Source organism: Glutamicibacter sp. FBE19, from assembly GCF_015524875.1.
Taxonomy (GTDB): Bacteria; Actinomycetota; Actinomycetes; order Actinomycetales; family Micrococcaceae; genus Glutamicibacter; species Glutamicibacter halophytocola.
On the sequence record NZ_JACKQN010000003.1, the window covers coordinates 340,323 to 455,665 of the forward strand.

A 115,343-nucleotide genomic window follows, 5' to 3' on the forward strand; every position below is an offset into this window, starting at 1 on the left:
CCCGGTCTTTATGATCGCGTGGTCATTCCAGGCAACACGTATCCAGGAATATCTGGCGTTGACACGATTGGTGTCAGCAATTTGTTGATGGCCCGCGCTGATTTGCCGGATAGAACTGCGAAGGCGATCGTGCTGCTTCTCGCGACCAAAGCGCAACAGCTTGTTCCCGAATCCAGCGCCGGAATCCAGCATTTGACACCTGAAACGCTTATCAGCACCGCTGGGCAGCCGCTCCATCCCGGCGCTCGCGCTGCCTACCTGGAGCTGCACGGCTAGCCGCCAAAAGCCACCACAGCAAGCGACGAATCGCCCATTGCCTACTATGGTGGAACTCAAGACCACCACTGCGAAAGGTATTTCCCTGATGACCACCGCCATTGAGCGCATGGAAAAAGACGCCGTTGAAATTTGCCGCGGGCTGATCCGAATTGATACGACGAATTTTGGCGGCAACAAAGGGGCGGGCGAGCTAGAAGCCGCACGCTATGTTGCCGAGCTGTTTGACGAGGTAGGCCTGGACGCGCAGATCTACGAGTCAGCGCCTGGGCGTGCCAATGTGGTCTTGCGAATTCCGGGTTCAGATCCATCCTTGCCGGCGCTCATCGTGCATGGGCATCTTGACGTGGTTCCAGCCATTGCAGAGGACTGGAGCGTAGACCCGTTCGGCGCCGAAGTCATCGATGGCATGATCTGGGGCCGCGGCGCGGTGGATATGAAGAATATGGATGCGATGATTATCGCCGCTATCCGGCATCTTCACCGTGAGAAGATCTCGCCACGGCGTGACTTGATCATTGCTTTCTTCGCAGACGAAGAAGCTGGCGGCGATTACGGCTCTGGCTGGATGGTGCAAAATCATCCCGAGGTCTTTGCAGGCGCCGAGGAAGCGATCAGCGAAGTCGGCGGATTTTCCGTGGACATCAACGGGCGCCGGGCCTATATGCTGCAAACCGCTGAAAAGGGGATCGCGTGGCTGAAGCTCACCGCGCAAGGAATGGCTGGGCACGGATCCCAAATTAACTCTGATAACGCTGTCACCACGCTGGCCGGTGCAGTACACCGCATCGGCGAATACCAATGGCCTTTGTCCTATACCAAAACCACGCTGTCCCTCCTGGAACAAGTTGCCGAGTTGACGGGGCTGGAATTTGACCAGCAGAACCCGCAGCCGCTACTTGAAGCCATGGGAAATGTTTCGCGTTTTGTCGGAGCAACCCTGCAGAACACCGCTAACCCCTCGGCCTTGCAGGCTGGCTATAAGCACAACGTCATTCCGGGGCAGGCGGAGGCGCTCATTGATTGCCGCACGCTACCAGATGAGCACGAAGCAACCTTGGAGAAGCTAGCTGAACTGGCGGGAGAAGGCGTTGAGCTTTCCATGGTCCACGAGCAGGATTCGCTGGAAGTGCCTTTTGCCGGAACGCTGGTAGACACCATGGTCAAATCGCTGCTGGATGAGGATCCAGACGCGATTGTCTTGCCTTATATGCTCTCTGGCGGCACCGACAACAAATGGCTGGCCACCATTGGCATCACCGGATATGGTTTTGCGCCCCTGCAATTGCCGGCAGAGCTCGACTTCACCGGCATGTTCCACGGCGTGGACGAGCGTGTCCCGGTGGACGCAATTAAATTCGGGGTAAAAGTCCTCGAAAACCTCATGCGCAGCTACTAGTGGCTGGCTGGAACGAGGCCTCAAACATGCAGGAGCAAAAAGTGTCTATCGAGTCAGTGCTCTCAGATCGACTTCTAGAGCAATTCCGTGAACGCGCTGGGCAATATGATGCGGACAATTCCTTCGCCACAGAGGACTTTGATGCGCTGGTGTCGTTGGGATATCTGAAAGCCTTGATCCCTGTCGGACAGGGCGGGCTGGGCTGGAGCCTGGAACAACTGGCGTTGGCCCAACGGCGCTTGGCCACGGCAGCCCCAGCCACGGCGCTGGCGGTGAATATGCACCACGTCTGGGCTTCGGTGGCCAACGTGTTGCAAGCGCGAGGCGATCATCGTCTGCAAATGGTCAGCGACTGGATTTCCCAGGGAGAGGTCATGGCCTTCGGAATTTCGGAGCCAGGCAATGATTCGGTGCTTTTTGATTCAAAAACCTCGGCCAGCACGTCACCAGATGGATCCGTGACTTTTAACGGGGTAAAGATTTTTACCTCGCTGTCACCGGCATTCACTCGACTCGGCGTTTTCGGGAAAGACGAAACAACCGGTGAACTGGTTCACGGGTTCGTAGCCAAGGGGCCGGGGGTCGAATCGATGGGGGACTGGAACACCCTGGGCATGCGGGCCAGCCAGTCGCACACGACCAAACTCGTTAATGCAGTTGCCCCGCGCGAGTGGGTGCACAGCCGGCTGCCAGCAGGTCCAAACGCGGATCTGCTGATTTTCGGGATCTTCGCTTCCTTCCTGACCTTGACCGCCAGCGTCTATGTGGGCATCGCGGATCGGGCCTTGGCCTTGGGCCAAGAGGCGCTGAATAAGAAGGTGCATCACGACGGGACCAGGTACTCCCAGGATGTCCGTGCCAGGGGGCTTCTAGCCGAGGCCGCGATGAGGCTCATATCGCTGGACGCTCTCCAGCGGTCGGTGGCCGCGGATATAGATGCCGCAGTGGATCACCGCGAAGCGTGGTTCCCGAAACTTGTCACCCTGCGTACTCTGGCCGGGGATGCGGCCCGGGAGAATATCCAGGTGCTGGGGCAGCTATTGGGCGGTAGCGGATACTTCCGAGGCTCCGAATTCGAGAGGCTGTATCGCGACGTGCAGGCCAGCTGGTACCACCCCTCGAACGCTGCCTCGGCAGCAAACACTGTCGCATCCTGGCTTGTTGGGCCATTGGATACGTAGAGGCTGCTTGCCTAGTCAGTTGGCGGAAGGGTGCTGCGGATTCTCATGACGCGTCGCCGTAGCCAATATTTGTAGACGCCGCCTTCATATCTGCAGGTACGCATCAGTTCCCATTTGCCGTTGTCAGCATGTTCACGCAGGGCGGCACGGGCAAGATGAACGGGCTCGCTGGGGAAGGCGGTGATCACCAAATATTCGAAGCGCTGTTCATCGGAGTGATGCAGCGGCGGTTTAATTCTTTCTTGAAGCATCTTGCCCCCTATCTAATGAACCCTATGCGTTGTAGCTTAAGACCATGAGTACTGATCCAAGTTTTGCACTGCAATCTTTGATTGCCCGGCTCGAACAGCACCTGGCCGTTGTTTCGCAAAGCCGCGGTGCTGCCGAGGCATCGGTGGACGCCGCATTTGGAGCCCTGGCAGATGCCTTCGAAGACTACGAAGACGCGCTGTACGACCAGTATTCGGAACTTTTGCCTTTCACCATACCTGCAGATGACGCGTGAGTACGACCACGGGGTGATTTTTGGCCCAATCGTGTTTTTGAGCCTCGTTCCGTGCTGGCGGTGAAGTAATGTCGAGGGGTGAATTGGTTTGAAGCAGCTTTCCTTGGATTGATCCAGGGCCTGACCGAGTTCCTCCCGATCTCGTCCTCGGCCCACCTGCGTATTGTCGGCGAACTTTTGCCGAATGCCCAGGACCCCGGAGCGGCCTTTACGGCCATTACCCAGCTCGGAACAGAGACTGCGGTGATCGTGTTCTTCTGGCGTGACATCGTGAGAATAATCGGAGCCTGGGGCAAAGCCCTTGCCGGCAAGATCCCGCACTCGGATCCCGACGCAAAAATGGGTTGGCTGATTATTGTCGGCTCGATTCCGATCGCTATCCTGGGCCTGTTGCTCGAGGACTACATCGATACGAACTTCCGGTCCCTGTGGATCGTGGCGACCACCCTGGTGGTCTTCGGCCTGTTCCTCGCCCTCGCTGATCATTACGGCAAGCAGCAGCGCAGCCTGGACAAGCTCACCGTCAAGCACGGCGTCATTTATGGCCTGGCCCAGGCAATGGCCTTGATCCCTGGCGTTTCGCGTTCCGGCGGTACGATCACCGCAGGCCTGCTCATGGGATACACCCGTGAAGCCGCCGCGCGCTACTCTTTCCTGCTCGCCATCCCTGCTGTCTATGCCTCCGGCCTGTACAAGTTGGCCAAGACCTTTGATGAGCCCGGGGTATACACCCTGGGGCAGACCGGCGTGGCGACCGCGATCGCCTTCGTGGTCGGGTTCTTGATTGTCGGCTGGTTCCTGAAGTTCGTTTCCACCCACTCGTATCGCTTCTTCGTTTGGTACCGCATTTTGCTGGGTCTCGTGCTTTTCGTGGCGTTGGGCTTCGGCCTGATGAGCCCATAGTTTGATCTTTATCGAGATGTCCGTGGAGCGTTTCACGGACATCTCGGCGTTAACGGGAATAAACCTCGTCCTGCTTCACTTGGACTTAGAGGAAGAAAATCGTCGCATCTGCGAAAGGATGTTCATCAGTGCACGCGTGGAAAAACCCTGAGGTACCTCAGGTGGCTGGTTCAGCACCAATTTTGGAACTCTTCAATACCGCCACCGGTAACCTGCAGGCCACCGCACCTGCGGATGCGGCAAATGACGCCGCCAGCATGTATGTCTGCGGGATTACCCCGTACGACGCAACCCATATGGGACATGCATCCACCTACGTCACCTTTGACCTCGTGCATCGCACGTGGTTGGACAACGGGCGCCCCGTTGCGTACTCGCAAAATATCACCGACGTCGATGACCCGCTCCTTGAGCGTGCGGAAGCCACCGGCGTGGATTGGCGGGACCTCGCTGAGCAGCAGGTACAGCTGTTCCGCGACGATATGGAAGCGCTCAACGTGATTCCACCTCAGCACTATATCGGTGCCGTCGAATCCATCGAGTGGCTCGTTCCCGTGGTGGAGCAGCTTCTCGAAGCGGATTTGGCATACCGCGTTCCGGCCGGCGCCGATGGGGTTGAAGGCGATATCTACTTCGACACCTATGCCGCCGAAAACGACGCGTGGAAACTGGGCGCAGTGTCAAACTACGACCGGGAAACCATGCTGGGCTTTTTTGCCGAGCGTGGCGGCGATCCGCAGCGCGAAGGCAAGCGCGACGCCTTGGATCCCTTGCTGTGGCGGGCAGCCCGCGAGGGTGAACCGTCGTGGGAGGGCGGCAAGCTGGGCACCGGTCGCCCGGGATGGCACATTGAATGTTCGGTGATCGCCCGCAAGACATTGCCGGCGCCTTTCACCGTCCAAGGCGGCGGATCCGATTTGATCTTCCCGCACCATGAATTCTCGGCTGCGCATGCGGCCGCCAGCGACCACCATGAGCTTGCCCAGGCCTACGTGCACACCGGCATGGTGGGCCTGGACGGTGAAAAGATGAGCAAATCGCTGGGCAACCTGGTCCTGGTTTCCAAGCTGCGCGCTGCTGGAGTCGAGCCCGTGGCCATTCGCGCTGTATTGCTTTCCCAGCATTACCGCACCAACTGGTTCTGGACCGATGACCTGCTCGGTGCCGCACAGCAGCGCATTGCCCTGTGGCGGGAGCGCCTGGAAGGCACCGGGCTTGCCGAGGCCACCGCACTGCTAGCCCGCATCCGTTCGCATATGGCCAATGATCTAGACGCTCCGGGCGCCTTGGTGGCCATCGACCAGTGGGCTGCGCAGCCAGCTGATGGCAGCGGCGACGGCGTGCAATTGCTGCGTGACGGCTTCGACGCGCTCTTGGGCCTCAAGCTCTGAGTTCTGTCTTCCACCCCGGTGAACCGGTGAAGCCATCAGGGGCCGACGTCAAATTTCGAAGTCGGTCCCTGAGCCGTCCGGGCGGAATTTTCCCCGCCGGCGCAGGTACCGTTCAAATTCGCGGGCAATGGATTCGCCGCTAGCCTCCGGCAAATCGCTGGTATCCGTTGCCTCTTCGAGTTGCTGAACATACTTGGCCACGTCTGGGTCGGCGGCCGCTAATTCGTCGACTCCATGCTTCCACGCCAAGGCGTCATCGCGCAGTTGCTGATCCGAGATGGTGATGGGCAGCAGCTCTTCAAGCATCTCGACGAAGGCCAGCTGGACCCGTGGGCTCGGCGACTGGGCAACATAGTGCGAGAGCTGGGCCCAAAGCGACATGGTGGGGATGCCCCGGCGTTCAAATTCGATGCCGAGGATCGAAGGGATGCCTGAAGGCCCCTCGTAATTCGAAGCCTCGATCTTGAAGTGTTCCTGCAGCCTGGCATCATCGCTCGATAATGACGTGGGCACGGGTCGCGTATGCGGCACATCGGCCAATAGCGCTCCCAAGGTCAGTACCGCGTGCGCGTTGTGTGCCTGGGCCACCTCGATGATCCGGGCACAGAAGCTCTGCCATTTGAACGTTGGTTCCACTCCGAGGATCACCAGCAAATCCGCGGCCGCCTGCGGCAGTTCCATCTTGTAGATTTCCGTGCGGGGCCAGTCCACCATTCGTCCCTGGGCGGTGCGACGCGTTTTCGGCCGGGAGAACTGGTAGTCATAGAAGTCGTCTTCGCCGATGGTGGCAATATGCTCATAGGCGTTTTCTTCCAGCAGCAGGCGCACTGCATCCGTTGCCGCTGAGCCAGCGTCATTCCACCCTTCGAACGCGGCCACGACGATAGTGGGGCGAATCTCATGCTCGGCCTGGGCGATATAGGTATTCAGCGTTGGGGTGTGGAAATCCTTGTTCAATGAAAACTCCTATGCAGCATTCTGGCCGTTGGCGTGGCTTGCCGAAGCGGCTTAGCCCCACTCTTCCATCTAGAATGGACTCATGCCAAGCACCAGTTTTGACTTTAATTCCGCATCCGACCCCCGAACGCCGCAAGCGGTCCTGTGGGACATGGACGGCACCTTGATCGACACCGAGCCTTATTGGATCGTTGCCGAGTCAGAACTGGTCGTAGCACATGGCGGAACCTGGACTGAGGAGCAGGGCCTTTCGCTCGTCGGCAGCGCGCTTCCCAATTCGGCGCGGATCCTGCAGGAAGCCGGCGTCAAGCTGTCGGCACGTGAGATCATCGACCTGCTCAGCGCCCAGGTTGTTGCCGGGATTCGAAAGGAAATCCCGTGGAGGCCCGGAGCCCGCGAGCTGCTTGCGGCCTGCCACGAGGCCAATATTCCGCAGGCCCTGGTGACGATGTCTGAGCGCAGCATCGTCAATGAGCTTCTGGATCAATTGCCGGAAGGAACTTTCCAGGCATCGGTCACGGGCGAAGAAGTGGGCCATGGGAAACCGCATCCAGAACCTTATCTGACCGGATTGCAATTGCTGCAAGACGAGGTGGGGCACGAGCTGATCGCGGAAAAGTGCATTGGATTTGAAGATTCGGTTCCGGGCATTGCCTCAGCATCGGCCGCGGGATTGCATGCCGTGCTGGTGCCCAATGCCACTGATCCCGGTGACGGAAAGTGGCGTCGAATAGAAAGCTTGGACGGGGTAGACGTGAAAGAAATGACTCGATGGTTGGTGCAGGTTAGCGCGTGAGCGATACTTCAGAAAAAGCCCCCGGAATAAAGCTAGGGCGCATTGGCGGAGTTCCGGTCTACCTTTCAAGCTCGTGGTTCATCATCGCGGCGGTCATCACTGTCTCAGTGGGGATGCAGCTTTCACGCAGCCAATGGATTCCGGCGCTCAACGCCTATCTCATGGGTTTTGCCTGCGCTGCGGTGATTGCGGTTGCGGTATTGGTCCACGAGGTGGCCCATGCCATGATGGCCCGGGCATTTAAATGGCCAGATGCGCACATTGTCCTGACGCTGATGGGCGGACACACGCAGTTCGGTTCCTTCAAGGCAAAACCGGGTGCTTCACTGTGGGTTGCGCTCTCAGGGCCGGTTTCCAACTTTGTTCTCGCCGGGCTGGGCTGGCTGATTCTCCAGAACCTTGAACCAGATATCTACTCGAAGTTGCTCCTGGACTTCTTTATTTACGCCAACCTGCTGCTCGGGGCATTCAACGCTTTGCCGGGGCTTCCATTAGATGGCGGTCGGCTGATTGAATCGATCGTTTGGAAAGCGACCGGATCACAGTTCAAGGGCACCATCGCATCGAGCTGGGTAGGCCGCGTCATTGCGATTGGCGTAGTCTTCTACTTCGTCGCCTACCCATATCTGCGCGGCGAAGAAATTCCAATTATCACCGCCGTCGTTGGCCTCATGGTGGCGATGTTCATGTGGCAGGCAACCACCGGGCTGATTGCGCATTCGAAGATGATGCTCAACCTCCCTAGCGTGATTGCCTCGGATTTGATGAAGCCCGCTTCCGCCATGCTGTCCCAAGTGACAGTTGCCGACGTTTATGTGCGGCAGAACCAACGCGGAGGGGAAATAATCCTTGTCGATGGCAAGGGCATGCCCGTCGGGGTGGTTGACGCGCAGGCCATAGCGCGAGTTGACCGTGGACGGGCGGCAGAAGTCCCAGCCCTGGCGGTCGCGCGAGCGCTGGGACAAGGTGCCATTGTGGCCGAAGAATCTGATGGGCGTGCACTGATCGACTACCTCGCCACCGTCAGCTCAGCCGAATACGCAGTGATCAACGGGCAAGGACAAGTTGTCGGCCTGCTGCACCAGCGGGATATCATCAGCGCCGTTACCGGACGACGCAAGTAGACTTTCAAAGCATTCATAGAGCATTAAGAAAAGGATCACACCAGTGAGCGAAGCCAACAGCACGGCACCCCACGGTGCGGCAGCCCGCCGCGGACCATTCCGCGTCGGCGACCGCGTGCAATTGACCGACGAAAAGCGCCGGATCAACACCATTACCCTGCAAAACGGCGGGGAGTTCCATACCCACAAGGGCGTCTTGCCGCATGAGGCGATCATTGGCCTTCCCGAGGGGTCTGTCATCGAGAACATCGATGGATTCCGCTATCAGGCGCTTCGCCCGCTGGCCAAGGACTTTGTGCTCTCGATGCCACGTGGAGCCACCGTGGTATACCCAAAGGACGCAGCCCAGATAGTCCAGTTCGGTGACATCTTCCCGGGTGCCCGAGTAGTGGAAGCCGGCGTGGGTTCTGGCGCGTTGTCGATTTCCCTGCTTCGGGCCGTGGGCGATGAAGGATTCCTGCACTCATTCGAACGCCGCGAAGAATTCGCCGATATCGCCCGTGGCAACGTCTCCACCGTATTCGGTGGCGACCATCCGTCATGGCAGATCTCCATCGGCGACTTCCAGGATAAGGTTGTCGAACTTGAAGAACCAGGCAGCGTGGATCGAGTGGTGCTCGACATGCTCAGCCCGTGGGAATGCCTGGATGCTGTCGCAACTGTCCTTGCACCTGGCGGAGTCTGGACGAACTACGTCTCGTCGGTGACCCAGATGTCCCGTGTCGTCGAGGCGATTCGCGCTTCGGGACAGTTCACCGAACCAGAGTGCTTCGAAACCCTGGTGCGTGGCTGGCACGTCGACGGCCTGGCAGTTCGCCCGGACCACCGCATGGTTGCCCACACCGCTTTCCTGATCACCTGCCGCCGGCTGGCTGATTCCGCTGATGGAATCCCGAAGGCCAAGCGAATCAAGGAGCACTCCTACTCAAGTGAAGACCTGAGTGCTTGGACTCGGGACCACGATGAGCAGCAGTGGTCTGCAGAAGCTCTGGGAGAGCGGGGCATTTCGGATAAGAAGCTGCGCCGTGCCTCTCGCGATGCACATCAGGCTGTGCGCGTGCGCGAAGCGCAGAATTCCGACGCGGACTCCGAGAGCTAAACATTCTGGATGACCAAATACTGAGATGGATTGTCTCAGTATGTGACTTCAGGCCCTGGGTGTTCTGCACTCGGGGCCTGAAGTTCTTAGGATGGGACTAAAGCGGTGCGCTGAGCACCGGCAAAACCTCGCTGGATCCACACTGACCAGCGACGTTGAATGTGGGGGAGTTGGAACGTGAACGAAAATCACGAGGCAGAGAAATTGGCCGAACGGCTTCAGATGACTGAACGCCAGGTCAATGTGCTGCGCGATAAAAACCGCAACCTCGATAAGCAACTTGCCGGGCTCAGCGGAAACAACCAGCGGCTGGTCGCGCTGCTTGAAACCACGCGCGAACAAATCATCAATTTGAAAGCAGCCCTGGAAAAGGACGGCGACACGCCATTCAGCTACGGCACCGTCGTGGCCAAGCACCCACGCCAGCACCCGGCATCCGGGCAAGGCATCGAGTCCACCGGTGTGCAAGCTGTCGACGTGATCTATTCCGGCCGCAAAATGCGCGTAACGGTGAGCCCGCTCATGGACTTCGACTCCGTCCTCATCGGACAGCAAGTTCTGCTGAATGAAGCCCTGGTTGTGGTGGCTGCCTTGGGGTTTGAGGAAACCGGCGAGCTGGTCACCGTCAAGGAATTGCTGGAGAACAACTTGGCCGTGGTCATGGCACACGCCGACGACCAGCGTGTTATCGAGCTGGCGGAACCCCTGCGCAAGGCGCACTTGCGAGTCGGCGATCAGCTGACCGTTGATTCTCGAAGCGGCATGGCCGTGAGCCGCGTGCAGCTCACCGATATGCAGTCGCTGGTCCTTGAGGAAGTCCCTGAAATCTCCTACTCCGATATCGGCGGATTGAACTCGCAGATCGAGGCCATCAAGGATTCGGTTGAGCTTCCCTTCACCCATCCGGACCTGTACCGGGAGCATGGATTGAGCGCACCCAAGGGCATTTTGCTTTATGGCCCTCCGGGCTGCGGCAAGACCCTGATTGCCAAGGCCGTCGCCCATTCCTTGGCCCAGCGTGTTGTTGAGCGCAAGGAAGGCACCAGCACGCGCAGCTACTTCCTGAATATCAAGGGACCTGAGCTGCTGGACAAATACGTCGGCGAAACCGAACGCCATATTCGCCTGATCTTCGCCCGGGCCCGTGAGAAAGCCTTGCACGGCGATCCGGTTGTGGTGTTCTTCGACGAAATGGAAGCCCTGTTCCGCACCCGTGGAACCGGAGTGTCCTCCGACGTTGAAACCACCATCGTTCCCCAGCTGCTGGCCGAAATCGATGGCGTGGAACGACTGGATAACGTCATCGTCATTGGCGCATCGAACCGCGAGGACATGATTGATCCAGCCATCCTGCGTCCAGGCAGGCTTGATGTGAAGATCAAGATTCGCCGGCCGGATGCGCTGGGGGCCACCGAAATTTTCAGCAAGTACCTGACAACCGACCTTCCACTGCACGAATCCGAATTGGCTTCCGATGCAGGCAATGGCGAAGCGACGATTCGCCGGATGATCGACTCCACCGTCTCCGAGATGTACTCCACCGATCGCATCAACGAATTCTTGGAAGTCACCTACGTGACCGGTCAAACAGAAATCCTCTACTTCAAGGACTTTGCGTCTGGCGCCGTCATCCACAACATCGTGGACCGAGCCAAAAAGCACGCGATCAAGGCGCTGATCACCACCGGTGAGCGCGGCTTGAAGATGGAGTATTTGCTTCGAGCAGTACGCGAGGAATTCGCGGAACACGAAGACATGCCCAATACGACCAATCCAGATGACTGGGCCAGAATCTCAGGACGCAAGGGCGAACGCATCAGCAATATCCGCTCGTTGGTCAACCGCCAGGCCGCCTCATGAGCGCGCGTCGCCTCGTCGGGCTGGAAACCGAGTACGGCATCATTCGTCCACAAATGCCCAATGCCAACGCCACGGTCCTCTCGGCTCAAATCGTCGATGCCTACGCACAACTTGTGGCCGAGCAAAGTTCCACTGCCACCGCAGCGCGCTGGGACTACGCCGACGAGTCTCCCTTGCAGGATGCCCGCGGTTTTGAAATGGACCGGGACCAAGCGCACCCAAGCCAGTTAACGGACGTGGAACCAGGGCTAGAGGAGCCTGGCATCTGGACTGCAGAGTCCATTGCGCTGGATGGCAATGATGCGCGGCTGGGATCCACCTTGTACCAGGAGAAAGATTCTACCGATGTTGTGATGAACATGGTGCTGGGAAACGGTGCACGCCTGTACGTTGACCATGCCCACCCCGAATACTCCAGCCCTGAATCGCTGACGCCACGCGCCGCCGTTTTATGGGACCAGGCCGGAGACGAAGTCATGCGCCGCGCTGCTCAAACTGCGCAGCGGCTGGGCAGCGGCGAGTTATTGCTCTACAAAAACAATACGGACAACAAGTCGGTATCGTACGGCGCCCACGAGAACTATCTGGTTCCGCGCTCCGTTGAGTTCTCCTCCATCGTGAGCGGATTGACCCCGTTCTTTGTCAGCCGCCAAATCTACTGCGGTTCTGGGCGCGTAGGCCAAGGCATGCTCAACGAGAAAGCGGAATTCCAGATTTCGCAGCGTGCTGATTTTTTTGAAGCTGAAGTTGGCTTGGAAACGACGATCAATCGCCCAATCATCAACACGCGCGATGAGCCGCACGCCAACTGGGACAAGTATCGTCGCTTGCACGTAATCATCGGGGACGCCAACCTGGGGCAGATTTCCACCCTGCTCAGGGTTGGGACCACCAGCCTGGTGCTTTCGCTCATCGAGGCAGATATGGCACCAGCTCTCGAATTAGCTGACCCGGTCCGTGCGTTGCAGCAAATCAGCCACGACCCCAGTCTCAAGACACGAGTAAAATTCCGCGGCGGGCTAGAACTGTCGGCCATAAAAATCCAGAGGCTGTATCTGGAAGCCAGCGAAAAATATTGTGCCGCACGAGGAATTGACGATCCGGACACCACCGAGATTTTGACCCGGTGGGCACAGATGCTCGAAGTCCTCGAAAGAGATCCGATGGGCGCAGCGGATCAAGTTGATTGGATCGCCAAGTACAAGCTCATCAGCGGGTTTACCCAAAGGCATCAGCTCTCGCTGGCTGATCCGCGCGTAGCCATGATGGACCTGCAATGGGCGGACTTGCGCACTGACAAGGGGCTGTACTATCGGCTCGCTGCGCGCGGCGCGATCCAAACATTGTTCAGCCAGGAAGAAATCAATCAAGCGGTTGCCACTCCTCCCCAGGACACCCGCGCATACCTGCGCGGAATGGCGCTGCAACGCTACGCACCCTACGTGGTAGCCGCCAACTGGGACGCACTGTCTTTCGCTGTTCCCGGCGCACGAAAGATCAGCCGATTCCACATGTCCGAACCCTTGCATGGAACCCGCCAGAGCGTTGGCGACTTGTTCGATGCCGAACTGGAGATTTCGGAATTCATCGACGAATTGGCGAGGCGCAGGTAAACAGCGCAGAATAGGTATGAGTCTCGGGACCTAATTCCGGGATTCAGAAATTTTAGGAGAATATGATGACCCAGGAAAGCTTCTCATCCCGCCGCAGCTCCGAGCACCAGGCAGCTGAAACCGAGCAGGTGCAGGTCAACACCACCGGGCAGTCCGCTGGCGTAGATGACCTGCTCGACGAGATCGACTCGGTCCTTGAATCCAACGCCGAGGAATTCGTCCGCGGATTCGTCCAAAAGGGCGGTCAGTAAAACCACTGCGTGCACAACGCAACCACCAACTGGCATGACACTAGGCAACGCCGCGGGCGAGGGGAAGTAACTACGCGTGGATCGCAGAATTTACGGGCTAGAAACCGAATTCGGACTAACTTACGTCCCGTCTGACGGACGCCGTCTGACACCAGAGGATGCTGCGCGGCATCTGTTCAAACCAGTAGTCAATTGGGGCAGGAGCTCCAATGTCTTCCTGGAGAATGGATCGCGGCTGTATTTGGATGTCGGCTCCCATCCCGAATATGCCACGGCCGAATGCGACCAGCTCAAACAGCTGATCGCCCACGACCGTGCCGGCGAGGCCTTCATGCTCGACCTTGTGGACCAGGCTGAGGACCAGCTGCTCGAAGAAGGGCACGAGGGCAGGATCTACATGTTCAAAAACAATGTGGACTCGGCGGGCAATTCCTATGGCTGCCATGAAAACTATCTGATTCCTCGCAAGATCGAATTCAAGCGGCTTGCCGACATGCTCATTCCCTTCCTGGTCACCAGGCAGCTATTGTGCGGAGCCGGGCACTTGATCGCCGAGGATGACCAGACTAAATTCGTCTTTTCCCAGCGCGCGGACCACATGTGGGAAGGCGTATCCTCGGCAACGACGCGCTCGCGCCCGATCATCAATACGCGCGATGAGCCACACGCCGACGCAGAGTACCACCGTCGCTTGCACGTCATCGTGGGCGACTCGTCCATGAGCGAGACCACGCAGCTGCTGAAAATCGGCGCCACCGATCTCGTCCTGCGACTGATCGAATCCGGCGAGATCTACCATGACCTGCGGCTGGAAAACCCGATCCGTTCAATTCGCCAGATTTCCCATGACTTCAACGGCCAAACAACTGTGCGCCTGATGGGCGGCGACGAACCGACCGCGCTGCAGATCCAATGGATTCTCCTTGAATCGGTGAAAGAGTTCGTCGCCCGCCACGGAGCGCATCACGATCAGGTCGAGCGGGTGCTTGAACTTTGGGAACGGACACTGACTGCGATTGAAAGCGGCAACTATTCGCTGATCGACCAGGACATCGACTGGGCCATCAAGCACAAGCTGATTCACGGGTATGCCCAGAAGAACTCCTTGCCGTTGTCATCGCCACGCTTGGCGCAGCTGAACTTGACCTATCACGATATCGATCCTGCCCGCGGGCTATTCCACGTACTCAAGCGACGCGGCTTGGCTTCCAGCGTGGTCAGCGATGCCGATATTCGCGAGGCCGTCAATAATCCGCCAGCGACGACACGCGCCGCGATCAGGAGCAAATTTATTCGTGCCGCGCGCGCCCATGGCCGGCGCTACAGTGCAGACTGGGTCCATATGAAATATGAGGACGAGCCCGGTGGCATCGTTCTATGCAAGGACCCGTTCGCGACCAGCGACCCTGAGGTGGACAAGCTCATTGACCTGATGAGTCAGCGATCTTGACCAGCGGGCGGAAAGACTTTTCACAGCTATCGACCCTAGGGTGGTAGCAGTGAGTTTGATACCCGGATGATGGGTATCTGCGTAAATTTTCAGTTTTGACTTCAACGAAAGTAGATTCGTGCGAAAAGTATTGGCATTGTGCGCTACCGCCTCGGTTCTAGCCCTGGCCGCTTGTGGATCAGGTTCATCTTCGGATCTGTCTTCGATCTCGGTCAAGCCAGCGTCAGATGACAAAACCGCTCCAGAAGTTTCCTTCGACACTCCTTTTGTCACCGACAAGGACGAGGCAGTCACCTTGGAACAGGGTGACGGCGCTGAGATCAACCCAGGCGATACCATTTCGATTAAGTCGGGTCTCTACAAAGCCATTGATGGGCTTAACGCCGGAGAGAACTTCACCGGACAGGCAACTTCGATGACAGTCGACGACAGCATGAAACAGCAAATGCCAGAGCTCTATGACCGACTGGTCGACTCAAAGGTCGGAGACTGGATCGCCTACTCCAGCGTCGAAGGCACCCAGCAGGCTGATGGCAGCATTGCAGAACCTGAAGAGGGCGCAAAAGCCGAGCGCATCATCGTCCTGCACGTTGAAGACAGCACTGCTGCCAGCGGAACCATGAGCAAGGATGAAGTGGCCAAGCAGAAGAAGGAAGGCAAGCTTCCAACTGTCAAGGTCACCGACGGCAAGCCGACCATCACCATCCCGAAGGACACTGAAGCTCCCAAGGATCTTGCAGTAGACGTTCTGGAAGAGGGCAAGGGCGAAGCCGCCACCGCGACCTCCAAGGTCAAGGCCAAGTACTCCGGCGTTACCTGGGCAGATGGCAAAGAATTCGATGGCAACTTCGACAAGGACGAGGCCACAGAATTCAGTCTCAACCAGGTCATCAAGGGCTGGACCGAAGGCATGACCGGCCTGAAGGCCGGTTCCAAGGTACTGCTGACCATTCCGGCCGATAAGGCCTATGGAAATTCTTCCCAGAGCGGATCGCCAACCGGCACCCTGGTCTTCTACGTAGAATTGGAATCTGTTACCGCTGGCGACAGCAAGTAGACACCTAAACCACGACTGAGAAAGGCCGTGACCATGTCGTTCGGAGAACGCAACTACGACCGCACCAAGCCTGAGATTGACTTCCCGGGCACCGACGCACCAGAAGAACTGGTCATCACCGACCTGGTTGAGGGCACCGGCGCCGAAGTAACCCCAGGCACCACCGTTCAGGCGCACTACGTTGGTGTTGCCTGGTCAACCGGCGAAGAATTCGACTCGTCCTGGAACCGTGGACAGACTCTGGACTTCCCAGTGGGGGTTGGCATGGTCATCCAGGGCTGGGACCAGGGACTGCTGGGCATGAAGGTGGGCGGACGTCGCCGCTTGGAGATCCCCTCCCACCTTGCCTATGGCGAGCGCGGCGCTCCCGGTGCCATCGCCCCAAATGAGGCATTGATCTTCGTAGTAGATCTCATCGGCACCAAGTAATTTGCTGATGGCGCTAAGGCCCCGATATAACAATCGGGGCCTTAGCTGTCTTAAAAGTCATGCTTAAAGGTAAAAGTTGGTTAGTCTAAACAAGTGAGCATAAAGCAATCCAGTGGTCCGAGCAAAGCAGAACGCCTAACCAGCCTGATCTATGCATTGGCGACCAAATCCCGGAAGTTCAATGCAGAACGCATTGGGGAATATCTCGTTCCTGACGGTTCTGCCGATACCCGGGAAAAGGCCCTTGACCGGCTCAAAGACGACATCCGCAATGACTTCGGACTGCAGCTGGACAAGGAAACGATCGACGGCGTTCCCTATTACAGCATTGATACAACCGACTGGTTCTTGCCCCCGGTCACGTTCAGCCCGTCTGAAGCCGGTGTCGTTGCCCTGGCCGCGAGCCTATGGAAAGACACCAAGCTCCAGTCGCTGGGCTTGAACGCGGCCGCCCGGGTTACCGGCCACGCCGATGCCGTGTCGCCGGTTGCACCGCTGGCAGGATCTCTGGTGCCCCGCTTGTCCATGGATGAGCCGAACTTCCGCGACTGCGCGCTGGCAGTTTTCAACCGCAAGACCCTGAAGTTCACCTATGTCTCTTCACAAGGTTCAAAAACGGAACGCATTGTTGACGTGTGGGGGATTGGGCAGCGCTACGGCAACTGGTATTTCACGGGCTACGACCACACCCGCAGCGACTCGCGAGTCTTCCGACTTTCGCGCGTGCAGGGCAAGCTCAGCAACCACCGGCACAACGGGCCGGGGAGCGTCTATCATCCGCGCCCCGAGGGGTTCGAAATGAACCAGGTGCTCCTGGACTTTGATCTGAGGCACCCGGGATATATCGCAACCATCAAGCTGCGCGGTGATGAGGCAATTCCGTTGCGCGCCCAATCCCTGAACGGACGCGGCACCAGCTCAGAGCTTCACATCGGTTACTCGGATCCGCACTCTTTTGCGGCCGAACTTGCCGCGTACGGGCCGGCAGTCCAAGTACTCGAGCCAGCAGAATTGGCCGAGCAAGTTCGCGGGTTGCTCTCCGAGGCCAAGGCCTCGCAACTGGCACAGCAGGGCTTGGACGCGTATACCCAGGCGAAGTTCCGGCCCAGCCGGGCTGCGGGTCGCGGAACGACGACCACCCAGGTGATGCGCAATATCGACATGATCCAATATGTCGTTGCCCATGGCGCCGTGGAAATCCAAGAACTCGCCGAACGCTATTCAATGACCGTGGCCAAGGTCCGCGAAGAATTATCCATGATCATGATGTGCGGTGTCCCCAATGGACAACACGACGAATTGATCAATGTTAATGATGGAGACCTTGATTCGGATACCGTCACCATCTCCAACGCGGCGCTATTGGCTGAACCGCAGAAGCTTGCACCGTTGGAAGCCGTCGCTGTTCTTGGCGGCCTTAATGCCTTGGCGAGCATCCCGGAGTTCGAGCATCAAGATATCTTGAATTCTGCTCTGGCCAAGGTCAACTCCGCCGTAGCCCGCTTTGAAGGCTGGAACGGCGCACTGGGTTTTGCGCTGTCCAAGGCACGCGAAAGCGACATCCCGCGCCAGCTAGTCCAGGCCGTTCGGCAGCATGAAGTGGTACGCATCGATTACTACTCTGCCAGCTCGCGCACCCACCAGCTGCGCGACGTTGAACCGGTGAGGATGATTGAAGACGGGTCCATCCAGTACCTTCGCGCGTGGTGCCGAAAACGGGAAAATATGCTGACGTTCCGTGTCGATCGGATTTTAAGTGCCCAAACGCTAGATGAACATTACGTTCCGTCGGCAAGGCACGAAGACCAGCAGGACGTCCTGATTCGATATGAGGCGAGTTCGGATGATCTTGAGGTCGTGCTCTTTGTTGATGCGGAAATCTTGCCCGTCGTAGAGGCATTCCACCCTATTTCTTGGTCCACGGGCAAAGTCGATAATGGCTACCTGGCCACGGTTCGCTTCTCCGATCATCAAGTGGCCGCGCCACTGGTGGCTCGGCACAGCGGTAAACTGGCTGTGGTCAGTCCTGACGCTACGCGCGAACAAGTCGTGCTGTGGTTGGACGAGGCTATCGGAATGTATGAGGATTAGTAGATGCTTCCTTGGTGGTTTTGGGTCCTGTTGTGGACGGTGCTCGTATTGGCGACTGTTCTAGTAGCGGTTCTTGCTGGATTCCGCTTATTCAAGCGGGGAATGGCCGTCGTTGAGGGTCTAGGCGCTGCTGCCGACCAGATCGGCGAGGGACTGAGCCGTCCCGGCACCGTCGTGGAATACACTCCGAATCCACGCCGCTATCCCCACGGAACAGATGCAACGCACAGCGATCCCGAGAAGATCCGCAAGCTGCGTGACAAAGGTCAAGCAGAACGCATTGAGGCGCGCAGATTACGCAGGGTCGCTCGTCGAACCGAACGAGGACAGGCACAGAACATGCGCGATCTTCGCCTGTTCTGACGTAGACTTTAACTTGAGAGAAGGGAAATCACATGGGTGGTTTACAGGGATGGCATCTGGTCATCATTATCGTATTGGCACTGCTGCTTTTCGGTGCGCCAAAGCTTCCGGGCCTCGCTCGCTCGATGGGCCAGTCGCTGCGCATTTTCAAATCCGAAGTTCGCCAGATGAAGGATGACGATCCAAAATCGGAGACTGTCGACGGGACAGTCAACGAACAGAATCCTAACGAAAAGAACAACTCGTAACCTTATCTGTGGCAACAAATAACGATAAGACACCGCGCAATAAGAAGAAGCGGGTCAAAGACGACGAAGGCCGGATGTCTCTTAAAGAGCATCTGATTGAAGCTCGAAACCGGCTCTTCAAATCGCTCATAGCGCTGACCTTGGGCACCGTGGCTGGATTCTTCATCTATGACTGGCTGCTGGAGCTCATTATCGCTCCAGTGCAGGCAGCTGGGGGATCAGTCAATTTCACGGCCGTGATGTCGCCTTTCGACATCATGATCAAGGTCGCGCTTTTTGTCGGAATTCTCATCTCGTCCCCGGTATGGCTCTATCAGTTGTGGGCATTTATCGTCCCGGGACTGAAAAAGAATGAACGCCGACTCAGCTATAGCTTCGTTGCCATCTCGGTGCCGCTGTTTATCGGCGGCGTCGCCATGGCCTACTTTGTGTTGCCCTTCGCCCTTCATTTCTTCATCAGCCTGGCTCCGGAGAATTCCGAGAACCTGATCAATATCAACGAGTACTTGCCATTCATCATCCGCTTGCTGCTTGCCTTCGGCCTGGCCATGCTGGTTCCGGTGCTGATGGTTGGCCTGAACATGGTGGGCGTCCTTTCTGCCAAGGTGATTTTGAAGAATTGGCGAATCACCGTTTTCCTCATTGCGGTGGTGGCTGCGATGGCTGCTCCGGGTGGCGATGCCATTACGATGTTCGCGCTGGCAGGGCCGCTGTTCCTGACCTTCGCCGCGGCAACAATATTCTGCTACTTCAACGACAAGAAGCGTGCGAAGAAGCAAGCAGCCCAGGATGCCGAAAACGAGCGCCTTGCCAAGGGCGATTCGTCGACAATCGATGCTCCGAGCCACATCGACGAACCTAATTCACAGTTGTAAATAACCGTCAAGAAAGCGAACGGCCACAAGTGACTTCACCCGCGGAACAATACGCGAATTCCAAGGCACGGCAGGTCGAACTCGGCACCGCGCTACCCGACTTCCGCGCAAGCATCTCCTTCGATCTTGATCCGTTCCAAGCCGAAGCCTGCAAAAAAGTCACCGAGGGCCACAGCGTGCTCGTTGCAGCGCCAACTGGCGCCGGAAAGACCGTTGTCGGTGAATTCGCGATCTTCCAGGCGCTGCGTGAAAACCGCAAGGCCTTCTACACCACTCCGATCAAGGCCCTGAGCAACCAGAAGTATTCTGAACTGGTCAATCGCTATGGCGCCCAGAGCGTCGGCCTGCTCACGGGTGACACATCGATCAATTCCGAAGCGCAGATCGTTGTGATGACCACCGAAGTCCTTCGAAATATGCTTTATGCGGACTCGCAGACCCTTGATGGCCTCGGCTACGTCATCATGGACGAGGTCCACTACTTGGCCGACAAGTTCCGTGGTGCAGTGTGGGAAGAAGTCATCATTCACCTGCCCTCGAACGTTCAGATCATCTCCCTGTCCGCTACGGTATCCAATGCCGAGGAATTCGGCGGCTGGCTGGACACGGTGCGCGGGCAGACGGACATCATCGTCTCCGAGCACCGTCCTGTGCCGCTCTTCCAGCACGTCATGGTGGGACCAAATGTTGTCGACCTCTTCGCTGAGGACGTCGCATTCGACCAGGTGGCAGGGGGCGAGTCCAAGGCGAGCGTCAACCCTGAACTTCGAAAGCTGGTTCGCACCCTCAATACCGGCGGTCGTGTCCAGCGCGGACGAGGCAAGGGAAGCCGCGGCCCGCAAAGGGCCTCGGGCTTGGGCCAGCGGGTCAACCGTCCATCGGTGATCGGCAAACTGGATCGGGCCGGGCTGCTGCCGGCCATATTCTTCATCTTCTCCCGCAAGGGCTGCGACATGGCAGTGCAGCAATGCGCCATGGCGGACCTGCGGCTGACCACCAATGAGGAAGCCGCGGAAATCGCACAGGCACTGGACGAGGTCGCCTATCGGATTCCCGGCGAAGACCTCGATGTTCTGGAATTCTGGGCTTGGCGCGATGGGCTGATCCGCGGTTTCGCCTCGCATCATGCCGGCTTGCTGCCAATCTTCAAAGAGATTGTCGAAGACCTGTTTGCCCGGAACCTCATCAAGGTGGTTTTTGCCACCGAGACCCTGGCCCTGGGCGTCAACATGCCGGCCCGTTCCGTGGTTCTGGAAAAGCTGGTCAAATTCAACGGCGAGTCCCATGTGCAGATTTCCTCTGGCGAATACACCCAGCTGACCGGCCGCGCGGGGCGTCGAGGCATTGATGTCGAGGGCCACTCCATCGTTATTTGGAATCCGGACCTCGAACCGGAAGCTCTGGCCGGACTAGCCTCAAAGCGAACCTATCCGCTGAATTCTTCATTCAGGCCGACCTACAACATGTCGACCAACTTGCTGGCCCAGTTCGGCCGTGAGCAAACCCGCCAGATACTGGAATCATCCTTCGCCCAGTACCAGGCAGACCGCTCGGTTGTGGGTATGGCCCGCCAGGTCCGGTCCAAGGAAGAATCACTGGCCGGCTACGCGGAATCAATGCAGTGCCATCTCGGTGATTTCACCGAGTATCTGAAGCTCCAGCGAAATTTGTCGACGCTGGAAAAGAACGCGGCCAAGAACCGCCGCGCCGAACGCCGTTCCGCCGCAGAACGCTCCCTCCACTCGGTGATCCGCGGAGATGTCGTCGATCTTCCGGGCGGGCGCCGCTTCGGGCGGGCTGTGGTGGTGGAGCTCGATACAGCAATGTACAACCCGCGGCATACGGTGCTGACAGAAGACGGGCAGCTGCGCCGGTTGTCGTCCGAGGATCTCAGTGGACCGGTCGAAATCATTTCGCGGATCAGGATTCCCAAGGGGTTCACTGGCCGTGCACCGAAGGAACGCCGCGACTTGGCCTCCTCGCTGCGCAACGCCGTTCATGACCAGCGCCCTCCCCGCGTGGATGCGCAAAGCTTCAATTACGATGGCGCGGATTCCTTCGAACGGGAAATCGACGCCTTGCGCCTGGAACTCAAGGATCATCCGTGCCATGCCTGTTCCGAGAAGGACCAGCATATGCGCTGGGCCGATCGGTATTGGAAGCTGAAGAAGGACACGGACAAGGCGCGCCGCGCCATTCGCGGGCGGACCAATACGATTGCCACGCAGTTCGACAAGGTCTGCAAGGTGCTTGAACAATTCGAATACCTCACGCCCTCCGGTGAAGGCGATGATTTCACGCTCACCGACTCGGGCCGGCGATTGCGCAGGATCTACGGAGAACGCGATCTGCTAACGAGCCAGATCCTCGAGACCGGAAAGCTCAGCAAGCTCAATTCCGAGGAGCTGTGCGCGGTCGTCGCGAGCCTGGTGTACCAGGCGCGCCGGGATGGCGATCGCCCGGATCCGAAGATGCCCTCTGACAAGGTTGCCGACATCTGGAATACCACGATCAAGATCTGGGGCGACTTGTCGGATACCGAAGAGGCACTGGCCTTGGAACCGACCGCGCCACCTGAATCCGGATTGATCTGGCCTATGTACAAGTGGGCTCGGGGCTCGAGCCTGAATAGCGCACTGCGCGGAACCGATATGGCGCCAGGAGATTTTGTGCGCTGGGCCAAGCAGGTCATTGATACCTTGGACCAGTTCGCCAAGAATTCCGACCTGCCTCCGATGCTGGTGCGCAACGCGTATAAGGCAGCCGACCAGGTCAAGCGCGGGGTAGTGGCCTACTCGAACGTGCTGGCCTAGCCCGCCGTGCCCAGCACATCAAATACTTACTAATCGGTGCACGAGAAAAGGGAGCACGCTGATGGCAAAAACACTGTACCGAAACGGGGCAGTCTATTCCGCCGCGGACCCATTTGCGACCGCAATGGTTGTGGATGGCGATACGATTTCCTGGCTAGGCGGTGAGGACGCCGCGGATCGCCACGCCGAATCGGCTGACCAGATTATTGATCTGGGCGGCGGGTTGGTGACTCCGGCCTTCGTCGAGTCGCACACTCACCTTGCAGCCCTGGGCCGAACATTGGCTGGGGGAGACCTGAGCTCCGCCACATCAGCCAGCGCGCTGTTGGCTCTGGTCGCGCTGCAGGGCCAGAAATCCAGCAAGGTTGTCCTGGCCCAGGGCTGGGACAACTCCGGCTGGGCGCAGCAGGAACTCCCTGCCGAAAACGACCTCACCAGCGCCGCTGACGGACGGGCGTACTACCTCTCCCGCCGCGATGTTCACAGCGCCCTGGTCAACCAGGAGCTCCTGGACTTCTTGGGGCTGGGCGATTTGAAGCCCGGGCTCGTCGCCGGCAACGATCATGACGAGGTGCGCTTGGCCCTGGCCAAGGCGCAAAAGGCCGATCACGAATTCCAGCGCCTGGCCTTGGCGCACTACGCGTCACGGGGCTTTGCCACCGTAGTGGAAATGGCCGCGCCGCAACTTGAGGGTCGTGCTGCCTTGGACCAGCTTTTGGCTGACGATCAGCCGAATCTGCCGAAGGTCTATGCCTACTGGGCCGAACTGGTCAGCGATGCCGATGCCGCCGATGAGCTCTTTGCATCATTTCCATCAGGCAGGCTCTTGGGCCTGGGCGGAGATCTCAAAGTAGACGGTTCACTGGGCAGCCACACGGCTTACCTGCGCGAAGGCTACAGCGACCGCTCCGGGGAGCGTGGCACGCTGTACCTGGACAAGGAAGAAATTGCAGCACATCTGGTAGCGTGCAGCACCCGCGGCATCCAGGCTTCCTTCCATGTCATCGGCGATGGAGCACTGGATGTGGTTCTTGACGGTTTTGATCTGGCCGCCGAACAAATCGGCGTTTCCAAGGTGCAGATGGGCCGACACCGCCTGGAGCATGTGGAGATGGTCGATGAGCCAACTCGCTCACGGCTTTTGCAGTATGCCATCACCGTTTCCATGCAGCCGGTATTCGATAAGGCATGGGGCGGTTCGAACGGAATGTACGTTCAGCGCTTGGGCGAGCGCGCCGAAACGATGAACAATCTTTCGGCCATGCTTTCAGCTGGTGTACCAATGGTTCTTGGATCCGATGCTCCGGTGACCAAGGTCGACGGATGGGAAGTAGTGCGCGCGGCGATGAACATGTCCAATGCCCAAGCGCGCATTTCGGCACGCGCCGCTTTCTTGGCCCAAACCAGGTCAACGTATCGTGCCATGGGCGAGATGAATCCGCTAGCCGGCCAGCTGGCTATCGGAGCACAGGCAACTTTCGCCGTGTGGACCGCCTCGGAACTTGCTGTGCAGACCCCGGACGTTCGCATTAGCTCGTGGAGCACGGACGCTCGAGCAGGCACGCCAATGCTGCCGGTGGTGGACGAGGAAATTCCGCAGTGCTTGCGCACCGTTCGTGCCGGAATTACGATCTTCGACAATCTGGAGCAGGTCAATTAGCTTAAAGCGAAACCATTGACTTTAGCCTAAAAATTTTCATCAAGAACGCCCTGACTAGTGGTGTCTAGATAAAGGCTGAAGTCATTAGATGGTTGACAGCCTAGGTGGGTTACCCACTAGGCTGAGGTAAGCGCCTCTTCGCGATGCACAAGCGTTGCGTTCGAAACGACGCAGTTTAAACGACGATCCTCAGTGACCTTAGATAACATTTTGCGAGCTACTTGCGGGCAAAATAGGGCCGAAGTCACTGAGGATCGTTGTTTTAGGCAGTGTCTTCAATGATCTGGCGAACAATTGATGACTATACTTTGAATTTGGACTATCTCTTCCCGCTGCCAGATTTTGCTGGATTTCCAGCTTTCGGGTTTCGGGGGAGAGCTTTTATGTTGCATACCCAGAAAGGTGTCGCCGAGTGCGCGTCATTACAATCATCCCGACCTATAACGAGCTGGAGTCGCTCCCGCTAACCGTAGGGCGGTTGCGGTCCGCAGTACCGGATTCGGATGTATTGATCGTTGACGATAACTCACCGGATGGCACAGGCGAACTTGCTGACAAGATGTCAGCCGATGATTCAAACATCCATGTGCTTCACCGCACCGGCAAGGACGGTCTTGGCGCCGCCTACATCGCGGGCTTCGAATGGGCACTGGCTCGCGACTACGATGTCCTGGTTGAAATGGACGCCGACGGTTCGCACATGCCGGAACAGCTTCCGCGTTTGCTCGAGGCAAGCGCCGCTGGTGCCGACCTGGTCATCGGATCGCGTTGGGTCAAGGGCGGCGAGGTAGTTAACTGGCCGCTGCTGCGCAAGATCATCTCCCGTGGCGGCAGCTTCTACTCCCGCACGATGCTTGGACTTCCGCTTCGCGACATCACTGCCGGGTACCGTGCCTTCAAGCGCGAGACACTGGAGGCCATCGACTTCGATGCTGTTGAATCGCGCGGCTATGGCTTCCAGGTAGATATGACTTTCCGCGTGGCCATGCTGCGCAAGACGATTGTCGAGGTTCCAGTGACCTTTGTGGAGCGAGAGCTTGGGGCATCCAAGATGAGCGGCAACATCGTCTTCGAAGCGATGTGGAACGTAACCCGTTGGGGTTTGGGCGCTCGTTGGAAGAAGCTGACTTCAAAGAAGTAGATTTCATGATTTGGCGCGTGCCGGGAGGAAACCCGGTGCGCGCCATTTCTGTTTTCAGCTCGGTGCCGCTGCCCGCTGAAAACATTCGAGGGCTGGTTCCACAACCATCGGTTGTGGAACCAGCCCTCGAATATTCCCTCAAGCCGGCACTGGGCTTGCCAGCGGCTTATCGGGGAAGTGCTAGACAGTTTCCCCGCGAGCTGCACGCAGCTGCTTCAGGCGGTCTGCCAGAGTCTTTTCCAGCTCCTCTTCGCTGCGACGCTCCAGGAGCATATCCCAGTGGGTGCGGACTGGCTTCTCATTGTTAGCTTCTTCCATCTGGGCTTCGCCATGGACAAGCTTGGCTTCCTTGCCGGTCTTGGTGTGCCAGACGGCTGGAATTTCAGCTTCCGCTGCAAAGACAACAAAGACGGTCTCGCCGTCTTCGGTACGGTATTCCACGCGCTGACGGGCAGCCGGCTCCACACCTGCCTCAGATTCCATGCTCTGTGCACCCAGGCGCATGCCTCGTAGGCTGCGATCGCTCATGATTTCCCTCCGCGATGTTAAAAGAATTCGCTACACGTACCAACGTTTGACACCGAAAAATAATTCCAGCCAACAAGCAGCATTGGAATCTTCAGGCACCAAAACATCCATTATACGCGTTAGCGGCGAGGTGCATGGTCTGCACCTCGCCGCTAACTGCTATCTAGTTATGAAACCAGCTGCTGCTACACGTCGCTGCCAGGAGCAGGAGGCGTTGCTGGGGACGTGTTGCCACCAAGTGCGCCGCCGATGCCCTTCAAGGCCTCGGTCAGTTCGCTTGGGATAACCCACAGCGTGTTGGAAGTGCCTTCAGCAAGCTTCGGCAAGGTCTGCAGGTACTGGTAAGCCAGCAATTCCTGATCTGGCCGGCCAGCGTGAATTGCGTCGAAGACCTTCTGGATAGCCTGGGCTTCACCATCGGCACGCAGGATCGATGCCTGCGCATCACCTTCGGCCTTCAGGATCTCTGCCTGGCGCTGGCCTTCAGCGGTGAGGATGGAGGACTGCTTGGTACCCTCAGCGGTCAGGATGGCGGCGCGGCGGTCACGCTCTGCGCGCATCTGCTTTTCCATCGAGTCCTGGATGGACAGTGGTGGATCAATGGCCTTCAGCTCGACACGCGAAACACGAATGCCCCACTTGCCGGTGGCCTCGTCCAAAACTCCTCGCAGCTGGCCGTTGATCTGGTCGCGGCTGGTCAAGGCCTCTTCCAAGTTCAATCCACCAACGACGTTACGCAAGGTGGTGGTGGTCAGCTGTTCTACAGCTTGGATGTAGTTGGCAATCTCGTAGGTTGCCGCACGCGGCTCGGTGATCTGGAAGTAAACCACGGTGTCAATTGAGACCACCAGGTTATCTTCGGTGATCACTGGCTGTGGCGGGAAGGAGACCACCTGTTCGCGCAGATCAAGCAGAGGCAAGAGGCGATCCACAAACGGGATCAACAATGTCAGGCCAGGATTCAAGGTGCGGTTGTACTTGCCGAGGCGTTCAACAATGCCGGCACGTGCCTGGGGCACGATTCGCACGCTGCGCAATAGAACGACGATCACGAAGATCGCCAGAACGACAAGCACAACGGTTACGCCAAAACCATTAGAATTCATGGTTCGTACTCACTTTCATTGTGCGGGGTGATGAAAAAGTCGAGAAGGATTCAGCTGTCAGCTGGGTCTTCGGGCTTCGGGGAAAGATATGCGGTTGCGCCATCAATGCGCGAAACCACGGCGTAGGTTCCAGGGGTCATCGTTGGAACATTCGATTCTGCGCGAACGGTCCAAATTTCGCCCTGGATTTTGGCTGAGCCAGAGATCCGAGAGGTGGGCTCGAGGATCAGCGCATCCGCACCGATCAATCGCTCGATATTGGACCTGAATCCAGCCGGTGATTTTTTCAAATGCCTAACGGCGATCGGCCGAACGAGCAGGATCATCAAAAGCGAAACTACGCAGAAGACAACAACCTGCAACCACAGCGGGCCATTGAGCAGGGCTACCGTGACCCCTCCGAGAGCACCTATGCCCAGCATGATGAAGTAAAGGTCGAGTGACAGCATCTCGATAATGGCCAAGAGCAAGAACAGCGCAAGCCAGATTACCCACGCATTACTTATGATCCATTCCGCAGTAGTCATGGAATCCACCTAATTTCTCATAGGACAAGGGCCACAAGCTTTGGCCTTTCCTACATTCTGCCGTATCCCGGGCATGAAAGTAGTAGTCATTTTGGGGTATTTTCTATGGCTCAGGGACGAAAACGTGTACTCCAAAGGATGCTGTTACCTGCTGGTTGCCGAGGGAGCGGACTTTGTCTCTCAAGGTTTCCGGGGAGAGGTGGTGTCCCGCGGGGCCCATGAAGGCCAGGTTGTACAGATCCTCTTCGTTCAACGCCATCTGATAGCTCAGGTGCTGAGTTTCACTGTGCGCCAGATGCTCGGCAGCAAACTTTTCGCTCAGGGCAGCCAATTTCCCTTCAGCAACCGATAGCATGCCCAATGGCTCGATCACTTCGTTCAGGTGATCGGGTTCGCCGGTGACGACGATGCACGCGCCGTCCTCACGCAGGACTCTGCGAAACTCGGCTGGGTTGTGCGGAGCAAAGCAGTTGAGCACCACATCGCGCGAGGCATCGGCCGACGGCAATCGCCGCCAAACGTCCCACACCACAGCCATGGTGCTGGGCAGCTTCGCAGCACGGCGCATGGCAAACCGGGAGATATCCAGCGCCAGTGCATCTTGCTGGCAGTTGCCGGTAGCGGTGAGGATCTGGTTCAGGTAATAGCCCGTGCCAGCGCCCGCATCGAGCAGATCCAGGGTAGATCCTTTGCGATATTTCTCTACAAGTTCCGAGAGCTTGCCTGCTAGCGGGGCGTAGTGTCCGCTCGACTGGAATGCCTCTCGTGCCTGCACCATGGCCGAGGTGTCTTCAAGGTAATTGGTTCCCTTGCCAGTGAGGAAGTTGAAGTAGCCCTGTTTTGCGGCGTCGAAGCGATGGCTGGAGTCACAGCGCAGCGACTTCCTCGTCTCGTCGCTGAACTGCAACGGCATGTCGCAGACCGGACAGGTGACGGTGGTATCGATGTTGGGCATCAGAAGTTCAGAACCTTCTTGGCGGTGTCGACATCCAGGCTTTCATGGCGCCATAGTTCTTGCTCATTGATTAGCGAGCGCGTTTCCGACTTATCAACATAGACGACCCCGCTGAGATGATCCGTCTCGTGTTGCACGATTCGTGCTTGCCACCCACTGAACTCGCGCGAATGTTGCGCGCCGTCGCGGTCCTCGTAGGTTGCCGTGATATCGGCAGGACGAGTAACAACGCCCTGGAAGCCCTCAAACGACAAGCATCCCTCATAAAACACGGCTTCGCGATCGGTGGTGGCAGCGTACGACGGGTTGAAAATTTCGAAGTACTCCAGCGGTTCGCGTTCGCGTTCGGCGGCAATCTCTTCTGGCACCGGGTACAAATCTTCAAGCACTGCGATCTGAAGCGGAATACCTACCTGCGGTGCAGCCAGACCTACACCCGGCGCGTGATACATGGTTTGGCGCATGGCGCTTAAAAGCTGTTCGAGCAGGGGCTGATCCAGCTGTCCGGTGTAGGCAACGGCTTGCTGCCGAAGTACTGGGTGGCCAAGCTGGACGATAGGCAGGACGAGATTGTCGTCAGCTGTTTCTAGCACTGCGAGCACAAGCGCTTGGATCTCTTGGTTGGTGTATTCAGGATTCATGGAGAAACAGTGGTCCGTTCTATGTCGTGGCGGTGTAGCTGCGCTAGCCGCGAGGTCAATCGCGCCTTTTCGGCGGCATGAAGCATATGGCCCAATTGGGACAAGTCGTCCTCGGCGTACAAATGAACTTCAATGTCCTTGTCGTAGAAGACATCGATCAGGTTCGCGAGACGGCGCTCTTCATCCATTGGCATCAGTTCGCTGGATGGGATTTGGGTGATGTGCCACCGCGGAAAACGGGTGGCAAGTTCTAGATAATCCGCGGTATTGCGCCGGGTCCTGCAAATTTGATCGAAGCTAATCCAAATAGCCTCGCCTGCTTGGCGGGCCGGGCCGATTCGGTCGTATCCGATTTCTATCCATGTTTCGAGCGAGTCTCTAGGCGCCTGCTGGGGGAGCAGGGTCAGTGAACCACTGCGATACCCTGAAGTGGCGCCCTCCATCTCTGCCTTCCGTAGCCGGTAGTCCAGCTCATGATCCAGCTCAAATACCTCGTAATCAGCACGGATGGACTCGATGATTGGCGTGACCAAATGGTGAAAGGCATCGTCGTCGAGAAGCTTCTCAGGCGCGTAGTTGGACGTGGTCACCAATTGAATATCGTGTTGCTTGCAGTACTTGACCAGTTTTCCCATAAACATGGCATCGCCTGGCTCCGTGCAGTGGAATTCGTCGAAGATGAGCACCTGGATGCCAGCCAGTTCCCGTTCGAGCCCTTGAGAAAAAATGGCGCCAAGTGGCTGGCCAGGGACGCGATTTTTGGGGGAGTTCAGTTGGTGGAAGAACTCGTGGAAATGAAATCTCCTAGTGCTGTGCGCCGGGAGATGCGCAACCAACGAATTGGCGATAACCGTTTTCCCTCGACCGGGCGGGCCGTAGATATAGGCGCCTTGCGGGGCGTTTTTCGAGGCTGGTCCGACCGTCTTGCCTAGTACGTTGATGAGCTGTTGCTGGGTAGGGTCAGCGATAATTCCTTCTGCAGCCAGGGAATCCAGGATTTGCTTGGCCAGGGCATTCTTTGCGGAATTTCGTAACGACGGTTCGGGCATAACTAAATTTTGCCATTCCCGGATGCGGCATCCAATTCACAGGCTTTCCATCAATTCTCGACACCATCAGTGCAATGCCGTTCGCAGGCCTGAGAAATATTCAGAATACCTAGTCAGAGACTTAAAGTCTCAATTCCTTTCGGATGATTTATTCAGGGGAGTTGCGCCAGGCAAGGGCTCGCTGGAGGCTGGTCTGTGTGAATTTTCGCTATGCCTATCGCTTTTACAGCGGGTAAGTCCATAATGGACACACTCGGCAAGCAGTTTGTGAAAAGCTGATGGGTCGAGGAGTTGATGCCATGGTTTCAGGGAGTGTTCGTGATGACTGGTGAATATAGCGTCCCGAGGGCGCGAGCAGAAATCATATCGAGTGATCTGCTGGATATGACGGTGACCGTTCTCAAGACATTATCCGATCCTTTGCGGCTTCAAATGCTCTGGGCGCTGTGTGATCGGGATCTGACGTTGTCTGAGCTCGCGCAGCTGATAGGTGTCAGCCCGACGGTGGCCGGCCAATTGCTTTCGCGCATGAGGACCGCCGGGGTCCTGCAAACTGAAAAGTCTGGCCGTCACGTGATCTATTCAATGCACGATGAGCTTTCCCGCCAGTTTATTCGCCAAACTTTGGATTTTGCAGCGCACCGACTTGAGCTGCAAGGCGCCTCGGATTCCACAGAAGATTGAGCCAGCATTAATAGGCGGATTAGCTGGTAGATACGCTACTTTCGTGCGAGTTATCAGTAAGCCGATAATCTACATTATGTAAAGTAGTGGAAATCTGGCACTCCCCAATAGTCCAGTTTCGCCCGGACGATTCTGATGTTCACCTCATCAGAACAAAACGCTTGAAATTGCCAAGCACCGGTTCCGCTTGCGGCCAACGGGCCCGTTGGCAATGAAGATGCCTCGGAGGTTGCTTGCATCGATACCGATGTGCAGACGTGTTCTCTGGAACATCCTGAACTCAACGTCAGTGCTTTTGAACATCAGCTGAAACGGTAATCTCGCCGGTTTTTTGGAGTCGCAGGCTTTTGGGGTTCCTCAGCCAGCAGCAATAAATTGGTGTGCTCCTGGAAACGTGGCTGCATCCAAAAGTCTTTGCATCGAAACCCGGAATGGTCTCTGCTTGAGCGTCAGCGATGCGTCGACAAATTCGGAATTGGGAGCTTTGCAGGGTGCCTGTCAGGTTAGTCTAGAAGGAGCTACTAAAGACGTAGCACTCCCCTATCTTTCAAGGACTGACGCAAGACTATGTCACCAAGCGCCCTATACCGGACGGTTGCTCGTGCAGAAGCGATCACCTGGACGTTATTGATTATCGCAATGGTTCTCAAGTACGCAGTGAAAGTCGGTGACTGGCCGGTATCGATTGCAGGCTTCGTCCACGGCTTCGTCTTCCTTACTTACATTGCCACTTCCGTTTTGGTCGGCATGAATCAGCGCTGGAGCAAGAGGCTAATTCTCGGCGCCGCAGCAACATCAGTGATTCCGTACCTGACAGTTCCTTTTGACAGGTGGCTCGAGCGTCGAGGCAAACTTGTTGGCTCCTGGCGCACTCAAGCCAGTGAACATCCGGCAGATCAGCGTTGGACGGATTCGACCATGCGTTGGCTTGTTGCGCGACCGGTTCTTTCATCCATCGCGCTTTTTGTCCTGATTGTCGCGGTCTTTTCCACCATGCTGGTCATGGGCCCTCCAGGTGGCCGAAGCTGATCAGCTCCTGTTGGAGCATCTGGCTTCAGGCCAGTCTTCTCCGGCCCTGACTACACGGACCGGTTCTCCATACTGGGGCAAAGCGTACTTTAGCCACTAGGACTTCCCGGAGGTTCGTTCGGCGTCGCCCTGACAAGTAGCGGCACGACCCTAACCATGACGAGCATCGCCACGAGCTCAATAAGCGTCTGCGTCACTACGACTGACGAGGCCAGTGAGTATTCAAGCGGCAAAGCCAGTGCGATGGGCAGTACAACCAGGGAGTTCCTAGTGACCCCGCTGAAGCTCACAGCACGCAGGGCCGTTGCTGGAAGGCCGAATGCTTTGCCGATATGAAACGCGGCGAAACCTGCCACAGGGATGAAGATAATAAATACTAGCGCCGCCTGAATCAGGCTTTCTCCCTGATCAGCCAACACGTGGAATTGTGAACCCACCACGCTGAAAAGCGTTCCCATCATGGCTGGAACCATGAAGTTCTCTGCGCGGCAAGCGATATTGCTGAAGCAAGCAAATTTATTGCCCAGGATCTGAGTAGTAATCGCAAGCACCAGCGGTATGAATATGAGCAATGTCAAGGTTGCTGCAAATGGTTCTGGCGCAAGCATCTCCATTGAGGATTTCCCGACTATGACGTACATGTAGATGGGAATCAGCAGCATCTGCAGTAGCAGCAAGAGCGGTGTTGCGGCGAGCAGCTTGTGGTTCTCTCCCCCGGCCAGTCCTGAAAAAACGATGACGTAGTCCACGCATGGCGCCAACAAGACAAGGGCGACACCGATCAAAACAGCTTTATCGGCTTGGACGAATCTCGTCAAAACGTAAACCAGGATCGGGATCACCATAAAGTTGGTTACCACCAGAACCGCGACGAATCTGAAATCCCTGAAACCTTCGACCAGCTTGGTCAGCGGGATGCTCAGGAACGTGATGTATAGCAGTACGCCCAAGAATGGATTGATCGAAGCACCAAGGACGCTGCTGAGGATCGGGAAGCGCCCGCCAATAAGGCAGCCTGCCGCGATAGCCAGTAAATAGAGCCAGATCTGATGCTTGTTCATCCACGTCGTTGCTGAAGACAAGAACCCTACGCTCCCTATAACTGATTATCGACCATTGAATAACTGCCTGTGGGCCTGTTCTTGCTGATGGTGCTCCGCTGTGTCTGAATCAACAGCGTCCTAGTCCTGAAAGCTGCCGTGAATTCGACGGAGGCATCCCTATCATGAGTACATGAAGCAAAGTATGAGCAAGTGGCCCTGGATGGTTTCCATAGACGTTCTCCTCATTGTTCTCTTCGCGTTGCTGGGACGCCGAGAACATGAGCATGGGCTGGAAATCAGTGGAATCTTCATGACTGCCCTGCCCTTCCTCATAGCTTATGTCGTCATGACTGTCCTGTCGCGGCCATGGCAGACGATCAATAAACTTTGGCCAACAGGTATTCTGGTCTGGCTCGGAACCGTCGTCTTGGGTGTTGCGACACGCTTATTGATGGGAAAAACGGCCGCGATTTCATTCGTGATCGTCACGTTGATTGTTCTCGGGCTATTCTTGCTTGGCCGACGAGCAGTCTGTGGATTTGTCGCTAAACGATCACAGCAACAACAGGCCTAGCCCGTAGGAGCCGGCAGCAACCAAGCTGCTGGAGAACGTGCCCAAGATGAATTGTTCAGCCGCGCGGTGGTCTTTCAATTCAGAGAACCGGCCGAGTCCTTTAACCGCCAATACGATGGCGATTCCTTCTGGCCAACCGGCCCACAACGCGCTGACGATGGCAGCTCGCTCCAGGAGTCCGATCCATAATCCGCCACGAAGCGGAGATGGGTCGGACTCTTCCTGATTGATCTCTGAATCATTTTTGGCGGCCAGCTTGAAAACGAGTTCCGTAAATGGTCCACCAAAACTCACCGCGAATATGGACGAGAGCATAACGACATACAGTGTCGGTACATGGCTGGACTGGTCAGTTTCACCGGATGCTGCGGATAAAACGGCCGCAGCAGCAGCCAGAAGTCCGGAGATCACAATGAGAACTTCGCGCCGACGCGCCCGCTTTCCCATGGCGTAACCCAGATATGCAGCGAGGCAAGAAAGTATGGTGGCTAGGCTCAGACTCCCCCACGCGATCCAGAACATCTACAACTCCCCTAGCATTTTCAATTGTCGAGTCAGTGACTTCGCTGCCTCATCCATCATTCGATTTGCCTCAAACCATAGTGCTGCGGATAGGCGAGACGAGACAGCTTGCTGGGTGATTCCCAATTCCTTGGCAATCTGTTGCTGGGTAAGTCCCTCGTCAGCCAGGGTTCCCGCTTCCCAGGCGGTGGCCCTGCGCTTGGCGACGATACAGGCGGTTAGCTGGAGCTCGGCTTCTAGCCGCGTTGCTTCATGGGAGGGCCCATGGACGGCAACGTGCGCATTCGTATTTTTTGAGCGCTCAACGGCGACTCGGGCGTATTCAAAAGCTGGACCACGACCGGCCCGAGTCTCTTTTGGCAAGGGGGTCTCAACCTGGCCGAATCCCAGGCCGACGCTCCAATCCCCCGAAGCTGCCATCATGACGGCCAATCGAATCGCTTCTGACGCATCATCGAGTACAGCTTGAACCTCGTCTCCGGCGGTACGCTGGAATGGACGCACTACCGGAACTGTGGCGTTGGCCTGTTCAATGAGAGCTTGCACCTTGTCTTCCGAAGAACGAGAGCGCCGCTGGTCGATGGTCAAAACTATCATGCGACAAGTATAAAGCATTGTAAAAATTAATACTAACTTTAAGGCTTGTGAAGCGCGTCCCTGTCGCTTTCGACCGACTCGCTGAAATTGCATTTTCGACTAGAGTTGAAACTAAGTCATAGGCCTTCAGCGTGAAGGCTCAAGTAGTGAAAGGCGCAATTATGGTTACTGCATTCGTCATGATTCAGACGGCCACGGACAGCATCCCGGAGTGTGCTCAACAGATTTCCGCAATCTCAGGGATCAGCGAAGTCTATTCCGTCGCTGGCGACTGGGATCTGATTGCGGTAGCCAGGGTTCATAAGCATGAGGATCTGGCGGAGGTAATCGCCAATAAGCTCTCCAAGATTCCCGGGATTCGGGGCACACAAACCCATATCGCATTCCGCGCTTACTCGGATCATGACTTGGAAGCAGCTTTTTCCCTGGGTTTGGATGACTAAAGCCGCAGAACGACGGACGGGTTCTGGTTTCCGCTTGTATAAGCGGAAACCAGAACCCGTCCTTGTTTAAGCCGGTGCGCTACTCGCCTACGATCCTCTGAGTGGTCTGCGACCAAGTGGCCAGAACGGACCTTGCGGCTCCGGAATCAATCGAGGCGGATGCCTTTGCGACAGCGATCGCCATGCGTTCTTCGAAGCTGCCCTCGTTCGTTGGTTCGTAGGCGACCATTCCCGCTGCTGCGTTCAATACAACGGCATCGCGAATTGGCCCCTGCGCTCCAGAGACGATCTCTTTGACAACCTCTGCATTGTGTAGGGCGTCGCCTCCGCGGAGCTGTTCGATGCTTGCGCGCGCTATGCCGAGATTCTGCGCATCAAAAATGAACTCGTTGACCTGTCCATCGCGAACCTCCCATACCCGGTTAGGTGCGGTGGTGGTCAGCTCATCGAGGCCGTCGTTGCCCCGGAAGACCAGGCCGCGAGAACCGCGGCTGGCCAAGACGCCGGCCATGATTGGAGCCATTGCCAAATCTGAGCAGCCGATGGCCGACGAGCTGGGAAGGGCGGGGTTTGTCAGGGGCCCCATGAAGTTGAAAGCTGTTGGCACGCGCAGCTGGCGCCTGGCCACGGCAACGTGGCGCATTGACGGGTGGAAAACGTTGGCAAAGCAGAACGCGATTCCAACCTTGTCGTATACCTCGACAAGCCTCTCGATTGGTACATCAAGGCGGACACCGAGCGCTTCAAGGACGTCAGCGGATCCAGAAGAGGATGATGAGGCGCGGTTGCCGTGTTTAACTATGTTGATGCCGGCGCCTGCGCAGACCAAGGTGGCCATCGTCGAGATGTTGACGGTGTTCTGGCGATCTCCGCCGGTCCCCACAATGTCCAATGTTTGTGCTTCGATATTCAACGGCTTCGCATTGGCAACCATGGAATCAACGAGGCCGGTCAGCTCCGCGACGGTTTCACCCTTGGAGCGCAAGGCAACCAGGAAGCCGGCAATTTGAACATCGCTGGCCTCGCCGCTCATGATCTCATTCATGGCCCACGCTGCCTGAACGCGACTGAGATCGCCACCGCTAATCAGGGTGGCTAAGAGATCTGGCCACGTTGGGAACTTTTCGTTTTCAAGGCTCGTTGACACAAATGAAAGCCTATCGAGCCGGCAGTCCCAGACCCAATTCATGTCGCCAAATGATGTGTCTCAAATCGCTAGAATCTTAGTGTTTCTAGGGATAAATAGGGTACAAGAGTGTTGCATAAATGATTGTTTAGCAAGACTCGCCGAATCAAGCTCTACGAATTGTAGAAAGAGTTTTCTGCATACTTCCCCGTGTTTCCGCGGTTGTTGTTGATGTGTGGCGCAAAAAACCTCCGACAACGCCTTTCTGCATTGGTATCTGAGGGGCATTTAGAGACATAATGTCAGTGTGACAACTGCGACTCATGCCCCAAATACGACGGCGCCACATGCGCCGAACCGCCCAAACATGGTGTCGGTGGGAACGATGGTGTGGCTCTCCAGCGAGCTCATGTTCTTCGCCGCCCTCTTCGCCATGTATTTCAGCCTCCGGGCTGCCGCGCCCGAACTATGGGCGAATGAAACTGCCAAACTCAACGTGCCGTTTGCGCTGGTTAACACCTTGATTCTGGTGTCCAGCTCGTTCTCGTGCCAGCTTGGCGTGTTCCGTGCCGAAGAATTCAAGCCTCGCCGTTCCGGCGGAGTGTTCAACTTCAAGGAATGGGGAATGATTGAATGGTTCATTCTTACCTTCATCCTTGGTTCCATCTTCGTCTCGGTCCAGGCTTATGAATACGTCACCCTCGTTCACGAGGGCGTAGCACTGAACTCGAACTCCTACGCTTCGGCCTTCTACATGACCACCGGCTTCCACGGCCTTCACGTCACCGGTGGCCTGATTGCATTCCTGCTGATCATTGGTCGTGCAATGCTGGCTAAGAAGTTTGGCCACTTTGAAGCAACGGGTTCCATCGTTGTGTCCTACTACTGGCACTTCGTTGACGTTGTTTGGATCGCGCTGTTTGCGATCATCTACTTCTTGAAGTAGCAACTTTTAGTCATTAGTTGCCACACCAAGAAGTACGGCAACACCACACCAAAGAAACTAAGTGAGGAACCAGCAAGTGAAGGCTCTTTCGAAAAAGCGCCGCCACCCGCTCGCCGCTGTGGCCCTGCTTCTGTTTGGATTGCTGATTACCGGCAGTCTCTACACCGCAGCAGGAAACATCAGCGAAGCGAAGGCCGCTGAGACCACCGCCGCATCGCAGACCGATGTTGACGAAGGTCAGAAGCTTTTCGTCGCCAACTGTGCTACCTGCCACGGTATGCATGCTGAAGGCTCGGACTCCGGTCCTTCGCTGATCGGCGTTGGCGCCGCAGCTGTTGACTTCCAGGTGGGCACTGGCCGCATGCCAATGCAGATGCAGGGCCCCCAGGCCCAGGTGAAGCCAGTCCAGTTCGATGACAAGCAGATCTCCCAGCTGTCGGCCTACGTGGCCAGCCTGGGTGCGGGTCCAGCGATTCCGGATGAGGAATACCTCGATACCACCCAGGGCGATGCTGCCCATGGTGGAACTGTCTTCCGCGTGAACTGCGCAATGTGCCACAACGCGGCAGCAGCCGGTGGTGCTTTGACCCGAGGAAAGTTTGCTCCGACGCTGACCGGCGTAACTGAGAAGCACATCTACGAAGCGATGGCTACCGGCCCACAGAACATGCCCGTGTTCAACGACTCGAATATCACCCCAGACGAGAAGCGTGATGTCATCACCTTCTTGAAGACCATTGAAGCCAATGGTTCTGCCGGTGGTGCAGCCCTGGGCTCCTTGGGCCCAGTTGCTGAAGGCTTGTTCACCTGGACCGCAGGTCTGGGCATCATCATCGCCTTCACCATTTGGTTGACCTCGCGTCCTTCCTAAGGCAAACCACGGCACTGGCCGTAACCATCACTACGTACATAATTTCCTAACAGAAGGATGAGAGAGAAACATGGGCGACCATAGTCACGGCAGTCCCGAAAACTCGGGCACCGTTGCTAAGGCTGACGATGTAGCTCAGGATCGTTTCCCCGATCCGGGCTTGCCACCCCATCGTCCGCGTCTCGCAGATCGCGATCCGCGCGCAGCCAAGCGACACGAGCGTCAAGTAGCGCTCCTATTTACCATCTCCATCATCGGAACGCTCTTCTTCTTCGTGGCCTACTTCGTCTTGGGCCGCCTGGGCGAAATGTCTTTCGCTGAGCTGCGTGTGCAGAACGCTGCACTGGGCCTGGGCACCGCATTTGCGATGCTCGGTATCGGTGTAGGTATTGTTCACTGGGCAAAGACCCTCATGCCGGATCACGAGCTCATGGAAATGCGCCACGAGATCCGATCTGAAGAAGACCGCCAGGATGCAGTCGAGATCGTAGATACCGTTCTTGAAGAATCCGGCATCAAGCGTCGTCCGCTGATCCGCAACACCCTGATCGGTGCCATCGCCTTGGCTCCGATTCCGGCGATCTTCATGTTCCGCGACCTGGACCGCACCGGCAACACCGCGCACCAGATGATCGATTCCCTGCGCCACACCATGTGGGACACGGGCATCCGCTTGACCCGCGACCCATCCGGTACCCCGATCAAGGCATCTGATGTCCAGATCGGCTCGGCCTTCCACGTTGTCCCAGAGGGCATCAACGAAACCGAGAACCCGCTGAATGAAAAGGCCAAGGCCGTAGTTCTGCTGATGCGCATGGATCCAGCGGAAATGCAGATCTCCGAGGGACGCGAAGACTGGAACGTGGACGGCATCGTCGCATACTCCAAGATTTGCACCCACGTCGGTTGCCCAATCGCACTGTACGAGCAGCACACGCACCACCTGCTGTGCCCCTGCCACCAGTCGACCTTCGACCTGACCCAGGAATGCAAGGTCATCTTCGGCCCAGCTGGTCACGCACTTCCACAGCTGCCAATCACCGTGGACTCCGAAGGCTACCTGGTCGCGCAGAGCGACTTCCATGAGCCTGTTGGCCCGTCCTACTGGGAGCGTGGTTAATCATGACGACTTCTAACGAATACCAGGCATCGACCGCCACCGGTCGTATCGCCAACTTCGTGGATTCACGTGTTGGCGCCTCGGCCATGGTCAAGGAATTCGGTCGCAAGATCTTCCCTGACCACTGGTCGTTCATGTTCGGTGAAGTGGCAATGTACACCTTCGTGCTGCTGCTGCTTTCCGGCACCTTCCTGACCTTCTTCTTCGATCCGTCGATGGCCCACGTGGTCTACAACGGTTCGTATGTGCCAATGAAGGGTCTGGGCATGTCGACCGCCATGGCTTCCACCATGGATATCTCCTTCGACGTGCGCGGTGGCCTGTTCATGCGCCAGGTACATCACTGGTCGGCACTGCTCTTCGTAGCATCGCTGTCCGTGCACATGCTCCGCGTGTTCTTCACCGGCGCATTCCGCCGCCCTCGTGAATTGAACTGGGTTGTCGGTGGCGTGCTGCTGATCATGGGCTTGGCTGCTGGCTTCACCGGCTACTCCTTGCCTGATGATCTGCTTTCCGGCAACGGCCTGCGCATCATCGACGGCGTCATGAAGGCGCTCCCAATCGTTGGTACCTACCTGTCGATGTTCTTCTTCGGTGGCGAGTTCCCAGGCGAGCACGTAATCCAGCGCCTGTACTCGCTGCACATCATGATTGTGCCTGCGGTGATCATCTTGCTCATCGTTGTCCACCTCTTCATGGTTGTGACCCACAAGCACACCCAGTACCCTGGCCCAGGCCGTACCAACGACAATGTTGTTGGCTTCCCAGTTGGCCCGGTTTACGCTGCCAAGGCCGGTGGATTCTTCTTCATCGTCTTCGGCATCGTGGCTTTCATCGCCGGCCTCTTCCAGATCAACCCGATCTGGAACTACGGACCATACGACCCATCCCCTGTTTCGGCTGGTACCCAGCCTGACTGGTACATCGGTTTCGTTGATGGTGCACTGCGCTTGATGCCAGGTACCCTGGGCAACTTCAGCTTCGAGTGGATCATTCCGTTCCCTTGGGGTGACAACACCCTGGTGCTGTCGGTTCTGCTTCCGGCACTGGTTCCTGCTGGCGCGCTCTTCGTGGTGATGTTCGCATGGCCATGGATCGAGCGTTGGGTAAACAAGGACAACCGCGAGCACCACTTGCTGGATCGTCCGCGCAACGCGCCGTTCCGTACCGCTATGGGTGTTGCCGGTGTGATCTTCTACAGCGTGATGTGGGCAGCTGCATCCTCTGACTTGATCGCAACCCACTTCCACGTGGCGCTGAATGACGTGACCTACTGGTTGCGCGCGCTGTTCTTCCTCGGCCCGATCCTGGGCTTCTGGCTGACCCGCCGCATTTGCCTGTCGCTGCAGCGCAAGGATCGCGAGATCGTCTTGCACGGCCGCGAAGCGGGCATCATCCAGATGTCGCCAGAAGGCGGCTTCAGCGAGAAGCACGAAGAGGTCGACGTGTACAAGCGCTACCTCTTGACCAACTTCGTGGATCGCCAGTACATTCCGGCTGAGCCTGACGCTGCCGGCCACATCTCCGGTTCGGAGAAGCGCCGTGCACTGATCTCGAAGTTCTTCTTCGAAGATCGAGTCGCCCCGGTAACCCCATCGGAACTGGAAGCAGCACATGCTGCCCACGGCCACCATGAGGTTGAGGGTGACATGCAGGACTCGATCGGGAAGTAATTCCGACTCGCGTTAGTCACAGAAGGAGGGACACACCGAAAGGTGTGTCCCTCCTTTATTTAACCCAACACGCCAGAAGCCCACAGGAACGATTCTGGGCGCTTTAGAAGCGCCGGACGCGTAAGCCCGGTCACCGGCAGGACCGATAGGCCTCGCACGCGGCGGGAAAAGGCCTGTGGCGGTCGCCAGGTGATAGGTGTCCCCCAATGGCCGCCATGGCACTGGCCTTCTCGCACGGCACCATTGGAATTCCCGCGGCCGGATCCGCATTGCGCCAGACGCCGGTGCCTGGGAATCTCTGTGTCCGATCAGCCTGTGTGCATATCGGCAAACACAGGTGATCGATGCAGAACGGGCCGTGCCCGGAGACGAGGGCCGTACACACGGCCGAGAGCAGCAAGCAAGCCACTGGAAAGGGTTCGGGGTGCCGTGTTTCTTGCGGAGCGTGCAGGCTTGCTCCCCCGCATGCCAAGGCTAGAACGAGTCGGTGTAGCGCGGGGTGCGCGTGCCTACACGCTGCAGTGGAACGAAGAGCTTGTAGCGGTCCGAGCGATAAAGCGACACGGAATAGTCGGCGAGCCTTTCACCGATATAGGCGTAGCGGGTGATCTGCAAAAGCGGGAACCCCGGTTCAACGGCCAGCAAATGGGCTTGGCTCTTGCTGGCGGCGGTGCTTTCGACCTGGTCCTCGCCCCACTCCAAAAGGATCCCGTAGCGCTCGTGGAGCGCCTGATAGAGCTTGGACGGCGGTTCGGCATCAACGAAGCCCGGAACCAGGTCCGCTGGCATGTAGTTCTCGTCAAGGCTCATTGGGGTGCCATCGGCCAGCAGCAGACGCTTGAACTGCACTACCGGCGTGCCTTCCTCCAACATGAGCTGCAAGGCGAGGTTGGTGTTGGCCTTGATTTCGGCAAATTCGAGAACGTGCGCGTCCGGGACCATGCCTCGGCGCATCATATCCTCGGAATAGGAATGCAACCTAACGCGTAGGTCGAGCTTCTCGGGCACCACGAACGTGCCGATGCCAACCACGCGCTTGAGCACCTGCTCGTCGACCAGCGCGTCGATGGCCTGCCGGATGGTCTTTCGGGCCACGGAAAAGTGCTCGGCGAGCTCGCGTTCTGGTGGAAGCTTGTAGCCAGGCTTGCAGGCCTCGCGTGCATGGTTCTTTAGGATCTCCCGGATCTGGCGGTACTTGCTCTGCTTGCTTGCGGGATCAAGATGGCCCTCGACCTTCGGCTGGGGTGCGTGGCGCATTATCGATCTCCTAGGCTCTGGCTGGGCCGTCGAGTCAATGCCGGCCCTGCTGTAATTAAAAGACTAATGGGGTGACAAGCCAATTGCTTGTCACCCCATTAAGGTCACTGCTTAGTGTGCGTGGTCTCCACGGCTGTATTCGTAAACCCAGCCGGTCACACCGACGACGGCCAGGCCGGCTCCGATGAAGAAGACCCACCAGCCTACGGCGAGGCCCAGGAAGGAGATTGCCGCAGACGCGGCCAGTACCAGTGGCCACCAGCTCCATGGCGAGAACAAGCCGATATCACCGGCGTTCTCGTGGATCTCACCGTCAACGCGGTCCTCGGGACGAGGGCCGATGCGCTTGGCGGTGAACAACAAGTACCAGCCAACCATTGCGGACAGGCCTACCAGCATCAGCAATGCCAGGAAGCCAACCCATTCGCTCCAGTTGGTCATGTAACCGTAAACTACGGCGACAGGGGCGAAGAAGAAGACGCCACCCAGGAAGATCCAGGATTCAATTTTCATCTTTACAGGTCCTTCTGGTCAGCAGGGCCGAAGATCTTCGCAACCGGGGTTTCCGGGGTAACGCGACCGCTCAGTTCCGGGTGGTGCAGGTCCAGAGCTGGGCGCTCCGAACGGATGCGTGGAATCGAGTGGAAGTTGTGGCGTGGTGGCGGGCAGGAAGTCGCCCACTCCAGCGAGGCGCCGAAGCCCCACGGATCATCAACTTCAACCTTCTTGGCGTAGCGGAAGGTGGTCCATACGTTCCAGAAGAACGGAATCATCGATGCGCCCAAGACGAACGCGAACACGGTCGAAACCTGGTTCATGAAGGTGAAGCCATCTTCAGGCATGTAGTCGGCGTAACGACGTGGCATGCCCATGACGCCCAGCCAGTGCTGGATCAGGAACGTTCCGTGGAAGCCGATGAACAGCATCCAGAAGTGGATCTTGCCAAGACGCTCATTGAGCATCTTGCCGGTCCACTTTGGCCACCAGAAGTAGAAGCCAGCGAACATTGCGAAGACCACGGTACCGAAGACCACGTAGTGGAAGTGCGCCACCACGAAGTAGGAGTCCGAAACATGGAAGTCCAGTGCAGGAGCGGAAAGGATGATACCGGTCAGGCCACCGAACAAGAAGGTGATCATGAAGCCGATGCTCCACAGCATGGGGGTTTCGAAGGTAATCGAACCGCGCCACAGGGTACCGATCCAGTTGAAGAACTTCACACCGGTTGGCACCGCGATCAGCATGGTCATGAAACCGAAGAACGGCAGCATGACCGAGCCGGTGACGTACATGTGGTGGGCCCACACGGAAACCGAGAGGGCAGCGATCGAGATGGTCGCGAAGACCAGGCCCTTGTAGCCGAAGATCGGCTTGCGGCTGAAGACCGGGAAGATCTCCGAGACAATGCCGAAGAACGGCAACGCAATGATGTAGACCTCTGGGTGTCCGAAGAACCAGAACAGGTGCTGCCAGAGGACGGCGCCGCCGTTCTCGGGATCGAAGATGTGAGCGCCGAAGCGGCGATCAGCACCCAGTGCGAACAGCGCGGCTGCCAGTGGCGGGAAGGCCATCAGCACGAGCAGCGAGGTGATCAGCGTGTTCCACGAGAAGATCGACATGCGCCACATGGTCATGCCAGGGGCACGCAGGCAGATGATCGTGGTGATGAAGTTGACGGCACCCAGGATGGTACCGAAGCCCGACAGCGCCAGTCCGAAGACCCAGAGGTCTCCACCGACACCTGGCGAGAAGGTGGTGTTCGAGAGCGGCGCGTAAGCGAACCAACCGAAGCTAGCTGCACCCTGCGGGGTGAGGTAGCCGGCCAGGGCGATGGCCGAACCCATTGCAAAGAACCAGAAGGCCAATGCGTTCAGACGTGGGAAAGCCACATCCGGGGAACCAATCTGCAAAGGCATCATGACGTTGGCGAAGCCTGCGAAGAGCGGGGTTGCGAACATCAGCAGCATGACGGTGCCGTGCATGGTGAACAGCTGGTTGTACTGTTCCTTGGTCTGCAGGATCTGCATACCTGGTTCGAACAGCTCTGCACGGATCAGCAGCGCCATAACGCCACCGACGCAGAACAGGACGAACGAGCTGATCAGGTACATGTACCCGATCTTCTTGTGGTCGGTCGTCGTGATGTAGTCGACGAAGAGGCGACCCTTCGACTTCGGCACCACGGCTGGGGCAATCGACCGGACGTCGTCAGTTGCATATTCAAACGTTGTCATCGTGATTATTCTCCTTCCCCGTGTTCGACTACGACGCCGTTAACCGTGTCCGGCTGGCGGTCGTATTCTTCGCCGATGTGTCCATCGTCCATCTTTGCGAGCTGAGCCTTGAACTCTGCGTCGCTGACAACCTTCACGTTGAAGAGCATCTCGGAGTGGTACTCGCCGCAAAGCTCGGCGCACTTTCCGTCGTAGTTGCCTTCAACCTGAGGGGTCAGGTAGATGTGATTGGTCTTGCCCGGGATCATGTCCAGCTTCTGCAAGAAGGCTGGTACCCAGAACGAGTGAATGACATCGCGGCTATTCAGATCCAGCTGTACCGACTTGCCTGCTGGCAGGTACAAGGTCGGCAGTTCTTCACGAGCGCCTTCCGAGCCATCGGTGTGCAGGTGGGCCTGCGTGCCAGCGAAATGCTTCTCAGTGCCCTGGTAGGTGTAGTTGAAGTCCCAAGACCACTGCTTGGCTCGAACGTCTACTACGACCTCGGAATCAACAGGCTTGTTGATGCTCTTTTCCAGGGTGTTGTTGAAGCTGAAGAAGACTAGAACAAGGACCAAAGGAATGGCCGTGTAGAAGATCTCCAATGGCATGTTGTAGCTCAGCTGGCGGGGGTAACCGGTGTCGGTCTTGCGGCGACGGTAGGCGATGATGCACCAAAGCATCAAGCCCCAAGTCAAAATACCGATGACAACCACGGCGATCCACGAGTGAACCCAGAAATCCTGGATTGCAGCTGTGTGGTTAGTGGTGTCACGCTCCACGTTTGGGAGCCAACCGCGTTTAGCCTCCGCTGAACATCCCGTCAACAGCAGCGCGCCGGTGCCGACTAAAGCCAGAACTTTGGCTTTAGCAGACCCGCGACTGCCGGTTCGGTCTTGCGAACTCACAGACGGCCCTTCCTCTTTGTTGGTGCAGAATGTGGTCTTCATAAGTCACCTCGTGGTTTAACGTGTTGCACGGTGAGGTGGCTTACGAAGGGAAACATAGTTTTACTACTTAACGTAGAGCTTACCCTCTTCGGGGTCAGAATGCCGAAAAACGCCGCTGTTCTAACGAGAAATTTCTTCAACGTTTGAACAGCGGCGTTAGTTCCCTTGAGCCTAGTGGAAGGAGTCTCCACAGGCGCACGAGCCGGAAGCGGAAGGGTTATCGATGGTGAAGCCCTGCTTGGAGATGGTGTCTTCGAAGTCGATCGAAGCACCGGCAAGGTAGGGAACGCTCATCTTGTCGACGATGACCTCTACGCCGTCGAAATTGCGAACAGCGTCGCCTTCGAGCATGCGCTCATCGAAGTAGAGCTGGTAAATCAGGCCTGAGCAGCCACCTGGCTGCACGGCGATGCGCAGACGCAGATCGTCGCGGCCTTCCTGCTCCAACAGCGAACGCACCTTTTCGGCGGCCACGTCGGAAATATTTACCTCGTGGGTTGGCAACTCGGTTGGGTCGCCCTTGGTTTGGTCAACAGCTGCAGTCATGATTTCCTCCCATACTGCTCGTTGTGGCATCTGCTTCAGGTTTGCCCTGACGCATCGCCTCTGTTCTTGCTACTATCCTACGTCGCTACGGCGAGGATTTCTCCCCTTGTGTCACGGCGTATGACACGCCTCATAGTCCTTCAGCGTTGATCCTGGCCAGCAACAGGGCTTCAGCCTCAATTGCATGCTGGAAGTCGCCAAGGTGCAGGGATTCATTCGCCGAGTGGGCTCGGGAATCAGGATCCTCGACTCCGGTCACGAGGATCTGCGCCTTCGGGAATACCTCAAGCAGATCAGCGATGAATGGAATTGATCCACCCAATCCCATGTTCACTGGCACAACGCCCCAGGCTTGTTCAAGAGCCCAGCGAGCAGTGTCGTTTGCCGAAGCTTCCAGATCGGCCTTGTAGGCATTGCCGGCTTCTTTGGCCTTGAAATCCACCTGCGCACCGCGCAAATCGACTCCCCGCACATGCGCCTCCAGCGCTTGAAGTGCCTTGGCTGGATCCTGGCCCGGTGCCAAGCGCATTGAAACCTTGAATCGAGTTTGCGGAATCAGGGTATTCGACGACTGGTCAACGGTGGGGACATCCATTCCAATAACGCTCAGCGCTGGTTTATTCCACAAGCGATCGGTGATTTTTCCGGTGCCAGCCAATTCGAATGAATCCAGGACGCCGGAATCATTGCGGAACTGCGCTTCGTCAAAGTCGACTTCGGCTGATTCGTTGGCAACAAGGCCGGCAACGGCCACAGCGCCGTCTTCATCGTGGAAAGTGGAGATGAGCTTTGCCGCGAGGAGCGGGGAATCCAATACCGGCCCGCCGAACATTCCGGAATGAACCGCATGCTTGAGCGATCGCACGGTGATTTCAGCGGCACACATCCCGCGCAGCGAGCTCGTGAGCGCCGGCGTGCCGATAGCCCAGTTGCTTGAATCGGCGACAATGATCACGTCGGCTGCGAGCTTGTCCTGATGAGCTTCGAGGAAGTTGCGGAACGACGGCGAACCTGCCTCCTCCTCCCCCTCGAAGAAGTAGGTGACGCCGAGGCCGAAATCTTTTACAAGGTCCAGCACTGCGCGCAGAGCTGCGATATGGACCATGATTCCGGCCTTGTCGTCTGCCGCTCCACGGCCAAAGAGGCGGTCGCCGATCTTGGTGGCCTCGAATACGGGGGTATTCCAGTCTTTTTCGCTGCCCGGAGGCTGCACGTCGTGGTGGGCGTACAAAAGGACAGTTGGCTTGCCTGGCGCGGCCTTGCGCCGGGCTACGACTGCCGGGGCGCCCATGGCGCCGTTTTCGGCAGGTTCACGCAGAATCTCCACGCTCTCCATGCCTGCATCCCTGGCCAGTTCGGCAACGGCTTCTGCCGACTTTTCCAGATTCTGCGGATCAAAGGATTCCCACGCAATGCTGGGAATGGAAACTAAAGCCTTGAGTTCTTCAAGGATCTGCTCGAAGTTCGTTTCAATGTGGCCTTTTAATGATGAAATATCAACACCGTTCGTAGCGGCGTCGAAGACAGAATTTGTGCTCATGTCTTCAGCCTAGCAATTCATTGCGTATCGAATGTCACGCGACAAGCTAATTCCGGCTAGGATAGAGGGGTGTTTGGACGTAAGAAGGATGAACCTCAATCCCCCGTAAATGTACAGCCCGTAGAGCAGTCATCGGAATCAGCCGATGGACGCAAAACGGGGCCAACGCCCAAGCGCAGTGCGCAGCAGGCGAATCGTCAGCGACCTTTGGTTCCGACTGACCGCAAGGCGGCCAAGGAAGCAGAACGGCAGCAGCGCATTGAAGCTCAGAATCGCTTGCGCATAGCCAATGAAACCGGCGACGAGCGCTACCTCATGCCACGCGACAAGGGTGAGCAAAAGCGTTATACCCGTAATTTCATCGATTCTCGCTGGATGTTTGGCGAGTTCATGATGTTCATCATCCTGGCATTCTTGGTGATTTCGCTTGTATTCCAGAGCAACCTCCAAATCCAGGTGTTCGTTCAGCTGGCGCTTTGGGTTGTTATCGCCTTGATCATCCTTGAAGCAATCGTCACCTCGATCCTGCTCAAGCGCCGTCTCGTGGCCAAGTTCGGTCACATGGAACGCGGAGTTCGCATGTACGCAGCGATGCGTGGAATGCAGTTCCGCAAGCTTCGCTTGCCTAAGCCGCAGGTTGCACGCGGGGCCAAGGTCGACTGATTCACCATATCTAGCAATAGAGGCAAGCGCATTCGAGCTTGCCTTTTTTGCTATACCCTGGCGACTTGGAACAAGGTAGAAACTTTGTAAATTAGATTACAATGTTTTTGCTCGCAGATCTTGCAATTCCCAGCACGCTTTTTGCCTCGTGCGCTCCCCCTGCATTAACTGAGCAGATCTTCTTGTACCGGCAGATACAAGGCCTGATTCCGATCCTTTTTTGCACCCCGCTCCAGCCTTAACGCAGATCGGGGCTGGAGAACGCTGCCGTTCTCCAGCCCCGAAGCTTGCCAAGCCGGTGCGAGTGGAATCTCGATCGCTCTAGAGCATGCGCTCAAGGTCCTTGTTGATGGAGCGAGCCCAGAACGGGCCTTCATACAAGAATGCGGTGTATCCCTGCACGAGATCAGCGCCCGCGTCCAAGCGATCCTTGACATCTTGTGCGCTTTCTACGCCGCCCACGGCAATAAGCGCCATGTCAGCAGGTACGAGCGAACGAAGCTGGCGAAGCACAGCCAGGGAACGCTCCTTTAGAGGTGCTCCCGACAAGCCGCCAGCACCAATTTCCTCAACCTTTGCCGCGTCGCTCTTCAAGCCGTCACGGGTAATGGTCGTATTTGTCGCGATGATGCCATCGAGCTTCAGCTCTATTGCCAGCTGTGCCACGTCCGAGACATCCTCATCGCTCAGATCCGGAGCAATCTTCACCAGCAAGGGAATGTGCCGTCCGGAGACTTTGTCGGCAAGCTCTCCTACCTCCGAAAGCAACGGACGCAGCGATTCGACGCTTTGAAGCAGTCGAAGGCCAGGAGTATTAGGGCTGGAAACGTTGACCACCAAGTAGTCGGCATGAATGGCCAGTTGGCGCGTCGAGGCGAGGTAGTCCCCTACAGCGTCGTCAAGCTCAACTGCTTTGGTCTTACCGATGTTGACGCCAATGACCGGTCGGGTCTGCTGGTAGTCGCCCTTCAAGTGCTGGCGCGCGCTGGCAACTCGAGCTGCAACACGCTCAGCGCCTTCGTTGTTGAATCCCATGCGATTGATTACTGCGCGGTCTTCAACGAGGCGGAAGAGCCGAGGCTGCGGGTTGCCTGGCTGCGCCTGTCCGGTTACGGTACCAATTTCAACGTGGCCGAATCCAATATCGCTGAGCGCAACGATTCCGGTAGCCCCCTTGTCGAATCCGGCGGCCAGTCCGAAGGGCGACGGGAAGTCGATTCCCATGACCGTTCTCTTCAGTTTCGGTGCAGGAGCGAAAAACTTGCGGGCGGCTTTGGTGAGCCCGGCACGTTGCGCGATCTTGATGGCATTAAAAGCAAAATGGTGAGCCTGTTCAGGATCCATCTTGGTGAACACGTGCTTGAAGACCAATGGGTATATGCGCATGAAACCATTTTCCCGTGAAGTACCCGAAACAGACAACTTGAGATGAGTAGTATTCAAGATATGAAGGAGCACATCATCCGCGAAAGCGACGCGTGGCCTGATTACCTGGCCTCAACGCGGGCCGGCGAGTGGTCCCAAGATCTTTTGGGCGAGTCGTTCGAATGCCAAAGCTTGGACTTCGGCGTTGATGATGAAGGGCCTGCGGTAGCAACCCTGGTTCGCTACCGTCCCGGCGGAATCCGAAACAAGCTTGGGCGCAACGCACGGGGCATCGTGCTCAGCGTGCACGGGTGGAGCGACTATTTTTACAACCAGGAATTAGCGTTCTTCTGGCATTCCCAGGGCTATCACTTCTACGCCGTTGATCTGCGCCGGCACGGCAGGAGCCTGAGATCAGAACACCAGCTGCCAGGCTACGTCGACGATCTGGCGGTTTTTGACGAGGATCTCGATGCGGCGCTGTCCGTGATCCAATCCGAGCATCCGGCCCTGCCCATTGTCGCCCAAGGCCATTCGACCGGTGGGCTGATCCTGAGCCTGTGGATTGCCCGCAAGAGTCCCGGAATCGCGGCGCTGGTACTGAATTCACCGTGGCTGGAGTTCCAGGGAACAGCGTTCTTGCGCATTCCCATGCACGGGCTCATGGAAGCGATCACAAGAACAAATCCCCGTCGCAAGCTGATAGGTCCGGAATTCGACCACTATTGGCAATCCCTGAGCGCTCAAGCGCACGGTGAATGGGACGTTCACCGGCTGTGGCGGCCGCGCCTGGCATTCCCCAATACAGCTGGATGGCTCAAGGCCATCTTTGATGGGCACGCCCACGTGGCCAAGGGCATGGATCTTCGCTTGCCGATCCTGGTCATGACTTCTGACAAAACCCACATCGGAACCAGCTACTCGCCGGATATGCAGCATTGCGATTCGGTGCTTGACGTTCAGCAAACCCGACTTCGCGCAGGGAAGCTGGGAAGCTTCGTCACGCTGTGCGAAGTGCCTGGCGCCATGCACGATGTTTTCACGTCAGCCGAGCCAGCCAGGGCAACTGCCTATCGGGACCTGGCCTTGTGGCTGCGATTGGTCGGAAAGATTCGCAAATAGGCCTTAGGCCTGTGGCTTGTCGATGGCGCCGCCATACCTCCGGTCGCGCTTGGCGTACTCCTCAACGGCGGTGAACAAGGTGCGGCGGTCGACGTCTGGCCAGAGCTGGTCGAGGAACACCATTTCTGCGTACGCAGACTGCCAGAGCAAGAAGTTGCTGGTTCGCTGTTCGCCACTGGTGCGCAAGAACAGGTCGACGTCCGGCAGTTCGGGTGCATGCAGGTACTTGGCGATGGTTTTCTCCCCCACCGCGCTGGCGCGCAGTTTCCCTGCGGCAACATCTTTGGCAATAGCGCTCACCGCATCGCCAATCTCCGCACGTCCACCGTAATTGACGCACATGGTCAGCTGGCACCCCTGGTTGGCCTCGGTGAGCTCTTCGGCGGCACGCAATTCGTTGATCACGGACTTCCACAGCTTGGGTTCGCGCCCGGACCAGCGAATGCGCACGCCCCAAGAATTCAGCGTATCCCGCTGGCGGCGCAGAACGTCGCGGGAAAATCCCATCAGGAAGCGCACCTCGTCCGGGCTCCGCTTCCAGTTTTCGGTGGAGAAGGCATATACCGAAACGTACTTGATGCCCATTTCGACTGCACCGGCCATCACGTCAAGGAGGGCTGCTTCACCCGCGCGGTGGCCTTCGGTGCGTGGCAGGCCGCGCTGATTGGCCCAGCGTCCATTGCCGTCCATCACGATGGCCACGTGCTCAGGGACCAGCTCCCGGGGAATGGCAGGCATGCGAGGATTCGCTGGATGCGCGTATGGCGCTACGGGACCTCGGCGGCCGGTGATCTTCGGAAGTTTTTTCAATTTCTCTCCACGAGACGTAGGGAATTCACTGCACGCTCAAGGTGCCACTGCAAATAGTTTGCCACGATGTCCGCTGCCTGCTTGCGTGCCCGAGGGCCGGCCTCGGCCACGCTGGCCCAGTTGCCTTCGAGCAGCGCCTGCAGGTAGTCAATGGTGATCGGATGGGGCGACAACGATCCTGGCGGACGGCATTCGGCGCAGACCACTCCGCCCAGCTGGATATGCACAGCCTGATGCGGGCCGGGCTTGCCGCACTTGACGCAATCGGTAAAGGATGGGGCCCACCCTGCCATCGATAGCGCGCGCAATATGTAGGAATCCAGCACAGCGCCGGAATCCACGCGCTGCTTGGAGAGCAGGGCGATGGCTCCATGGAACAGCCGATATTGCTGCAAGGTGGAGTCGCCTTCGGCCTCGAGCAGCTTTTCGGCAATCTCGGCCATGGCGTTGGCAACGGTGTAGCTCGGATAATCTGCCACCAGCAATTGCCCGTAGGAATTGCGAAGCTGCGCCTGGGAGACGATGTCCAGGTTCCGCCCCATCACCAGCAGGGCCTCGACCTCCATGAACGGCTCGAGGGTTGCACCTAGCCGCGATGACGTGCGGCGAACTCCCTTGGCCACCGCGCGGACAATGCCCTTGGGCGTGAGCAAGGTGATGATCCGGTCCGCTTCTCCCAGCTTGTGGGTGCGCAAGACCAAACCACGCGTGTGGTAACTCCTGGAAGCAAAACCTGATCGGGACACGGAGAATATTCTCCCACTACCGCAATCAAAGTACGCAATCTGGAGGATTGGTGGTGTCGCGAGGATGCTGCCGGAAAAAAGTGCACGCCATGCCAAAGGCCATTGCCTTCGCCATAGCGTGCACTTGTTCTACAGGGCTTGGCCCCTTTAGGCGGCGTCGCGGATCGCGCGGTTCACTGCCGAGACAACAGCCTTGAGCGCTGCAATGTTAGTGTTGGTGTCCATGCCGATGCCCCAGAGGATGCGATCGCCAACGGCGCATTCAACGAAGGCCGCGGCACTGGCGTTGCCGCCTTCGCTCATGGCGTGCTCGGTGTAGTCCAGGACGCGCAGGTCCACGCCGTCGTCGTTGAGCATTTTCACCAGCGCAGACAACGGGCCGTTGCCCTGGGCAGTGCGTTCATGGGCCACGCCGTCGATGATCAACTTGGTATCCAGCTGGAAGCTGCCATCTTCGGCAGAGGTTGCCGTAGCCGAAGCGATCTCGTAGTAGCCCCATGAATCCATGCCTGAATCCTTGGCGACCGGCAGGTATTCATCCTGGAAGACATTCCAGATGCGCTCCGAGGAGATCTCGCCGCCTTCGGTGTCGGTCTTGCGCTGGATGACGCCGGAGAACTCGATCTGGGCACGGCGCGGCAGATCCAAGTTGTAGTCGTTCTTCAGCAGGTACGCGACACCGCCCTTGCCGGACTGCGAATTCACGCGGATCACGGCTTCGTAGGAGCGGCCGATATCCTTCGGATCGATCGGCAGGTACGGAACGGCCCAAACCAGCTCGTTGATGTCCTTGCCCTCGGCGCCGGCCTTGGCTTCCATCGACTCCAGGCCCTTCTTGATGGCATCCTGGTGCGATCCGGAGAAGGCGGTGAAGACCAGGTCGCCACCGTAGGGGCTGCGTTCTGGCACGGGCAGCTGGTTGCAGTACTCGACGGTGCGGCGGATGTGGTCCATGTCGGAGAAGTCGATTTCAGGATCGATCCCCTGGCCAAACAGGTTCATGCCCAAGGTGATCAGGTCGACGTTGCCGGTACGCTCGCCGTTGCCGAACAGGCAGCCTTCGATGCGGTCCGCGCCGGCCAGGTAGCCCAGTTCTGCTGCGGCCACGCCGGTGCCGCGGTCGTTATGCGGGTGCAGCGAGAGGATGATCGAATCGCGGTTGGCCAGGTTGCGGTGCATCCACTCGATGGAGTCCGCGTAGACGTTCGGGGTAGCCATTTCCACGGTGGCTGGCAGGTTCAGGATCATCTTGTTTTCCGGGGTGGCTTCCAGGATTTCGGCCACAGCCTCGGAAATGCGCTTGGCGAAGGCCAGCTCGGTGCCGGTGTAGGACTCCGGCGAGTACTCGTAGGTGATCTTGGTGCCGGACAGCTGCTCTTCGTACTTCTTGCACATTCGGGCGCCCTGGACGGCGATGTCCACGATGCCGTCCTCGTCCTGGCGGAAGACGACTTCGCGCTGCAGGATCGAGGTGGAGTTGTACAGGTGGACGATGGCCTGCTTGGCGCCTTCCAGCGCCTCGTAGGTGCGCTCGATCAGGTGTTCGCGGGACTGGGTGAGCACCTGGATGGTCACATCTTCGGGGATGCGGTCCTGTTCAATGAGCTGGCGCACGAAGTCGAAATCGGTCTGCGAGGCCGATGGGAAGCCAACTTCGATTTCCTTGTAGCCCATCTGCACCAGCAGGTCGAACATCTTGTGCTTGCGCTCCGGGCTCATCGGGTCGATCAGCGCCTGGTTGCCATCACGCAGGTCGACGGCGCACCAGCGCGGGGCCTTGGTGATGTATTTGTCGGGCCAGGTGCGATCGGGCAGGTTGACTTCGATCTGGTCCTGGAATGGAACATACTTGTGGATTGGCATGTTCGAAGATTTTTGCATGTTCTGCATTTCGGTGTGTCCCCTAGACAAAAATAGTGCTTAGTTTTCTGGGGCCAGACAAGAGCTACTCCGCGACGAGGGGTCGGCCTGTAGACCACTAACGGTCCTTTGGATCCTCGCAGCGGCTGAGTAGTAGTAGAAGCTCGAAATGCACGAATTGAGCATAACACCGAGGATTCGGCTGTGCTCAAACTTATGTCGGCGCTGTGTCACATTGTGGACAGCCGGCGTTCCGGCGGCCCTAGACAGCCCAGGCCTGCCAGCGAAGAATGGGAATCAAACGGTACCGGCACAAGGAGGCTTGCAGATGAAAGCGATCATCGTCGGCGCGGGAATCGCCGGACTGGTGGCCGCACGGCAGCTGGGCCTGGCCGGCTGGCAGGCGCTGGTGCTGGAGCGTTCGGCGGCGCCTCGCCCCGATGGGTACATGATGGACTTCTTCGGGCCGGGGGTGGAAGCCTCCGAACGCATCGGCCTGCACCCCTACCTGGCCGAGGTGGCCTACCAGGTGGAAGCAGCCGAATACATGGATCCGGGCGGACGGGTCACCGCCAGCCTGGACTACCTCAAATTCGCGGATCTGGCTGGCGGCAATGTGCTCTCCTTGCTGCGCCCCGATATGGAGAGCGCGGCACTCAAGGCCCTGGACGAGGTGGAGGCAGGCCGGGTACAGCTGCGCTACGGCGTGCACATCGAGCGGATGGAGCACCATGGGGCGCAGGTGCAGGTCTGGCCCGGCGGCGGGCAGCCGGTGGAAACCGCTGACCTGCTGATCGGCGCCGATGGCATCCACTCGGCGGTGCGGGCCGCCTTCTTCGGGCCCGAGGAGGACTTCCTCAGCCCGCTGGGGATGCGCGCGGCGGCCTTCATCGTGCACGAGCCGGCGCTGAACCGGCAGTTCAAGAACCGCTTCGTGCTCAGCGACACGGTGGATCGCACCGCGGGGATCTACGGGTTGCGCGACTCGGAGGTCGCCTCGTTCCTGGTCTACCGGCAAGATCCGCTGGCCAAGCTGGACGGGACCCGCGAACGCTTGCGCCGGATTTTCGCCGGCGCCGGCGGCCAGGTGGACCGGCTGCTGGAACTGTGCCCGCCGGATCCGTACGACGATGCCGTCGCCCAGGTGCTCGTGCCCTGCTGGCATCAGCGCGCCGTGGTGCTCATCGGGGACGCAGCCGCCGCGGTTTCCCTGCTGGCCGGGCAGGGCGGCGCGATGGCGGTGTGCGCGGCCGCGGCGCTGGGCGATGCGCTGGGCCCGGTCTCCAGCCCGGAGCAGCTGCCGGCGGCCCTGGACGAGTATGAACGGGTGATGCGGCCGAAAATTGCCACCGCGCAGGCTTCGGGGCGCCGGGCGGCCAACAGCTTCCTGCCTCGCCGCAAGTTGGGCCTGCTGTGGCGCCGGCTGATCCTGCGCTCCACCAGGCTGCCAGGAATGGATCGGATCATTGCCCGGCAGATCGTGAAGCGGCTGGCCAAATAGCGGCCGATTAAGCAACAACCGGCCGGAACCCAAATGGTTCCGGCCGGTTGACGATGCCTCGTGGCACCGGGTGCCTTGCCGCTTAGAAGCCGAGGCGCCCGAGCTGCTTGGGATCGCGCTGCCAATCCTTGGCGACCTTCACGTGCAGGTCAAGGTACACCTTGGTGCCCAGCAGCTTCTCGATGCCCTGGCGCGCATTGGAACCGACTTCACGCAGGCGCGAACCGCCACGGCCGATCACGATGGCCTTCTGGCTTGAACGCTCCACGAACAGCGAGACGTGGATATCGATCATTGGGTTGTTCTCTGGCCGGCCCTCGCGAGGAATCATCTCTTCGACCACCACGGCCAGCGAGTGCGGCAGCTCGTCACGCACGCCTTCCAATGCGGCCTCGCGGATCAGTTCGGCGACCATCTTGGCCTCGGGCTCGTCGGTCAGCTCTCCGTCTGGGTATAGCGGCGGCCCCTTGGGCAGCTGCTCAACCAGGACGTTGGCGACCTCCTGGACCTGGAATTCCTTCACCGCAGAAACCGGGATGATGGCGGCAAAGCCATTTTCCCCGAAATTCTGGGTGCCCATTTCGGCGACCGCGATCAATTGCTGGGCGAGCTGTTCGCGGTCCACCAGATCAGCCTTGGTGACCAAGGCGACGATCGGCTTGCGCTGCAATTGGGCCAGCTGGGTGGCGATGAACCGGTCGCCGGGGCCGATCTTTTCGTTGGCCGGAATGCAGAAGCCGATGGCGTCGACTTCCGAGAGGGTGTCTGCCACCAGGTCATTGAGCCGCTGTCCCAGCAGGGTGCGCGGGCGGTGCAGGCCCGGGGTGTCGACCAGGATCAGCTGCGCATCTTCGCGGTGCACAATACCGCGAATGGTGTGGCGGGTGGTTTGCGGCTTGGCCGAGGTGATGGCCACCTTCTGGCCCACCAGCGCATTGGTCAGCGTTGACTTGCCGGCGTTCGGCCGTCCTACGAAGGAGGTGAATCCCGATCGGAAATTCTCCGGCCATCCGCTGGCGGCTAGCAGGTTATGGTTTTCGCTCATGTGAGGAATCCTCGTCGTTCTCAATATGGTCGGATGCGTCCGTTTCCAGGCGCTCTACATGGATTTTGCCGATCCGGTTGCGTCGGCCGGCCAGGGAGACCACGGTCAGCCTCAGGCCGTTGACATCGGCAGTGGACCCGAGCACCGGCACCGATTCCAAGGTCTTGGAGAGCAAACCGCCAACGGTGTCGACGTCTTCCTCTTCAATATGCATGTCAAAATGGTCGGCGATGTCGTCGATGGCCGCAGTGGCTACCGCAAACAGGGAACCATCAGGGTTTTCGATCAGCTCGGTCCTTGACCGATCATACTCGTCATCGATCTCTCCGACGATTTCCTCCAGCAGGTCCTCGAGGGTGACCAGCCCGGCGGTTCCACCGTACTCGTCAATGACAACGGCCAGGTGGATCGATTCCTTCTGCAGTTCCTGCAGGAGCTCAGCAGCTGACTTGGATTCCGGGACGAAGCGGACCTTGCGTGCCAGATCTGCCAAGGTCTCGGCCTGCTGCAGCCCATGGATCTCGCGAATGAGGTCCTTGAGGTAGATGATGCCCTGGATATCGTCCGTGTCCTCGCCGATCAGCGGGATGCGCGAATAGCCAGAAGCGATGAACAGGTCGATGGCGCTGTGCATGCTCTGTTCAGCGGTGAGCACCACCATATCGGTGCGCGGCACCATCACGGAGCGGACACTGGTTTCCTCCAGATCGATGACCGAGGAAATCAGTTCGGCTGATTCCTCATCAAGATCTTCGCCTTCAGAGGCGCGGTCTACCAGGTCCCGCAGGCGTTCCTTGCCCAGGTACCCGACTTCGTCCACTCCGCCGGGGCTCAATGCCTTGGCAATGGACGCCAGCCAGTTGGTGACCGGGCCGAGCACAATGCGCAGCAGCCGGACCATCGGTGCGGTATTCTGCACCACGCTTTCCGCGTTGGAGCGGCCGAAACGCCGAGGCGATACGCTCACCAGCACAAAGCCCAAGCCAGCCATGGCAATAGTCGAAATGAGCCCGATCAGCCAGACATTTTCAATCCATTGGGCGACCAGCAGTGCGACGGCCACCGCGGAAGCTGTTTCGAACCAGATGCGCCAGAACTTGATGGCCTGGGCGTGGGTTTCGGTTTCGTTGAGAATCGCGGAGAGCGACTTCGAATTGGATTCGGCGCGCAAGCGTTCTGCGGCGTGGCGGGACAGTGCGTAGAACGCTGAGTCTGCGGCTGTCAGCACGGCGGAAAACGCCATGAAGACCAGTGCGAGAATCAGCAAAAGTATTTCCACGGGGCTATTCCACCGTTTCCTTCGGCGCCGGGCGCCCGGTGTAGGCCTCCAGCAGGCGGCGTTGCAAAGTGAACATCTCCGTTTTTTCGTCGGGTTCCATATGGTCGAAGCCCATGAGGTGCAACAGGCCATGCGTTGTCAGCAACAGGATTTCATCATGGGTGCTGTGGCCGCCGGCCTTGGCTTGGGCTTCGGCTACCGTAGGGCAAATCACGATATCGCCAAGAATGCCGTTCTCCCCCGGTGCGCTGGCGGATCCCGGGCGCAGCTCATCCATGGGGAAGCTCATGACGTCGGTGGGACCCTCAAGGTCCATCCACTCGACGTGCAGTGCGCTCATGGCCTCTTCGTCGATGAATACCACCGACACCTCGGTTTCGGGGTGCAGGTACATGGCCTTGAGCACCGAGTCGGCCAGTGCGCTGACGTCCTGGAGGTCGACGTCGTATTCGGTTTCGTTATTTACTTCAATGCTCATTTGCTGCGCCGTCCCCGGTTGTGTTCTTTGCGTCGTGTATCGTCCCAGCGGTCATAGGCGGACACGATGTCAGCGATCAGGCGATGGCGGACCACATCTGATGCGTCGAGCCGGCAGACGGCGATGTCATCGATCCCTTCGAGCACGTCGCTGGCCATGCGCAGCCCGGAAGTTGCGTTATTGGGAAGATCGACCTGGGTGATATCGCCGGTCACGACCATCTTCGAGCCGAAGCCCAAACGGGTCAGGAACATCTTCATCTGCTCGCTGGTGGTGTTCTGCGCTTCGTCGAGAATGACGAAGGCATCATTCAGGGTGCGCCCGCGCATATATGCCAGGGGCGCCACCTCGATGGTTCCCGCTTCCAGCAGCTGCGGAATGGTCTCAGGATTAACCATGTCGTGCAGCGCATCGTAGAGCGGACGCAGGTACGGGTCGATTTTTTCGGTCAGCGAGCCGGGCAAGAAGCCCAGCTTCTCCCCCGCTTCAACTGCAGGTCGAGTCAGGATGATCCGGTTGACCTGCTTGTCCTGCAAGGCGGCGACAGCCATGGCCATGGCCAGGAAGGTCTTGCCGGTGCCTGCAGGCCCGATGCCGAAGGTAATGGTCGACTCTTCGATGGCATCGACGTAGCTTTTCTGGTTAACCGTCTTGGGGCGAATGGAGCGGCCGCGGCCAGAGAGGATCTTCAGGCCCAGAACATCGGTGGGCGCGTCGGGGTTCCCGGCGCTGAGCATCTTGATGATCTGCTCGATGGTCTCCGCGCTCATGCGTGAACCGCGCATCGCCAGCGATCGTGCTTCTTCGGCCACCCGCTGCGCCTTGCGGACCTGTTGCGGGTTTCCTGCCAGCACCAGGGCTTGGCCATTAGGCCGGAAACTCACCTGCGGGTAGGCCCCGGAGAGGATTCGCAAGAGCTCATCATTCGGGCCCAAGGTAGCAATCATGAGTTCAGCTGTATCAAAACTAATGGTGAGCGATGCGGACTCAGAGTCCGCTTGCGTCTTATTCTGTTCAACCTGCATGCAGTGCTTGGTGCCCCTTTGGTGAGCTTGATGGTGGTGTTGCTTTGTCCTTGGTCCCATTCTATCCAGTCATCGGGTTTTCCGGTGGAAATTCAGGCCTGAGCGTAAGGGCAGAACCTGAAAGTAGTCTTAAATGAATCTATTCCCAGCAGGTCGCGAAGATATAGATTTGGTTACGGATTAGTAAGCGGGGCCGATTTCGGGCAGATTGCGGCAACTCGTATGGCAAGCTATGACAGCGGCTCCAAAATGTTTTGCGAGCCCAAAACCGAAAAAGTTTCACGGATTGGTATGTAGTGCAGTCAAGGTTCTTGCAGAAAATTCCGCGCCGAATTGGCGTTGTCGGAATTGCTGCCGCCCTCGTGATCGCCGCTGGTTGCGGCTTGAGCAATCGCGAGAGCTCCTTTGAGATGCCAACAAGCGCAAACGCCGAGTCCTTGAACCTGCCTAGTGCCACCGACGCTGGCGAAAAGATCGGCATGGCAACCAAGCTGCCGATCTACTGGCTGGAAAATACGGATACCGGAGTGTTCCTGTATCGCGAGTATCTGCCGGATAACCGCCACAATGAACCGGTCGGCGACGCCATCTGGACCTTGCTGTCTGCCGAGCCTGCCGGACCGCATCGCTACACGCATCTGGGCGCATCTGACGAGATCGGCGTCTCGATGAGCAGCACCAACGTGATCACCTTGGACTTGCCCGCCAAGGTCTTCAGCGCACATCTCGATGAAGGCCTCTCGGAACGCTCGATCCAGCAGCTGGTCTTCACGGCAACGGCTGCAGCCTCTAGTTCCGGCCTTCTGGTGGGCGAAACTGCCCCGACGGTGAAGATCCTTGTTGATGGCCAGCCGAATGCTGACGTTTTTGACGGGTATCGGCTAAAAGACGTTTATGAGCGCAACCCCAAGTTCATGGCGCCGATCTGGATCGTGGATCCGCAGTACGGAACGGTACTGGCAGATGGCAAAGTGCGGATCAATGGACGAACGACCAAATTTGATATTGGAACCTTCTACTCCCTGCAGAAAAAAGACGCTGACGGCAAGCTCACGGTGATCACCGCGCAGAAGCAGGTGATACCTGGAAAAATTGAAAAAAATGGCGCGTTCAGCATCAGCGAGCGGCTCTCCCCCGGTTCCTACAGGCTCACTTTCTGGGGCATGGAAACCGAATCGGATGCAAAAGTCGGCGAAGTGACTTCAGTCTTCACGGTTAAATAACCGGCGCTTGAACCGCTTTATTTTTCCCTGGAAACCAAAAATCCGCGGGCACCTTTCACAAGGTGCCCGCGGATAGCCATATTAGTCAGATTTCTCCAAGCAAATGCCGGATCAGTACCAGCGCTGCCGGTCCTGCGGTGGAAGCCCGCAATACGTGCTGGCCCAACAAGGCGGCATGCGCTCCAGCATCGGTGAATGACTCCAGTTCCGAATCGGAGATTCCCCCTTCGGGGCCGACGATCATCACAACCTTCTGCCCCTGTTCCGCCCCGGCAAGCCAGCCGGCGACATGCGCCGCCACCGGCTCCCTGGCCTTCTCGTGCAGCACCAGAACCAGTGCCCCAGCCTGGACATCCTCAGCAACAGCCTTCGCTAGTTCCTTGGAATGGGCCGGTGCCAAAACCTCGGGTTCGAAAGCGCGACGCGATTGCTTCTGGGCTGAGCGGACCTGGGCCCGCCATTTGGCCAGGGCCTTATCCGTCTTGGCCGCATTCCAGCGCACGATCGACCGGTCAGCTTGCCACGGGCGCACCGCAAGCACTCCAAGCTCCACCGCTGACTCGACGGCTTGCAAATCACGTTCGCCCTTGGACAGCGCCTGCACCAGGGTGACCGGATGGTCGCTGCCGGTTTCCTGGGTGCATTCGAGCACCCTGGCGCGCAGCAGGTCCTTGCCGGTGCCCAGTACTTCGACTGTAAGGCGAAGTCCCTGGCCGTCGAGCAAGTCCAGGTGCTCGCCTGCTGCGACTCGTTTGACCGTCACCGCGTGATGGGCCTCTGGGCCGGAGAGCTCCAAGGTATCCCCCGGCACTGAGTTTCGTGCCAGTTCGGGGTCGATGACGAAGCTGTGGTTGCTCATGCTCAGCGCTGGTTCAGCTTGTCGCGCAGCCGCGAGAACATGCCGCCTGAATGCTCAACGCGTCCAGCGGTCATTTCCTCGCCTCGCAGCTTGGCCAGCTGCTCGAGCAGATCGCGCTGTGCAGCGTCCAGCTTGGTCGGGGTCTCCACCTGAAGATGCACGATGATGTCGCCGCGCTTGCCACCACGAAGGCGTGGCACGCCCAATCCTGGCAAGGTGACGGTGTCTCCGTCTTGCGCACCGGCCTCCACGTTGATCGGCTGTTCGCCGTCGAAGGTTTCCAGCTTGAGCTCGCAACCCAGTGCGGCTGCGGTCATCGGCAGGCTCATCTTGGCGTGCAGGTCGGTCTGCGCGCGTTCGAAGACCTTGTGGCGGCGCACGTCGACCTCGACAAACAGGTTGCCATTCGGTCCACCGCCGGGGCCTGCTTCGCCCTGGCCGCGCAGCTGGATGCGGGTGCCCGAATCGACACCTGCTGGAACATTCAGCGACTTCGAGACATGCTCGCGCACGCGTCCTTCGCCGTTGCACTCCAAGCATGGGTCCGGAATGGTCGTGCCGAAGCCGCGGCAGGCCGCACAGGTCTCCACCGTCATCATCTGGCCGAGGAAGGAGCGGACCGGCCGCTGCACCTGTCCGGCACCGTGGCAGATATCGCAGGTGACCGGGCTGGTGCCCTCGCGGGTGCACGTGCCGTTGCAGGTCTTGCAGGTGACTGCCGTTTCCATCTCCAGCGGGTAGACGGTGCCCTTGACCGCGTCTTCCAAGTCGATCGTGATGGTGATCAGCGCGTCGCGGCCCGGCTGGGTACGAGATGCCGGGCCCTGGGCCTGGCCGCCGCCGAAGAACTGCTCGAAGATGTCGCCGAACCCGCCGAAGCCTTGGCCGCCGCCGCCGCCAAAGCCCGGGTGGCCGTTGCCGTTCTCATCGCCAGTTGCATCGTAGTTCGAGCGCTTGGTCTGGTCGGAAAGAACCTCGTAAGCGCGGGTCACAAGCTTAAACTGCTCTGCGGCGTCCTCGCTTGGATTCACATCCGGGTGCAGTTTGCGTGCCAGCTTTCGGTAGGCACTCTTGATTTCCTGAGGGGTCGCGTCCTTGGCAACGCCCAGGGTCTCGTAATGCGAGCTCACGTTATTCGCCGTGTCCTTTCCTAAAAATGCAAAGTTCAACAAAATGCTAAGCGTATCGCCAGCGTAGCTAGTGCGCCAAAATCTTTGACAGGTAGCGGGCTACTGCCCGCACCGAGGCCATCGATGTTGGATAGTTCATGCGGGTTGGGCCGAGCACGCCCAGCTTGTTGCGCACGTCGGCTCCGTAGGTCGTGGCAATCACCGCGGCCTCCGAGAGCTGCCCGTAGTGATGCTCGGTGCCGATGGCCACCGCCACGCCGCGCGAGTCGGCCTCCAGCTCGGAGAAGAGCTTGAGCAGCACGACCTGTTCTTCGAGGGCTTCGAGCACCGGGGTGATGGTCAGCGGGAAGTCGCCTTCCACGCGGGCCAAGTTGGCTGTTCCAGACATGATGATGCGCTGGGTATTGGCTGCCTGGGCCATTTCTTCCAAGGCGTGCAATACGCTGTCCACCAATGGCTCGGATTGCTGTTGCGGGTTCAGCCCGGCGCGGGTCAGCTTGCCGCTCAGATCGGCGAGCTGGACTCCCTCGAAACTATTGAGCAGCCACAGCTTCAGGTCGGCCAATTCGGCATCCGAGTACAAGCGCGCAACGGCCATCATGCGCTGGTCCACGGTGCCGTTGGAGGCAATCATGACCATCAGCACCTGGGAGCTGCCCAAGCTGAGCAGTTCGAGGTTCTTCAGCGACGCGGTGTCGTAGTGCGGCACCTGGATCATCGCCACCTGATTGGTCAGCCTGGCCAAGAGCCGAACAGTGCTCTTGAGCATCTCATCCAGGTCGGTGGAGTCATCCAGGATCTTGTTGATGGCATCGCGTTCTGCCCTGGACAGCGGCTTGAGCTCGCCAATCTCATCGACAAAACGGCGATAGCCCTTTTCGGTCGGAATACGGCCCGATGAGGTGTGAGGGGCAGCAATCAGGCCCTCTTCTTCCAGCAGGGCCATGTCATTTCGGATCGTGGCCGCACTGACGCCAAGATTGTGCCGATCGAGCAGCGCCTTGGAACCAACCGGTTCACGCGACTGGACGTAGTCTTCCACGATGGCGCGCAAAACATCCAAACGCCGAAGCTCACTCACAACGCCACCTCCTTGGCATCCCTATCAGAAGGGTTTGGCACTCTAACCTGTCAAGTGCCAAGTCTAATACGTTCAACGGTTGCTAGCATTGGATTTCGAGCGTATTCGATCACAGCGAAAGGCAGTACGTGGCTAATTACTCCTGGGGACCGCAAGATCTCAGTGCCCCGGCACAGAAAAAACTCCGCCAGGTACCCATCGAACGCGGCATGGTTCTGGAAGATGCCACCTCAGGCTGGGTTGGCGAAGTCACGCGTACCGAGAAGTCCGGCGGCATGCGCATCATCGTGCTGGAGGACCGCCATGGCAAGACGCGCTCGTTCCAGGCCGGTTTCGGATTCTATCTCGAAGGCGAACCCGTCGAGATGGTTGATCCGGTAGCCAAGGCCGCGCAGCCCAAGACCATGGTCTCCGCTTCCGGCTCCCGGGCGGTCACCGGATTGAAGGCCCGCCAGGCACGCGCCAGCCGCATCTGGGTGGAAGGCAAGCACGATGCAGAACTCGTGGAAAAGGTTTGGGGCCATGACCTGCGTGTTGAGGGGATCGTTGTTGAACCGCTGCACGGTGTTGACGACCTGGCCGGAGCCATCCGCGATTTCGCACCTTCTCCCGAACGCCGCCTTGGCATCCTCGTTGACCACCTCGTGGCCGGCACCAAAGAGGCCCATATTGCCGCCGAGGCCATGAAGGTCCCCGGCGCGGCACAGAACGTCCTGATCCTCGGGCACCCGTATATCGACGTCTGGCAAGCGATCAAGCCCGCGACGCTCGGAATCAAGGCCTGGCCTGTCATCCCCAAGGGCACCGACTGGAAAACCGGTGTGCTCCGCGCCTTCGGCTGGCCGCACGAATCTGCCGAGGATATCGGTATCGGCTGGCAGCGGATCCTGTCCACGGTCTCGCACTATGGGCAGCTGGAACCACAGCTTTTGGGAAGAATAGAAGAATTGATCGATTTTCTGACCACCGAAGATTACGGTTTCCTAACAATTGACCAATAGCTGGACTTTAGCCCGGTAATCAAGCCTCTGCGTGAACCGAGCCAGCTATGATGGAGAAGAAACCAGCCACAGCAAGACAAGGGAAAATAGTGACTTCACGCCAGACGCAGTCATCGGAGAATTCGCGCTTCGAAGGATCGCGAACCGCTGCGTTGCCGCTGACTCCAACCGAGGACCGGCAATGGTCGACCATGGCCCACTTCGGCGCCATTCTCGGCTGCATTCCGTCTGCCATTATTTTTGCGGTTTTCCGCGACCGGGGCGCATTCACCGCCCAGGAATCCAAGGAAGCCTTCAACTTCACTTTCCCGCTCACCATCCTGGCGATCGCGCTGAACGTCTGCACGATCCTGCCCGGCATCGGCTGGCTCTTCTCAGTGCTTGCCGTGGCCCTGTGGGTTTACATGACGGTTTCAGGCGCCCTTGCCGCCATTCAGGCCAACAAGGGACGCCCCTACCGCTACAAGTTCAATCTTCGCCTGATGAAGTAGCAGATCTACCCAGGTCTAGAAATCGAGCAATTCTCGCACCACGAGGTCGGCTAGCAGCCGGCCTCGTTGCGTTAACACCAAGGTGCCGGCAAAAGCCGCCTTGGCATCAATCAGTTCATCAGCAATCAGCCCCGCGACCTTGGTGCGCCCGGTGGCATCGAGCTCACTGATTTGCATGCCGGAACTCAGGCGGGTCAACAGCATCGTTCGCTCCAGCTGGACAGCCTGGGCATCGGGGTACTCTCGGCCGTGGCCGGGAGAGATCCCGGCATCAATGCGCTGCTGATACGCAGCTGGATGCTTCACATTCCACCAGCGCAGGCCGCCGACGTGCGAATGCGCGCCAGGTCCTGCGCCCCACCAATCGCCGCCCTTCCAATACGCAATATTGTGCTGGCAGGCATTGGCTGGAGTCTTGGCCCAATTGCTCACTTCGTACCAGGAGAAACCGGCGGCAGCGAACATCTCATCAGCCATCTGGTATTTCTCGGCATGGTCATCATCGTCGATATTGGGAACCTCGCCACGGCGGATTTGCGCAGCAAGCTTGGTTCCCTCTTCGATGATCAGCGCATAGGCGGAGATATGGTCCGGCTCGTAGCTCAGCGCCGCTTCGATGCTCATGCGCCAATCTTCCAGGCTCTCCCCCGGAGTGCCGTAGATCAGATCGACGCTGACATCAAGGCCGGCTTCGCGAGCCCATGCCACAGCCTGGGGCACCCGCTTGGGGTCATGGGTTCGTTCCAGGACCTTGAGCACATGGGGCACAGCAGACTGCATTCCGAAGGAAACACGGGTGAATCCGCCGTCGGCCAGTTCCTGCAAGCTTTCGCGGGTCACCGAATCGGGGTTGGCCTCGGTGGTGATTTCCGCACCCGGCTTCAGGCCGAAGTCCCGGCGAATTTGACCGAGCACCGATACCAAGTCGCCGGCGGGCAATAGCGTCGGAGTGCCGCCGCCAAAGAAGACGGTTTCAATTTCCCGGTGCGGCTGGCCCGAGCGCTCCATCACCTCGCGGGCAAAGCTGATTTCCTTGCTCACCGTGGCAGCATAGGTCGCCTGGCTCGAGCCCGAACCCAGCTCGGTGGCGGTGTACGTATTGAAATCGCAGTAGCCGCAGCGCACCGTGCAGAACGGAATATGGACATAAAAGGACATGGTCCGCCCCTGGGCCTCATGCGCGCATGAGGCCGGGAGCAGACCATCGGCCGGAGCCGGATCGCCGTCAGGCAGTACTGATGGCATTTACTTCTTTTTCGGCTCGTCGGTGGACAGGGCTGCGATGAAGGCTTCCTGCGGAACTTCCACGCGGCCAACCATCTTCATGCGCTTCTTGCCTTCCTTCTGCTTCTCCAGCAGCTTGCGCTTGCGGCTGATATCGCCGCCGTAGCACTTGGCCAGCACGTCCTTGCGGATCGCGCGGATGTTCTCGCGGGCGATGATGCGCGAACCGATGGCAGCCTGGATCGGCACCTCGAACTGCTGGCGGGGAATCAATTCGCGCAGCTTCGAGGTCATCATGGTGCCGTACGAGTACGCCTTGTCCCGGTGGGTGATCGCGGAAAACGCATCCACCTGGTCGCCCTGCAACAAGATATCGACCTTGACCAGATCGGCAACCTGCTCGCCATCGGCCTTCCAGTCCAGCGAGGCGTAGCCGCGGGTCTTGGACTTGAGCTGGTCGAAGAAGTCGAACACGATTTCAGCCAACGGCAGGTGGTAGCGCATCTCCACGCGGTCCTCGGAGAGGTAGTCCATGCCGCGCATGGTGCCGCGCCGGGCCTGGCACAATTCCATGACCGCGCCAATGAATTCGCTCGGAGCAAGAATGGTGGCGGCCACCATCGGCTCGTGCACTTCCAGGATCTTTCCGTCCGGGAACTCCGAAGGGTTGGTCACGGTGATCATCTGCTTGTCTTCGCCCATGACCTCGTACACCACGTTCGGCGCGGTGGAAATCAAATCCAGATTGAACTCGGACTCCAGGCGCTGCCGGGTGATTTCCAGGTGCAATAGGCCCAGGAAGCCCACGCGGAAGCCGAAGCCCAGGGCGACAGACGTTTCCGGCTCGTAGGTCAGGGCGGCGTCGTTGAGCTGCAGCTTGTCCAGCGCATCACGCAGTACCGGGTAATCGGTGCCGTCCATCGGGTACAGGCCCGAGAACACCATTGGCTTGGCTTCTTCGTAGCCGCCCAATGACTCGCTGGCAGGCTTCAGGTAGTTGGTGACGGTATCGCCCACCTTGGACTGGCGAACGTCCTTGACACCGGTGATCAGGTAGCCCACTTCGCCAACGCCCAGGCCCTTGGTGGGCTCCGGGTTTGGCGAGGATACGCCGATTTCCAGCAGTTCGTGGGTGGTGCCGGTGGACATCATCTGGATCTTCTCGCGAGGAGACAGCTTGCCATCGACAACACGCACATAGGTCACCACACCTCGGTAGGTGTCGTACACCGAGTCGAAGATCATGGCGCGCGCTGGCGCTTTGGCATCGCCGACAGGCGGTGGAAGCTGCTTGATGACCTCATCGAGCAGCGCCTCGACGCCTTCGCCGGTCTTGCCCGATACCTTGAGCACCTCATCTGGCTCGCAGCCAATCAGGTTGGCCAGTTCGGCGGCGTATTTTTCAGGCTGCGCGTTGGGAAGGTCGATCTTGTTCAGCACCGGGATGATGGTCAAGTCGCCCTCAATAGCGAGGTACAGGTTCGCGAGGGTCTGGGCCTCGATTCCCTGGGCGGCGTCGACTAGCAGGATGGCGCCTTCGCAGGCGGCCAGGGAACGCGACACCTCATAGGTGAAGTCAACGTGACCCGGGGTGTCGATCATGTTCAGCGCGTAGGCGGTCCCATCTTCGGACTCCCATGGCATGCGAACTGCCTGGGACTTGATGGTGATGCCGCGTTCGCGCTCAATATCCATGCGATCCAGATATTGGGCCTTCATGTCGCGGGCCGAGACAACGCCGGTCAACTGCAGCATGCGGTCGGCCAAGGTCGACTTGCCATGGTCGATATGGGCGATGATGCAGAAGTTACGGATAAGCGACGGATCGGTCGCGGCAGGCACCTGAGCGGTGCGGGCCAATGGAGACACCTAAACAGACCTCACTAGCTGACTAAAAGACGTAGTTGGATTAGCCTCCATTCTGTCATGGTTTCCGAGTCATCACGTATTTCGGCCATCGGCAGCTGGTAGTTTGTCGTTCATGGCAGTGAATCCAGAGAAGATACTTAGACTCGTGATGCGCGTGTTCAAGCAGATCAATGCGACACGCTCCCGTACCGCAGGAAATAGCGGCGCCGGGAATTCTGGCTCGCGGAGCACCCCTCGTGCCTCGTCTGGGCGCGGGAGCAACGCCGGCGCATCGGCTGCGGGCGGCTATCCGGGCGATTTCCGCGGGGCGATCAACTATGAGTACCAGCCGTCATTGGACGGCAACGCCGATCCGGGCGAAATCGTCTGGGGCTGGGTGCCATATGAAGAGGACCACTCCCAGGGCAAGGACCGTCCGGTGCTGATTGTCGGTCGAGACCGCGGCTGGCTTCTTGGCCTCATGCTTACGAGCAAGGACAAGAACAACTCAAGCCACCGGAATCCCGACTACATGGATATCGGGACCGGGAGCTGGGATCGGGAACGGCGTCCCAGCGAAGTAAAGCTGGATCGCATCATTCGCCTCAACGACCAGTCCATTCGCCGCGAAGGGGCCATCTTGGACCGGGAACGCTTCTCAAATGTGGTGAACGCCCTAAACGAACGAGCCTAAGTACTCGTTGTTGGGCCCCGTGTCTGATAAAGTTAATCCTTGTGTGTTGCGCAGGTTGGGCAACACGCCCCCTTCGGGTCGCCATAGGTGCCCCACACCGCTCAGTCGATGGCCTGAAGGATGAACCCTCTACCGACCGTATAAAACGATAAACGAGAGAGTTTATTAAAGTGGCTAACATCAAGTCCCAGAAGAAGCGTATCCTGACTAACGAAAAGGCACGTCTGCGTAACGTAGCTGTCCGTTCCGAGGTTAAGACCGTAATCCGCAACGTCAACGAGGCAGTAGCCGCCGGTGACAAGGATAAGGCAACCGAGGCATTGCGCCTGGCTGGCAAGAAGCTCGACAAGGCTGTAAGCAAGGGTGTTCTGCACAAGAACAACGCTGCAAACCGCAAGTCGGCAATTGCCAAGAAGGTTAGCGCCCTCTAAGCCAAGCTTAGACTTCATCATCTCCCCCGCATCCATTGGGTGCGGGGGTTTTGTGTTGTCAGCGGCAGTGGTACAGGAGATGACCGTTGAATCGGCCCCGGCAAGTCGACGAGATCATCCGATGCTCAATGCCGGATACTGCTGCGGGCTGGAATCCCGTGTGGCTTTGAGCGCTGATCGATGTACCAGGCCGCTGCCCGCCGAACTGCCAATTTGAACGGAATAGCCGGAGCCAGCCATGCCACGCCCTGCGGTGCAGAACACGTTGGCAGGCTCCGGCCAGATCCCGGAACTTCTGCTTATAAAGCGTCAGCCGTTGTACGAGTTGGTGAAGCCAGTTGCGATGCGAGTGCCATTGGTGACTGCTGGCAGTGCGTCGGGAGTTGATTTGCTGACGTAGTAGAGCCACACATCGCCGGCCTTTGTGGTGGCGAGCAGCGGAGCGGTTCGTGTCCGATTTCCATTGGCATCAGTGCAGTTGCCAACGGAGAAGGAAACGAAGTTCTGCCACGTGGAGGAGCGAACAACTTTTGAGGACCAGTTCGTCGGCGTTGCCCGGGGAATGGTGTATTCCAGCAACCGGCCGTCCGAGGCGTTGGACAGGAAAATATCCGCTTGGTCGCCGTTGGACAGGGTCTTGGTCATCCAGTAGCTGAATCCCTTCAACGGCCACCAGCCGCGAGGGGAAACTTGGACCCTGCCGAACATGTTGGCGGTCGCTTGCGACTGCGTGTACCGGTAGAGCGCACCCTGATCGGTGATGGCGTAGGTGTAGGTGACACCGGTGGCAGAGTCGTACTTGTCGGTCACGACAACGTCGGTCATGGTGCGGATTCCAGCCCACGTGTTATTGACTACGGTTGATTCATAGCCGTCCACCACATAGAGGGTGCCGTCGGGATTGGTCGCATACAACAGGGAATCATAGCCATTTTTCTCGACAAGCGCTTTCGGGTTGAATCCCAAGTTCGTGTGGTGGACTGGATTCAGATTAACGAAGGCGTCCACGCCTGGACCACCTTCATTCGAGCCTGGCCAGTAGGCGTATTGCACTCCCCTGAGAAGGCCGGGGAACTCTGGATCCCCGCGCTTCATGTCTGCGTTGCAGGTCAGTCCCGCCGGGCCTTCGGGTGCAGGCTCGTAGGCCGAGGCGGGGGCGGACAGGGTTGCGGCCAGTGCAAGAGCTGACAAGGCTCCAGCGGCGATTTTTGCGAGTGATCGTCGATTAATCATGCTGTTAGTATAAACGGCGCTGCAGGAAACTGCGGACTTCAGCATTGACTTTTTATGCAACGACTAGAAGATTGCGTGGTGGGTCCAAGTTTGCTGGCGCACTACGCCAGCGCATCTCCAGGGCATCGCACGGGGCATTGTTCTATCTTTTTGGTGCTTTTTCGGAAATGAACAGGATGGCATGCTCCAGGGCGTAGCCTGGCGATCGGCTTCCGCCCTTGACCATCCGGTCCGTGTTCGCGATTTCCTCAATGCACAGGGCCAGGTCGCTGCGTTTCCAGCCGCGAGCTTGTTGCTGCGCTTGCTGAACTTGCCACGGGGCCATCCCCAGCTCGGAGGCCAGCGTCGCAGCTGGCTCATTCACCCCGAGAACCTTGGCGAGCTGGCGCACTTTCATTGCCAGGGTCGCCACAATGGGAATCGGATCCGTTCCGGTACCCAGTGAATGCCTCAACGTTCGCAGGGCGGCCTGTGCATTGCCGGAAATTGCGGCATCAGCGACTTTAAAAGCCGTCGCCTCGACGCGGCCGCCGTAGTAGCGATCAACCATGTCCTGGTCAATCGTGCCTGTGGTGTCCTGAATGAGCTGCGAGCAGCTCGAGCCAAGCTCGGCCAAAGAGTTGCCTACCGCAGCGACGAGGGCTTTCACCGCGTCGTTCGTGATCCGGCGCTTCGCTGCCTTCATTTCGGCCTGGACGAAGTCGATCTTCTCCGCGTCTTTTTTCACCGGTTGGCAATTCACGATCAATGCGCCAGCCGCTTTAATCGCATCAATGAGCTTCTTGCCACGGGTACCACCCGAGTAATGCATGATCAAGACATTTTCGGGCGCTTGGTCCTTGAGATAACTGGTGGCATCTTTCAGGAAGTACTCGTTCATCTGGGCGAGCTCGTGAACTTCCACCAGGTTGGCGCTGGAGAACAACGAGGAACTGGTAGCCAGCAAAAGCTCCCCCGGCTCATATTTGGATGCGTCGAGCCGTGTGACCTCGATATCCTCACGCTGGGAGGCTTGCGAACGGAGCAGCTCGAAAGCTCGGGACGCCAGGTAATCTTCTGAACCGGTGAGCAAAATCAGCGGTTGCGGTGTGAGTTCTCGCCATGAGATCCCTGGATTGGCTTGGGCGCGTGCCATCGAGCTCCTTAGTGCTTCGGTCGATATATCGATCCTACCGAACTGGCGAACCCATGGCAGTACTCAGAACCCCTTGCTCGGTAAATGTGAGAAGCACCGTACCTGACTGGTCAGTCCTGAAGACTCGGGCTCCAACCTCTTGAGCGGCCCGCAGGGTTTCCGGATGCGGATGGCCATAGGAATTGTCCTTGCCCGCAGAAACCAAGAGCACCTGGGGCGATATGGATTTGATGATCTGAGTTCCGCCATTTCGGGCTCCGTGATGCGAGGCCTTGAGAATCGCGGCAGGCGGCTGCGGGTTCTTGCGCAGCAGCGCGGCCATCGCCTCGGTCTCCATGTCTCCGGCGGAAAAATAGTCGATGTCCCCATTGTGCGTATGGAACGTGAAACGGATCACGAGCGACGTGTCATTGGGTTCCGCGCTCCTGGCCGCCACGGTCTCCGGACCGATCACGTGATAGTCCACGGTTCCGAAGTCCTGGCCACCTCCCTGCTCGACCACTTGGGCCCCGGGCCACCGGTCGATTTCGAAACCGGCCGAAACCAGTCGCTGGCCAATTTTGATTCCCGACTCCTCCACGGCTTCGATTCCTCCCAAATGATCGGCGTGGGAATGGGTAACAAAGATGATGGGCAGCGCGGTGATATTCAGCCTGCGCAGGCACTGGACGACGTTTCCGTCCGGAGGACCAGCATCTATCAGCCATCCCTGGTTCTCCCCCACATTGATAACGACGGCGTCACCTTGGCCGACATCGCACATGGCGATATTCCAGTTGGTGCCAACCGGTGCGCGATAAAACATCGTCGCCGGCACGATCAATGCCGCGGCAAAGACGAGGACAGCACCGAGAATGCCCAGTGAAACCTGTCGCACGCGAACATGTTCTGTCTCGCGCCCCGCGATCAAGAGGATGCAAAGCACGGCAGCCAGCATGATGGCCAGGACGATTCCAAAGGCGCCAGCAGGCCATGGCCTGACCGCACCCGGCAGGCCAGCGGAAAACTGCGCGATGCGGCCAATGAGCTCGGCTGGGAGCCCCGGGATCCACAGCAGGGCATGGGCCACGGACGGCAATGGGGTGCAAAGCAGCAAACACGCCATCCCGACCGCCGTAATCAACGGGAGCAATGGAGCAACCAGCAGATTTGCAGGCAATGAATAGAGGCTGAAATTGCTGTTCAACGCAATAACCACCGGCAGGCAGGTAAATTGTGCTGCGCAGCAAATAGCAGTCAGTTCAGCCAGCCACGAAGGCAGGAATTGCCCAAAAATTTCGGTGAGCGCCGGTGTCAGCATGATGATGCCAAGGGTGGCCAGGACCGAAAGGGCAAAAGCCGGTTCGGCTCCCAATCCCGGATCAATCAGCAGCAAGATGGTCGCGCTCAAAGGCAGGATCCCCAACGAGGCCTGGCCCCGGCCGGCGAGCAGCGAGAGGACTGCAATGCTGCCCATCAAGCTTGCCCTCAGGACGCTGGGATCCGGCCCGACGAACCAGGTGAAAAGCCACACTGCGCCAATCATCAACAACGTGCTTGGCGCCCTGGGAATCTGGAAAAGCCGAAGCAGGGCCAGGGCGATTGCGGCCAGCAATGCAATATTTGATCCGCTGACCGCGGTGAGGTGGCTCAGGCCGCTGGTCTTCATCGCATCAGACAATGCCTCGTCCTGGCCTTCTCGATCGCCATAGAGCATGCCCGGCAGCAGGGCCCGGGCGTTGCCCGGCAAATGGTTCAGGGCCAGCGAAAACCGCTGCTTCAAATGATCGGCAGCATTCGGTTCGGCCTCGGAAAGCACCTTCGGTTCGCTGGCCGCCCGCGCCCACCAGTTGAAGGATCCGGCATCCGCCGGGTCAAGGCTGACAACGCTCTCGAAGGAAGCGGCATGATCCGGCAGCGGGTACGGCACGCTCAGATACACCGGTATCTCGCATTGCACCCACGCATCATCCTGCCAGTAGCGCTCGATTGTTGCCTTGCCCTTGCGCACTCCTTCCGGGTCAGGCGCCCCGGCCTGCTCAAAACTGAGCACGGCGCGGCGCTGATGCTCCTGGTCCTCGGGGAGAACGCATTCGGTCCGGGTCAAGCCCAGCGAGGCCACCGCCAGCAGCCCAAGCAGGAAAACGATGGGGCCGGTGAACCACGGTGCGGCCTGTGCGCCGCCATGGCGTTCCCGAAGCAAGAGGGCCAGCAGCAGTGCCAGCAGGCCAATGAACACCCAGAGCAGCAGCCCAGGCATGGTGAAGCAGGCGGCGATCCAGGCCCCTGCGAGCAGCCACAGGCCGCGAAAGTCGGTGTTCATGGGACCACCAATTCGGCGAGTTTTTCCAGCATGGCCGGGCCGATCCCGGACACCGCGTCAAGTTCCGCGACCGAGGTGAAGGGGCCGTTCTCGGTCCGGAAGTCGATGATCCGCTCGGCCAAGGCAGGGCCGATGCCAGGGAGTTCCTGCAGCGTTTGCGCGTCGGCAGTGCTGATCGAGATCTTCGCCTTCTCGGTGGGCGCCGGGGCGTTCTGCCCTGTGGCAGCGCTGCTGCTGCCGGGCAGGACCACTTGCTGGCCATCTACGAGCTTGGCAGCCAGGTTGACCAGCTCGGGGTGGGCGTCCTTGGCCAGGCCGCCAGCCTTTTTCACCGCGTCGGTGATGCGCGAGCCTTCTGGCAGGTCATAGACGCCGGGCTTCTTGACCGCGCCAACAACATGCACGGTCACTTGCGGTCCGGGCCGGTGGCCCGGGCTGGACGGGCTTCCGGCCGGGGCGCTGGTGCTCGAGGGCCCGGATTCAAGTGGAATCGCTGCCAATTGCTCGCTGGCCGGCGGCGGAGCCAAAAGTATCGAGATGCCGATCCAGCCGAGCACGACCAGGACCAGGGTAAGCACCGCCACGCGCGAGATTGCAAACCTGACACGACCGGGGCGTGGCGCGTACTTGCTGAAAAAATCGTGGCGGCCCATGCGCCACAGTATGGATCAGGGCCCGGCAGGCTCCAGGCTATCAGTGGCTGGCTGTGGATCCAGCGGCGCCACGGATACCGCGAGAACACCCATGCCGGTGTGGGCGGCCAGCACCGCGGGCAGCGATTCGATCACCACCGGCTGGCTGCTGGAGGGGCCCAGCTCCGTGGCGATTTCGGTCGCGAGTTCAACGGCGCCAAAGTGCATGACGCCCAGGCGCACCGGGCCCTTGGCTGCCCGTGCATCGCCCAGCGCAAGAGCTACGAGCCGGGCCTGGGCGCGGGCGAAGGAGCGGGGCTTTTCCAGTGCGCAGATGGCGCCCTGGTCGATGGTCAGGATCGGCTTCACGTTCAAGAGGCTGCCCAGCACCGAGGAGAGCGCGCTGATCCGGCCGCCGCGGCGCAGCTGCTCCAGGGAAGGCACCGCAAAGTACACGGAGCTGGCGGTGGACATCCGGACGATCTGCTCGAGCATTTCCACCGGCGCCCCGGCATCCCTGGCATCGAGCACGTCGGCCACGGCAAAGCCCAGCGGCAAAGCCACCGTCCGGGAATCGAGCACCGTGACCTGGTGGCCGAAATCGGCGGCAGCCAGCCGCGCGGCGTCCGCGGTGCCCGACAAGGCCCCGGAGATGTGGATGGAGATGACGTGATCGCATCCCGAATCAAGCAGCTGGCGGTAGACGCGCGCGAATTCGCCCGGTGCCGGGCGCGAGGTCTTCACCGCCTTGCCCATGGCCAGCCCCATCATCAGCGCCTGGGTATCCGAGCCCTGCACGTGGTTATCCACGATAATCGGGATGTCGACCTCCACGAAGCCGGGCCGGTCGCGGAAAGCTGCGGGAAGGCAGGAGGCCGAGTCGGTGACCACCCCGATGCGGGGACGCGAAAGCCCGCGCGGGGCCAGCCACTTGGGCAGCCAGCCCGCACGCGAGCTTTTCTGTCGTTCGTCCATGAGCCGAGCTTACGGGGCCGGAACCACGTTCACCAGCTTCGGCGCACGCACGATCACCTTCAGCGGCGCCTTGCCCTCGAGCATCCGGATCACCGCTTCATGGGCCAGTGCCTGCTCGCGCAGCTCGTCCTCGGTGATGTCCACCGGGACCTCCAGGCGGGCACGGACCTTGCCCTTGATCTGCACCACGGCGGTGACGGTGTCATCCACCAGCAGCGATTCGTCAACTTCTGGCCAGGTGCTGGTGACCACGGAAGGCGCGTAGCCCAAAGCTTCCCACATGTCCTCGGCGGTGTACGGGGCGAACATGCTCAGCAGCTGGGCGACGACGGTGGCCGCTTCGCGCACTGCCGGGTCGGACGCGCCGGCGCCGGAGTCGATGGTCTTGCGGGTGGCGTTGACCAGCTCCATGGCCTTGGCGATGACCACGTTGAACTTGCCCGAATCCAGCAGCTGCGCGGATTCGTGCACGGTGCGGTGGGTGACCTGGCGCAGCGCCTTGTCCCCGGCCGCGTAGTCCACGCCGGCCTCGCTGGCCACGTCCTGGGCGATGCGCCAGGCGCGGGCCAGGAACTTCTGCGAGCCCGATGGGGAGACATCGGCCCAGTCCACGTCGTCCTCCGGCGGGGAGGCGAAGACCATGGTCAGGCGCACCGCGTCCACGCCGAACTTGTCCAGCTGCTCGCCCAGATCCACGCCGTTGCCCAGCGACTTGCTCATCGCCTTGCCGCCGTTCAGGACCTGTCCCTGGTTCAGCAGCGCGGAGAATGGCTCGGTCGCGTCGATCAGGCCCAGGTCGTGGATGACCTTGGTGAAGAAGCGCGAGTAGAGCAGGTGCAAGATGGCGTGCTCGACGCCGCCGACGTACTGGCCTACCGGCATCCAGTCGCGCACGGCCTTCGGATCGAAAGGCCCCTGCGTGTAATCCGGGGAGACGAAGCGCAGGAAGTACCACGAGGAGTCCACGAAGGTGTCCATGGTGTCGGTGTCGCGCTTGGCGGCGCCGCCGCACTTCGGGCAGGAGACGTTGACCCATTCCTCGGCAGCTGCCAGCGGGGACGTGCCCTTCGGGGACAGCTGCTCGCCGCGCAGGTTGTCCGGCAGGCGCACCGGCAGCTGGTCATCGGGAACCGGGACCTCGCCGCAATCGGCGCAGTGGATGATCGGGATCGGGGTGCCCCAGAAGCGCTGGCGGCTCAGCAGCCAGTCGCGCAGGCGGAAGTTGATGGTGTGCTTGCCGGTGCCGGCAGCTTCCACGATCTCGATCGCCTTGGCGATCGCCGCGGACTTCTCCAGGCCGGTCAGCTCGCCCGAGTTGACCAGCTGGCCCTCCCCGGCGGTGGCGGTGCCGGTCTCATTCGGGTCCTCGGCACCGGTCTGCACGACCACGCGCACTGGCAGGTCGAAGGCGCGGGCGAAGTCCAGGTCGCGCTGGTCGTGCGCGGGCACGGCCATGATCGCGCCGGTGCCGTAGTCGGCCAGCACGTAGTCGGCGGCCCAGATCGGCAGCTTCTCCCCCGAGAGCGGGTTGATGCCATAGCGGCCGGTGAACACGCCGGTCTTCTCCCGCTCGGTGGACTGGCGCTCGATCTCGCTCAGCGCCTTGACCTGCTCCTGGTAGTCCTCCAAGGCGCCGCGGTGCTCATCGGTGACCAGCTCGCCGGCCAGATCGGCGTCGGCGGCGACCACCATGAAGGTGGCGCCGTACAGGGTGTCCGGGCGGGTGGTGAAGACCGGGATCTGCACCGCGGGCTTGTCCTCGGCGGCCTCGATCTCGAAGGTCACCTCGGCGCCTTCGGAGCGGCCGATCCAGTTCTTCTGCATCAGCAGCACGCGCTCGGGCCAGTGGCCCTTGAGCTGCTCCATGTCATCCAGCAGGCGATCGGCGTAGTCGGTGATCTTGAAGTACCACTGGTTCAGGGACTTTTTGGTCACCGCGGTGCCGCAACGCTCGCAGGCGCCGTTGACGACCTGCTCGTTGGCCAGCACGGTCTGGTCCTTCGGGCACCAGTTCACCGGGTGGTCCTTGCGGTAGGCCAGGCCCTTTTCGTAGAACTTGGTGAACAGCCACTGGGTCCAGCGGTAGTACTCGGGATCCGAGGTGTGCAGGCGGCGATCCCAGTCGGCGGAAATGGCGTAGCGCTTGAAGCTGGCGGCCTGGGTGTCGATGTTCTTGTAGGTCCACTCGGCCGGGTGGCTGTTGCGCTTGATCGCGGCGTTCTCTGCCGGCAGGCCGAAGGAGTCCCAGCCGATCGGGTGCATCACATCAAAGCCGCGCAAGCGCCAGTAGCGGGCCACAACATCGCCCATGGCAAAGGCCTCGGCATGGCCCATGTGCAGGTCGCCCGATGGGTAGGGGAACATGTCCAGGACATAGCGTCGCTCGCGGCTGCCATCATCGGCGGGCTTGAATACTTCTAGCTCGTCCCATACCGGCAGCCACTTGGACTCGATGTCCTTGAAGTCGAAGGTCCTGGGTTCATTCGTCGATGATGTCACGCTGCTCTTCTCACACGCTTTGCGGAAATATTTCGGATTGGAAAAACTTGTTTTTGGTTCCAGACACAACAAAAGCCCCCAAATTTCCACTCGGGGGTACGGCCATCGGCCGTGCTTAAACTAGGTTGCGCTTCGGATGCATATCGCGATTCTATCGCACATCGCCTAGTGGCGCGCATCGGTGAAGAGCCAGATTCGACACAGCGGCATTCCCGGCTTCGCTTGCGCCAAAGCCGCGTGCCGGAAAGTTCTCCACAATCCGCCCCAGTGTTCGATCAGCGCGTGGCCCAGCACGGGATGCTCGTGCACATGAAGACCACCGCCCTCTTGGCCGCCATGCGCGAGATGTGCCAGGGTCCCTGGAAACTGGGGTCCCAGCTCACCTCCGCCATGCTGCTCGAGCTGGGCACCATGTGCCTGTCCATCCTGACGGCGATCGGGCGGCTCGTCCACCAAAGCAAGGACCCCCGCCTGGTGCTGCTGAACCTCCAGCTCATCGAACAGGTCGAGCAGCTGGCGCATTTCCAGAAAATCGCGCTGGCCTTTGATGCCGAACTGACCGCCGCCCACGCATTGAGCCTGTCCACGCTGGACACGCTGCGAAAGCTGCCCGGGCGGCCGCAGGCGGAACTGGACGCCTGCCTTGCGCAACCGCCTCAGCTGGCCAGCGGCCGGACCTGCTACAACAATGCGGAAGAACTCATCGCCGCCTGGCTGGGCATCAGCTTTTTTGAGGCGCAGCGCCGCATCGACGATGCCCATTTGCTCATCGGCCGGCGGACTTCCAGCGGGGAAGAATGCGCACCGCGCTTTGAGCACCTGGCCGAGCTCTTTGCCCAGGGCAGCGTCGATCGGCGCAGGATCGCGCAGATTTCGCGCCAGCTGGAGAAGCTGGAACCCGGGGATACGACCTTCGACGGGGTGCCGGCTCCATTGCGCGCCCGCGGAACCGATGGCCAGCTGCTCGAGGAGAGCGCCGCGCAAGCACTGGCTGAGCTTGGCCCCAATGCAGCCCGCAAGCAGATCGGAGCCCAGATCAACCAGTACAGGGAAACCCACGGAATGATCATCCCGCCCAAGCTCGGTTTCTTCATCGGCAAGGTGATTGGCGGCGTGCACACTTTCCACCTGCGCACCGACGCTTCACAAGCCGAGGTGCTCCATTCCATGGCCGCGCAGTCGGGCAATCCGCGCACCAAGGCGGGCAAGGCAGCGCGCAAGCCGGCAAATTCCAGATCGGCATCTTCCGATGCGGATCAGCCTTCGCAGGAAAATGACACTGCCGCCGACCAGGAGCAAAACCGTCCCGCGCCGCCAACACCAGACTGGCTGATCAGCGAGCAGCCGATGCCTGATTGGGCCCGCAGCGAAACGGCTGGAGACAACGGAACGCCTGCCGAGCGCGAAACCGCCGCCGAAGATGTTGCTGGAACCCCCAATGACACGCAATCCCAGGCGGGGCCCGCCGATCACGAGGCACCAGACGCCGCAGGGCGCCGGCTCAACGCCCTCATGGCGATTCTTGCTGCCAGCGCTACCCCGGGCAAGCATAAGAACATTGTCCCGAAGGTGCTGGTGTACATGTGGCTCAGCGACTTGCAGAATCTGGCCGAGGCACATGGGGTAAGCGCCCATGGAGTTGATATTCCGCCCGGCGAACTTCGACGGCTGCTGGCCCACGCGGGAATCATCCCGCTGGTGCTGGGATCAAACAGCCAGCCCCTGGACATGGGACGATCACAGCGTTTCCACAAAGGAGCGATCAGAACGGCCATCATGGCCCGGGATCGAGGATGCATTGTGCCCGACTGCACTACCCCGCCCGAGAACACCGAGGTCGACCACTATGACGTGCCGTGGTCCGAGGGCGGCGAAACCAGCGTCTGGTCGGGAGCCGGGCTGTGCACGACCGGTCATCATCAGCGGCATGCGGACCAGCTCAAGGTGGTCGACGTCGATGGCCTGCCGCATGTGATCCTGCCCGAACACCTCGATCCGGAACAGAAACCCCGGCGCAACACCTACTGGGGAGCGCTCCAAGCTGGGGATTGCCCTGACCGAACCCAGCCCGCAGAATCTGCCGGTCCCACGCCCCCGGCCACGGACGGCAACGCCGGACCGGATCCCGATGGGTCCCCGTAGCCGCATGCGCTAATTGGCTGGACGCAATGAGGCCCGAACCTTGGCAGGTTCGGGCGTCATTTCGTGCTCAATTTACGTGCAAGAGCAAGCGATTAGGCCTTGGTGTCCTCGTCGACCCAATCGAAGGTGCGGGTCACGGCCTTCTTCCACAGACGCAGGTTGCGCTCGCGCGCTTGTTCATCCATGGTTGGCTCCCAGCGCTTGTCCTCGGACCAGTTGGCTTCCAACTCGCCCAAATCCTTCCAGAAGCCCACAGCCAATCCGGCAGCATAGGCCGCACCCAAGGCAGTGGTTTCGGTAACCTTCGGGCGAACCACGGGTACGCCCAAGATGTCGGCCTGGAACTGCATCAGTGCCTCGTTGGCAACCATGCCGCCATCGACCTTGAGCTCGGTCAGTGGAACTTCGGCGTCCGCGTTCACAGCATCCAGGACCTCGCGTGTCTGGAACGCGGTGGCCTCCAATGCGGCACGGGCAATGTGGTTCTTGTTGGCAAATCGCGTCAGGCCGACAATGGCACCACGGGCATCCGAACGCCAGTACGGAGCAAACAATCCGGAGAATGCCGGCACCACGTACACGCCGCCATTGTCTTCCACCTTGGCTGCCAGCTCTTCGATTTCCGGCGCGGAGGAGATCATGCCGATGTTATCGCGCAACCACTGGACCAGGGATCCGGCTACGGCAATCGAACCTTCCAGTGCGTACACCGGCTTGGCATCGCCGAGCTTATAGGCCATGGTGGTCAGAAGGCCATTGGTCGAGTTCACGATCTCGGTGCCGGTGTTGAAGATCAGGAAGCAGCCGGTGCCGTAGGTGTTCTTCGCGGTACCAGCGGTGAACGCTGCCTGCCCGAAGGTGGCAGCCTGCTGGTCGCCGAGGATGCCGGCTACCGGCACTTCGCGGAGCAACTGCTTTGTGTGCACGGTGCCGTAAACCTCGGATGAGGAACGGATTTCAGGCATCATCGAAAGTGGAACACCGAAATCGGCGAGAATCTTCTCATCCCACTGCAGGGTCTTCAGGTCCATGAACAGGGTGCGCGAAGCGTTGGTCACGTCGGTAACGTGCACACCGCCATCGGTGCCGCCGGTCAGGTTCCACAAAACCCAGCTGTCGGTGGTTCCGAAGAGCAGGTCGCCGGCTTCTGCACGGGCGCGAGCGCCTTCCACGTTGTCCAGGATCCATTTGATCTTGGTGCCCGCGAAATAGGTGGCCAGTGGCAGGCCCACAGTTTCCTTGTAGCGGTCGACGCCGCCGTCAGCTGCCAGCTCGTCGACGATGTCCTGGGTGCGGGTGTCCTGCCAGACAATGGCGTTGTAGACCGCTTCGCCAGTGGTCTTGTCCCAAACGACGGTGGTTTCGCGCTGGTTGGTAATGCCAACGACCTCGATGTCGTGACGGGTCAGATTGGCTTTGGACAGTGCCTGGCCGATCACTTCGCGCACGTTGTTCCAGATTTCGGCTGGGTCGTGCTCTACCCAGCCGGCGGCCGGGAAGATCTGTTCGTGTTCAAGTTGGCCGACCGAGTGCACATCGCCCGCGTGGTTGAAGACAATCGCACGGGAGCTGGTTGTGCCCTGGTCAATGGCGATCACAAATTTTTCACTCATGATTTACTGCTCTCTTTCTAGAACATTAGAGCGGCGGCAAGTCCGCCAAGGATACCGCCGGTAGCTGGCCCAGCCAAAGGAACCCACGAGTAGGCCCAGTCAGAGGAGCCCTTGCCCTTGATCGGCAAAATGGCATGGGCAACACGAGGACCAAGGTCACGGAACGGGTTGATAGCGTAACCGGTTGCACCACCGAGGGACAGGCCAATGGCGACAACCAACAAGGCTACCGCTAGTGGGCCAAGCTCATGAGGAGTATGTCCGAGACCAGCGATCACAAACACCAGGACGAAAGTACCGAAGATCTCGGTGACCAGGTTCCAGCCGTAAGAGCGGATAGCTGGCCCGGTGGAGAAGACACCGAGCTGGGTGCCCGCGTTCTGCGGATCATCCAGATGCTTCTTGTACGACAACCAGGTGCCCACGGCACCAAGGAAGGCGCCAATGAACTGGGCCAGGAAGTACAGCAAGGTATTAGCTAGCGTCTTGGCAACTCCTGGAGCGTATTCTGTAACATCCGGATTTACCAGCAGGCCGAGGGTGACAGCCGGGTTCAGGTGGGCTCCGGAAATACCGGCAATCCAGACGCCGCAGTAAACGCCAAGGCCCCAGCCGAAGCTGATGGCGACCCAGCCCGCGGCACTGCCGAGGGTTCCCTTCAGGGCAACGTTCGCGCAGACGCCGCCACCCATCAACAGGAGTATGAAAGTGCCGACAAGCTCGGCGAGAAACACGTGAGTGGACATCTTTGACCTCTTAGTGATTTCGACTGCCGGCGGCTATTTGCCGCCGGCCACGTGGCAGATTAGCGGAGGATCACTCCGTGGCTATCTGCGAGGACCGAAAGCGAATGGTCGATTTCGGTTTGCAGCTGGGACTGGTCCCAACCCATTGGGTCAGCTAGGCAGTTGGCTACCTCGATGACCAAATTCTTTGTCACCAAGCCGCGGAAGGCCAGGTTGGTGCGGCGGATGAAAACGTCGATCAAGCGGCCGACCTGCTCATTGTTCGCCATGTAGGTGATCTCCTGGCACGAGAGCTCGTCGGTGTGCTCCAGCATCTGCTCTTTGCCACCGAGCCGCTCCAGGACGTGGTCGGCCCGGGTGCCGTAGCGCTCAAGCAATACCCGCAGGCGGTCACGCGAGGCCTTGGATTCGCGGGCCGCGTACCAGGCGGCCAGTGCGCCTTCATTGGCAGGGAAGTTCTTGCCGCCGCCGATGGGCACGCCAGCAGTCGACTGCACCTGGCGCTCGCCCAGGAATGACAGGGCTTGGCCGCCCAAATTCTCGCTCAGCGCGCGGAAGGTCGTCCACTTTCCGCCGATCAGCGAAAGCATGGTGGTCTTGTCGGTCAGGCGCGTTTCCTTGACCTGGTAGTCGCGCGATACAAAGCCCGGCGCGGTGTCGTCGTGATTTGGCAGCGGGCGCACGCCGGAGAACTTGTAGACGATCTGGTCTTCGGTGGCCTTGACGCCCGGGAACACATGGTGGATCAGGTCGAAGAAGTACTGGACTTCTTCGTCGGTGCATACCGCTGGTTCGTTCATGTCGTGTTCGAGGTCGGTGGTGCCGACCAGCACTCGCCCGAGCATCGGGTAGATCAAGACAATGCGGCCGTCTTCGTGTTCGAAGAAGATTTCGCGGCCGCCGGTGGCTTCGAGCAGTTCCGGGTGATCGAGCACGATGTGCGATCCCTTGGTGCCGCCGGTCCATTTGGTCTCGCGGCCCAATTCCTTATTGGTCAAATCAACCCATGCGCCGGTCGCGTTGATGATCACTTCGGCGTCAAAGTCGAATTCGTCGCCGGTCAGGACATCGCGCAGCTTGGCGGTGCCGCCGTCAACGCCGGCGAGTTCAACGTAATTGGTGGCTCGGGCCTGATCGTTGGCGTTCAGGCCTTCGCGCAGCACATCCAGGGTGAGGCGTTCGGGGTTGTGCACCGATGCGTCGAAGTAGGTTGCGGTGTACTTCACATCGTCGCGCAATTCGGGCAGGTCCTTGCGGGCCGCCTTGCCCGACTTGAAGCTGTGCCACGGGGTGTTGCGGCCGCCGATGCCGGCGAACACGTCGTACATGATCAGGCCGGCTTTGATCAGTGCCGCGCCACGCTCGGTCGGCTTTCCCGATTTATGGGTGAGGAAGCGCGTCGGTGCGCTGAGGATTCCGGAGAACGTGGAGAAGATCGGGATGGTGGTTTGCAGCGGCTTCACGTAATGCGGCGCGATTTCCAGCAGGGAATTGCGTTCCTGCACGGATTCGTGCACCAGGCGGAATTCGCCATTCTCCAGGTAGCGGATGCCGCCATGGATCATGTGCGAACTGGCGCCGGAGGCACCTTGGCTGTAGTCGCCGCGTTCAATCAGCGCGACGTCGATTCCCTGCATGGACAGGTAGCGGAAAGTCGCTACGCCGTTGATGCCGCCGCCAACTACCAGTACCCGCGCTTGCGGGCGTTCACGCAGTTTGGATAGCTGTTCCCGAATCACGATGTGTGCCCCTTTGTAACAATTGAATGAGTCTGAGGCTAGTCTTGTGAGTGAACGGCAAATCGGTCAAACAAAATGCACAAACGTGCAGAAATGGTCAGATTGATGAAGAAAATTCCCTCCGGGGGAACCTACAAGCGTGGCGTGGCTGGCACATCTGTGCACACCACGCCCAAGGCCAAGGACGCATTGCGGGCAGCCCAGCTGTACTACCTGCAGGACATGAAGATGGAAGTGATAGCCAAGGAGCTGGGGACTTCGCGTTCCACGGTCTCCCGCCTGCTCACTCATGCCAAGCGCACCGGCATGGTTTCGATCAGCATCACCCCCAGCGCCAACATGTCTGCCCTGCTGGGAAACCAGCTCTCCGAGCACTACGGGGTGACTTTCAACGTGGTGCCCACCGACGGGTCCATGCCAGATTCCGAATTGCTCGCTCGCGTCTCGGCGCACGCGGCCTATTTGCTCGGCGATCTCGTCTCATCCTCGATGACCGTTGGCGTCGCGTGGGGATCCACCATGCAAGCGGTATCCACGGCATTGACTTCCCATCCGACCCATGACACGAAAATTGTGCAGCTCAATGGCGCTGCCAATCCGGTCAGCAGCGGGGTCAGCTACGCCAGCGACATCCTCACCCGCTTTGGCCATGCCTTCACCGCGCGCACCGAGCAGTTCCCGGTGCCCGCATTTTTTGACCGCGCGTCCACCCGTGAAGCCATGTGGCAGGAAACGTCGATCAGGCGTGTGCTTGAAGTGCAGCAAGAGATGAACCTGGCAGTCTTCTCGCTGGGTTCAGCTGGTTCGGCGGTCATTTCCCAGGTGTACCGCGGCGGGTATCTGACCAAGAGTGAGACCCAGGAGCTGCGGGAGATGGGAGTGGTGGGCGATGTGGCTACCGTGTTCTTCGACAAGGACGGGAACAGCTCCAACATCTCCCTCAACGCCCGCTCGACCGGGCCGGCGCTGGATTCCTTGCTCCGGGTGCCCACCCGCTTCTGCGTGGTTGCCGGGCGCGGGAAGCTTGAAGCGGTGCGTGCGGCGTTGAAGGGCGGGCTGATCACCGACCTCGTCATCGACGAGGGCACGGCCCTGGCGCTTTTGGACGGGTAGGATTTTAGCCATGCTGCAAAGAGAACAACTCGTGTCCACGCATCGCCTCCACGGCGCCGAACTGCGCGTCTTCACGACGGTGGCGCAAGAACCTGCACGCGGCGTGATTTTTGCGGTCCATGGTTTCCGCGGCGACCACCACGGCTTGGCCCGGATCGTGGACCACCTGGAAAACTACACGGTGATCGTTCCCGATCTGCCGGGTTTTGGCGCCTCGACGTCCATGGCTTCCATGGAGCACGACGTCGACGGGTACGCCCAGCTGCTCGACGCGCTGGCGGATGAGCTGAAGTTGGATGCCAGCATCCACCTGCTCGGCCATTCATTCGGTTCGATCGTCGCCGCGAAATTGGCGACGGTCCGGCCCTTTGCATCGCTGCTGCTGCTCAACCCGATCTCCGAGCCCGCGCTGGATTCCTCGCAAGCGCTGCTGGCCAAAATCACCAGCGCCTACTACGCGGCCTGCGCCAAGCTTCCGGCGAGCATCGCCGAGCCGCTGCTTCGCTCCAGCCTTTTCAGCGATGCGATGAGCTTTGTGATGACCAAGAGCAAGGATCCGCAGATCCGCCGCTATGTGCGCGAGCAGCATCGGTGGTACTTCGGCGGTTTCCATTCGCGCAGCACCCTGGCCCAGGCCTACCGGGCCTCCATCAGCTCCACGGTCGGCCACTACTCCCCCGGGATCACATTGCCGACGCTGATGATCGGCGGCATGCAGGACGAGCTTGGCACCCCGCAAACCCAGGAGGCGCTGCGCCAGAGCTTCGCCCGCGCGCAACTGGTCATGCTCGAACAGGTCGGGCACTTGATCCACTACGAAAAGGCTCCGGAAACCGCCCGCGAAATAGATGCCTTCTTGCGGTCGTTGCGCAGCCTGCCCAGCGGCAGCTAAAGTACGCTGTCCGGGTCGATCGCGATATTCACCAGCGGATCCTTGGCCGCTGACATGCTTGATCTCAGGTGGCGCAGGGCGGTGGTGACCTCGTGGCCGTCGGCGTAGGAGAAGAACAGCACGTAGCGATGCTCAATCGGCGGGCCGTCGGTAACCGTCGGGCCATGGATATGCACGCGGGCGCGCGTGGGAACATCCAGCGCGGCGATCAGGCGCTGGGCTCCCGGCCCGCTGATCACCGCACTGCGCACGGCCGGCGGCAGCCCGACTTCACGGCGCTCAGCCAGCTCGCGTTCGGCGAAGCTCGACGGGTCGTAGCGCACCAGGCTCGCACCGGCCGGGCTCGGATTGCCGGTAAGGACAACCACCCCGTCGCTGTTGGCCATGGAGGCCGCGGTAAACCACCGGGCGAGGACTTCTTCGGCGTTGCGCAGCGAGTCATGGGCGAGCATTTTGTCGGCGTCGAGCAGCAGCACCGCGCTGTAGCCGCCTTCAGCTATCGGTTCGACTCCCGGGGTGGCCACGATGAGCGCCGGTTTTCCGGGAACTTTTTCCACTGGCTTTGCTCCGGTGGAGGAAATAACAGCCACCTTCGGAAAGGCCAGGCCCAGTTCTTCGGCCGTGCGCTCGGCTCCGATGCTGGCAGCCCGGATCCTCGGCGAGCCGCAATTCTGGCAGCGGTAGTCATGGAACTGCTCGCCGCACCAGCGGCAAGCCACATGCGACTGCTTGCCGGCAATATGCAAAGGGCCCTGGCAGATGGTGCAACGAGCCAGCATGCGGCAATCCTGGCAGGATACCGCCGGCACAAATCCGGTCCGTGCCACCTGCACCAATACCGGGCCGGATTCCAATGCCTTCGTCGCTTCACGCCATGCCACGGACGGAATGCGGGCGCGAGCCAGCATCGGATCGCGCTCCAGCTCGAAGTCATTGGTGGTGGCGACGACCCGGGCGGTGTGCGCACGCAGCAAGCCACGTGGCAATTTCAGCTCGATGGCCCACTCGGTGGCAACCAGGCGTTGCGCTTCGACCGATCGCGATGGCGCGGCGATCAGCAGCGAAATATCTGCCTGCGCACTGCGCAGCAGGGCCACTTCCCTGCTGTGCTGATAGGGAGCACGCTGTTCGCGATGCGATTGATCGCCGTCCTGCCAGACGATCATCAGTTCCAGATCCGGTACGTGGCACAGGGCCGCAGAACGGGTGCCGATCACGATCTGGACCTTGCCGCCAATAGCGCGAAGGTAATTGCGGTATCTTGGCGTGGGCCCGTCATCGGCTTGCAAACGCGCATAGGATTCGGCCCCGTACTCTTCGTCCAGGTAGCCGCCGAGGATTTTCAGATCCCGGGCATCGGGGACGATCAGCAGGACGCGCTTGCCGCGCTCGAGTACCGGCCGGCAGGCATCCAAGAGGAACTTGGGCCAGAATCCGTCCACATTGGGCGCCCAGGTAGCGACGGCACGAAGCGTTTTGCCGGTAGCCCAGGCTTCCAGCGCCTGGGGGCCGTGCTCATAGAGTTCAAGCTGATTTGGCCCCTGGGGCAAAACAGGCGCTGTTGTTGGAAGTTCTTCTCTTTCGACCTTCGCGGCCCTGGCGGGCACGGCCGAGCGCACTACGTCCCACAGCGTCCCGGCATATCGCGCGGCAATGTCGCTTGCCGCGGCGACGACCTCCGGGTAGAGCGCTACCTGGTCGCTGACGATCTTGGCCAGCGGCCGCAATTTCATCGGGGTGGCATGGTCCTGGAGGATCTCGACGATGAATCCCGCCAATTGTTGCGGGCCAAAAGGAACCTTCACCCTGATCCCGGGCACCGCCTGCTGTTCCATCGAAGCCGGAACCTCGTAGTCGAACAACCGGTCCAGGTGCGGGACGGAAGAATCAATCAGCACCCGGGCAACCCGCTTGATGCGGGCCGGCTCGGGTGCTGCGATGAGGGCATCTTGCTGCACTCGGCAGTTCCTAGGCGTTGAACCAGTTGCGCAATGCGTCGACTCGGTCCAGCTTCTCCCAGGTGAAGTCGTTGTCCTCGCGGCCGAAGTGGCCGTGGGCAGCGGTCTTGCGGTAGATCGGGCGTTTCAAGTCGAGGTCTTCGATGATGCCCAGCGGGCGCAGATCGAAGACTTCGTTGATGGCCTTGGTGATCTTGGCCGGATCCACGGTTTCGGTGCCGAAGGTCTCCACGTAGAGTCCAACAGGGTGTGCCACGCCGATCGCGTAGGCAACCTGGACTTCTGCACGACGCGCCAGGCCGGCAGCGACGACGTTTTTCGCTACCCAGCGCATGGCGTAGGCGGCCGAACGGTCCACCTTCGATGGATCCTTGCCGGAGAACGCGCCGCCGCCGTGGCGTGCGAATCCGCCGTAGGTATCCACGATGATCTTGCGGCCGGTCAGGCCGGCGTCGCCCACCGGACCGCCGATGATGAAGGGACCCGAAGGGTTCAAGATGATCTTGGTGTTCGACACGTCCAATCCGGAGCGTTCCAGGATGGGGGTGACGACCTCTTCGTGCAGGTCGGCCTTCAAGGTGGCCAATTCGTATTCCGAAGCGTGCTGGCTGGACACCACTACGGTGTCCACGGAGACCGGCTGGTCGCCGTCGTAGCCGATGGTGACCTGGGTCTTGCCGTCCGGGCGCAGCAGCGGCATACGGCCGTTCTTGCGCACCTGGGTCAGTCGCTCGGAAAGGCGGTGGGCCAAGAAGATCGGGGTCGGCATCAGCGACTCGGTCTCATCCGAGGCATAGCCGAACATCAGCCCCTGGTCTCCCGCGCCCTGCAGGTCGCGAGGATCCTTGGCGGTGCCCTCGCGCGATTCCAGCGAGTTGAACACGCCGTCGTGGATTTCCTGGGACTGCTGGCCGATGGACACCGACACGCCGCAGCGTGCCCCGTCGAAGCCGTTCGCGGAGGAATCGTAGCCGATGTCCAGGATGGTCTTGCGTACGATCTCTGGGATCTCCACGTAGCCATTGGTGGTCACCTCTCCTGCCACATGCACCAGGCCGGTGGTGGTCAGGGTCTCGACGGCGACCTTGGAGTCCGGATCCTGCGCCAGCATGGCATCGAGGATCGCGTCCGAAATTTGATCGCAAATCTTGTCCGGGTGTCCCTCGGTTACGGATTCCGAGGTGAAGAGACGAAGTTCAGGGGTTGTTGAAGTCACCTTTTTACTCTATCTGGTCTGGTGGACCGTTAAGCAGTTGTTGCGACGATACGTGACTAAGCGCCCTATGGCGCAGCTCACGAGATGTCGCCTGCATGTCCTTTTATTGCATGGGAAATCTGTTCGATGACAACGCGGGCCACATCCAATTTGCTTCCGGCCGCTTGCACCGCTTCGCTGCCGTCGGCAAAGAGCACCTGAATGGCGTTGGTTTCCTGGCCGAAGGTCAGCGTCGTGCCGACCTCGTTGACGACCAGCATCTCGCAGCCCTTGCGCCGCAGTTTCGCCCGGCCGTAGTCCAGCACCGTTCCCTGGTCATCTCCGGTCTCCGCGGCGAAGCCAACGATGAAGGGCGGCAGCTGCGCCTTGGTGCCGCGTTCCTGGACTATTTCTGCCAGGATGTCGGGGTTGCGCACCAGCTCGATCACCGGGGCTGAATGATCGTCGCGCTTTTTGATTTTCGAGTTTTCGATCGTCGCTGGCCGGAAGTCTGCAACCGCGGCATTCATGATGAGCACGTCCTTGCCCGGGGCGTGTTCGAAGACCGCCTCGCGCAGTTCAAGCGCGCTCGATGCGTGTATGAGGTTCACCCCATGCGGTGGCGGTACTTCCAGGTGCGTGGCGATCAGCGTGACCTCGGCCCCTGCCGCTCGTGCTGCTTCGGCCAGGGCAACACCCTGCCGGCCTGACGAGCGATTGCCCAGGAACCGCACCGGGTCCAGCGGTTCACGTGTGCCGCCAGCTGTAATCAGCACCGAGGTGCCGGCCAGGATCGGCTCGGAGAGCAAGTCCTGGATGGACGCGAAGATCTCTTCGGGCTCCGGCAATCGGCCGGGTCCGGAATCCTTTCCGGTCAGCCGCCCTGATGCCGGCTCAATGACGCGCACTCCTCGTTCCCGCAAGGTGGCCACATTGTTGCGGGTTGCCGCGTGTTGCCACATTTCGGTGTGCATGGCCGGAGCCATGACGACCGGTGCGCGGGTTGCCAGCAAGGTGCCGGTCAGCAGATCATCGGCGATCCCCGCCGAGGCCTTGGCCATGATGTCGGCCGTTGCCGGGACAACGAGCACCAAGTCGGCTAATTGGCCCAGGCGCACATGATTCACGTTTTCGACCGCCTCGAAAACACTTGCGGTGACGGGGTTGCCCGATAGCGCCTCCCACGTGGCAATTCCCACAAAGTTTTCTACATTGCTGGTTGGGATCACGTCGACGTGGTGCCCGGCTTCACGCAGCAAGCGCAACAGGAGAACAGACTTGTAGGCGGCAATTCCTGCCGAGACGCCTAGGACGATTCGCTTCACGAAGTACTTCCTCGAAGTTTTCTGTGCGTTGAGAACTCAACAATAACTATCGGCCCTGCCATAACCGGCAGGCCGGGGTTGAGATCTTGATTAAAGGTGCTTAACGAAAAAGAAGGCGCCCGATCAGGGCGCCGACTTTTCGATTAGTCCTCGATGACCTCGGCCGGAGTAACCTTCAACAGGCTCTCGTCCAGCTCGCGCAAGGCGATGGTCAGTGGCTTTTCGTTCAGCTTGGTTTCAACCAGCGGGCCTACGTATTCGAAAAGGCCTTCGTTGAGCTGGGCGTAGTACGCGTTGATCTGGCGTGCGCGCTTAGCCGAATTGAGCACGATGGCGTACTTCGAGTCGTTGGTCTCAAGCAACGAGTCGATCGATGGGTTAATGATTCCCTCTGGGTTGGACACAGGACTCCCTATTTGTCGTTCTTTAGCCCCATGAGGGCTACAAGCTCTTCGGCGGCACGTGCAACATCGTCATTAACGATGGTCACGTCGAATTCTGATTCCGCCGCAAGTTCTAGTTTAGCGGTTTCTAGGCGGCGCTGCTGCTCCTCGGGCGATTCAGTGCCGCGCCCAACAAGCCGGCGCACCAATTCTTCCCACGATGGTGGTGCCAAAAAGACGAATTTTGCTTCCGGCATCGATTCCTTGACCTGGCGGGCACCTTGCAGGTCAATCTCCAGCAGTACTTTTTTGCCTTCTGCTACTGCATCCTCGACCGTCGAGCGGATCGTGCCGTAGCTGTTCTGGCCGTGGACGACAGCCCACTCCAGCATCTGGCCTTCCTCGACTAGCTCATGGAAACGTTCCGGGCCCACAAAGAAGTAGTGGACTCCGTCCTGTTCCCCTGGTCGTGCGTTTCGGGTCGTCGCCGACACCGAGAGCCAGACATCTGGATAATTATCACGGATATAGGTGGAGACGGTGCCCTTACCTACTGCCGTGGGGCCGGCTAGAACAGTTACCGACGCAGCGGTCATTGACTACACTTTCGTTTTTGGCGGGCTTTGCTTGAAGTGCTCGGTGATTGCGGTGCGCTGTTTGCGGCCCAATCCGCGCAGGCGGCGTGATGGTGAAATGCCAAGGCGCTCCAGCAAGTTAGCCGCGCGTACTTCGCCTACGCCCGGCACCGATTCCAGAAGGTCCATGACACGCATGCGTCCCACGGCTTCATCTTCGTATACCAAGTCTAGTACCTCGGTGATGGAAATTTTGCCGGCGCTGAACTCCGCCTTGATTTCCGCACGACGTGTGCGAGCAGCAAGGGCTTTGGCGCGGGCCCGGATACGATCTTCGTCAGAGAGTTCTCGCAGTACCATCGTTCAGCCATCCTTAATGTGTAATTGACTAAGGCTATGTTGAGAAACATAGCTTTCAAACGCTGCTTTTGCAAGACTAAACGCGTTGTGGCTACTAGAAACTCTAGTAGCCACAACGCGTTTCTGTCACTAAGCGGAATTTTCGCTAGCCGGCGGCGATCAATTCATCGCGAACCCTCAGCGCTTTCTCACGAAGCGCCACTACATTCGGCCCCTCTTTCAAGACATCGCGGCTGCTCGTGCCGAGCACCTGCGAGTAGCTCGAGGCGAATGACGTGGCGATATCAATGGCTGTGGCACCCTGCGCACCCAGACCAGGTGTCAGCAGCGGCGCCTTGCTCGCCTTCAAGTCGATTCCCAGCTTCTCAGGCGCGTCGCCGATCGTTGCTCCGACGACAAGCCCAACGTGGCCTAAATCTTCTGCAGCAGAATTTTCTGCGGTGACTTGGTCGATAATAGATTTAGCAACCGAGTTTTCACCGCCGACGTGCTGCACGGATGGCCCTTCCGGGTTGGAAGTCAGCCCGAGTACGAACACGCCCCTGCCAGTGGCGGCAGCCAGATCCAGCGCCGGCCGCAAGGACTCGAAGCCCAAATATGGGCTGAGAGTCACAGCGTCCGAAGCCAGCGGAGAGCGGTCATCAAGCCACGCGGTCGCATAGGCGGCCATGGTCGAACCGATATCTCCGCGCTTCGCATCGGCCAAGGTCAGCAGGCCAGCGGACTTGGCAGCAGCCAAGGTTTCTTCCAGCACCGCAAATCCGGCCGAGCCAAAGCGCTCATACAGGGCAACCTGCGGCTTGAGAATTGCCGCGGCGCCAACCATTGCCTCGACGACGGTCAGTGAGAAAGATCGCACGCCTTCGGCCGTGTCGTCCAGCCCCCAGGCTTCCAGCAACGCGGGGTGCGGGTCGATCCCCACACACAGCGGGCCGGAAGCCTGCATGGCCGAACGCAGCCGTTCGCCAAATGGGATCGGGCTAGGCATTGCGAGCTGCTGTCAGGTTGGCTTCGTGCTCCTGCAGGCTGGTGACATCCCATGCGTATTCACGCAGGGCGTCGATCGCCTGGACCGAGGCGCCGAACTCGGCAACCGTGGTGATCACCGGGGTGCCCACCGAGGTGGCGGCCGCGCGGATTTCGTAGCCGTCACCGCGGGCATCGGAACCCGACGGGGTGTTCAGGATCAGGCCGATTTCGCCGGCGTTGATCAGATCGACGATCGAGTCCCCGCCTTCGTGCAGCTTGCCCACAACCTTGGTCGGGATGCCGTTGCGGCGCAGCACCTCTGCGGTGCCGCCGGTGGAGATGATCTCGAAGCCGTTGTCCGACAGGTGCTTGACCGGAAGCACGATCGAGCGCTTGTCGCGGTTGGTGACCGAAACGAAGACCTTGCCGGAGGTTGGCAGCGGGTTGTTCGCCGCGGCCTGCGACTTGGCGAAGGCGGTGTCGAAGTACTTGTCGATACCCATCACTTCGCCGGTGGAGCGCATCTCTGGGCCGAGCAGCGAGTCGACGACCTTGCCTTCGGGAGTGCGGAAGCGGGCGAATGGCATGACCGCTTCCTTGACTGCGATCGGTGCCGAGTCCGGCAGGTGCGCGCCATCGCCGGAGGCCGGCAGGTAGCTGCCGCGCAGTTCGGCCAGGGTCTTGCCCACGCCAATCAGGGCGGCAATCTTGGACAGCTGCACCCCGGTGGCCTTGGAGGTGAACGGCACGGTGCGCGAGGCGCGGGGGTTTGCCTCGATCACGTACAGGATGTCCGATGCCAGCGCGAACTGGATGTTGATCAGGCCGCGCACTCCCACGCCTTCGGCAATGGCCAAGGTCGCAGCCTTCACGCGGTCGCGCACATCAGGGCCCAGGGTGATCGGAGGCAGGGTGCACGCCGAGTCCCCGGAGTGCACGCCGGCTTCCTCGATGTGCTCCATGATGCCGCCAACGTACAGGTCGGTGCCGTCGTACAGGGCGTCGACGTCGATCTCGATGGCGTCTTCCAGGAAGCGGTCAACGAGGACCGGGTGGTCCACGGTGATCTCGGTGGCGTTGGCGATGTAGCGCTCGAGGTTGGCCTCGTCGTACACAATCTCCATGCCGCGCCCGCCCAGCACGTAGGAAGGGCGGACCAGTACCGGGTAGCCGATGGAGTCGGCGATTGCCTTGGCATCGGCGAAGGAGACGGCGGTGCCGTTCTTCGGGGCGATCAGCCCGGCGTTATCCAGCACGCGCTGGAAGGCGCCACGGTGTTCTGCCAAGTCGATGGCTTCCGGCGAGGTGCCCAGGATCGGCACGCCGGCGGCCTTCAATTCGGCGGCAAGCTTCAGCGGGGTCTGGCCGCCGAGCTGAACGAACACGCCGAGCACTCCGCCGGTCTGCTCTTCGGCGTGGATGACCTCGAGGACATCTTCCAGGGTCAGCGGCTCGAAGTAGAGGCGATCGGAGATGTCGTAGTCGGTGGAGACGGTTTCCGGGTTGCAGTTGACCATGACGGTCTCGTAGCCCTCGGCACGCAGCGCCATCACCGCGTGGACGCAGGAGTAGTCGAACTCGATGCCCTGGCCGATGCGGTTCGGGCCCGAACCGAGGATGATGACCGACTTCTTCTCGTGGGTGGCCAGTTCGGTCTCTTCGTCGTACGAGGAGTACATGTACGGGGTGAAGGCCTCGAACTCGGCGGCGCAGGTGTCCACGGTCTTGTAGACCGGGCGCACGCCCAGCGCGTGGCGGATGCCGCGAATCACGGCCTCGGACTTGCCGGTGAGCTGGGCGAGCTGCGCATCGGAGAAGCCGTGGTGCTTGGCTTCGCGCAATACCTCGACCGGCAGGTCCTTGTTCGCCGCCACCAGCTGCGCGGTCTCGTTGATCAGGGCCAGCTGGTCCAGGTACCAGGTGTCGATCGAGGTGGCTTCGTAGAGGCGCTCGATCGAGACACCCGAGTAGAGCAGGCGCTGGACCAGCGAAAGGCGCTCGGTGGAGCCCTTCACGATTGAGGCCAGCACTGCTTCGTGCTCGGATTCGTCGATGGTCTCGAAGCTCAGCTCCGAGCCCTTCTGCTCCAGGGAGCGCAGGGCCTTCTGCAGGGCTTCGGTGAAGTTGCGGCCCAGGGCCATGGCCTCGCCGACCGACTTCATGGTGGTGGTCAGGGTCTTGTCCGCTGCCGGGAACTTCTCGAAGGCGAAGCGCGGGACCTTCACGACCACGTAGTCCAGGGCCGGCTCGAAGGAGGCCGGGGTCTTCTGGGTGATGTCGTTCGGGATCTCGTCCAGGGTGTAGCCCACGGCCAGCTTGGTGGCGATCTTGGCGATCGCGAAGCCGGTGGCCTTGGAAGCCAGCGCGGAGGAGCGCGAAACGCGCGGGTTCATCTCGATGACCACCACGCGGCCGGTGTCCGGCTCGATGGCGAACTGGATGTTGCAGCCACCGGTGTCCACGCCGACCTCGCGGATCACGGCGATGGAGATGTCGCGCAGCTTCTGGTATTCGCGGTCGGTCAGGGTCATGGCCGGGGCCACGGTGATCGAGTCGCCGGTGTGCACGCCGACCGGATCGAAGTTCTCGATGGAGCAGACGACCACGACGTTGTCGTTCTTGTCGCGCATCATCTCCAGCTCGTACTCCTTCCAGCCCAGGATCGACTCCTCAAGGAGCACCTCGGTGGTGGGCGAGTACTGCAGGCCGGCACCGGCGATGCGGCGCAGGTCCTCGGCGTTGTAGGCCATGCCCGAACCCAGGCCGCCCATGGTGAACGACGGGCGCACCACGACCGGGTACTTCAGCTCCTCGACGGCGGCGAAGGCCTCGTCCAGGGTGTGCACGATCACGGACTTGGCCGATTCGGCGCCGCAGCGCTCGACGACGCCCTTGAACTTCTCGCGGTCCTCGCCCAGCTCGATGGCTTCGATGTTCGCGCCGATCAGCTCGACGTTGTACTTTTCCAGGGCGCCGGACTTGTCCAGCGCGATGGCGGTGTTCAGCGCGGTCTGGCCGCCCAGGGTCGGCAGGATCGCATCCGGGCGCTCCTTGGCGATGATCTTCTCAACGACCTCCGGGGTGATCGGCTCCACGTAGGTGGCGTCGGCGAATTCCGGGTCGGTCATGATCGTCGCCGGGTTGGAGTTCACCAGGACAACGCGCAGGCCCTCTTCCTTGAGCACGCGCAGTGCCTGGGTGCCGGAGTAGTCGAATTCAGCGGCCTGTCCGATGACGATCGGGCCCGAACCGATGACGAGAACTGATTTCAGATCGGTGCGCTTAGGCATTACTTGCTGTCCTTTTCTGCGGCGGAATCCAACGCGGTGATGAAGCGGTCAAAGAGGTAGGCGGCATCGTGGGGGCCAGATGCCGCTTCTGGGTGGTACTGCACGGAGAAGGCCGGGATGTCCAGGCAGTTCAGGCCTTCGACCACGCGGTCGTTGAGCGAGAAGTGCGAAACCTCCACCTTGCCGAAGCGCTCGACCGGTGCGGTCAGTTCGCCCTCGATCGGGGCGTCCACGGCGAAACCGTGGTTCTGGCTGGTGATTTCCACCCGGCCGGTGGCCTTGTCCATCACCGGCTGGTTGATCCCGCGGTGGCCGAAGCGCAGCTTGTAGGTCTCAAAGCCCAGGGCGCGGCCGAGCATCTGGTTGCCGAAGCAGATGCCGAAGTACGGCAGGCCGGCGTCGAGCACCGAGCGGACCAGTTCCACCTGCTTGGTGGCGGTGGCAGGATCGCCCGGGCCGTTGGAGAAGAACACGCCGTTCGCGCCGGTGGCTTTGATATCCTCCAGGGTCGCATCGTGCGGCAAGACGTGCACGCGCAGGCCGCGTTCGGCCAGGCGGTGCGGGGTCATCGACTTCATGCCCAGGTCGATCGCGGCCACGGTGTGCTTGGCAGCGCCCTCGTAGCCGTGGTCGGCCGGCTCGACGATGTAGGCGGAATCCACCGAAACTTCGGCGGAGATGTTCCGGCCGGCCATCGATGGCTGGGCCTTGACGATCTCGATCAGCTCGGCATCGGACTTCGCGGCGGCCTCGCCGGAGAACACGCCGGACTTCATGGCGCCGGCTTCGCGCAGGTGGCGGGTCAGGGCGCGGGTGTCCACGCCGCGGATGCCCACGATGCCGTATTCCTTCAGATCCTCATCCAAGGTGCGCTCGCTGCGCCAGTTGCTCGGACGGCGGGCGGCGTCGCGCACCACGTAGCCGGCGGCCCACATCCGGGTGGACTCCGGGTCTTGCGAGTTCACGCCGGTGTTGCCCACGTGCGGGAAGGTCTGCACGATGATCTGGTGCGCGTAGGAAGGGTCAGTCAGGGTTTCCTGGTAGCCGGTCATGCCGGTGGTGAAGACTGCTTCACCCAGGGTAGTGCCCACGGCGCCATAGCTGCGCCCGCGGAAGATGCGGCCATCTTCGAGTACCAACACGGCTGGTAGGTTGCTCAGGGAATTCACTTATTTGTCTCCTGCTCGGCTTACGTCGCCATGCGACGCCAGCAACTGATAAATCTTGGGGGTGTCCTCGGAGAACCGGGGACGGAATCCGGTGTCGAAATTGAAGCCTTCACGATTCCAGCTGATCACGATCAGCCCGTTCTTCTCGACAAATTTGCCGATCATCCCGTTCGATCGCCTGACCGCATCGAAGTGCTCCCATGGAATGTGCACATCGCGGCTGCCCGGCCTGACCAGATGCACACCGCTCGCCCCGAGTTCCAAGGTGGCGTTGGTGCGCACTCCCAGATCGTGCACGGCAATGCGATCGAGCCAGTCGTCGAACTTCGTGGTGGCCACGTACATTCCGCTGAAGCTGTGTTCGATCGAATCCTCGAAGGCCTCAAAGGGCTCGGGGATCTGCGCCTGGCGGGCCTTGAGGTTCCGCCAGCCGATCAGGATCAGCGAGATTCCGGCGATGATAACCAGAATCGTGATGATGACCGGGCCGAGTGCTCCCTCAGGCATGGGCCGCCCTTGGGGTTGCCAGCTGGCCATCGAGCACCGTGGGGTGGCCGTGGAAGAAGGTCGCGCGCACCGCTCCAGGAAGCTGCATGCCGGCGAACGGCGAATTGCGGCCCTTGGTGGCCATGGCCGAGGGATCCACCGTCCAGCGGGCGGCCGGGTCCACGAGGGCCAGGTTGGCTGGCTCCCCCACGGCGATCGGGCGGCCCTGGTCGGAAACGCGGCCGATCTGCGCCGGAACTTCGGAGGTGATGCGGGCGACGTCGGCCCAGTCCAGCAGCCCGGTGTCCACCAGCGTGTGCTGGACGATGGACAGGGCGGTTTCCAGTCCGGTCATGCCCATGGCGGCAGCCCCCCATTCGCAGTCCTTGGACTCGGAAGGGTGCGGTGCGTGGTCGGTGCCGATCACGTCGATGGTGCCATCGGCGACGCCGGCGCGCAGGGCCTGAACATCGGCTTCGCGGCGCAGCGGCGGGTTGACCTTGTAGACCGGGTCGAAGGTGCGCACCAGCTCATCGGTGAGCAGCAGGTGGTGCGGGGTGACCTCGGCGGTGACGTTGATTCCGCGCGCCTTGGCCCAGCGGATGATTTCCACCGAACCGGCGGTGGAGACGTGGCACACGTGCAGGCGGGCGCCGACGTGCTCGGCCAGCAGCACGTCGCGGGCGATGATCGACTCCTCGGCGACCGCTGGCCAGCCCGGCATGCCCAGGATCGAGGAGACTTCGCCCTCGTTCATCTGGGCGCCTTCGGTCAGCCGCGGCTCCTGGGCGTGCTGGGCGATGACCCCGTCGAAGGCCTTCACGTATTCCAGGGCGCGGCGCATCAGCAGCGGGTCCCAGACGCAGATGCCGTCATCGGAGAACATCTTGACCTGGGCGCGCGAGTCGGCCATGGCGCCGATTTCGCTCAGCTGCTTGCCGGCCAGGCCCACGGTGACCGCGCCGACCGGGCGGACATCCACCCATCCGGCCTTGCGGCCCAGCTCGTAGACCTGCTCGACCACGCCGGCGGTATCGGCCACCGGGGTGGAGTTGGCCATGGCGTGCACCGCGGTGTAGCCGCCCTTGGCCGCAGCCTGGGAACCGGTTTCCACGGTTTCGGCATCTTCGCGGCCCGGTTCGCGCAAGTGGGTGTGGGTATCAACGAGCCCTGGCAGCAGCACGAGATTCTTCGCGTCAACCACCTGGACGTCGCCGCTGGCTTCGATGGAGCCGATCTGGGCGATCTTCCCGTCGACGATCAGCACGTCCTGGGCTTCGCCGCCGAGGATGGCGGCCTGTTGGATCAAGTAGTTCATGGGTTCTTCTTTCAGATCAGGTCGCCGGAGAGGAGCATGTAGAGGCTGGCCATGCGCACGGCCACGCCATTGGTGACCTGGTCGAGCACGGTGGAACGCGGTGAATCCGCGGCGGCCGAGGAGATTTCCAGGCCCCGGTTCATCGGGCCCGGGTGCATGATCAGCGTTTCGGCGCCGCTGGAGTCCAGCTGGCCCAGGCGCGCATCATCCAGTCCCCAATAGCGCGAGTACTCGCGGGGGTTCGGGAAGTAGGCGGCGTTCATGCGCTCGCCCTGGACGCGCAGCATCATCAGCGCATCAACGCCCGACGCGATCACTGCGTCCAGGTCGTAGCTGATGGTGCAGGGCCAGGAGTGCGCACCCACCGGCAGCAGGGTTGGCGGGGCCACCATGGTGACCTCGGCGCCCAGGGTGTTCAGCAGCCACAGGTTGGAGCGGGCCACGCGGGAATGCAGAATATCCCCGACGATCGCGACCTTCAGCCCATCCAGGCCCTGCCCTGCTGGGCTGGTGCCATTGCGCAAGGCCACCTGGCGGCGCAGGGTGAATGCGTCCAGCAGCGCCTGGGTGGGGTGTTCGTGGGTGCCATCGCCAGCGTTGACGATCGGCAGGCCGATCCAATCGGTGGCAGCCAGGCGGGCCGGGGCCCCCGAGTCCGGGTGGCGGATGACTACCGCGTCGGCGCCGATGGCCAGCAGGGTCTGCGCGGTGTCCTTCAGCGATTCGCCCTTGGAGACGCTCGATCCCTTCGCGGAGAAGTTGATGACGTCAGCGCTCAGGCGCTTGGCGGCAGCCTCGAAGGAAATGCGGGTTCGGGTGGAGTCCTCGAAGAAGAGGTTCACCACGGTGCGTCCGCGCAGCGCCGGCAGCTTCTTGATGGCCCGGGTTCCGGATTCGCGCATTTCCTCGGCGATATCCAGGATGGAGATGGCTTCTTCGCGGGTCAAATCCGCGGTGGATAGCAGGTGCTTCACGCTACGCCCTCGATCATCACTTCGTTGGTTCCGTCGATTTCGGCCAGGTGCACACGCACCTTTTCGCTCTTGGCGGTGGGCAGGTTCTTGCCCACATGGTCGGCGCGGATGGGCAGTTCGCGGTGGCCGCGGTCCACGAGCACGGCGAGGCGGACGATGCGCGGACGGCCCCAGTCGGCGAGGGCATCCAGTGCGGCGCGAATGGTGCGGCCGGAGTAGAGCACGTCGTCAACCAGCACCACGACTTTTCCGTCGATCCCGCCGGCAGGAAGCCGGGTCGGCGACGGGGTGCGCGTGGTGGAGTGGCGGAGGTCATCGCGGTACATGGTGATGTCGAGCTGGCCGACAAGAGCTGCCGGGTCGAGATCGCCGGGCGCGGAAGCGGCGATGCGCTGCGCCAAGCGCTGGGCCAGCGGGAAACCGCGGCTGGGAATGCCCAGGAGCACAAGGTCGTCTGTGCCCTTATTGGCTTCGATGATCTCGAAAGCCACGCGAGTGAGTACACGATCGATATCGTCGCCGGTAAGCACCGTGCGCGATACATCTGGCACTGAATTTTCATTCATGCTGTGCACCTCTCCCTTCTCCGCCTCACAGGACGGGATTTAAAGGAATATTGCTACCTCAAATTATCACGAGCCGGCAGCGATTCCCTAGCGGAAAGCTATGCATGACACTGGATGATCGGTGAGATGCGCCACCTGGTGCCGAGCTGGCCGTGGGCGCACCGGCGATTTACCGCAGATCGGCGCACGGATCGGGCTTCTGGGCCAGCTGCTGTTGGCTTTGGCACATCCGCTGGGCAGCTGTTCGATGGTAGGGCCGGCGCGCTATTGCCCCACGCGCCCGTCAATGCATTCGCGCAGCAAATCCGCGTGGCCGCAATGCCGGGCATATTCTTCGATCCGGTGCACCTGCAGTTCGCGCACGATCACCTCTTCCCTGCCAACACGCTGCCCGAGGTCCGCGAAGTTCGCCAGCGCCCGGTCCGTGGCGTGCTGCTCCTCATGGAGAATCCGCAGTGCCTGGGCAAGGCATTCGGGCTCGGGCCTCACCCCGTCGAAATCCGCACCGTGCCCGCCGTAGATCGGTGCAATCCTCTCGCCGTCGCCGATCCAATTGCGCCAGTCGCGTTCGACTTCTCCCAGATGGCGCAGGAGTCCGAGCAGGGACATGGTCGAGGGAGGCACAGAGCGCCGGGCCAGCTGCTCGGGCGCCAGGCCTTCGCATTTGAGCTCCAGGGTGAGCCGGTAATCCCGAAGGTATCTGGCGTAGGTTTCCTGCTCCCCTGCCGGATCCGGCTCGTTTGCATCCCTGGGATCCTGATCGGGGTCCAGCCACATGTCGGGGAGCTGGACCGATTCGCTCCATCGCTCAGGTACGTGGTTCATCCCGCCATTCTTGCCGGGCGGATCGAGCATGGCAAGAGGGCGTTCCAGGGCGCAAAAAAGCCTGGGCCGGAAAACCCCGCGAAGGGAGTTCCGGCCCAGGCAATTGGACTGGGAAAAGAAACTAGTCGACCAGGGTGTCCTTGACGCTCTGGATCCGGCCCAGTACGCCATTGACGAATTCCGGGGACTCGTCGGTGGAGAGCTCGCGAACATTAACCACGGCTTCCGCCACGGCTACTGCATCGGGCACATCATCGTTGTAGAGCAATTCCCAGACGCCGATGCGCAGGGCAGCGCGGTCAACGGCCGGCATGCGCTCGATGGTCCAGTCCTTGACGTAGCTTTCCAGCACTTCGTCGATGCGGTCCAGATGGGCCATGACGCCTTCGACGATCGTCAACGAGTACTCATTGAGCACGATGTCCGAGTTTTCCCGGCGCGAGATGGCAACACCCATGGGGTCGACATCGCGGGCTTCAGCCTCAAACAGGAATTCGAGGGCTCGGCGACGGGCTTTGGCGCGGGCTCTCACTAGTTGACACGACCCAGGTAGTCGCCGGTGCGGGTGTCAACCTTGACCTTGGTGTTCTGCTCGACGAACAGCGGAACCTGGATTTCCTTGCCGGTTTCCAGGGTTGCTGGCTTGGTGCCGGCCGAGGAGCGGTCGCCCTGCAGGCCAGGCTCGGTGTAGGTGATTTCCAGAACGACTGAAGCTGGCAGTTCCAGGTACAGCGGGCTGCCATCGTGCATGGCGATGGTCAGTTCCTGGTTTTCCAGCATGTAGCCAGCGGTCTCGCCCACGGTTTCGCCCGGGACGGTGATCTGGTCATAGTCTTCCAGGTTCATGAAGACGTAGTCGTCGCCATCCTGGTAGAGGTACTGGTAATCGCGGCGGTCAACAGTTGCGGTTTCGATCTTGGTTCCGGCGTTGTAGGTCTTGTCGACCACCTTGCCGCTCATCACGTTGCGCATCTTGGTGCGGACGAAGGCGCCGCCCTTGCCTGGCTTGACGTGCTGGAAGTCGATGATGGTCCAGAGCTGGCCCTCGATCTTCAGAACCACGCCATTTTTAATGTCAGTTGTATCCGCCACGTTTCCTCAATCCTCTATTGACACCAGCATGCACTGGCATTATCAAAAATCCATCTACAAGTTTACCCTACTCGGCCTCGGGCCGTTAGGGTTGCGCGCGGTGGCGCTCGTTACTGCGCGGCCCGCTCTTCGGCGATATTCAGGCAGATGCTCGATGCGTTGACCAGGTAGGCGTCATCGCCCAGCTCGATGCGCAGGTCCATCGCCTTGCGGAAACGCGTCGCCGCGGCCTTGAAATCGCCCTTCGCGAAGAAGGAAAGACCCAGGTGGTGGTGCATCAGCGGTTCGTAATCGGTGCCCGCGAACTCTTCGGAGAGCTTGCGCAGCCGATTGATCGCGCGATCAAAGTCGCCCTGCATGCGGGTCAGCTCGGTATCCAGCACGCGCAGGTGCGCGTTGGTTGGATCGATCAGCCGGGATTCGGCGATCAGTTCGCCGGCGTCGGCAAGATCGCCGCGAGCCAACAGGATCATTACCTGGTCGGTAGGGGAACCAACCTGCATCTGGTGCTGCGCGGCCTGTTCGTCGGCGACGTAGGGCTTGAGGGTTACCGGGTCGATCAGGACGCCGTTGACCGAAGTCCCGACACCTTCCCGGTTTACCGATGCGACATCAATGGCGTATGCGGTGTGGTCACCCATTTTCACTCCCCGATTTCCTGGTAGGCCGCGAACAGCAGCGAGTTATCCGGCACTTCGTAGATGCGCGGCTTGCCGATCTCTTCGAGCACGACGAAGCGCAGCTGGTTGCCGCGCGCCTTCTTGTCCCGCTTCATGCCATCGAGCAATGCTGCCCAGCGGTCGTTGCGGTAGCTGGTTGGCAGTCCCAGCGAGGTCAAGATGCTCACATGGCGATCGGCGATCGCATCGGAGGTGTAGCCAACGGAGCGGCCCAGCTCGGCAGCGAAGCACAGGCCGATGGACACCGCGGCGCCGTGGCGCATTTGGTAGCGCTCGGCCAGCTCGATGGCATGGGCCAGGGTGTGGCCGTAGTTCAAGAATTCGCGATCGCCCGATTCCTTCAGGTCGCGGGAGACCACGTCGACCTTCACGGCGATGGTGCGTTCGATCAGCTCGCGCAGGCGGGCGCTGGCCGGGTTGATGGCGTCGTGCGGATCTTCTTCGATCAGTTCCAGAATGCGCTCATCGGCGATGAATCCGGTCTTGACGATCTCGGCCATGCCGGTGACCAGTTCGTTCTTCGGCAACGTGGCCAGGGCGTCGAGGTCCGCGAGCACGGCGGCAGGAGGGTGGAATGCGCCCACCAGGTTCTTGCCTTCGGCGGTATTGATGCCGGTCTTGCCGCCTACCGCGGCGTCGACCATGGCCAGCAGGGAGGTTGGAATGTGAATGACCTTGACCCCGCGCAGCCAGGTGGCTGCCACAAAACCGGCCAGGTCGGTGACGGCGCCGCCGCCAACGGAGATGACCGCGTCGCTGCGGGTGAAATCATTCTTGCCCAGAACTTCCCAGCAGAAGGAAGCCACCTGGATGTGCTTGCCTTCTTCGGCATCCGGGATCTCGGCGGTCAGTGCTTCCAGGCCGGCATTGGCCAGTTCATCACGAACCACGTCGCCGGTGGAGCGCAGCGCGCGAGGGTGGATCACCAAAACCTTCTTGACCGAAGGTCCGAGCAGTTCGGGCAGGTGCCCCAACAATCCGTTGCCAACCAGTACTGGGTACGATTCGGCGGCCGTGTTTCCCGAGACCTTTAAAGTGGTCGGTGCTAATGGCATCAGTCTTGTTCCTCCTGATGGTGCTGATTTGTCTAGCGTACGCGTGGGATTGTCGAGAACTGGCATCTCGTGGCGCTAATCACAGCTGGTCGAGTTGCGGCAAAATCTCTTCGACAATTTGTAGAACAGACTTTCCGTCAACCACAACGTGCACGTCAGCCAGCATTTCGTAAATTGGACGGCGCTTTTCGTAGACCGAAGCCCAGACGGTGAGTGCTTCGTCACCTGCCAGCAATGGCCGATTGGAGTCCGCCTTGATCCGCTCGGCCGCTGCCTGCATGCCCAGCTCCAGGTAGATGACGGTGCCGCGGGAAAGCAGCTGCTGGTTCTCCTCGCGGAGCACCGCTCCGCCACCGGTGGCGACGACCCCGGTGAGCAGGCGCGCCAGGGCCTGGACTTCCAGGTCGCGGAAATGCGCTTCGCCATGTTCGGCAAAAATTTGCGGAATCGTGCCGTGATGGGCCACGACCGTCGCGTCGGAATCGGCAAAACTGGTTGATAAGGCCGTGGCCAGTGACCTGCCCACGGTGGACTTGCCACTGGCCATCGGACCAATGAGGTAAATCATTAACGAATGCTTCCTAGACGCCGGTCGATCCCAGGTTATCCGGGATGCTGGCCAGGTAGGAGTCGATATTGCGCTTGGTTTCCGCAACCGAGTCGCCGCCGAACTTCTCGAGCAGGGACTGGGCGAGCACCAGGGCAACCATGGCTTCGGCTACCACGCCGGCCGCCGGGACGGCACAGACATCTGAACGCTGGTGGTGCGCGGTGGTGTCTTCGCCGGTTGCGGTGTCGACGGTGCGCAGGGCGCGGGGAACGGTCGCGATCGGCTTCATGCCGGCGCGCACGCGCAGCACCTCGCCGATGCTCATGCCGCCCTCAATGCCGCCGGCGCGATTGGAATTGCGCTTGATGCTGCCGTCTTCGGCGTGCACGATCTCATCGTGGGCGGCCGAACCGCGGCGCGCCGCGGTTTCAAAACCGTCGCCTACTTCCACGCCCTTGATGGCCTGGATGCCCATCAATGCGGCGGCCAGGCGTGCGTCCAGGCGGCGGTCCCAGTGCACGTAGGATCCAATGCCGGGAGGCAGGTTGTAGGCCAAGACCTCGACCACGCCACCGAGGGTCTCCCCCGCCTTGTGCGCGTCGTCGACCTCGGCCACCATGGCCTGGCTGGTTGCCTGGTCGAAGCAGCGCAGCGGATCGGCATCGAGCGCTTCAATATCCGCAGCGGTCGGCAGCGGGGCATCAGCCGGAGCCGAAACAGCGCCAACGGCGGTGGTGTGCGACACCAATTCGATGCCAAGGTCTTTTAGGAAGCGGGAGGCTACCGCGCCCAGGGCCACGCGGGCCGCGGTTTCGCGGGCGCTGGCTCGTTCCAGGATCGGGCGGGCGTCGTCGAAACCGTATTTCTGCATGCCGGTGAAGTCGGCGTGGCCCGGACGCGGACGGGTCAATGGCGCATTGCGCGCCAGCGAAGCCAGCTCGTCGAGGTCCACTGGATCCGCGCTCATGACGCGTTCCCACTTGGGCCATTCGGTGTTCCCGATTTCGATGGCCACCGGACCGCCCTGGGTCTTGCCGTGGCGCACGCCGCCAAGGAAAGTGACCTGGTCCTTTTCAAACTTCATCCGCGCACCGCGGCCGTAGCCGAGGCGGCGACGCGCTAATGCTTCGCGTACAACTTCGCTATCCACCGATACTCCGGCAGGTAGCCCTTCAAGAATTCCAACAAGTGCCGGGCCATGCGATTCGCCCGCGGTCAACCAACGCAACATGTCCTCTATTTTGCCATGACCTGAAGCAATTACTGGTGTCGGGCCAGTCCCAGGGAGTCATACATCGCATTTGTGACGTCAACACGCCGCTCTTCGTCCCAGGCTGCACCGGCAAACAGGCGCACCTGTTCCACTGCCTGGTGCACCAGCATGTGAAGCCCGGAAATGACCTGGCCTTGCCATGAGGCTGCCAGCTTGGAGGGCCATGGATCGTAGGCCACATCGAGCAGGATCCCGGTGCCGGAACCGATCGCAGGCACCCATTCATCGCCCGCGTGCGGCGGCAGCGTGCTGAAAACCAGGGGCATCAGGCGCAGCTGATCGGACATCTCGCGGGTGATGCCGGAAATTTCGTGGACGACCGGGTGCAGGCCCAGTTCCTTGGCCAGGTCCACGGCGCGCTGGGAGCGCTGAACGGAGCGAACGACCAGGGTGACATGCTCGACGCCGAGCTCGGCACAGGCCTGAAGGGCCGCTAGCGAGGTATTGCCCGACCCCAGGATCAGGGCCTGATCGGCGGCGGTCATCGAGAAATCGGCCAGGGCCTGGACCAGGCCGTCGATGTCGGTGTTTTCCCCGAACAGCGTTCCGTCTTCGCGCACCACAATGGTGTTCAGGGCGCCAAGTTGCCGCACGCGGGCAGAAACCTCGTCCATGAGCGGCACAAAGGCATCCTTCAGCGGCATGGTCACCGACGACCCGGCCCAATCCCCCGAGCGCAGGCGTGCAACGTGTTCGGCGCACTGTTCGGGCACGAGGTCGATGGCCTCATAATTCAGCGGCGCGCCCAGCAGCTGGTAGGCGGTGCGGTGCAGCACCGGTGACTTGGAGTGGCCGACCGGGTGGCCCAGTACGGCAGCCTGCTTTATCAATTCACATACTTTCTGCGTTGCTGCTGCGCTTAGCAGACATCCGAATTCTGTTGGCACCATGCCCGGAATTCAGCCTGGTTGCGCTGATGTTCGGCGTAGCTGGAAGCGAACTTGGTTTCGCCCGTTTCAATGTTCACGGTCACCCAGTAGTAGTAGCCGTTGGACTGCGGGTTGGCCGCAGCCTTGATCGCCGAGGTGGCTGGTGAGCCGATCGGCGTCGGGGTCAAGCCCTTATGCACATAGGTGTTGTACTTGTTGCCGGCGTCCTTGCGCTCGGCCTGGCTGAACTGCAGGCTGTAGCGGTCCAAGCCGTAGATCACCGTGGAATCCACCTGGAGCAAGCCATGGGTTTCCTTGTTGGCAGGATTCAGCCGGTTCTCGATGGCTCCGGCCACGGTGGCATAGTCCTTCTCGCGGGCCTCTGCCTGCAGGATGGAGGCTACCTTCAGGGTGCGGTAGCCCTTCTCGAGGTCGGTGATGCCGGCGTCCTTGAGGGTGTTCTTGGTGGACCTGACCATCTTGGCCAGCACGTCCTTGGGGGTGCTGTCCAGGGCGAAACGGTATTCGCCCGGGTGCAGCCAGCCCTCGAGGTTCGGCACGGAGGAAGGAAGCCCGAACTTTTCCGGTTGGCCGGCCAGTTTTTCCAGGTCGGCAAGCTTGAGCCCGGAGCCCTTGGCGATCTCCTCCAGCGCCGCGTTCAGGCGCAAGTTCGCCTTGAGCCCGATGTAGAACACCTTGCCAGGGCGATTATCGACCAGGATTTCAGCAGCATCGGCTGCCGGCATCTGGGATTTGAGCTGGTAGGTTCCCGGGTGGACGACCTTATTGGCGCGTTCGGAGTTCTCCACGGCCTTGATCAGCAGCTTGTCGTTGGAAATGACGTCCAGGTCCTCGAGCTTGCGCGAGATTGCGCCCAGGCCCCAGCCGTCTTCCACGGTGAATTCGACCGTGGCGCCGCCCGGGCCGGGATAGTCATCCGGGTTGAACTGCTTGACCAAGGACTTGACGAAATAGAAGGAGCCGGCGACAACCAGGGCAAAAATCACCACGGTGGCCAGCATCACCAGGTTGCGCTTCCGGCGGGTTTTCTTGCGCCGCAGCTTCTTGGAGGCTTCGTCATCCTGGTCGAGCAGCCCATTGCGGTGGAGCGCGTCTTGCTGTTCGATGACCGGAGTCTGCGCGGTATGCGCCGCGGCCAGGGTGGGCAGGAACCGGGTATGGGTTTGCTGCCCATCCTGGTCATCGGCGGTTGCCAAGGCGGCATCCGGTGCCGCCTCGCCATCAGAGGAAGCTCCGAGATAGTGGTCCAGCCCGGTCAGCTCAGGAGTGGAAGGTTCAGCGATGGGAAGCCCTTGGCCTGCCGCGAAGCTCTCGTACAGGGCACGAAGAGTTTCGCGTTGCCGTTCTTGACGGGCTTCTTCTCGCATCAACTCTCATTTCTCGGTATGGCTTCGAACTGGGCCGCGACGTGCGGGATCTATTTCATGACGATCCGGCTGGCCTGGACACGGACGTTGTTCCGGCGCATTTCCAGCACTTGCTGCAGGATCTCGGTGGCAGCGACCTGGTCGACAACCTTTCGATGATCCTCCATCTTACGGCCTGAGGCGTGCAACGCGCGATGGGCGTTGACGGTGCTCAACCGCTCGTCGACCAGGAAAACCGCAAGCTCGATATTGGAGCTATCGGCTAGTTCGGCCAAGGCAATAGCGTAGTCACGGGCCATTTTGGTGGACTCGGTATCATTGCCGGCCAAGGATTTCGGCTCGCCGATGAATACTTCGCCCACATTCCGGTCCGTGATGATGCGCAGCAGCATCCGGCGGTCAGAATTCTTCTTCGCATCCCGGCGCAGGGTCATGACCGGCGTGGCCAGGATCCCCGAGGGATCTGAGATGGCGACGCCGACGCGGGCCAGGCCCACGTCGACGCCGAGTGCCACCTTAGCCATTGGCCAAAGCCGCCCGAATGGCATCCAGCGCTTCGTCGATCTTTGAAGCGTCCTGGCCGCCGCCCTGGGCCATATCGTCCTTGCCTCCGCCGCCGCCGCCGAGCACGCCGGTGGCGGTGCGCACCAGCGCTCCGGCCTTGAAGCCGTTGGCGCGGGCGTCATCGTTGGTGACGGTCAGGACCAGCGGTCGGCCGTTGGCCACGCCGATCAGCACAATGACTGCTGCTTCGGTGCCAAGCTTGCCGCGCAGATCCAGCGCCATGGTGCGCAGGGCATCCGCGGAGTCGATGGTCCCTGCGTTGTGGGCCAGCAGGCGGGTCGAGCCGATGGTCACCACCTTTTCCAGCAGGGCCGCGGACTGGGCGAGCATGGCCTGGCTCTTGAGCTCGGCGATCTGCTTCTCGGCGGCCTTGAGCTTGGCAACGGTGTCGTTGACGCGCTCGGACACCTGGCTGGAAGGCACGCGGAACAGGCCCGAGAGCTCGGAAACCAGGGCACGCTCGGCAGCGCCGTGGCGGAAGGCCTCCATGCCGACCAGGGCTTCGACGCGGCGGTTGCCCGAACCGACTGAGGCCTCGGAGAGCAGCGTCAACTGGCCGATGCGGGCGGTGGTGTCCACGTGGGTGCCACCGCACAGCTCGCGCGACCAGGCGCCGTTCATTTCCACCACGCGCACGTCGTTGGAGTACTTCTCGCCGAACAGGCTCATCGCGCCGAGCTTCTTGGCCTCGGACAGGGCCATCTCGTTGGTGACGACCTGGTAGTTCGAGGCGATGGCCAGGTTGACTGCCTCTTCGACTTCGCTGCGAGCCGCAGCGGAGAGGGCCTCGGCCCAGGAGAAGTCGAAGCGCAGGTAGCCGGCCTTGTTGAAGGACCCGGCCTGGGTGGCCGTTGGGCCAAGCAGCTCGCGCAGCGCGGCGTGCACCAGGTGGGTGGCCGAGTGGGCCTGCTCCCCCGAACGGCGGCGCACGGCGTCGACCTGGGTGCGCACCAATGCCTCGGCAGGAAGCTCGCCCTCGCGCACGATCACCTTGTGCACGTTCAGGCCCTTGACCGGGGCCTGCACGTCGGTGACCTCCAGCACGAAGCCGTCGCCGGTGATCAGGCCGCTGTCGCCAGCCTGGCCGCCGGATTCGGCATAGAAGGGGGTCTCATTGAGCACCAGGTCGATTTCCTGGCCCTGCTCCGCGTATGGAACCACTTGGCCGTCGCGGATGATGCCGCGGATGGTCGACTCGCCTTCCAGGGTGTCGTAGCCGGTGAAGTGCACGCTGCCGGCGTCGGCCAGCTTGTTGTACACCGACAGGTCTGCGTGGCCGGCCTTCTTGGCCTTGGCGTCCTTCTGCGCACGGGTGCGCTGCTCGTTCATCAGCTCGCGGAAGCGCGGCTCGTCCACGGACAGGCCAGCCTCGGCTGCGATTTCCAAGGTGAGGTCGATCGGGAAGCCATAGGTGTCGTGCAGGGTGAAGGCGTCGTCTCCGGAGAGGTTGGCTCCTTCTTCCTTGGCGTGGTTCAGCGCCTCGTCAAGGCGGGTGGTGCCCGAAGCGATGGTGCGGCGGAAGGCGCGCTCCTCGGCGTAGGCGATGCGGGCGATGCGCTCGAAGTCGGCTTCGACCTCTGGGTAGACGCCCTTCATGGCGTCGCGGGTGACGGGAAGCAGCTGCGGGAGCACTTCGCTGTCCACGCCCATCAGGCGCATGGCGCGCACAGCGCGGCGGATCAGCCGGCGCAGCACGTAGCCGCGGCCCTCGTTGCCCGGGGTGACCTGGTCGGAGATCAGCATCAGCGAGGAGCGGATGTGGTCGGCGATCATGCGCAGGCGCACGTCATTGGCATGGTTGGGGTCCGCTGGATCCTCGGTGGAGGTGTAGGCGACGCCGGCAAGCTCGGCGGCCTTGTCGAGCACCGGACGGACCTGGTCGGTCTCGTACATGTTCTCGACGCCCTGCAGGATCATGGCCAGGCGCTCAAGGCCCAGGCCGGTGTCGATATTGCGCTTGGGCAGTTCGCCGGCGACGTCGAAGTCGGTCTTGGAGCGCACCGCGGAGAGGCGGTACTGCATGAACACGAGGTTCCAGATCTCGATGTAGCGGGTCTCGTCGACCGCCGGGCCGCCTTCTTGGCCGTACTGGGCACCGCGGTCGTAGTAGATCTCCGAGCAAGGACCGCCGGGGCCGGGCTGGCCGGTGTTCCAGTAGTTGTCTTCCTTGCCGGTGCCGACCACGCGCTCGGTCGGGATGCCGATCTCTTCTTCCCAGATGCGGCGGGCTTCAAGGTCCTTCTCGTCGCCGTCTTCGTAGACGGTGACCCAGAGGCGTTCCTTGTCCAGGCCGTAGCCTCCGGCTTCCACCGGGCTGGTCAGCAGCTCCCAGGCGAAGTGGATGGCATCCTTCTTGAAGTAATCGCCGAAGGAGAAGTTGCCGCACATCTGGAAGAAGGTGCCGTGGCGCACGGTCTTGCCGACTTCTTCGATGTCGCCGGTGCGGATGCACTTCTGCACCGAGGTCGCACGAGTGTAGGGGGCTTCTTCGCGGGCGGTCAGGTACGGGATGAAGGGAACCATGCCGGCTACAGTGAACAACAGCGATGGGTCCGATGAGACCAGCGAGGCGCTGGGCACCGCCGTGTGGCCCTTAGAGACGAAAAAGTCGACCCACCGACGGGCAATTTCCTGCGTTTTCATCGTGTTACGGATGATCCCTTCACTTAGCGGCGTCCACGCCCAAGGCGGAACGTAATTCTTCTTCTCTGGCGGTCATTCCCTGATGGAAGGCTTCCAGATATTCGGCAACACGGTCGGCGTACTTGCCGACCTGGCGATTGAGCGCTGCACCGGATTTAACGTCAGCGTATTTCCTGGTAGCGAGCACTCCAACGCCCACTCCAATAGAAACCCACAAGAACTTTTTCATTCTAGTCTCCTTGGCGGCCTTCGATGGGCCGTCCGTCGTTCAGCGCGCCGATACGTGTTCGATCGAACAGCTCTGGCTTAGCGGCTGCGGCGTGCTTTGCCGCTTGGCTTGGTGTTCATCGCGGCTTTCACGCCTTCGGTGAACGCGGCCGCCTTGATCAGCGGCTTGCCGACAGTGGCTGCGATCAGCGAGGACAGTGCGGAAACATTGGCGGTGGCATCAGAAACGTTGTTGGTGATCGTATCGACCTTCTTGAGCTGGTCGTTGGTGGTCGCCACGGTGTTGGCGACTTCACCGATCAACGGGGTGGTGCCATCGGCAACGTCCCTGATCGATTTGCGCAGCTCGTCGAATACCTTGCCCAACTTGATGATCGGCACGGCCAGCAGCACTACTAGTACAACAAATGCGCCGGCGGCGATGAGCCCTGCAATATCCGAACCCGACATGTGCTTCCTCTTCTGCTTGGGTTTTTGGTGCCAGTCCACCTTATCGAAGTCAGAGCCAAGATAGGTAGTTAAGCGACAAGCCCGCAACCGTTGGACGGTTGCGGGCTTGGAACTAGCGCACGGTTTAGCGTGCGTAGTACTCGACCACGAGGTTCTCTTCGCAGGTCACTGGGATCTCTGCACGCTCAGGAGCGCGCAGGTAGGTAGCCTGAAGGGCTTCCAGCTTTACGTCCAGGTAAGCAGGAACAGCTGGCAGCACCTTAGCGTGCTCACCTGCTGCAGCCATCTGGAATGGAACCATCTTCTCGCTCTTCTCGTGTACGTGGATCAGCTGACCCGGCTGTACCTTGAAGGATGGGCGGTCTACACGCTGGCCGTTGACCAGGATGTGGCGGTGCACGACCAGCTGGCGAGCCTGCTGGATGGTGCGGGCGAAGCCTGCACGCAGAACCAGGGCGTCCAAGCGGGACTCGAGCAGTGCCAGCAGGTTGTCACCGGTCTGGCCGCCGAGGCGCTTTGCTTCCTTGAAAGCGTTCAGCATCTGAACTTCGCGGATGCCGTACTGGGCACGCAAACGCTGCTTTTCGCGCAGACGCACTGCGTAGTCGCTGTCCTGCTTCTTACGGGCGCGGCCGTGCTGGCCTGGACCGTATGGACGGCGCTCCATGTACTTTTCAGCTTTAGGGGTCAATGCAAGGCCGAGCGCACGCGAAAGGCGTACGGTGCGGCGGGCACGGGCGTTAGCCATTGATGTGTCCTTTTCGTTCAGCGACGGTATCTACTGGCCTCCAGGATGGAGAGTGTGTGGGCGTCGCGTCCCTGCTACACTGCAACCTTGCTCCGCAGGCCGATCACTCGGAATCCGGGCAGGGCTTGCCAGCCAAAGATCAAGTCTACACGAAAGGGATCAGCCTCGGGCTGAGGCATAGCGCACAATCAGCGCTTGCGCTTGCCGCGTACCGGGTCCTTGCCGCGGATGATCTCGCGAAGCCGTGCCAGGCGCGTTCCGATGGTCTTCTCGGCACCGTTGATGGTCGGCGTGTAGTAATTGGTGCCGACCAGATCGTCGGGCAGGTATTGCTGGGTGGCGATCGAATGCGGCGCGTCGTGGGCGTAGATGTAGCCCACCCCGTGGCCCAATTGCTTGGCTCCTGGATAGTGCGCGTCGCGCAGGTGGTCCGGAACCAGCGAGCCCTTGCCTTCGGAAACGTCGGCCAAGGCAGCGTTGATCGCGTTGTACGACGCATTGGATTTTGGCGCGGTCGCCAGATGCACGGTGGCTTGGCCCAGCATGATCCGCGCTTCGGGCATGCCGGTGAGCTGCACCGATTGGGCTGCGGCCACGGCCAGGGGCAGGGCGGTGGGATCGGCCATGCCGATATCCTCGCTGGCCGAGATCATCAGGCGGCGGGCGATGAAACGCGGGTCCTCCCCCGCAGAGAGCATGCGCGCGAGGTAGTGCAAGGCGGCGTCCACGTCGGAGCCCCGGATGGATTTGATGAAGGCCGAGATGATGTCGTAGTGCTGATCGCCGTCCTTGTCATAGCGCTGCACGGCCTGGTCCATGGCCAGCTGGACATGGTCGGCGGTGATTTGCACCGGCGGATCCACTTCGGCGCCGGCGGCATTCCATGCGACGGCCCCGGCTGCCTCGAGCACGGTCAGCGAGCGGCGGGCATCGCCCTGGGCCAAGCGGACGATGGCGTCGCGCTGCTCGTCATCCAGCTGGACCTGCCCGTTGAATCCGCGCTCGTCTTCGATGGCGCGTTCCAGCAGGGCCGCGAGGTCTCCATCGGTCAGCGGGCGCAGGGTCAGCAGCAGGGAGCGCGAGAGCAGCGGGGAAATCACCGAGAAGGACGGATTTTCGGTAGTGGCGGCGACCAGCACAACCACCCGGTTTTCGACTCCGGGAAGCAGTGCATCCTGTTGGGCCTTGTTGAAGCGGTGGATCTCGTCGAGGAACAGGACCGTGGTCATCCCGCGCAGGTCGCGGTCGTCCTTGGCCTGCTCGATGACCCGGCGCACATCCTTGACGCCTGCGGTGATGGCCGAGAGCTCGACAAATTTCCGGTTGGTGGCCCGTGCAATGACGTGGGCGATGGTGGTCTTGCCGATGCCCGGCGGGCCGTAGAGGATCACGCTGGCCGGCCCGGCCAGGCCTGTTTCAGGATTCTCGGCCAGTTGCCGCAGCGGCGAGCCCGGACCGAGCAGGTGCTGCTGCCCGACCAGTTCCTCGAGCGAGCGCGGGCGCATCCGTACCGCCAGTGGCGGGCGGGGCCGGTTGACTTGGGCCTCGCGCGCGTCCTGCGGATCATCGGTCAGGGAATCGAACAAATCGCTCACCGTCCAAGCCTACCGATATTCTGGTGTCAATGCGGTACCGGCCCTTCGCCCGCCGCTTATTGCCTATTGAGAGGATTTTCTGCATGCGCGCCGTCGTCCAGGTCGCCAGCACCGCCCGCGTTGAAGTTGAAGGGGAAATTGTCGGGCAGCTCGACTCCCCCGGCTTGGTGATCCTGCTGGGCGTGACCCATGACGACGACCAGGCCATAGCGCGCAAGGTCGCCGAGAAGATCTGGCAGCTGCGCATCATGGAGGATGAAACCTCGGCGGCCGGCAACCAGGCCCCGCTGCTGGTGATCAGCCAGTTCACCCTCTATGGCTCGGTGCGCAAGGGCCGGCGCCCTTCTTGGTCCAATGCCGCGCCCGGCCCGGTCAGCGAGCCGCTCTACGAATACTTCGTGCAGTACCTGCGTGAACTCGGATCGCACGTTGAGACCGGGCGGTTCGGGGCAATGATGGATGTGTCGCTGACCAATACCGGCCCGTTCACAATGAT

110 protein-coding genes (2 of these 110 cut by a window edge) are annotated in these 115,343 nt (G+C 60.2%); 42 read left to right on the forward strand and 68 right to left on the reverse strand.

Going from position 1 to position 115,343, the window contains the following annotated elements; all coding sequences use genetic code 11:
* From H6F58_RS07545 to H6F58_RS07555, 3 genes are all read left to right on the forward strand, one after another.
* Positions 1-276, forward strand: the end of a protein-coding gene (locus H6F58_RS07545; protein ID WP_195181509.1) for a TAXI family TRAP transporter solute-binding subunit. 699 nt of this gene lie to the left of the window's left edge; only the last 276 of its 975 coding nucleotides appear in the window; its start codon lies off the left edge, out of view; its stop codon occupies positions 274-276.
* An 88-nt stretch (positions 277-364) separates the two neighbouring features.
* A complete protein-coding gene (locus H6F58_RS07550; RefSeq protein WP_146275110.1) occupies positions 365-1,675 on the forward strand; it encodes a M20/M25/M40 family metallo-hydrolase in 1,311 nt (436 codons plus the stop codon).
* A gap of 41 nt (positions 1,676-1,716) precedes the next feature.
* Entirely contained in the window at positions 1,717-2,856 is a 1,140-nt protein-coding gene (locus H6F58_RS07555) for an acyl-CoA dehydrogenase family protein (protein WP_195181510.1), read from the forward strand.
* An 11-nt stretch (positions 2,857-2,867) separates the two neighbouring features.
* On the opposite strand, the gene H6F58_RS07560 is transcribed toward H6F58_RS07555, so the two are convergent.
* The gene (locus tag H6F58_RS07560) at positions 2,868-3,107 is read right to left on the reverse strand and encodes a DUF5703 family protein (protein WP_171919241.1); all 240 of its coding nucleotides are present in this window, start codon (positions 3,105-3,107) and stop codon (positions 2,868-2,870) included.
* A gap of 44 nt (positions 3,108-3,151) precedes the next feature.
* Here H6F58_RS07560 and H6F58_RS07565 point away from each other — a divergent pair, with 44 nt between their 5' ends.
* From H6F58_RS07565 to mshC, 3 genes are all read left to right on the forward strand, one after another.
* Positions 3,152-3,361, forward strand: coding sequence for a hypothetical protein (locus H6F58_RS07565; RefSeq protein ID WP_060701582.1), 210 nt, complete (start codon positions 3,152-3,154; stop codon positions 3,359-3,361).
* Positions 3,362-3,439: 78 nt separating this feature from the next.
* On the forward strand, positions 3,440-4,264 hold the full coding sequence (locus tag H6F58_RS07570) for an undecaprenyl-diphosphate phosphatase (RefSeq protein ID WP_146275113.1): 825 nt from the start codon (positions 3,440-3,442) through the stop codon (positions 4,262-4,264).
* 128 nt (positions 4,265-4,392) lie between these two features.
* Positions 4,393-5,655, forward strand: coding sequence for a cysteine--1-D-myo-inosityl 2-amino-2-deoxy-alpha-D-glucopyranoside ligase (gene mshC, locus H6F58_RS07575; RefSeq protein WP_146275114.1), 1,263 nt, complete (start codon positions 4,393-4,395; stop codon positions 5,653-5,655).
* 48 nt (positions 5,656-5,703) lie between these two features.
* Here the strand turns inward: mshC and H6F58_RS07580 are convergent, their stop codons facing one another.
* Positions 5,704-6,612 (reverse strand): PAC2 family protein, encoded by a 909-nt coding sequence (locus H6F58_RS07580; RefSeq protein ID WP_146275115.1) that lies wholly within the window; start codon positions 6,610-6,612, stop codon positions 5,704-5,706.
* A gap of 82 nt (positions 6,613-6,694) precedes the next feature.
* Between H6F58_RS07580 and H6F58_RS07585 the strand changes: the two genes are divergently transcribed.
* The 16 genes from H6F58_RS07585 to H6F58_RS07660 all read left to right on the forward strand — a co-directional run bounded on the left by H6F58_RS07585 (position 6,695) and on the right by H6F58_RS07660 (position 25,482).
* Positions 6,695-7,408 (forward strand): HAD family hydrolase, encoded by a 714-nt coding sequence (locus H6F58_RS07585; RefSeq protein WP_195181511.1) that lies wholly within the window; start codon positions 6,695-6,697, stop codon positions 7,406-7,408.
* The gene (locus H6F58_RS07590) at positions 7,405-8,532 is read left to right on the forward strand and encodes a site-2 protease family protein (RefSeq protein ID WP_195181512.1); all 1,128 of its coding nucleotides are present in this window, start codon (positions 7,405-7,407) and stop codon (positions 8,530-8,532) included. Before H6F58_RS07585 ends, H6F58_RS07590 begins: the two co-directional genes overlap by 4 nt.
* A gap of 43 nt (positions 8,533-8,575) precedes the next feature.
* Positions 8,576-9,631: a tRNA (adenine-N1)-methyltransferase gene (locus H6F58_RS07595; RefSeq protein WP_194943845.1), complete on the forward strand. Its 1,056-nt coding sequence runs from the start codon at positions 8,576-8,578 to the stop codon at positions 9,629-9,631.
* A gap of 222 nt (positions 9,632-9,853) precedes the next feature.
* A complete protein-coding gene (gene arc, locus H6F58_RS07600) occupies positions 9,854-11,491 on the forward strand; it encodes a proteasome ATPase (protein WP_308219436.1) in 1,638 nt (545 codons plus the stop codon).
* Positions 11,488-13,104: a depupylase/deamidase Dop gene (dop, locus tag H6F58_RS07605; protein WP_195181514.1), complete on the forward strand. Its 1,617-nt coding sequence runs from the start codon at positions 11,488-11,490 to the stop codon at positions 13,102-13,104. Before arc ends, dop begins: the two co-directional genes overlap by 4 nt.
* 65 nt (positions 13,105-13,169) lie before the next feature.
* Entirely contained in the window at positions 13,170-13,355 is a 186-nt protein-coding gene (locus H6F58_RS07610; protein ID WP_146278144.1) for a ubiquitin-like protein Pup, read from the forward strand.
* Positions 13,356-13,431: 76 nt separating this feature from the next.
* Positions 13,432-14,805, forward strand: coding sequence for a Pup--protein ligase (gene pafA, locus H6F58_RS07615; protein ID WP_146275121.1), 1,374 nt, complete (start codon positions 13,432-13,434; stop codon positions 14,803-14,805).
* A 118-nt stretch (positions 14,806-14,923) separates the two neighbouring features.
* Complete coding sequence (locus H6F58_RS18405) at positions 14,924-15,862, forward strand: FKBP-type peptidyl-prolyl cis-trans isomerase (RefSeq protein ID WP_146275122.1); 939 nt, start codon at positions 14,924-14,926, stop codon at positions 15,860-15,862.
* Between the two features lie 33 nt (positions 15,863-15,895).
* On the forward strand, positions 15,896-16,291 hold the full coding sequence (locus tag H6F58_RS07625) for an FKBP-type peptidyl-prolyl cis-trans isomerase (protein ID WP_146275123.1): 396 nt from the start codon (positions 15,896-15,898) through the stop codon (positions 16,289-16,291).
* Between the two features lie 93 nt (positions 16,292-16,384).
* Positions 16,385-18,382 carry a WYL domain-containing protein gene (locus H6F58_RS07630; RefSeq protein WP_195181515.1) on the forward strand — a complete coding sequence of 666 codons (1,998 nt, stop codon included), beginning with the start codon at positions 16,385-16,387 and terminating at the stop codon, positions 18,380-18,382.
* A gap of 102 nt (positions 18,383-18,484) precedes the next feature.
* Positions 18,485-18,745, forward strand: coding sequence for a hypothetical protein (locus tag H6F58_RS07635; RefSeq protein ID WP_206693533.1), 261 nt, complete (start codon positions 18,485-18,487; stop codon positions 18,743-18,745).
* A gap of 32 nt (positions 18,746-18,777) precedes the next feature.
* Positions 18,778-18,993 carry a Sec-independent protein translocase subunit TatA gene (gene tatA, locus H6F58_RS07640; protein WP_060701596.1) on the forward strand — a complete coding sequence of 72 codons (216 nt, stop codon included), beginning with the start codon at positions 18,778-18,780 and terminating at the stop codon, positions 18,991-18,993.
* 8 nt (positions 18,994-19,001) lie between these two features.
* Positions 19,002-19,868, forward strand: a complete 867-nt coding sequence (gene tatC, locus H6F58_RS07645; RefSeq protein ID WP_146275126.1) for a twin-arginine translocase subunit TatC — start codon at positions 19,002-19,004, stop codon at positions 19,866-19,868.
* 29 nt (positions 19,869-19,897) lie between these two features.
* A complete protein-coding gene (locus tag H6F58_RS07650) occupies positions 19,898-22,681 on the forward strand; it encodes a DEAD/DEAH box helicase (RefSeq protein WP_195181516.1) in 2,784 nt (927 codons plus the stop codon).
* Between the two features lie 61 nt (positions 22,682-22,742).
* Positions 22,743-24,341 (forward strand): amidohydrolase family protein, encoded by a 1,599-nt coding sequence (locus tag H6F58_RS07655; RefSeq protein WP_146275128.1) that lies wholly within the window; start codon positions 22,743-22,745, stop codon positions 24,339-24,341.
* Between the two features lie 412 nt (positions 24,342-24,753).
* Positions 24,754-25,482 carry a polyprenol monophosphomannose synthase gene (locus H6F58_RS07660; RefSeq protein WP_060701600.1) on the forward strand — a complete coding sequence of 243 codons (729 nt, stop codon included), beginning with the start codon at positions 24,754-24,756 and terminating at the stop codon, positions 25,480-25,482.
* Positions 25,483-25,662: 180 nt separating this feature from the next.
* On the opposite strand, the gene H6F58_RS07665 is transcribed toward H6F58_RS07660, so the two are convergent.
* The 6 genes from H6F58_RS07665 to zapE all read right to left on the reverse strand — a co-directional run bounded on the left by H6F58_RS07665 (position 25,663) and on the right by zapE (position 30,288).
* Positions 25,663-26,010, reverse strand: coding sequence for an RNA polymerase-binding protein RbpA (locus H6F58_RS07665; RefSeq protein WP_060701601.1), 348 nt, complete (start codon positions 26,008-26,010; stop codon positions 25,663-25,665).
* Between the two features lie 185 nt (positions 26,011-26,195).
* The gene (locus H6F58_RS07670) at positions 26,196-27,116 is read right to left on the reverse strand and encodes an SPFH domain-containing protein (RefSeq protein WP_060701602.1); all 921 of its coding nucleotides are present in this window, start codon (positions 27,114-27,116) and stop codon (positions 26,196-26,198) included.
* Positions 27,117-27,166: 50 nt separating this feature from the next.
* Positions 27,167-27,643: an NfeD family protein gene (locus H6F58_RS07675; RefSeq protein WP_060703385.1), complete on the reverse strand. Its 477-nt coding sequence runs from the start codon at positions 27,641-27,643 to the stop codon at positions 27,167-27,169.
* A 103-nt stretch (positions 27,644-27,746) separates the two neighbouring features.
* Positions 27,747-28,598, reverse strand: coding sequence for a putative RNA methyltransferase (locus H6F58_RS07680; RefSeq protein ID WP_195181517.1), 852 nt, complete (start codon positions 28,596-28,598; stop codon positions 27,747-27,749).
* Positions 28,598-29,239: a peptide deformylase gene (gene def, locus H6F58_RS07685; protein WP_171918911.1), complete on the reverse strand. Its 642-nt coding sequence runs from the start codon at positions 29,237-29,239 to the stop codon at positions 28,598-28,600. Before def ends, H6F58_RS07680 begins: the two co-directional genes overlap by 1 nt.
* Positions 29,236-30,288, reverse strand: coding sequence for a cell division protein ZapE (gene zapE / locus H6F58_RS07690; protein ID WP_195181518.1), 1,053 nt, complete (start codon positions 30,286-30,288; stop codon positions 29,236-29,238). The genes def and zapE overlap by 4 nt, the downstream gene beginning before the upstream one ends.
* 321 nt (positions 30,289-30,609) lie before the next feature.
* Between zapE and H6F58_RS07695 the strand changes: the two genes are divergently transcribed.
* Both H6F58_RS07695 and H6F58_RS07700 read left to right on the forward strand, forming a co-directional pair.
* Positions 30,610-30,972 carry a metalloregulator ArsR/SmtB family transcription factor gene (locus tag H6F58_RS07695; RefSeq protein ID WP_236995322.1) on the forward strand — a complete coding sequence of 121 codons (363 nt, stop codon included), beginning with the start codon at positions 30,610-30,612 and terminating at the stop codon, positions 30,970-30,972.
* 567 nt (positions 30,973-31,539) lie between these two features.
* Positions 31,540-32,001, forward strand: a complete 462-nt coding sequence (locus H6F58_RS07700) for a DUF3817 domain-containing protein (protein ID WP_146275133.1) — start codon at positions 31,540-31,542, stop codon at positions 31,999-32,001.
* An 89-nt stretch (positions 32,002-32,090) separates the two neighbouring features.
* Here the strand turns inward: H6F58_RS07700 and H6F58_RS07705 are convergent, their stop codons facing one another.
* Complete coding sequence (locus H6F58_RS07705) at positions 32,091-33,083, reverse strand: bile acid:sodium symporter (RefSeq protein WP_244652407.1); 993 nt, start codon at positions 33,081-33,083, stop codon at positions 32,091-32,093.
* Positions 33,084-33,234: 151 nt separating this feature from the next.
* Here H6F58_RS07705 and H6F58_RS07710 point away from each other — a divergent pair, with 151 nt between their 5' ends.
* Positions 33,235-33,618 (forward strand): DUF3054 domain-containing protein, encoded by a 384-nt coding sequence (locus H6F58_RS07710; RefSeq protein WP_146275134.1) that lies wholly within the window; start codon positions 33,235-33,237, stop codon positions 33,616-33,618.
* Here H6F58_RS07710 and H6F58_RS07715 read toward each other — a convergent pair.
* Positions 33,598-34,140, reverse strand: a complete 543-nt coding sequence (locus H6F58_RS07715; RefSeq protein WP_146275135.1) for a hypothetical protein — start codon at positions 34,138-34,140, stop codon at positions 33,598-33,600. The genes H6F58_RS07710 and H6F58_RS07715 overlap by 21 nt on opposite strands.
* A complete protein-coding gene (locus H6F58_RS07720; protein WP_146275136.1) occupies positions 34,141-34,737 on the reverse strand; it encodes a sigma factor-like helix-turn-helix DNA-binding protein in 597 nt (198 codons plus the stop codon). It abuts the gene before it with no gap.
* A gap of 161 nt (positions 34,738-34,898) precedes the next feature.
* On the opposite strand from H6F58_RS07720, the gene H6F58_RS07725 reads away from it, so the two are divergent.
* Entirely contained in the window at positions 34,899-35,180 is a 282-nt protein-coding gene (locus tag H6F58_RS07725) for an Lrp/AsnC ligand binding domain-containing protein (RefSeq protein ID WP_022875133.1), read from the forward strand.
* Positions 35,181-35,259: 79 nt separating this feature from the next.
* On the opposite strand, the gene trpD is transcribed toward H6F58_RS07725, so the two are convergent.
* A complete protein-coding gene (gene trpD, locus H6F58_RS07730; RefSeq protein WP_348536383.1) occupies positions 35,260-36,327 on the reverse strand; it encodes an anthranilate phosphoribosyltransferase in 1,068 nt (355 codons plus the stop codon).
* 286 nt (positions 36,328-36,613) lie between these two features.
* Here trpD and H6F58_RS07735 point away from each other — a divergent pair, with 286 nt between their 5' ends.
* The 4 genes from H6F58_RS07735 to H6F58_RS07750 all read left to right on the forward strand — a co-directional run bounded on the left by H6F58_RS07735 (position 36,614) and on the right by H6F58_RS07750 (position 40,916).
* Positions 36,614-37,252, forward strand: a complete 639-nt coding sequence (locus H6F58_RS07735) for a heme-copper oxidase subunit III (RefSeq protein ID WP_146275138.1) — start codon at positions 36,614-36,616, stop codon at positions 37,250-37,252.
* Between the two features lie 76 nt (positions 37,253-37,328).
* Entirely contained in the window at positions 37,329-38,123 is a 795-nt protein-coding gene (locus H6F58_RS07740; protein ID WP_146278146.1) for a c-type cytochrome, read from the forward strand.
* A gap of 70 nt (positions 38,124-38,193) precedes the next feature.
* Entirely contained in the window at positions 38,194-39,243 is a 1,050-nt protein-coding gene (locus H6F58_RS07745) for a Rieske 2Fe-2S domain-containing protein (protein WP_146275139.1), read from the forward strand.
* A 2-nt stretch (positions 39,244-39,245) separates the two neighbouring features.
* The gene (locus H6F58_RS07750; protein ID WP_195181519.1) at positions 39,246-40,916 is read left to right on the forward strand and encodes a ubiquinol-cytochrome c reductase cytochrome b subunit; all 1,671 of its coding nucleotides are present in this window, start codon (positions 39,246-39,248) and stop codon (positions 40,914-40,916) included.
* A gap of 474 nt (positions 40,917-41,390) precedes the next feature.
* Here H6F58_RS07750 and H6F58_RS07755 read toward each other — a convergent pair whose 3' ends face one another.
* The 6 genes from H6F58_RS07755 to H6F58_RS07780 form a co-directional block, all read right to left on the reverse strand.
* Positions 41,391-42,173 carry a GntR family transcriptional regulator gene (locus H6F58_RS07755; RefSeq protein ID WP_195181520.1) on the reverse strand — a complete coding sequence of 261 codons (783 nt, stop codon included), beginning with the start codon at positions 42,171-42,173 and terminating at the stop codon, positions 41,391-41,393.
* A gap of 111 nt (positions 42,174-42,284) precedes the next feature.
* Complete coding sequence (locus tag H6F58_RS07760; RefSeq protein WP_146275142.1) at positions 42,285-42,686, reverse strand: cytochrome c oxidase subunit 4; 402 nt, start codon at positions 42,684-42,686, stop codon at positions 42,285-42,287.
* A 2-nt stretch (positions 42,687-42,688) separates the two neighbouring features.
* Positions 42,689-44,407, reverse strand: coding sequence for a cytochrome c oxidase subunit I (gene ctaD / locus H6F58_RS07765; protein WP_171920217.1), 1,719 nt, complete (start codon positions 44,405-44,407; stop codon positions 42,689-42,691).
* A gap of 5 nt (positions 44,408-44,412) precedes the next feature.
* Entirely contained in the window at positions 44,413-45,336 is a 924-nt protein-coding gene (coxB, locus tag H6F58_RS07770) for a cytochrome c oxidase subunit II (protein ID WP_206693534.1), read from the reverse strand.
* Between the two features lie 171 nt (positions 45,337-45,507).
* Positions 45,508-45,882, reverse strand: coding sequence for an iron-sulfur cluster assembly accessory protein (locus tag H6F58_RS07775; protein WP_060701620.1), 375 nt, complete (start codon positions 45,880-45,882; stop codon positions 45,508-45,510).
* Positions 45,883-46,012: 130 nt separating this feature from the next.
* Positions 46,013-47,422 carry a dipeptidase gene (locus tag H6F58_RS07780; RefSeq protein WP_195181521.1) on the reverse strand — a complete coding sequence of 470 codons (1,410 nt, stop codon included), beginning with the start codon at positions 47,420-47,422 and terminating at the stop codon, positions 46,013-46,015.
* Positions 47,423-47,491: 69 nt separating this feature from the next.
* Here H6F58_RS07780 and H6F58_RS07785 point away from each other — a divergent pair, with 69 nt between their 5' ends.
* Positions 47,492-48,085: a DUF3043 domain-containing protein gene (locus tag H6F58_RS07785; protein WP_060701622.1), complete on the forward strand. Its 594-nt coding sequence runs from the start codon at positions 47,492-47,494 to the stop codon at positions 48,083-48,085.
* A gap of 321 nt (positions 48,086-48,406) precedes the next feature.
* Here the strand turns inward: H6F58_RS07785 and H6F58_RS07790 are convergent, their stop codons facing one another.
* Positions 48,407-49,471, reverse strand: a complete 1,065-nt coding sequence (locus tag H6F58_RS07790; RefSeq protein ID WP_146275146.1) for a quinone-dependent dihydroorotate dehydrogenase — start codon at positions 49,469-49,471, stop codon at positions 48,407-48,409.
* Between the two features lie 42 nt (positions 49,472-49,513).
* Here H6F58_RS07790 and H6F58_RS07795 point away from each other — a divergent pair, with 42 nt between their 5' ends.
* Positions 49,514-50,572: an alpha/beta hydrolase gene (locus tag H6F58_RS07795; protein ID WP_146275147.1), complete on the forward strand. Its 1,059-nt coding sequence runs from the start codon at positions 49,514-49,516 to the stop codon at positions 50,570-50,572.
* A gap of 3 nt (positions 50,573-50,575) precedes the next feature.
* Here H6F58_RS07795 and H6F58_RS07800 read toward each other — a convergent pair whose 3' ends face one another.
* From H6F58_RS07800 to leuA, 3 genes are all read right to left on the reverse strand, one after another.
* Positions 50,576-51,310, reverse strand: a complete 735-nt coding sequence (locus H6F58_RS07800) for an isoprenyl transferase (protein ID WP_244652410.1) — start codon at positions 51,308-51,310, stop codon at positions 50,576-50,578.
* Positions 51,311-51,378: 68 nt separating this feature from the next.
* A complete protein-coding gene (gene recO, locus H6F58_RS07805; RefSeq protein ID WP_060701626.1) occupies positions 51,379-52,128 on the reverse strand; it encodes a DNA repair protein RecO in 750 nt (249 codons plus the stop codon).
* A 147-nt stretch (positions 52,129-52,275) separates the two neighbouring features.
* The gene (leuA, locus tag H6F58_RS07810) at positions 52,276-54,018 is read right to left on the reverse strand and encodes a 2-isopropylmalate synthase (protein WP_146275148.1); all 1,743 of its coding nucleotides are present in this window, start codon (positions 54,016-54,018) and stop codon (positions 52,276-52,278) included.
* Between the two features lie 298 nt (positions 54,019-54,316).
* Between leuA and H6F58_RS07815 the strand changes: the two genes are divergently transcribed.
* Positions 54,317-55,489 carry an FAD-dependent monooxygenase gene (locus tag H6F58_RS07815; RefSeq protein ID WP_146275149.1) on the forward strand — a complete coding sequence of 391 codons (1,173 nt, stop codon included), beginning with the start codon at positions 54,317-54,319 and terminating at the stop codon, positions 55,487-55,489.
* A gap of 82 nt (positions 55,490-55,571) precedes the next feature.
* Here the strand turns inward: H6F58_RS07815 and era are convergent, their stop codons facing one another.
* The 4 genes from era to H6F58_RS07835 are packed head-to-tail and all read right to left on the reverse strand — an operon-like array spanning position 55,572 to position 59,316.
* On the reverse strand, positions 55,572-56,534 hold the full coding sequence (era, locus tag H6F58_RS07820) for a GTPase Era (RefSeq protein WP_060701628.1): 963 nt from the start codon (positions 56,532-56,534) through the stop codon (positions 55,572-55,574).
* The gene (locus H6F58_RS07825) at positions 56,518-57,813 is read right to left on the reverse strand and encodes a hemolysin family protein (protein WP_195181522.1); all 1,296 of its coding nucleotides are present in this window, start codon (positions 57,811-57,813) and stop codon (positions 56,518-56,520) included. Before H6F58_RS07825 ends, era begins: the two co-directional genes overlap by 17 nt.
* A 4-nt stretch (positions 57,814-57,817) precedes the next feature.
* Complete coding sequence (gene ybeY, locus H6F58_RS07830; protein WP_060701629.1) at positions 57,818-58,291, reverse strand: rRNA maturation RNase YbeY; 474 nt, start codon at positions 58,289-58,291, stop codon at positions 57,818-57,820.
* Positions 58,288-59,316, reverse strand: a complete 1,029-nt coding sequence (locus tag H6F58_RS07835; RefSeq protein ID WP_060701630.1) for a PhoH family protein — start codon at positions 59,314-59,316, stop codon at positions 58,288-58,290. Before H6F58_RS07835 ends, ybeY begins: the two co-directional genes overlap by 4 nt.
* A 311-nt stretch (positions 59,317-59,627) precedes the next feature.
* Between H6F58_RS07835 and H6F58_RS07840 the strand changes: the two genes are divergently transcribed.
* Positions 59,628-60,539, forward strand: coding sequence for a GerMN domain-containing protein (locus H6F58_RS07840; RefSeq protein ID WP_146275150.1), 912 nt, complete (start codon positions 59,628-59,630; stop codon positions 60,537-60,539).
* 85 nt (positions 60,540-60,624) lie between these two features.
* Here the strand turns inward: H6F58_RS07840 and H6F58_RS07845 are convergent, their stop codons facing one another.
* The 3 genes from H6F58_RS07845 to hrcA all read right to left on the reverse strand — a co-directional run bounded on the left by H6F58_RS07845 (position 60,625) and on the right by hrcA (position 63,609).
* A complete protein-coding gene (locus H6F58_RS07845) occupies positions 60,625-61,398 on the reverse strand; it encodes a 16S rRNA (uracil(1498)-N(3))-methyltransferase (RefSeq protein WP_146275151.1) in 774 nt (257 codons plus the stop codon).
* 2 nt (positions 61,399-61,400) lie between these two features.
* Complete coding sequence (gene dnaJ / locus H6F58_RS07850) at positions 61,401-62,528, reverse strand: molecular chaperone DnaJ (RefSeq protein ID WP_146275152.1); 1,128 nt, start codon at positions 62,526-62,528, stop codon at positions 61,401-61,403.
* Between the two features lie 67 nt (positions 62,529-62,595).
* Complete coding sequence (hrcA, locus tag H6F58_RS07855; protein WP_060701634.1) at positions 62,596-63,609, reverse strand: heat-inducible transcriptional repressor HrcA; 1,014 nt, start codon at positions 63,607-63,609, stop codon at positions 62,596-62,598.
* A 128-nt stretch (positions 63,610-63,737) separates the two neighbouring features.
* Between hrcA and H6F58_RS07860 the strand changes: the two genes are divergently transcribed.
* Both H6F58_RS07860 and H6F58_RS07865 read left to right on the forward strand, forming a co-directional pair.
* A complete protein-coding gene (locus tag H6F58_RS07860) occupies positions 63,738-64,610 on the forward strand; it encodes a DUF3097 domain-containing protein (protein ID WP_195181523.1) in 873 nt (290 codons plus the stop codon).
* A gap of 89 nt (positions 64,611-64,699) precedes the next feature.
* A complete protein-coding gene (locus H6F58_RS07865; RefSeq protein WP_084793192.1) occupies positions 64,700-65,101 on the forward strand; it encodes a DUF4870 domain-containing protein in 402 nt (133 codons plus the stop codon).
* A gap of 15 nt (positions 65,102-65,116) precedes the next feature.
* Here H6F58_RS07865 and hemW read toward each other — a convergent pair whose 3' ends face one another.
* Both hemW and lepA read right to left on the reverse strand, forming a co-directional pair.
* On the reverse strand, positions 65,117-66,346 hold the full coding sequence (gene hemW / locus H6F58_RS07870; protein WP_195181524.1) for a radical SAM family heme chaperone HemW: 1,230 nt from the start codon (positions 66,344-66,346) through the stop codon (positions 65,117-65,119).
* Complete coding sequence (lepA, locus tag H6F58_RS07875) at positions 66,347-68,194, reverse strand: translation elongation factor 4 (RefSeq protein ID WP_060701637.1); 1,848 nt, start codon at positions 68,192-68,194, stop codon at positions 66,347-66,349.
* 112 nt (positions 68,195-68,306) lie between these two features.
* On the opposite strand from lepA, the gene H6F58_RS07880 reads away from it, so the two are divergent.
* Together H6F58_RS07880 and rpsT are read left to right on the forward strand one after the other, a co-directional pair.
* Positions 68,307-68,867 (forward strand): type II toxin-antitoxin system PemK/MazF family toxin, encoded by a 561-nt coding sequence (locus H6F58_RS07880; protein ID WP_060701638.1) that lies wholly within the window; start codon positions 68,307-68,309, stop codon positions 68,865-68,867.
* A gap of 170 nt (positions 68,868-69,037) precedes the next feature.
* Positions 69,038-69,298, forward strand: a complete 261-nt coding sequence (gene rpsT, locus H6F58_RS07885; RefSeq protein ID WP_022875164.1) for a 30S ribosomal protein S20 — start codon at positions 69,038-69,040, stop codon at positions 69,296-69,298.
* A 309-nt stretch (positions 69,299-69,607) separates the two neighbouring features.
* On the opposite strand, the gene H6F58_RS07890 is transcribed toward rpsT, so the two are convergent.
* From H6F58_RS07890 to leuS, 6 genes are all read right to left on the reverse strand, one after another.
* Positions 69,608-70,531: a hypothetical protein gene (locus H6F58_RS07890; RefSeq protein WP_194943847.1), complete on the reverse strand. Its 924-nt coding sequence runs from the start codon at positions 70,529-70,531 to the stop codon at positions 69,608-69,610.
* Positions 70,532-70,673: 142 nt separating this feature from the next.
* On the reverse strand, positions 70,674-71,666 hold the full coding sequence (holA, locus tag H6F58_RS07895; RefSeq protein ID WP_146275157.1) for a DNA polymerase III subunit delta: 993 nt from the start codon (positions 71,664-71,666) through the stop codon (positions 70,674-70,676).
* Positions 71,667-71,700: 34 nt separating this feature from the next.
* Positions 71,701-73,968, reverse strand: coding sequence for a ComEC/Rec2 family competence protein (locus H6F58_RS07900; protein WP_195181525.1), 2,268 nt, complete (start codon positions 73,966-73,968; stop codon positions 71,701-71,703).
* Complete coding sequence (locus H6F58_RS07905; RefSeq protein ID WP_195181526.1) at positions 73,965-74,621, reverse strand: ComEA family DNA-binding protein; 657 nt, start codon at positions 74,619-74,621, stop codon at positions 73,965-73,967. The genes H6F58_RS07900 and H6F58_RS07905 overlap by 4 nt, the downstream gene beginning before the upstream one ends.
* Positions 74,622-74,636: 15 nt before the next feature.
* Positions 74,637-75,575, reverse strand: a complete 939-nt coding sequence (locus H6F58_RS07910) for a DegV family protein (protein WP_195181527.1) — start codon at positions 75,573-75,575, stop codon at positions 74,637-74,639.
* Positions 75,576-75,584: 9 nt separating this feature from the next.
* Positions 75,585-78,074 (reverse strand): leucine--tRNA ligase, encoded by a 2,490-nt coding sequence (gene leuS / locus H6F58_RS07915; RefSeq protein ID WP_195181528.1) that lies wholly within the window; start codon positions 78,072-78,074, stop codon positions 75,585-75,587.
* A 309-nt stretch (positions 78,075-78,383) separates the two neighbouring features.
* Here leuS and H6F58_RS07920 point away from each other — a divergent pair, with 309 nt between their 5' ends.
* On the forward strand, positions 78,384-80,216 hold the full coding sequence (locus H6F58_RS07920) for a DUF222 domain-containing protein (protein ID WP_195181529.1): 1,833 nt from the start codon (positions 78,384-78,386) through the stop codon (positions 80,214-80,216).
* A 92-nt stretch (positions 80,217-80,308) separates the two neighbouring features.
* Here H6F58_RS07920 and glpK read toward each other — a convergent pair whose 3' ends face one another.
* Genes glpK through H6F58_RS07935 form a run of 3 tightly spaced genes read right to left on the reverse strand, consistent with a single transcriptional unit; the run spans position 80,309 to position 84,314 of the window.
* On the reverse strand, positions 80,309-81,829 hold the full coding sequence (glpK, locus tag H6F58_RS07925) for a glycerol kinase GlpK (RefSeq protein ID WP_060701646.1): 1,521 nt from the start codon (positions 81,827-81,829) through the stop codon (positions 80,309-80,311).
* Between the two features lie 17 nt (positions 81,830-81,846).
* Positions 81,847-82,575, reverse strand: coding sequence for an MIP/aquaporin family protein (locus H6F58_RS07930; protein ID WP_060701647.1), 729 nt, complete (start codon positions 82,573-82,575; stop codon positions 81,847-81,849).
* A gap of 59 nt (positions 82,576-82,634) precedes the next feature.
* Positions 82,635-84,314, reverse strand: a complete 1,680-nt coding sequence (locus H6F58_RS07935; protein WP_195181530.1) for a glycerol-3-phosphate dehydrogenase/oxidase — start codon at positions 84,312-84,314, stop codon at positions 82,635-82,637.
* Positions 84,315-84,419: 105 nt separating this feature from the next.
* On the opposite strand from H6F58_RS07935, the gene H6F58_RS07940 reads away from it, so the two are divergent.
* Positions 84,420-85,427, forward strand: coding sequence for a sugar-binding domain-containing protein (locus H6F58_RS07940; RefSeq protein WP_146275164.1), 1,008 nt, complete (start codon positions 84,420-84,422; stop codon positions 85,425-85,427).
* A 10-nt stretch (positions 85,428-85,437) separates the two neighbouring features.
* A complete protein-coding gene (locus tag H6F58_RS07945; RefSeq protein ID WP_195181531.1) occupies positions 85,438-86,319 on the forward strand; it encodes an alpha/beta hydrolase in 882 nt (293 codons plus the stop codon).
* Here H6F58_RS07945 and H6F58_RS07950 read toward each other — a convergent pair.
* The 28 genes from H6F58_RS07950 to H6F58_RS08085 form a co-directional block, all read right to left on the reverse strand.
* Entirely contained in the window at positions 86,316-88,277 is a 1,962-nt protein-coding gene (locus H6F58_RS07950) for a primosomal protein PriA (protein WP_195181532.1), read from the reverse strand. The two genes, H6F58_RS07945 and H6F58_RS07950, sit on opposite strands and share 4 nt — an antisense overlap.
* A gap of 10 nt (positions 88,278-88,287) precedes the next feature.
* Complete coding sequence (metK, locus tag H6F58_RS07955; protein WP_060701651.1) at positions 88,288-89,493, reverse strand: methionine adenosyltransferase; 1,206 nt, start codon at positions 89,491-89,493, stop codon at positions 88,288-88,290.
* Between the two features lie 77 nt (positions 89,494-89,570).
* Positions 89,571-90,797: a bifunctional phosphopantothenoylcysteine decarboxylase/phosphopantothenate--cysteine ligase CoaBC gene (gene coaBC, locus H6F58_RS07960; protein ID WP_060701652.1), complete on the reverse strand. Its 1,227-nt coding sequence runs from the start codon at positions 90,795-90,797 to the stop codon at positions 89,571-89,573.
* Between the two features lie 143 nt (positions 90,798-90,940).
* Positions 90,941-91,201, reverse strand: a complete 261-nt coding sequence (rpoZ, locus tag H6F58_RS07965; protein WP_146275167.1) for a DNA-directed RNA polymerase subunit omega — start codon at positions 91,199-91,201, stop codon at positions 90,941-90,943.
* An 8-nt stretch (positions 91,202-91,209) separates the two neighbouring features.
* Entirely contained in the window at positions 91,210-91,776 is a 567-nt protein-coding gene (gene gmk / locus H6F58_RS07970) for a guanylate kinase (RefSeq protein WP_060701654.1), read from the reverse strand.
* Positions 91,777-91,779: 3 nt separating this feature from the next.
* Positions 91,780-92,115 carry an integration host factor, actinobacterial type gene (mihF, locus tag H6F58_RS07975; protein ID WP_013349055.1) on the reverse strand — a complete coding sequence of 112 codons (336 nt, stop codon included), beginning with the start codon at positions 92,113-92,115 and terminating at the stop codon, positions 91,780-91,782.
* A 145-nt stretch (positions 92,116-92,260) separates the two neighbouring features.
* Positions 92,261-93,103 (reverse strand): orotidine-5'-phosphate decarboxylase, encoded by an 843-nt coding sequence (gene pyrF, locus H6F58_RS07980; protein WP_146275168.1) that lies wholly within the window; start codon positions 93,101-93,103, stop codon positions 92,261-92,263.
* On the reverse strand, positions 93,096-96,374 hold the full coding sequence (carB, locus tag H6F58_RS07985) for a carbamoyl-phosphate synthase large subunit (RefSeq protein ID WP_195181533.1): 3,279 nt from the start codon (positions 96,372-96,374) through the stop codon (positions 93,096-93,098). The genes pyrF and carB overlap by 8 nt, the downstream gene beginning before the upstream one ends.
* Positions 96,374-97,543: a glutamine-hydrolyzing carbamoyl-phosphate synthase small subunit gene (gene carA, locus H6F58_RS07990; RefSeq protein WP_146275170.1), complete on the reverse strand. Its 1,170-nt coding sequence runs from the start codon at positions 97,541-97,543 to the stop codon at positions 96,374-96,376. Before carA ends, carB begins: the two co-directional genes overlap by 1 nt.
* Positions 97,544-98,050 (reverse strand): hypothetical protein, encoded by a 507-nt coding sequence (locus H6F58_RS07995; protein ID WP_060701658.1) that lies wholly within the window; start codon positions 98,048-98,050, stop codon positions 97,544-97,546.
* Positions 98,043-99,347 (reverse strand): dihydroorotase, encoded by a 1,305-nt coding sequence (locus H6F58_RS08000; protein WP_060701659.1) that lies wholly within the window; start codon positions 99,345-99,347, stop codon positions 98,043-98,045. The genes H6F58_RS07995 and H6F58_RS08000 overlap by 8 nt, the downstream gene beginning before the upstream one ends.
* Before the next feature lie 11 nt (positions 99,348-99,358).
* The gene (locus H6F58_RS08005) at positions 99,359-100,321 is read right to left on the reverse strand and encodes an aspartate carbamoyltransferase catalytic subunit (protein WP_060701660.1); all 963 of its coding nucleotides are present in this window, start codon (positions 100,319-100,321) and stop codon (positions 99,359-99,361) included.
* Positions 100,318-100,887 carry a bifunctional pyr operon transcriptional regulator/uracil phosphoribosyltransferase PyrR gene (gene pyrR, locus H6F58_RS08010; protein WP_060701661.1) on the reverse strand — a complete coding sequence of 190 codons (570 nt, stop codon included), beginning with the start codon at positions 100,885-100,887 and terminating at the stop codon, positions 100,318-100,320. The genes H6F58_RS08005 and pyrR overlap by 4 nt, the downstream gene beginning before the upstream one ends.
* Positions 100,888-101,151: 264 nt before the next feature.
* On the reverse strand, positions 101,152-101,712 hold the full coding sequence (locus tag H6F58_RS08015; RefSeq protein WP_195181534.1) for a DUF664 domain-containing protein: 561 nt from the start codon (positions 101,710-101,712) through the stop codon (positions 101,152-101,154).
* Between the two features lie 121 nt (positions 101,713-101,833).
* A complete protein-coding gene (nusB, locus tag H6F58_RS08020; RefSeq protein WP_060701662.1) occupies positions 101,834-102,244 on the reverse strand; it encodes a transcription antitermination factor NusB in 411 nt (136 codons plus the stop codon).
* Positions 102,244-102,804: an elongation factor P gene (efp, locus tag H6F58_RS08025; protein WP_060701663.1), complete on the reverse strand. Its 561-nt coding sequence runs from the start codon at positions 102,802-102,804 to the stop codon at positions 102,244-102,246. Before efp ends, nusB begins: the two co-directional genes overlap by 1 nt.
* A 110-nt stretch (positions 102,805-102,914) precedes the next feature.
* Positions 102,915-103,445 carry a hypothetical protein gene (locus H6F58_RS08030; RefSeq protein WP_060701664.1) on the reverse strand — a complete coding sequence of 177 codons (531 nt, stop codon included), beginning with the start codon at positions 103,443-103,445 and terminating at the stop codon, positions 102,915-102,917.
* 2 nt (positions 103,446-103,447) lie between these two features.
* On the reverse strand, positions 103,448-104,539 hold the full coding sequence (aroB, locus tag H6F58_RS08035; RefSeq protein ID WP_171918636.1) for a 3-dehydroquinate synthase: 1,092 nt from the start codon (positions 104,537-104,539) through the stop codon (positions 103,448-103,450).
* Positions 104,540-104,618: 79 nt separating this feature from the next.
* Positions 104,619-105,107: a shikimate kinase gene (locus H6F58_RS08040; protein ID WP_060701666.1), complete on the reverse strand. Its 489-nt coding sequence runs from the start codon at positions 105,105-105,107 to the stop codon at positions 104,619-104,621.
* 13 nt (positions 105,108-105,120) lie between these two features.
* Positions 105,121-106,320 (reverse strand): chorismate synthase, encoded by a 1,200-nt coding sequence (aroC, locus tag H6F58_RS08045; protein WP_195181535.1) that lies wholly within the window; start codon positions 106,318-106,320, stop codon positions 105,121-105,123.
* Between the two features lie 29 nt (positions 106,321-106,349).
* Positions 106,350-107,192, reverse strand: coding sequence for a shikimate dehydrogenase (locus H6F58_RS08050; protein ID WP_171918638.1), 843 nt, complete (start codon positions 107,190-107,192; stop codon positions 106,350-106,352).
* Between the two features lie 29 nt (positions 107,193-107,221).
* Positions 107,222-108,619 carry an endolytic transglycosylase MltG gene (gene mltG, locus H6F58_RS08055; protein ID WP_195181536.1) on the reverse strand — a complete coding sequence of 466 codons (1,398 nt, stop codon included), beginning with the start codon at positions 108,617-108,619 and terminating at the stop codon, positions 107,222-107,224.
* A 50-nt stretch (positions 108,620-108,669) separates the two neighbouring features.
* Positions 108,670-109,143 carry a Holliday junction resolvase RuvX gene (gene ruvX / locus H6F58_RS08060; protein ID WP_060701670.1) on the reverse strand — a complete coding sequence of 158 codons (474 nt, stop codon included), beginning with the start codon at positions 109,141-109,143 and terminating at the stop codon, positions 108,670-108,672.
* Complete coding sequence (gene alaS, locus H6F58_RS08065; RefSeq protein ID WP_171918640.1) at positions 109,136-111,826, reverse strand: alanine--tRNA ligase; 2,691 nt, start codon at positions 111,824-111,826, stop codon at positions 109,136-109,138. Before alaS ends, ruvX begins: the two co-directional genes overlap by 8 nt.
* A gap of 19 nt (positions 111,827-111,845) precedes the next feature.
* Positions 111,846-112,055 carry a hypothetical protein gene (locus tag H6F58_RS08070; RefSeq protein WP_060701672.1) on the reverse strand — a complete coding sequence of 70 codons (210 nt, stop codon included), beginning with the start codon at positions 112,053-112,055 and terminating at the stop codon, positions 111,846-111,848.
* A gap of 77 nt (positions 112,056-112,132) precedes the next feature.
* Positions 112,133-112,504, reverse strand: a complete 372-nt coding sequence (locus H6F58_RS08075; RefSeq protein ID WP_060701673.1) for a DUF948 domain-containing protein — start codon at positions 112,502-112,504, stop codon at positions 112,133-112,135.
* Positions 112,505-112,628: 124 nt separating this feature from the next.
* Positions 112,629-113,252 (reverse strand): 30S ribosomal protein S4, encoded by a 624-nt coding sequence (gene rpsD, locus H6F58_RS08080; protein ID WP_060701674.1) that lies wholly within the window; start codon positions 113,250-113,252, stop codon positions 112,629-112,631.
* Between the two features lie 188 nt (positions 113,253-113,440).
* On the reverse strand, positions 113,441-114,826 hold the full coding sequence (locus tag H6F58_RS08085; RefSeq protein WP_244652479.1) for a replication-associated recombination protein A: 1,386 nt from the start codon (positions 114,824-114,826) through the stop codon (positions 113,441-113,443).
* Between the two features lie 104 nt (positions 114,827-114,930).
* Between H6F58_RS08085 and dtd the strand changes: the two genes are divergently transcribed.
* On the forward strand, positions 114,931-115,343 hold the 5' portion of the coding sequence (gene dtd, locus H6F58_RS08090; protein WP_060701676.1) for a D-aminoacyl-tRNA deacylase. Its footprint extends 25 nt past the window's final position; the window shows 413 of its 438 coding nt (coding positions 1-413); it begins with the start codon at positions 114,931-114,933; the stop codon falls past the right edge of the window.

What these genes read in the sequence shown, in the direction of transcription:
- H6F58_RS07815 (WP_146275149.1), top strand. Translation starts at nt 54,317, where the DNA reads ATGAAAGCGATCATCGTCGGCGCGGGAATCGCCGGACTGGTGGCCGCA.
- H6F58_RS07675 (WP_060703385.1), bottom strand. Translation starts at nt 27,643, where the DNA reads ATGACTACTGCGGAATGGATCATAAGTAATGCGTGGGTAATCTGGCTT.
- gmk (WP_060701654.1), bottom strand. Translation starts at nt 91,776, where the DNA reads ATGACCGCTGCGTCGGTAACTGTTCTAGCCGGCCCCACGGCAGTAGGT.
- H6F58_RS07665 (WP_060701601.1), bottom strand. Translation starts at nt 26,010, where the DNA reads ATGAGCGATCGCAGCCTACGAGGCATGCGCCTGGGTGCACAGAGCATG.
- glpK (WP_060701646.1), bottom strand. Translation starts at nt 81,829, where the DNA reads ATGAGTGAAAAATTTGTGATCGCCATTGACCAGGGCACAACCAGCTCC.
- H6F58_RS07745 (WP_146275139.1), top strand. Translation starts at nt 38,194, where the DNA reads ATGGGCGACCATAGTCACGGCAGTCCCGAAAACTCGGGCACCGTTGCT.
- H6F58_RS08075 (WP_060701673.1), bottom strand. Translation starts at nt 112,504, where the DNA reads ATGTCGGGTTCGGATATTGCAGGGCTCATCGCCGCCGGCGCATTTGTT.
- H6F58_RS07550 (WP_146275110.1), top strand. Translation starts at nt 365, where the DNA reads ATGACCACCGCCATTGAGCGCATGGAAAAAGACGCCGTTGAAATTTGC.
- H6F58_RS07725 (WP_022875133.1), top strand. Translation starts at nt 34,899, where the DNA reads ATGGTTACTGCATTCGTCATGATTCAGACGGCCACGGACAGCATCCCG.
- H6F58_RS07790 (WP_146275146.1), bottom strand. Translation starts at nt 49,471, where the DNA reads ATGCGCATATACCCATTGGTCTTCAAGCACGTGTTCACCAAGATGGAT.
- H6F58_RS07780 (WP_195181521.1), bottom strand. Translation starts at nt 47,422, where the DNA reads ATGAGCACAAATTCTGTCTTCGACGCCGCTACGAACGGTGTTGATATT.
- H6F58_RS07775 (WP_060701620.1), bottom strand. Translation starts at nt 45,882, where the DNA reads ATGACTGCAGCTGTTGACCAAACCAAGGGCGACCCAACCGAGTTGCCA.
- H6F58_RS07755 (WP_195181520.1), bottom strand. Translation starts at nt 42,173, where the DNA reads ATGCGCCACGCACCCCAGCCGAAGGTCGAGGGCCATCTTGATCCCGCA.
- H6F58_RS07560 (WP_171919241.1), bottom strand. Translation starts at nt 3,107, where the DNA reads ATGCTTCAAGAAAGAATTAAACCGCCGCTGCATCACTCCGATGAACAG.
- dop (WP_195181514.1), top strand. Translation starts at nt 11,488, where the DNA reads ATGAGCGCGCGTCGCCTCGTCGGGCTGGAAACCGAGTACGGCATCATT.
- H6F58_RS07635 (WP_206693533.1), top strand. Translation starts at nt 18,485, where the DNA reads ATGGCCGTCGTTGAGGGTCTAGGCGCTGCTGCCGACCAGATCGGCGAG.
- H6F58_RS07610 (WP_146278144.1), top strand. Translation starts at nt 13,170, where the DNA reads ATGACCCAGGAAAGCTTCTCATCCCGCCGCAGCTCCGAGCACCAGGCA.
- H6F58_RS07800 (WP_244652410.1), bottom strand. Translation starts at nt 51,310, where the DNA reads ATGCCTGCCATTCCCCGGGAGCTGGTCCCTGAGCACGTGGCCATCGTG.
- H6F58_RS07655 (WP_146275128.1), top strand. Translation starts at nt 22,743, where the DNA reads ATGGCAAAAACACTGTACCGAAACGGGGCAGTCTATTCCGCCGCGGAC.
- carB (WP_195181533.1), bottom strand. Translation starts at nt 96,374, where the DNA reads ATGCCTAAGCGCACCGATCTGAAATCAGTTCTCGTCATCGGTTCGGGC.
- ybeY (WP_060701629.1), bottom strand. Translation starts at nt 58,291, where the DNA reads ATGAGCATTGAAGTAAATAACGAAACCGAATACGACGTCGACCTCCAG.
- mltG (WP_195181536.1), bottom strand. Translation starts at nt 108,619, where the DNA reads ATGCGAGAAGAAGCCCGTCAAGAACGGCAACGCGAAACTCTTCGTGCC.
- aroC (WP_195181535.1), bottom strand. Translation starts at nt 106,320, where the DNA reads ATGTTGCGTTGGTTGACCGCGGGCGAATCGCATGGCCCGGCACTTGTT.
- zapE (WP_195181518.1), bottom strand. Translation starts at nt 30,288, where the DNA reads ATGCCCGAACCGTCGTTACGAAATTCCGCAAAGAATGCCCTGGCCAAG.
- H6F58_RS07565 (WP_060701582.1), top strand. Translation starts at nt 3,152, where the DNA reads ATGAGTACTGATCCAAGTTTTGCACTGCAATCTTTGATTGCCCGGCTC.
- H6F58_RS08070 (WP_060701672.1), bottom strand. Translation starts at nt 112,055, where the DNA reads ATGAAAAAGTTCTTGTGGGTTTCTATTGGAGTGGGCGTTGGAGTGCTC.
- H6F58_RS08040 (WP_060701666.1), bottom strand. Translation starts at nt 105,107, where the DNA reads ATGATTTACCTCATTGGTCCGATGGCCAGTGGCAAGTCCACCGTGGGC.
- pyrF (WP_146275168.1), bottom strand. Translation starts at nt 93,103, where the DNA reads ATGCCTAGCCCGATCCCATTTGGCGAACGGCTGCGTTCGGCCATGCAG.
- def (WP_171918911.1), bottom strand. Translation starts at nt 29,239, where the DNA reads ATGAATCCTGAATACACCAACCAAGAGATCCAAGCGCTTGTGCTCGCA.
- H6F58_RS07930 (WP_060701647.1), bottom strand. Translation starts at nt 82,575, where the DNA reads ATGTCCACTCACGTGTTTCTCGCCGAGCTTGTCGGCACTTTCATACTC.
- H6F58_RS07910 (WP_195181527.1), bottom strand. Translation starts at nt 75,575, where the DNA reads ATGGACGAACGACAGAAAAGCTCGCGTGCGGGCTGGCTGCCCAAGTGG.
- H6F58_RS07670 (WP_060701602.1), bottom strand. Translation starts at nt 27,116, where the DNA reads ATGAATTCTAATGGTTTTGGCGTAACCGTTGTGCTTGTCGTTCTGGCG.
- H6F58_RS07880 (WP_060701638.1), top strand. Translation starts at nt 68,307, where the DNA reads ATGGCAGTGAATCCAGAGAAGATACTTAGACTCGTGATGCGCGTGTTC.
- era (WP_060701628.1), bottom strand. Translation starts at nt 56,534, where the DNA reads ATGAGCGAAAACCATAACCTGCTAGCCGCCAGCGGATGGCCGGAGAAT.
- arc (WP_308219436.1), top strand. Translation starts at nt 9,854, where the DNA reads ATGACTGAACGCCAGGTCAATGTGCTGCGCGATAAAAACCGCAACCTC.
- H6F58_RS08015 (WP_195181534.1), bottom strand. Translation starts at nt 101,712, where the DNA reads ATGAACCACGTACCTGAGCGATGGAGCGAATCGGTCCAGCTCCCCGAC.
- rpsD (WP_060701674.1), bottom strand. Translation starts at nt 113,252, where the DNA reads ATGGCTAACGCCCGTGCCCGCCGCACCGTACGCCTTTCGCGTGCGCTC.
- H6F58_RS08000 (WP_060701659.1), bottom strand. Translation starts at nt 99,347, where the DNA reads ATGAACTACTTGATCCAACAGGCCGCCATCCTCGGCGGCGAAGCCCAG.
- H6F58_RS07720 (WP_146275136.1), bottom strand. Translation starts at nt 34,737, where the DNA reads ATGATAGTTTTGACCATCGACCAGCGGCGCTCTCGTTCTTCGGAAGAC.
- hemW (WP_195181524.1), bottom strand. Translation starts at nt 66,346, where the DNA reads ATGCCATCAGTACTGCCTGACGGCGATCCGGCTCCGGCCGATGGTCTG.
- mihF (WP_013349055.1), bottom strand. Translation starts at nt 92,115, where the DNA reads ATGGTACTGCGAGAACTCTCTGACGAAGATCGTATCCGGGCCCGCGCC.
- H6F58_RS07945 (WP_195181531.1), top strand. Translation starts at nt 85,438, where the DNA reads ATGCTGCAAAGAGAACAACTCGTGTCCACGCATCGCCTCCACGGCGCC.
- H6F58_RS07905 (WP_195181526.1), bottom strand. Translation starts at nt 74,621, where the DNA reads ATGGGCCGCCACGATTTTTTCAGCAAGTACGCGCCACGCCCCGGTCGT.
- H6F58_RS07750 (WP_195181519.1), top strand. Translation starts at nt 39,246, where the DNA reads ATGACGACTTCTAACGAATACCAGGCATCGACCGCCACCGGTCGTATC.
- H6F58_RS07795 (WP_146275147.1), top strand. Translation starts at nt 49,514, where the DNA reads ATGAGTAGTATTCAAGATATGAAGGAGCACATCATCCGCGAAAGCGAC.
- H6F58_RS07695 (WP_236995322.1), top strand. Translation starts at nt 30,610, where the DNA reads ATGACTGGTGAATATAGCGTCCCGAGGGCGCGAGCAGAAATCATATCG.
- H6F58_RS07845 (WP_146275151.1), bottom strand. Translation starts at nt 61,398, where the DNA reads ATGAGCAACCACAGCTTCGTCATCGACCCCGAACTGGCACGAAACTCA.
- H6F58_RS07700 (WP_146275133.1), top strand. Translation starts at nt 31,540, where the DNA reads ATGTCACCAAGCGCCCTATACCGGACGGTTGCTCGTGCAGAAGCGATC.
- leuA (WP_146275148.1), bottom strand. Translation starts at nt 54,018, where the DNA reads ATGCAGAACATGCAAAAATCTTCGAACATGCCAATCCACAAGTATGTT.
- H6F58_RS07715 (WP_146275135.1), bottom strand. Translation starts at nt 34,140, where the DNA reads ATGTTCTGGATCGCGTGGGGGAGTCTGAGCCTAGCCACCATACTTTCT.
- H6F58_RS07760 (WP_146275142.1), bottom strand. Translation starts at nt 42,686, where the DNA reads ATGAAAATTGAATCCTGGATCTTCCTGGGTGGCGTCTTCTTCTTCGCC.
- H6F58_RS07940 (WP_146275164.1), top strand. Translation starts at nt 84,420, where the DNA reads ATGAAGAAAATTCCCTCCGGGGGAACCTACAAGCGTGGCGTGGCTGGC.
- ctaD (WP_171920217.1), bottom strand. Translation starts at nt 44,407, where the DNA reads ATGACAACGTTTGAATATGCAACTGACGACGTCCGGTCGATTGCCCCA.
- H6F58_RS07900 (WP_195181525.1), bottom strand. Translation starts at nt 73,968, where the DNA reads ATGAACACCGACTTTCGCGGCCTGTGGCTGCTCGCAGGGGCCTGGATC.
- H6F58_RS07680 (WP_195181517.1), bottom strand. Translation starts at nt 28,598, where the DNA reads ATGCCCAACATCGATACCACCGTCACCTGTCCGGTCTGCGACATGCCG.
- tatA (WP_060701596.1), top strand. Translation starts at nt 18,778, where the DNA reads ATGGGTGGTTTACAGGGATGGCATCTGGTCATCATTATCGTATTGGCA.
- pyrR (WP_060701661.1), bottom strand. Translation starts at nt 100,887, where the DNA reads ATGAATGAAAATTCAGTGCCAGATGTATCGCGCACGGTGCTTACCGGC.
- H6F58_RS07995 (WP_060701658.1), bottom strand. Translation starts at nt 98,050, where the DNA reads ATGCCTGAGGGAGCACTCGGCCCGGTCATCATCACGATTCTGGTTATC.
- holA (WP_146275157.1), bottom strand. Translation starts at nt 71,666, where the DNA reads ATGGCACGCGCCCAAGCCAATCCAGGGATCTCATGGCGAGAACTCACA.
- H6F58_RS07835 (WP_060701630.1), bottom strand. Translation starts at nt 59,316, where the DNA reads ATGCAGGTTGAACAGAATAAGACGCAAGCGGACTCTGAGTCCGCATCG.
- H6F58_RS07890 (WP_194943847.1), bottom strand. Translation starts at nt 70,531, where the DNA reads ATGATTAATCGACGATCACTCGCAAAAATCGCCGCTGGAGCCTTGTCA.
- H6F58_RS08030 (WP_060701664.1), bottom strand. Translation starts at nt 103,445, where the DNA reads ATGGGTGACCACACCGCATACGCCATTGATGTCGCATCGGTAAACCGG.
- coxB (WP_206693534.1), bottom strand. Translation starts at nt 45,336, where the DNA reads ATGAAGACCACATTCTGCACCAACAAAGAGGAAGGGCCGTCTGTGAGT.
- H6F58_RS07585 (WP_195181511.1), top strand. Translation starts at nt 6,695, where the DNA reads ATGCCAAGCACCAGTTTTGACTTTAATTCCGCATCCGACCCCCGAACG.
- aroB (WP_171918636.1), bottom strand. Translation starts at nt 104,539, where the DNA reads ATGCCATTAGCACCGACCACTTTAAAGGTCTCGGGAAACACGGCCGCC.
- ruvX (WP_060701670.1), bottom strand. Translation starts at nt 109,143, where the DNA reads ATGGCTAAGGTGGCACTCGGCGTCGACGTGGGCCTGGCCCGCGTCGGC.
- H6F58_RS07710 (WP_146275134.1), top strand. Translation starts at nt 33,235, where the DNA reads ATGAAGCAAAGTATGAGCAAGTGGCCCTGGATGGTTTCCATAGACGTT.
- alaS (WP_171918640.1), bottom strand. Translation starts at nt 111,826, where the DNA reads ATGAAAACGCAGGAAATTGCCCGTCGGTGGGTCGACTTTTTCGTCTCT.
- H6F58_RS07625 (WP_146275123.1), top strand. Translation starts at nt 15,896, where the DNA reads ATGTCGTTCGGAGAACGCAACTACGACCGCACCAAGCCTGAGATTGAC.
- H6F58_RS07920 (WP_195181529.1), top strand. Translation starts at nt 78,384, where the DNA reads ATGAAGACCACCGCCCTCTTGGCCGCCATGCGCGAGATGTGCCAGGGT.